This is a genomic window from Pseudarthrobacter sp. MOO14 (genome assembly GCF_058267675.1).
In genome coordinates this window covers 2322345-2437687 of record NZ_CM177849.1, presented here as the reverse complement: position 1 = coordinate 2437687, position 115343 = coordinate 2322345, and the positions used below count along the sequence as shown (strand labels likewise).

92 protein-coding genes, 2 tRNA genes and 1 riboswitch (2 of these 95 cut by a window edge) are annotated in these 115343 nt (G+C 65.3%); of the genes, 52 read left to right on the top strand and 42 right to left on the bottom strand.

Annotated elements, in window-relative coordinates:
* Together AC4EEV_RS11355 and pknB are read left to right on the top strand one after the other, a co-directional pair.
* Window positions 1-139, top strand: partial view of a serine/threonine-protein kinase gene (locus AC4EEV_RS11355; protein WP_133832428.1) — the 3' portion only. 1577 nt of this gene lie to the left of the window's left edge; 139 of the gene's 1716 nt are visible here — the last part of the coding sequence; its start codon lies beyond the left edge, outside the window; its stop codon occupies window positions 137-139.
* A 15-nt stretch (window positions 140-154) separates the two neighbouring features.
* On the top strand, window positions 155-2107 hold the full coding sequence (pknB, locus tag AC4EEV_RS11350) for a Stk1 family PASTA domain-containing Ser/Thr kinase (protein WP_491328969.1): 1953 nt from the start codon (window positions 155-157) through the stop codon (window positions 2105-2107).
* A gap of 20 nt (window positions 2108-2127) precedes the next feature.
* Here pknB and AC4EEV_RS11345 read toward each other — a convergent pair whose 3' ends face one another.
* Complete coding sequence (locus AC4EEV_RS11345) at window positions 2128-2769, bottom strand: aminodeoxychorismate/anthranilate synthase component II (RefSeq protein WP_491328968.1); 642 nt, start codon at window positions 2767-2769, stop codon at window positions 2128-2130.
* Between the two features lie 169 nt (window positions 2770-2938).
* The gene (locus tag AC4EEV_RS11340; protein ID WP_018762797.1) at window positions 2939-3733 is read right to left on the bottom strand and encodes a class E sortase; all 795 of its coding nucleotides are present in this window, start codon (window positions 3731-3733) and stop codon (window positions 2939-2941) included.
* Window positions 3734-3906: 173 nt separating this feature from the next.
* Between AC4EEV_RS11340 and AC4EEV_RS11335 the strand changes: the two genes are divergently transcribed.
* The gene (locus tag AC4EEV_RS11335; RefSeq protein WP_018762798.1) at window positions 3907-4158 is read left to right on the top strand and encodes a cell division protein CrgA; all 252 of its coding nucleotides are present in this window, start codon (window positions 3907-3909) and stop codon (window positions 4156-4158) included.
* A 34-nt stretch (window positions 4159-4192) separates the two neighbouring features.
* Window positions 4193-4798, top strand: coding sequence for a DNA-3-methyladenine glycosylase I (locus AC4EEV_RS11330; protein ID WP_491330874.1), 606 nt, complete (start codon window positions 4193-4195; stop codon window positions 4796-4798).
* Window positions 4799-4987: 189 nt separating this feature from the next.
* Here the strand turns inward: AC4EEV_RS11330 and AC4EEV_RS11325 are convergent, their stop codons facing one another.
* The 3 genes from AC4EEV_RS11325 to AC4EEV_RS11315 all read right to left on the bottom strand — a co-directional run bounded on the left by AC4EEV_RS11325 (window position 4988) and on the right by AC4EEV_RS11315 (window position 7428).
* The gene (locus AC4EEV_RS11325) at window positions 4988-5455 is read right to left on the bottom strand and encodes a carboxymuconolactone decarboxylase family protein (protein WP_018762800.1); all 468 of its coding nucleotides are present in this window, start codon (window positions 5453-5455) and stop codon (window positions 4988-4990) included.
* A 539-nt stretch (window positions 5456-5994) separates the two neighbouring features.
* A complete protein-coding gene (locus tag AC4EEV_RS11320; protein WP_109044855.1) occupies window positions 5995-6873 on the bottom strand; it encodes a rhomboid family intramembrane serine protease in 879 nt (292 codons plus the stop codon).
* A gap of 9 nt (window positions 6874-6882) precedes the next feature.
* Window positions 6883-7428 carry a peptidylprolyl isomerase gene (locus tag AC4EEV_RS11315; RefSeq protein WP_018762802.1) on the bottom strand — a complete coding sequence of 182 codons (546 nt, stop codon included), beginning with the start codon at window positions 7426-7428 and terminating at the stop codon, window positions 6883-6885.
* A gap of 155 nt (window positions 7429-7583) precedes the next feature.
* Here AC4EEV_RS11315 and AC4EEV_RS11310 point away from each other — a divergent pair, with 155 nt between their 5' ends.
* Together AC4EEV_RS11310 and AC4EEV_RS11305 are read left to right on the top strand one after the other, a co-directional pair.
* Window positions 7584-8570, top strand: coding sequence for a hypothetical protein (locus tag AC4EEV_RS11310; RefSeq protein ID WP_018762803.1), 987 nt, complete (start codon window positions 7584-7586; stop codon window positions 8568-8570).
* A gap of 112 nt (window positions 8571-8682) precedes the next feature.
* Window positions 8683-9558, top strand: coding sequence for a glycosyltransferase family 2 protein (locus AC4EEV_RS11305; RefSeq protein WP_109044853.1), 876 nt, complete (start codon window positions 8683-8685; stop codon window positions 9556-9558).
* Window positions 9559-9582: 24 nt separating this feature from the next.
* Here the strand turns inward: AC4EEV_RS11305 and AC4EEV_RS11300 are convergent, their stop codons facing one another.
* The 12 genes from AC4EEV_RS11300 to dnaA form a co-directional block, all read right to left on the bottom strand.
* Window positions 9583-10524, bottom strand: a complete 942-nt coding sequence (locus AC4EEV_RS11300; RefSeq protein WP_133832425.1) for a DMT family transporter — start codon at window positions 10522-10524, stop codon at window positions 9583-9585.
* An 82-nt stretch (window positions 10525-10606) separates the two neighbouring features.
* Window positions 10607-10682 (bottom strand) — tRNA-Ala (locus AC4EEV_RS11295).
* Window positions 10683-10753: 71 nt separating this feature from the next.
* On the bottom strand, window positions 10754-10870 hold the full coding sequence (locus AC4EEV_RS11290) for a DLW-39 family protein (protein WP_240617712.1): 117 nt from the start codon (window positions 10868-10870) through the stop codon (window positions 10754-10756).
* A 71-nt stretch (window positions 10871-10941) separates the two neighbouring features.
* Window positions 10942-11015: transfer RNA gene (locus AC4EEV_RS11285), tRNA-Ile, on the bottom strand.
* A gap of 97 nt (window positions 11016-11112) precedes the next feature.
* Complete coding sequence (locus AC4EEV_RS11280; protein WP_491328967.1) at window positions 11113-11775, bottom strand: DUF3566 domain-containing protein; 663 nt, start codon at window positions 11773-11775, stop codon at window positions 11113-11115.
* Window positions 11768-14446 (bottom strand): DNA gyrase subunit A, encoded by a 2679-nt coding sequence (gyrA, locus tag AC4EEV_RS11275; RefSeq protein ID WP_109044851.1) that lies wholly within the window; start codon window positions 14444-14446, stop codon window positions 11768-11770. The genes AC4EEV_RS11280 and gyrA overlap by 8 nt, the downstream gene beginning before the upstream one ends.
* Window positions 14447-14501: 55 nt before the next feature.
* The gene (gene gyrB, locus AC4EEV_RS11270) at window positions 14502-16589 is read right to left on the bottom strand and encodes a DNA topoisomerase (ATP-hydrolyzing) subunit B (RefSeq protein ID WP_133832424.1); all 2088 of its coding nucleotides are present in this window, start codon (window positions 16587-16589) and stop codon (window positions 14502-14504) included.
* A 378-nt stretch (window positions 16590-16967) separates the two neighbouring features.
* The gene (locus tag AC4EEV_RS11265; RefSeq protein ID WP_018762810.1) at window positions 16968-17522 is read right to left on the bottom strand and encodes a DciA family protein; all 555 of its coding nucleotides are present in this window, start codon (window positions 17520-17522) and stop codon (window positions 16968-16970) included.
* Window positions 17512-18717 (bottom strand): DNA replication/repair protein RecF, encoded by a 1206-nt coding sequence (gene recF, locus AC4EEV_RS11260; RefSeq protein WP_285318930.1) that lies wholly within the window; start codon window positions 18715-18717, stop codon window positions 17512-17514. Before recF ends, AC4EEV_RS11265 begins: the two co-directional genes overlap by 11 nt.
* 45 nt (window positions 18718-18762) lie before the next feature.
* A complete protein-coding gene (gene gnd, locus AC4EEV_RS11255; protein WP_109044849.1) occupies window positions 18763-19647 on the bottom strand; it encodes a phosphogluconate dehydrogenase (NAD(+)-dependent, decarboxylating) in 885 nt (294 codons plus the stop codon).
* A gap of 106 nt (window positions 19648-19753) precedes the next feature.
* The gene (gene dnaN, locus AC4EEV_RS11250) at window positions 19754-20878 is read right to left on the bottom strand and encodes a DNA polymerase III subunit beta (protein ID WP_018762813.1); all 1125 of its coding nucleotides are present in this window, start codon (window positions 20876-20878) and stop codon (window positions 19754-19756) included.
* Window positions 20879-21415: 537 nt separating this feature from the next.
* A complete protein-coding gene (gene dnaA / locus AC4EEV_RS11245; RefSeq protein ID WP_018762814.1) occupies window positions 21416-22837 on the bottom strand; it encodes a chromosomal replication initiator protein DnaA in 1422 nt (473 codons plus the stop codon).
* 466 nt (window positions 22838-23303) lie between these two features.
* Between dnaA and rpmH the strand changes: the two genes are divergently transcribed.
* The 8 genes from rpmH to AC4EEV_RS11205 all read left to right on the top strand — a co-directional run bounded on the left by rpmH (window position 23304) and on the right by AC4EEV_RS11205 (window position 28990).
* A complete protein-coding gene (gene rpmH, locus AC4EEV_RS11240; RefSeq protein ID WP_003800212.1) occupies window positions 23304-23441 on the top strand; it encodes a 50S ribosomal protein L34 in 138 nt (45 codons plus the stop codon).
* Between the two features lie 40 nt (window positions 23442-23481).
* Window positions 23482-23892 carry a ribonuclease P protein component gene (gene rnpA / locus AC4EEV_RS11235; RefSeq protein ID WP_081624186.1) on the top strand — a complete coding sequence of 137 codons (411 nt, stop codon included), beginning with the start codon at window positions 23482-23484 and terminating at the stop codon, window positions 23890-23892.
* Complete coding sequence (yidD, locus tag AC4EEV_RS11230; protein WP_018762815.1) at window positions 23885-24277, top strand: membrane protein insertion efficiency factor YidD; 393 nt, start codon at window positions 23885-23887, stop codon at window positions 24275-24277. The genes rnpA and yidD overlap by 8 nt, the downstream gene beginning before the upstream one ends.
* Window positions 24278-24292: 15 nt before the next feature.
* Window positions 24293-25258 carry a membrane protein insertase YidC gene (gene yidC / locus AC4EEV_RS11225; RefSeq protein ID WP_491328966.1) on the top strand — a complete coding sequence of 322 codons (966 nt, stop codon included), beginning with the start codon at window positions 24293-24295 and terminating at the stop codon, window positions 25256-25258.
* A complete protein-coding gene (locus AC4EEV_RS11220) occupies window positions 25258-25803 on the top strand; it encodes a Jag family protein (protein WP_109044848.1) in 546 nt (181 codons plus the stop codon). The genes yidC and AC4EEV_RS11220 overlap by 1 nt, the downstream gene beginning before the upstream one ends.
* A 20-nt stretch (window positions 25804-25823) precedes the next feature.
* Window positions 25824-26474 carry a 16S rRNA (guanine(527)-N(7))-methyltransferase RsmG gene (gene rsmG / locus AC4EEV_RS11215; RefSeq protein WP_018762818.1) on the top strand — a complete coding sequence of 217 codons (651 nt, stop codon included), beginning with the start codon at window positions 25824-25826 and terminating at the stop codon, window positions 26472-26474.
* An 89-nt stretch (window positions 26475-26563) separates the two neighbouring features.
* On the top strand, window positions 26564-27643 hold the full coding sequence (locus AC4EEV_RS11210; protein WP_269208836.1) for a ParA family protein: 1080 nt from the start codon (window positions 26564-26566) through the stop codon (window positions 27641-27643).
* A gap of 66 nt (window positions 27644-27709) precedes the next feature.
* On the top strand, window positions 27710-28990 hold the full coding sequence (locus AC4EEV_RS11205) for a ParB/RepB/Spo0J family partition protein (RefSeq protein WP_491328965.1): 1281 nt from the start codon (window positions 27710-27712) through the stop codon (window positions 28988-28990).
* A gap of 466 nt (window positions 28991-29456) precedes the next feature.
* Here AC4EEV_RS11205 and istB read toward each other — a convergent pair whose 3' ends face one another.
* The 7 genes from istB to AC4EEV_RS11170 all read right to left on the bottom strand — a co-directional run bounded on the left by istB (window position 29457) and on the right by AC4EEV_RS11170 (window position 41657).
* A complete protein-coding gene (gene istB / locus AC4EEV_RS11200) occupies window positions 29457-30245 on the bottom strand; it encodes an IS21-like element helper ATPase IstB (RefSeq protein ID WP_440745464.1) in 789 nt (262 codons plus the stop codon).
* Window positions 30245-31462 (bottom strand): IS21 family transposase, encoded by a 1218-nt coding sequence (gene istA / locus AC4EEV_RS11195; RefSeq protein WP_440745465.1) that lies wholly within the window; start codon window positions 31460-31462, stop codon window positions 30245-30247. The genes istB and istA overlap by 1 nt, the downstream gene beginning before the upstream one ends.
* 4198 nt (window positions 31463-35660) lie before the next feature.
* The gene (trxA, locus tag AC4EEV_RS11190) at window positions 35661-35987 is read right to left on the bottom strand and encodes a thioredoxin (protein ID WP_018762822.1); all 327 of its coding nucleotides are present in this window, start codon (window positions 35985-35987) and stop codon (window positions 35661-35663) included.
* A gap of 36 nt (window positions 35988-36023) precedes the next feature.
* Complete coding sequence (gene trxB, locus AC4EEV_RS11185) at window positions 36024-36980, bottom strand: thioredoxin-disulfide reductase (protein WP_491328964.1); 957 nt, start codon at window positions 36978-36980, stop codon at window positions 36024-36026.
* A 208-nt stretch (window positions 36981-37188) separates the two neighbouring features.
* Window positions 37189-38799, bottom strand: a complete 1611-nt coding sequence (locus AC4EEV_RS11180; protein ID WP_491328963.1) for a discoidin domain-containing protein — start codon at window positions 38797-38799, stop codon at window positions 37189-37191.
* Between the two features lie 164 nt (window positions 38800-38963).
* Complete coding sequence (gene murJ, locus AC4EEV_RS11175; RefSeq protein ID WP_133832418.1) at window positions 38964-41096, bottom strand: murein biosynthesis integral membrane protein MurJ; 2133 nt, start codon at window positions 41094-41096, stop codon at window positions 38964-38966.
* 60 nt (window positions 41097-41156) lie between these two features.
* Window positions 41157-41657, bottom strand: a complete 501-nt coding sequence (locus AC4EEV_RS11170) for an NUDIX hydrolase (protein WP_018762826.1) — start codon at window positions 41655-41657, stop codon at window positions 41157-41159.
* Between the two features lie 208 nt (window positions 41658-41865).
* On the opposite strand from AC4EEV_RS11170, the gene AC4EEV_RS11165 reads away from it, so the two are divergent.
* The 16 genes from AC4EEV_RS11165 to AC4EEV_RS11090 all read left to right on the top strand — a co-directional run bounded on the left by AC4EEV_RS11165 (window position 41866) and on the right by AC4EEV_RS11090 (window position 67833).
* Window positions 41866-43374, top strand: a complete 1509-nt coding sequence (locus AC4EEV_RS11165; protein WP_133832417.1) for a CCA tRNA nucleotidyltransferase — start codon at window positions 41866-41868, stop codon at window positions 43372-43374.
* Window positions 43371-43955: a histidine phosphatase family protein gene (locus AC4EEV_RS11160; RefSeq protein ID WP_133832416.1), complete on the top strand. Its 585-nt coding sequence runs from the start codon at window positions 43371-43373 to the stop codon at window positions 43953-43955. Before AC4EEV_RS11165 ends, AC4EEV_RS11160 begins: the two co-directional genes overlap by 4 nt.
* 635 nt (window positions 43956-44590) lie before the next feature.
* The gene (locus AC4EEV_RS11155) at window positions 44591-44722 is read left to right on the top strand and encodes a hypothetical protein (protein ID WP_255414772.1); all 132 of its coding nucleotides are present in this window, start codon (window positions 44591-44593) and stop codon (window positions 44720-44722) included.
* A 48-nt stretch (window positions 44723-44770) separates the two neighbouring features.
* On the top strand, window positions 44771-46234 hold the full coding sequence (locus AC4EEV_RS11150) for a glycosyltransferase family 87 protein (protein WP_491328962.1): 1464 nt from the start codon (window positions 44771-44773) through the stop codon (window positions 46232-46234).
* Window positions 46227-47669, top strand: coding sequence for a phytoene desaturase family protein (locus tag AC4EEV_RS11145; protein WP_491328961.1), 1443 nt, complete (start codon window positions 46227-46229; stop codon window positions 47667-47669). The genes AC4EEV_RS11150 and AC4EEV_RS11145 overlap by 8 nt, the downstream gene beginning before the upstream one ends.
* Before the next feature lie 87 nt (window positions 47670-47756).
* Complete coding sequence (locus tag AC4EEV_RS11140; RefSeq protein WP_018762832.1) at window positions 47757-49745, top strand: penicillin-binding transpeptidase domain-containing protein; 1989 nt, start codon at window positions 47757-47759, stop codon at window positions 49743-49745.
* Window positions 49746-49770: 25 nt separating this feature from the next.
* Window positions 49771-51453: an ABC-F family ATP-binding cassette domain-containing protein gene (locus AC4EEV_RS11135; protein WP_109044839.1), complete on the top strand. Its 1683-nt coding sequence runs from the start codon at window positions 49771-49773 to the stop codon at window positions 51451-51453.
* Window positions 51454-51507: 54 nt separating this feature from the next.
* Entirely contained in the window at window positions 51508-52281 is a 774-nt protein-coding gene (locus tag AC4EEV_RS11130; protein ID WP_133832412.1) for a DeoR/GlpR family DNA-binding transcription regulator, read from the top strand.
* Window positions 52278-53486, top strand: coding sequence for an MFS transporter (locus AC4EEV_RS11125; RefSeq protein ID WP_491328960.1), 1209 nt, complete (start codon window positions 52278-52280; stop codon window positions 53484-53486). The genes AC4EEV_RS11130 and AC4EEV_RS11125 overlap by 4 nt, the downstream gene beginning before the upstream one ends.
* Before the next feature lie 73 nt (window positions 53487-53559).
* Window positions 53560-55056, top strand: coding sequence for a bifunctional phosphatase PAP2/diacylglycerol kinase family protein (locus tag AC4EEV_RS11120; protein WP_491328959.1), 1497 nt, complete (start codon window positions 53560-53562; stop codon window positions 55054-55056).
* 149 nt (window positions 55057-55205) lie between these two features.
* Complete coding sequence (locus AC4EEV_RS11115) at window positions 55206-56129, top strand: ABC transporter ATP-binding protein (RefSeq protein WP_109044837.1); 924 nt, start codon at window positions 55206-55208, stop codon at window positions 56127-56129.
* The gene (locus AC4EEV_RS11110; protein WP_231369906.1) at window positions 56129-57019 is read left to right on the top strand and encodes an ABC transporter permease; all 891 of its coding nucleotides are present in this window, start codon (window positions 56129-56131) and stop codon (window positions 57017-57019) included. Before AC4EEV_RS11115 ends, AC4EEV_RS11110 begins: the two co-directional genes overlap by 1 nt.
* 261 nt (window positions 57020-57280) lie before the next feature.
* Window positions 57281-58684 carry an amino acid permease gene (locus AC4EEV_RS11105; RefSeq protein WP_491328958.1) on the top strand — a complete coding sequence of 468 codons (1404 nt, stop codon included), beginning with the start codon at window positions 57281-57283 and terminating at the stop codon, window positions 58682-58684.
* A 20-nt stretch (window positions 58685-58704) separates the two neighbouring features.
* Complete coding sequence (locus AC4EEV_RS11100; protein ID WP_491328957.1) at window positions 58705-60006, top strand: M18 family aminopeptidase; 1302 nt, start codon at window positions 58705-58707, stop codon at window positions 60004-60006.
* Window positions 60007-60299: 293 nt separating this feature from the next.
* Window positions 60300-63029: a WecB/TagA/CpsF family glycosyltransferase gene (locus AC4EEV_RS11095; RefSeq protein ID WP_491328956.1), complete on the top strand. Its 2730-nt coding sequence runs from the start codon at window positions 60300-60302 to the stop codon at window positions 63027-63029.
* A gap of 112 nt (window positions 63030-63141) precedes the next feature.
* On the top strand, window positions 63142-67833 hold the full coding sequence (locus AC4EEV_RS11090; RefSeq protein ID WP_491328955.1) for a DUF4082 domain-containing protein: 4692 nt from the start codon (window positions 63142-63144) through the stop codon (window positions 67831-67833).
* Window positions 67834-67993: 160 nt separating this feature from the next.
* On the opposite strand, the gene AC4EEV_RS11085 is transcribed toward AC4EEV_RS11090, so the two are convergent.
* Entirely contained in the window at window positions 67994-69247 is a 1254-nt protein-coding gene (locus AC4EEV_RS11085; protein ID WP_491328954.1) for a hypothetical protein, read from the bottom strand.
* A gap of 260 nt (window positions 69248-69507) precedes the next feature.
* On the opposite strand from AC4EEV_RS11085, the gene AC4EEV_RS11080 reads away from it, so the two are divergent.
* Genes AC4EEV_RS11080 through AC4EEV_RS11070 form a run of 3 tightly spaced genes read left to right on the top strand, consistent with a single transcriptional unit; the run spans window position 69508 to window position 73002 of the window.
* Window positions 69508-70920, top strand: a complete 1413-nt coding sequence (locus AC4EEV_RS11080) for an O-antigen ligase family protein (protein WP_133832405.1) — start codon at window positions 69508-69510, stop codon at window positions 70918-70920.
* Window positions 70917-71813, top strand: coding sequence for a YveK family protein (locus AC4EEV_RS11075; RefSeq protein ID WP_491328953.1), 897 nt, complete (start codon window positions 70917-70919; stop codon window positions 71811-71813). The genes AC4EEV_RS11080 and AC4EEV_RS11075 overlap by 4 nt, the downstream gene beginning before the upstream one ends.
* Entirely contained in the window at window positions 71794-73002 is a 1209-nt protein-coding gene (locus tag AC4EEV_RS11070) for a glycosyltransferase (RefSeq protein WP_491328952.1), read from the top strand. The genes AC4EEV_RS11075 and AC4EEV_RS11070 overlap by 20 nt, the downstream gene beginning before the upstream one ends.
* Here AC4EEV_RS11070 and AC4EEV_RS11065 read toward each other — a convergent pair.
* The 10 genes from AC4EEV_RS11065 to AC4EEV_RS11020 form a co-directional block, all read right to left on the bottom strand.
* Window positions 72986-74572 carry a glycosyltransferase gene (locus tag AC4EEV_RS11065; RefSeq protein ID WP_018762847.1) on the bottom strand — a complete coding sequence of 529 codons (1587 nt, stop codon included), beginning with the start codon at window positions 74570-74572 and terminating at the stop codon, window positions 72986-72988. The genes AC4EEV_RS11070 and AC4EEV_RS11065 overlap by 17 nt on opposite strands.
* Entirely contained in the window at window positions 74553-76052 is a 1500-nt protein-coding gene (locus AC4EEV_RS11060) for a lipopolysaccharide biosynthesis protein (RefSeq protein WP_109044831.1), read from the bottom strand. Before AC4EEV_RS11060 ends, AC4EEV_RS11065 begins: the two co-directional genes overlap by 20 nt.
* A gap of 30 nt (window positions 76053-76082) precedes the next feature.
* Entirely contained in the window at window positions 76083-77207 is a 1125-nt protein-coding gene (locus AC4EEV_RS11055; protein ID WP_018762849.1) for a DegT/DnrJ/EryC1/StrS family aminotransferase, read from the bottom strand.
* Entirely contained in the window at window positions 77204-77863 is a 660-nt protein-coding gene (locus tag AC4EEV_RS11050) for an acetyltransferase (RefSeq protein WP_285318953.1), read from the bottom strand. The genes AC4EEV_RS11055 and AC4EEV_RS11050 overlap by 4 nt, the downstream gene beginning before the upstream one ends.
* Window positions 77856-79025, bottom strand: a complete 1170-nt coding sequence (locus AC4EEV_RS11045; RefSeq protein ID WP_018762851.1) for a DegT/DnrJ/EryC1/StrS family aminotransferase — start codon at window positions 79023-79025, stop codon at window positions 77856-77858. Before AC4EEV_RS11045 ends, AC4EEV_RS11050 begins: the two co-directional genes overlap by 8 nt.
* Window positions 79025-80017, bottom strand: coding sequence for an NAD-dependent epimerase/dehydratase family protein (locus tag AC4EEV_RS11040; protein WP_491328951.1), 993 nt, complete (start codon window positions 80015-80017; stop codon window positions 79025-79027). Before AC4EEV_RS11040 ends, AC4EEV_RS11045 begins: the two co-directional genes overlap by 1 nt.
* Window positions 80014-81138 carry a Gfo/Idh/MocA family protein gene (locus tag AC4EEV_RS11035; RefSeq protein ID WP_491328950.1) on the bottom strand — a complete coding sequence of 375 codons (1125 nt, stop codon included), beginning with the start codon at window positions 81136-81138 and terminating at the stop codon, window positions 80014-80016. The genes AC4EEV_RS11040 and AC4EEV_RS11035 overlap by 4 nt, the downstream gene beginning before the upstream one ends.
* A gap of 27 nt (window positions 81139-81165) precedes the next feature.
* The gene (locus AC4EEV_RS11030; RefSeq protein WP_243835521.1) at window positions 81166-82758 is read right to left on the bottom strand and encodes a sugar transferase; all 1593 of its coding nucleotides are present in this window, start codon (window positions 82756-82758) and stop codon (window positions 81166-81168) included.
* Between the two features lie 150 nt (window positions 82759-82908).
* Complete coding sequence (locus AC4EEV_RS11025) at window positions 82909-85596, bottom strand: helix-turn-helix transcriptional regulator (protein WP_491328949.1); 2688 nt, start codon at window positions 85594-85596, stop codon at window positions 82909-82911.
* 303 nt (window positions 85597-85899) lie between these two features.
* Window positions 85900-88140 (bottom strand): PKD domain-containing protein, encoded by a 2241-nt coding sequence (locus AC4EEV_RS11020; protein ID WP_491328948.1) that lies wholly within the window; start codon window positions 88138-88140, stop codon window positions 85900-85902.
* A gap of 530 nt (window positions 88141-88670) precedes the next feature.
* Between AC4EEV_RS11020 and AC4EEV_RS11015 the strand changes: the two genes are divergently transcribed.
* From AC4EEV_RS11015 to AC4EEV_RS10985, 7 genes are all read left to right on the top strand, one after another.
* The gene (locus tag AC4EEV_RS11015; protein ID WP_240617709.1) at window positions 88671-89441 is read left to right on the top strand and encodes a glycosyltransferase family 2 protein; all 771 of its coding nucleotides are present in this window, start codon (window positions 88671-88673) and stop codon (window positions 89439-89441) included.
* A gap of 4 nt (window positions 89442-89445) precedes the next feature.
* Window positions 89446-90438 carry a glycosyltransferase gene (locus tag AC4EEV_RS11010; protein WP_018762858.1) on the top strand — a complete coding sequence of 331 codons (993 nt, stop codon included), beginning with the start codon at window positions 89446-89448 and terminating at the stop codon, window positions 90436-90438.
* Window positions 90435-91730, top strand: a complete 1296-nt coding sequence (locus tag AC4EEV_RS11005; protein WP_018762859.1) for a glycosyltransferase family 2 protein — start codon at window positions 90435-90437, stop codon at window positions 91728-91730. The genes AC4EEV_RS11010 and AC4EEV_RS11005 overlap by 4 nt, the downstream gene beginning before the upstream one ends.
* A gap of 74 nt (window positions 91731-91804) precedes the next feature.
* Window positions 91805-94018, top strand: coding sequence for a hypothetical protein (locus AC4EEV_RS11000; RefSeq protein WP_491328947.1), 2214 nt, complete (start codon window positions 91805-91807; stop codon window positions 94016-94018).
* Complete coding sequence (locus AC4EEV_RS10995; protein ID WP_491328946.1) at window positions 93999-94829, top strand: glycoside hydrolase family 16 protein; 831 nt, start codon at window positions 93999-94001, stop codon at window positions 94827-94829. Before AC4EEV_RS11000 ends, AC4EEV_RS10995 begins: the two co-directional genes overlap by 20 nt.
* A 66-nt stretch (window positions 94830-94895) precedes the next feature.
* The gene (locus tag AC4EEV_RS10990) at window positions 94896-96842 is read left to right on the top strand and encodes a hypothetical protein (protein ID WP_491328945.1); all 1947 of its coding nucleotides are present in this window, start codon (window positions 94896-94898) and stop codon (window positions 96840-96842) included.
* The gene (locus AC4EEV_RS10985) at window positions 96839-97846 is read left to right on the top strand and encodes an aminoglycoside phosphotransferase family protein (RefSeq protein WP_018762862.1); all 1008 of its coding nucleotides are present in this window, start codon (window positions 96839-96841) and stop codon (window positions 97844-97846) included. Before AC4EEV_RS10990 ends, AC4EEV_RS10985 begins: the two co-directional genes overlap by 4 nt.
* A gap of 78 nt (window positions 97847-97924) precedes the next feature.
* Here the strand turns inward: AC4EEV_RS10985 and AC4EEV_RS10980 are convergent, their stop codons facing one another.
* From AC4EEV_RS10980 to AC4EEV_RS10970, 3 genes are all read right to left on the bottom strand, one after another.
* Entirely contained in the window at window positions 97925-99412 is a 1488-nt protein-coding gene (locus tag AC4EEV_RS10980; protein WP_018762863.1) for a lipopolysaccharide biosynthesis protein, read from the bottom strand.
* The gene (locus tag AC4EEV_RS10975) at window positions 99409-100599 is read right to left on the bottom strand and encodes a glycosyltransferase (protein ID WP_491328944.1); all 1191 of its coding nucleotides are present in this window, start codon (window positions 100597-100599) and stop codon (window positions 99409-99411) included. Before AC4EEV_RS10975 ends, AC4EEV_RS10980 begins: the two co-directional genes overlap by 4 nt.
* Before the next feature lie 131 nt (window positions 100600-100730).
* Window positions 100731-101750, bottom strand: a complete 1020-nt coding sequence (locus AC4EEV_RS10970; RefSeq protein ID WP_285318970.1) for a glycoside hydrolase family 16 protein — start codon at window positions 101748-101750, stop codon at window positions 100731-100733.
* Window positions 101751-101835: 85 nt separating this feature from the next.
* Window positions 101836-102005, bottom strand: a riboswitch (cyclic di-AMP (ydaO/yuaA leader).
* A gap of 370 nt (window positions 102006-102375) precedes the next feature.
* On the opposite strand from AC4EEV_RS10970, the gene rpsF reads away from it, so the two are divergent.
* From rpsF to AC4EEV_RS10935, 7 genes are all read left to right on the top strand, one after another.
* Window positions 102376-102681, top strand: coding sequence for a 30S ribosomal protein S6 (rpsF, locus tag AC4EEV_RS10965; protein ID WP_013602900.1), 306 nt, complete (start codon window positions 102376-102378; stop codon window positions 102679-102681).
* 71 nt (window positions 102682-102752) lie between these two features.
* Complete coding sequence (locus AC4EEV_RS10960; RefSeq protein WP_018762866.1) at window positions 102753-103328, top strand: single-stranded DNA-binding protein; 576 nt, start codon at window positions 102753-102755, stop codon at window positions 103326-103328.
* A 126-nt stretch (window positions 103329-103454) separates the two neighbouring features.
* Complete coding sequence (rpsR, locus tag AC4EEV_RS10955) at window positions 103455-103694, top strand: 30S ribosomal protein S18 (protein WP_003800144.1); 240 nt, start codon at window positions 103455-103457, stop codon at window positions 103692-103694.
* 17 nt (window positions 103695-103711) lie between these two features.
* Window positions 103712-104164 (top strand): 50S ribosomal protein L9, encoded by a 453-nt coding sequence (gene rplI, locus AC4EEV_RS10950; RefSeq protein ID WP_018762867.1) that lies wholly within the window; start codon window positions 103712-103714, stop codon window positions 104162-104164.
* 172 nt (window positions 104165-104336) lie between these two features.
* On the top strand, window positions 104337-105341 hold the full coding sequence (locus AC4EEV_RS10945; protein WP_491328943.1) for a YdcF family protein: 1005 nt from the start codon (window positions 104337-104339) through the stop codon (window positions 105339-105341).
* Between the two features lie 41 nt (window positions 105342-105382).
* On the top strand, window positions 105383-106231 hold the full coding sequence (locus tag AC4EEV_RS10940) for a PhzF family phenazine biosynthesis protein (RefSeq protein WP_491328942.1): 849 nt from the start codon (window positions 105383-105385) through the stop codon (window positions 106229-106231).
* A 94-nt stretch (window positions 106232-106325) separates the two neighbouring features.
* Window positions 106326-106952 carry an FMN reductase gene (locus tag AC4EEV_RS10935; RefSeq protein WP_491330873.1) on the top strand — a complete coding sequence of 209 codons (627 nt, stop codon included), beginning with the start codon at window positions 106326-106328 and terminating at the stop codon, window positions 106950-106952.
* On the opposite strand, the gene AC4EEV_RS10930 is transcribed toward AC4EEV_RS10935, so the two are convergent.
* The gene (locus AC4EEV_RS10930; protein ID WP_491328941.1) at window positions 106949-107524 is read right to left on the bottom strand and encodes a hypothetical protein; all 576 of its coding nucleotides are present in this window, start codon (window positions 107522-107524) and stop codon (window positions 106949-106951) included. The genes AC4EEV_RS10935 and AC4EEV_RS10930 overlap by 4 nt on opposite strands.
* A 721-nt stretch (window positions 107525-108245) precedes the next feature.
* On the opposite strand from AC4EEV_RS10930, the gene dnaB reads away from it, so the two are divergent.
* A complete protein-coding gene (dnaB, locus tag AC4EEV_RS10925; protein WP_109044819.1) occupies window positions 108246-109628 on the top strand; it encodes a replicative DNA helicase in 1383 nt (460 codons plus the stop codon).
* Here dnaB and AC4EEV_RS10920 read toward each other — a convergent pair.
* Together AC4EEV_RS10920 and AC4EEV_RS10915 are read right to left on the bottom strand one after the other, a co-directional pair.
* A complete protein-coding gene (locus AC4EEV_RS10920) occupies window positions 109625-110626 on the bottom strand; it encodes an acyl-CoA thioesterase (RefSeq protein ID WP_491328940.1) in 1002 nt (333 codons plus the stop codon). The genes dnaB and AC4EEV_RS10920 overlap by 4 nt on opposite strands.
* Window positions 110627-110783: 157 nt before the next feature.
* Window positions 110784-111218 (bottom strand): DoxX family protein, encoded by a 435-nt coding sequence (locus AC4EEV_RS10915; protein ID WP_109044864.1) that lies wholly within the window; start codon window positions 111216-111218, stop codon window positions 110784-110786.
* 179 nt (window positions 111219-111397) lie between these two features.
* On the opposite strand from AC4EEV_RS10915, the gene AC4EEV_RS10910 reads away from it, so the two are divergent.
* The 3 genes from AC4EEV_RS10910 to AC4EEV_RS10900 all read left to right on the top strand — a co-directional run bounded on the left by AC4EEV_RS10910 (window position 111398) and on the right by AC4EEV_RS10900 (window position 113778).
* Complete coding sequence (locus tag AC4EEV_RS10910) at window positions 111398-112678, top strand: MATE family efflux transporter (RefSeq protein WP_491328939.1); 1281 nt, start codon at window positions 111398-111400, stop codon at window positions 112676-112678.
* Between the two features lie 55 nt (window positions 112679-112733).
* A complete protein-coding gene (locus tag AC4EEV_RS10905; RefSeq protein ID WP_026264905.1) occupies window positions 112734-113324 on the top strand; it encodes a hypothetical protein in 591 nt (196 codons plus the stop codon).
* 100 nt (window positions 113325-113424) lie between these two features.
* Window positions 113425-113778 carry a hypothetical protein gene (locus AC4EEV_RS10900; protein ID WP_018762877.1) on the top strand — a complete coding sequence of 118 codons (354 nt, stop codon included), beginning with the start codon at window positions 113425-113427 and terminating at the stop codon, window positions 113776-113778.
* 19 nt (window positions 113779-113797) lie between these two features.
* Here the strand turns inward: AC4EEV_RS10900 and AC4EEV_RS10895 are convergent, their stop codons facing one another.
* Window positions 113798-114343 (bottom strand): CGNR zinc finger domain-containing protein, encoded by a 546-nt coding sequence (locus AC4EEV_RS10895; protein ID WP_109044817.1) that lies wholly within the window; start codon window positions 114341-114343, stop codon window positions 113798-113800.
* Between the two features lie 71 nt (window positions 114344-114414).
* On the opposite strand from AC4EEV_RS10895, the gene AC4EEV_RS10890 reads away from it, so the two are divergent.
* Window positions 114415-115343 carry the 5' portion of an EamA family transporter gene (locus tag AC4EEV_RS10890; protein ID WP_133832385.1) on the top strand. 106 nt of this gene lie beyond the right edge of the window, so 929 of the gene's 1035 nt are visible here — the first part of the coding sequence; the start codon lies at window positions 114415-114417; the stop codon falls past the right edge of the window.

Sequence of the window (115343 nt, the reverse complement as noted above, 5' to 3'; positions counted from 1 at the left end):
TCCGAAACCCGCCCCCACCACGGCGGCCCCGACGCCGGCGCCCACCACCTCACCCGTGGCGGGGCCGACGCCCATCTCACCGCTGCCAACCTGTGCGGCCGGCCAAACGCCCGGAACGCCCCCGACCTGCACTCCCTGACCGCCGGGACCACCAGTGAATGAGTCATCACGCACACCGCTGCACCGGGAGGACAACGTCCCAGTGGATAACCGGCGTGTCCTGAGCGGCCGGTACGAGCTCGGCAGCCTCATTGGCCGCGGTGGCATGGCTGATGTCTACCGGGGAACCGATACCCGCCTCGGCAGGACCGTGGCCATTAAACTGCTGCGCCCGGACATGGCCAGGGACCCCCAGTTCCAGGCACGGTTCAAGCGCGAGGCCCAGGCGGTGGCTGCCTTGAACCATCCCTCCATCGTGGCCATCTTCGATACCGGCGAGCACCTGGTCCACGATGGCTCCGCCGAGGATGTGCGGGTGCCCTACATCGTGATGGAATTCGTTGAGGGCAAGACGCTGCGCGACATGATCCGCGCCAAGGAAGTGACCATAGATCACGCCATCGATTACTGCCTTGGGGTGCTGGCGGCCCTGGAATACAGCCACAAGGCCGGGATCGTTCACCGGGACATCAAACCGGCCAACGTGATGTACTGCCCCGGAACCAATTCGGTGAAAGTGATGGACTTCGGCATTGCACGGGCCATCGCTGATTCCTCCGCCACCATGACCCAGACCCAGGCGGTGGTGGGCACGGCGCAGTACCTGTCTCCGGAGCAGGCCAGGGGCGAAACTGTCGACGCCCGCAGCGACCTCTACTCCGCAGCGTGCCTGCTCTACGAAATGCTGACCTCCCGGCCGCCGTTCGTTGGGGACAGTCCGGTATCCGTGGCGTACCAGCACGTTCGGGAAATCGCCGATCCACCCAGCAGCCTGAACCCCGACGTTTCTCCCGCCTTGGATACGGTCATCGCCAAGGCCCTGCAGAAGAACCGCGACGACAGGTTCCAGGATGCCGCAGCTTTCCGGCGTGCCCTGCGGGCTGCGAAGGCCGGCGTGGCCGTTCCGGCCGTGGCGGCGTCGGAGGCGCCCACGGATCCCAACGACCATGTACCGGATGCCCAGCCGCGCACTGAGGCTTTCGCGGCAACGGGCGCAAGCTTCCTTGATGATGCTCCCACCGGGCGGCTGGCTGCCGCCGGCCTGTACCACGACGACGACCCGGCCGGTCCGCTGGAAGTGGCGGACGCGCACACAACGGCTGAGCCGCTCCCGCTCGGCCTCCCTCCGGAACGCGAGCCCAGCAGGCCGCAGAAGTCCCGTCGTCGTGCGTGGATTGCCACCCTGGTGATCTTCACCCTGCTGGTCCTGGCAGGGGCCGGCCTCTGGCTTTACGAAACAGTCAACCGGCCGGCGCCCGTGGCCAAGGTTCAGATACCTTCGGTGGCGGCCATGACGGAGAGCGCCGCGCTGCAGACGCTCTACAATGCGAACCTGCGTCCCAAGATCACCAGGCTTCAGAACGATACCGTTGCCAAGGGAACGGCCATCGGTACCGACCCTTCGGCCGGGGCGTCGATGGATCCAGGTGCCGAAGTGGTCCTGAACGTCTCGGATGGGCCCAGCGCGGTGAAGATTCCTGACAGCCTTCCGGGCAAGACCGAGGCTGCCGCACGCGACATCCTTCGCCAGGTGGGCCTGGTGGGCGCTCCATCGACCACCACGGCCAACAGCGCCACGGTGCCGGCGGGAATCGTCATTACGTCGAACCCGGCTCCCGGGCAGAGCGTCGGCGTGGGCACCAGCGTCGAGCTGGTGGTGTCCACGGGCAAGGTGGTGGTTCCAGAACTGCGGGGCCTCTCACGCGAGGAAGCCGAGGCCGCGCTGAAGGGGATCGGTTTGGTCCCCCTGGTGGTGGAGGTGGAGAACTCCCAGGTGGAACCGGGCAAGGTGACGGATCAAAGCGACCCCGTCAACGCCGCCGTCGAACAAGGAAAGACCATCACGGTGGTGGTTGCCAAGGCCCCCGCCCCGGCGCCGTCCCCGACGCCGACCCCCACCGACACGCCCACGCCCACGCCCACGCCGAAGCCCACCAAGAAGGGCTGAAGCGCCGCCCGGCGGTCCGGTTAGTGCTGGATAAGTGGGCTTAGCTTGGCCGCACGCGCGGCGGCGCCCTTCATGCCCAGGGACTCAAGCCAGTTGCCAAGCATCTGGTATCCGCCCTCGGTGAGGACCGATTCCGGATGGAACTGGACGCCGCAAAGCGGTGCGGTCTTGTGCTGCAGTCCCATCACCACCCCGGACGCGGTTTGTGCCGTGACCTCCAGGACGTCGGGAATGGATTCCCGGACCGCCGCCAGCGAGTGATAGCGGGTGGCCGTGATGGGGGAGGGGAGGCCGGCGAACACGCTGGTGCCGCTGTGCTCCACCTGCGAGGTCTTGCCATGCATCAACTCCGGGGCATGGGTGACCGTGCCGCCGAACGCCTCCGCCAGTGCCTGGTGGCCCAGGCACACACCGAACATCGGCACGCCGTGTTCGCCGCACCACTTGATCAGCTCGATGCAGATGCCTGCCTCGGCGGGGTTGCCGGGGCCGGGTGAAATCAAAACGCCGTCCCGGGCGCCGGCGAGTTCGATCGCCTCGGCCAGGGTGACGTCGTCGTTGCGGACCACCGTGGTTTCGGCGCCGAGCTCCTGGAGGTAACCCACCAGGGTGTAGACAAAGCTGTCGTAGTTATCCACTACGAGGATCTTGGTTGTGGTCATGGCTGGTCTGCTGAACCAATCGTCGAGTCGGTGAATTGGGTGAAGTGGGACATCCAGGGGAACAGGAACTGGACCATCAATACCAGGGCAAGGGCGACCAGTACCAATGAGAAAACAATCCTCAGCCAGAGCGGACCAGGGAGGTGGCGGAATATCCAGGCGTACATGCTCAGCCTTTCCCTGTGGCGGCTGCAACCTGTGCCGCGATCTCGGCCGGCGGGCCGGCGGACGCCGGACGCCAGCTGTCCAGCAGGGCATAGGCAATGATGCGTTCTTCGGCGCCGAAGCGGGGGTTGCAGCTGGTCATGGTGAGGTAACTTTCCGTGGGTGCCACACCGGGTTGGGTGGGTACCGGTTCCAGGACGTCGGTGCGCGACGGCAGCACGATCTGGTTGTTGCGAAAAACGTAGACATAGAAGCCGTCCCTGGTCTGGACGTAGATCTTGTCCCCCGGCACCAGGGTATGGATGTTGTCCAGCACCGCGCCGTGCGTCTGGCGGTGGCCGGCGACCGCGAAGTTGCCCACCGCACCGGGCATGGCCGTGTTGCTGTAGTGTCCCAGCCCCAAGGTGTCCAGCACATCCTGGCTGGTCCCCTGGACAATCGGACGGGTGTAGGTGGCTCCGAACCGGGGGATGTACATGATGCCGATCGTGCCGGCGTGGCCCGGGGCGGTACCCACTACTGGCGTGCCGAAATCCTGCCCGCCTGCCGGTGGCGCGGCGGGTGCCGTTGCTGCCGGGGACGGCGCAGCGGTGCTGAGGTCCTGGGCAAATTCCTTGATGACCTGGCTCTGCTTGGCGTCTGATTCAACGTTGGTCCACCACAGCTGCCACGCCACGAAGAGCAGGAGGATGATGCCGGCGGTGATCAACAGTTCACCGATGACCTGGATGGTTCCACGTAGCAGGGAGCCACGGCGGGCGGGCGGGGCCACGGGCCCGGCCTTCTCCTGCAATACCACGCGTTCTCCTCCGGGCGTCCACCCAGGGCACCGGGTGCCCATCAACTGCGGCTAGAATTGGCTGCTAGTAAGAATCCAGATTTGACCAAGATCGCGCAGACCGCTGGCAATTTCCTTCTTGCAGGATATCAAGCCCGGGCCGCCGAGCTTGCCCAGCCTGCCAAGGAGAGCCAGTGCCCGAGTCGAAACCTCGCAAGAAGACTGCCAGCACCGCCCAGCCGGCTTCCACCGATTCATACAAGCCCAACCCCGTCTGGTTCAAGCCGGTGATGTTCGGCCTGATGATCATCGGACTCTTCTGGATCATCACGTTCTACATCAGTGAGGGACGTTTTCCGGTCCAGGCGTGGCAGTCGTGGAACATCGTGGCAGGCTTCGGCATTGCCATCGTGGGGTTCCTAATGACCACCCGCTGGCGTTCCTGACGCGTTCGCAACGCTACTTTCGAGGAGGATCCCCCTGTCTCCCGATTCCGCCGGCGTGATCATTGGCGACGACGGCCTGGCCCGGCCCGCGTGGGCATCCACGGATCCGTTGATGCGCGCGTACTACGACCAGGAGTGGGGGCTGCCCGTCACTGACGAGCAGGGCCTCTACGAACGTATCTGCCTGGAGGGATTCCAGGCCGGGCTCTCGTGGGCCACCATCCTGCGCAAGCGTCCCGGCTTCCGTGCCGCCTTTGCCGGTTTCGATCCCGACGCCGTGGCCTTGTTCGGCGATGCGGACGTGGAACGGCTGATGCGGGACCCGGGCATCGTCAGGAACCGCCTGAAGATCCACGCCGCGGTCAAGAACGCCCGGGCCACCGTGGAGCTTCGAAACGACGGCGGGCTGGTGGACTTTGTCTGGAGTTTCCGCCCGGCGAGCACCCCGCGTCCCCGAGTAGCGTCGGATATTCCCACCCAATCGGCGGAGTCGGTCGCATTGTCCAAGGCGTTGCGGAAACGGGGCTTCTCGTTCGTTGGCCCCACCACCATGTTCGCCCTGATGGAAGCCGTGGGAATAGTGGACACGCACCTCCTGGCGAGTCACCGTCGGGGTTCCTCCGGGGTCTGGGCCGAGTAGCGCCGCGCTGCGTCGGCTGTCCGCAGCTGTTGGCAAGGTTATCCACAGTGTGGATAACCTTTGTGGCATCGTGCCTCCGAGGTCTCCTGTGGCGCGTTGCTGCCCGACCGGCCGAAATTTGCCCGCAAGATGTGGTTATTAACAGTGTGGAATACCTGTGGATAACCAGCGTTGCGGCCGGACCCGTCATTACGGACGGCTGCGCCTCACGGGGTGGTGGCTGGTGATGGAAACCCTATTGAAGGCATTCATGGTGACAGCCACCCAGCTCACCGCGGAGAATTCCTCCGCCGTGAGGCACTGCCTTGCATAGGCTTCTTCACTCTCGCGCGATTCCTGGTCGGGGAGTTCCGTAATGCTTTCCACCAACGCCAGCGCAGCCCTTTCCTTGTCCGTGAACAGGGCCGTTTCCCGCCATGCCGGCAGCACCGCGAGCCGCTGTGGACTTTCACCTGCCTCAGCGGCCTTCCGCACGTGCAGGTCCAGGCAGTAGGCGCAGCCGTTGATCTGCGAGATCCGTACATTGAGGAGCTCCAGCAGGCCAGCGCCCAAGCCGGCGGCTTCCGCTGCTTCCTGCACCTTCAGTCCGAGGCCGCTGATCGCCCTCCACAAAGCCGGGTGCTGCTTGTCGAGGTACAGGTGCTCGGTGGCGCTCACGGGAGTCCTTCAAGGTAGTACGGCTGGGCAAGGCACCATCATAGGCAGAGGTGCCTGAGGGGCCGACGACGCGGTTATGCACTTAACAACATCCCGATACCCACAAGTTATCCACAACTGTGGGTAACCCCGTGGAAATCACAGGCGGTTGGGCGGTCTGACCTACTCGCACCACGGATCCAGCGCGGGAAACTACAGGGTTGTTACTTATTAACAGTGTGCATAACGCTGTCGATAAGTCCGGGTATTGCCTTCTATTGGCGCGCTCGGGGGGTGCTTTGCGGGCAGTTGTCCACGTGTTGGTCCTGGATCGTCCGCTTATCCACTTACGCACACCCCTATCCCCACAGGTTATCCACAGGTGTGGAGAAATCGAGGATATCCGGGGCCGAGAAGTAAATCGCTAGCCACTGTCCGGGAAACGGCGCCTGAACTACACCCCTGTAAGTTACCAACACTGTGGATAAGGCCTGTGGAAAAGACGAATGCCCGGCACCTGTGGTGCCGGGCATTCAGGGGTGCTTCTGGACCGCGGGGAGTTACAGGGAGACCCGCAACCATGTCAGGGCAACAAGCAGGGCCACCACCGCGGCGAGCCCTGCGGCCTGGATGAGGCCCTGCCGGCGTCCCCGCGGGGTATAGGCGAGGACGGCTGCACAAAGCCCGCCGGTGACCAGTCCGCCCAAGTGGGCCTGCCAGGCGATTTGGGGGACCAGGAAGCCGATGACACCGTTGATGGCAATCAAGACCCACAGCTGGCGGGTATCGCCTCCGCGCTGGCGCTGGACCAGCAGCATGGCGCCGAAGAGGCCGAAGATCGCTCCGGACGCCCCAACCACCCCGAAGAGTTGCTGGCCGGGAACATAAAGCGGTGTCAGCAGCAGGTACCCCACGGAACCGCCCAAGGCCGAAATAACGAACAGCGCTAGGAACCGCAGGCGGCCCAGGATTGGTTCCAGGGCCTGGCCGAAGATCCACAGCGTGTACATGTTAAGCAGAATGTGGAGGAGGTTGTCCGGCGAGTGCAGGAATGCCGAAGTGAGCATCCGCCATGGTTCGAACTCGTTGTACTTCGGTTCTGCGTAGATGTTGGCAAAGGCCAAGGCCCGGTAGACGCCTTCATTGGGAATGACGAACTGCAGGACCTGGAGAAGCGCGCAGACCGCAATGATGGCAAACGTCACCATCGGCCTGCCGGTGGCCACGGCCCCGCCGTAGACCGTCCGGACTTCGGGCGTCGTCCGCCGGGTTTCGTTGACGCAGTCAACGCACTGGAATCCGACGGCGGCCGCCCGCTGGCAGTCCGGGCACGCCGGGCGTCCGCAACGCTGGCAGCGCACATAGGAGGGCCGGTCCGGATGCCGGGGGCAGACCGGAACCTGCGCGGACGGCTCAGCCGACGGAATTCCGTAACTCATGCTGTGGTGTTAAAGCTGTTCGATGTCGATGCTGTTGATGGTGACATCCTCCACGGGGCGGTCACCCATGCCGGTGCGGACACCCTCGATAGCGTCGACGACCTTCTTGGACTCCTCGTCCGCCACCTCACCGAAGATGGTGTGCTTGCCCTGCAGCCAGTCCGTGGGAATGGTGGTGATGAAGAACTGTGAACCGTTGGTGCCTTTGCCCATCTGGATGCCGGCGTTGGCCATGGCGAGCTTGTAGGGCTGGTTGAAGCTCAGTTCCGGGTGGATTTCGTCATCGAAGCGGTAGCCGGGGCCACCGGTTCCGCGGCCCAGGGGATCGCCGGCCTGGACCATGAAGTCCTTGATGATGCGGTGGAAGATGGTTCCGTTGTACAGCGGAGTGCCGGTCTTGTCCTCACCGGTTTCCGGGTGGGTCCAGGCCTGCTCGCCGGTGGCAAGGCCAACGAAGTTCTTGACCGTCTTGGGCGCGTGGTTCCCGAAGAGGTTAACCACGATGTCGCCGAGGCTGGTGTGGATGGTTGCTTTTGCAGTTGCGATGGCAGTCATAAGCCTCATTCTTCCATGTCCCCTATGGGCGGCAACGGCTGCGGCAGCAGTTCCGCGCTGGGTGAAATCGGCCTAAAATCCGCAGAGTGAATAGCCCGGGGTGGTCCGGGCACGTAGGCTAGCGACAGAACCGTCACATTAATCGGGAGGTAGTTGTGAAGAAATCGGATCGTATTGCCCGTGACCTTGAGCAGTCGGTCACCAGTGCGGTGGAAAATGCCAAGGACTGGGCGGCCCCCCGGGTGGAAGCAGCGGTGGATTGGGCTGTCCCGCGGCTCCAGCACAGCCTGGATACCGCATCTCCCAAAATCCAGGAAGGCCTGAAGACCGCAGCTCACAACTTGGCTGACGGTGTTGCCACCGTGACGCCCAGGATCCAGGACGGACTGGCCCAGTTGGCGCCGAAGATCAACGACGTCGTGGAAAACGCATCACCCAAGCTTCACGACGCCCTGGACAAGGCAACGCCGGTGGTCCTGAACGCCCGTGACCGCGTGGTGGTGGACTACCTGCCCAAGCTCTCCGACCAGATCGGCGTGGCCTCGGAGGCCGTTCACCGCACCCTTGAAGGCGCACCTGCCCGCGTCGACGCCGTCGCCCAGAAGCTTGGCGACGCGGGAATTGTGCACGCCATCCAGGAACAGGCACAGGCCACCGGTACGCAGCTCAAGGCCGCCGCAACCGAGGCTGGCCGCACCGTCGGTATCCAGCTGTCCCAGCCCGAGCCCAAGAAGAAGCGCGGCTGGCTGGTCTTTGGCGTGATTGCCGCCGCAGTGGCCGCGGGCGTTGCCGCGTGGAAGGCTTCCAAGCCCGTGGAGGACCCCTGGAAGACTCCGTCGCCGGTTACCCCCACGCCTGCCCCGGTGCCGGCCACCACCGTCAGCGAGGTCAAGGAACACGTGGCTGACGCCGCAGGTAAGGCTGCAGACGCCGCAGGTTCCGCAGCCTCCGCCGTCGCGGACAAGGCAGCGGACGCCGCCGAAGCGGTCAAGGACAAGGCTGCAGACGCCGCTGACAAGGCCAAGCACGTGGCCGACGACGCGGCCGACGAAGCACCCACCGCCGCAACTGACGCCAAGACGGCTACCAAGAACATCGCGTCGAACATCGGCAACGACGTCAAGGGCACCACCGAGGCCTAGTCCTTCGCCGCGCACAAGGGGCTCCGTTTTGAACGGGGCCCCTTTTGTGTGTCCGCGGAAGCTCATGGGCCACGCCGCGGCAGGACACGGCCCGGATGCTAGATTTGATCTGATGTCAGCCGATCGATCCTCTGGGGATGCCTTGAACGACGCAGCCGAACAGCTCCGCGTGTCCATCGTTATCCCGGCGTACAACGAGGAAAGCGTTATCAGGCAGTGCCTCATCGCTGCCATCTACCAGTCGGTTCCCGCCCACGAAATCATCGTGGTGGACAACCTCTCGAGCGACCGCACTGCCGCGATCGTCAGCCAGATGCAGCTCGAATACCCGGAAAGCCCCATTATCCTGCTCAGCCAGGACCGGGAGCAGGGCCTGATCCCCACCAGGAACTTCGGGCTCGACCACGCCACGGGGGATGTCCTCGGGCGGATCGACGCGGATTCCATCGTCGAACCCGACTGGGTGGAGCAGGTCCAGAAGGCCTTTGCAGATCCCGTCGTCCAGGCCGCAACGGGGCCGGTGGTGTATTACGACATGCCCATGCGCCGTTTTGGGCTCAAAGCGGACGACAAAATGCGCCAGCTCATGCTGAAGCTGGCCAAGCACCAGTACCACTTCCTGTTCGGCTCCAACATGGCCCTGCGTGCCAGTGCCTGGGAAACCATTCGGGCCGAGACCTGCCGGGACGAGAAAGACGAGATGCACGAGGACATCGATTTGTCCCTGCACCTTGCCGACCATGAACTGCCGGTCCGCTACTGGCCGCAGATGGTGTCCGGCATGTCCGCACGCCGGCTTGAGGACTCTCCGCGGGACTACCGCTACTACGTCACCCGCTTCGATCGGACCTACAAAGCCCACAACGTGCGCAAAATGGCATTGAAGGCCCCCATGGTGGTCTTCTTTTCGGTGTATTTCCCGGCAAAGCTCCTGCGGGCCATCCACACCGTCAACACCGCCCAGCCCGTCCGCCGCGGCGGACAGTAAGGCCCGGCGGCGGCAGGCTTCCTGTCAGTCCGTTCCCAGTTCCGCCAACGGACGGCCCGACGGCGGTTCCTCCCCGGGCGGCAGTGGCCGCTTCCCTGCCCTTCCGGACCGTTGCCCCAGGACAACGACGGCGAGTCCCGCCAGGATGAGGCCCAGCCCGGCGTACGTGCCAGCCGGAAGGGTCTCGTGCAGGAAGACGGCGGCCAGAAGTGCGGCCCCGGGAATTTCCAGCAGGATGATCATGGAGACGATGAGGGGACTCATGGTGGCCAGCAGGTGGTTGAAGGCCGTATGGCCCACCAACTGCGCGCAGACGGTGATGGCCGCGATACCCAGCCACCCTGCCGGCTCGAACCCTGCCAGGGGCTGGCCGGCCGCCAGGGCCAGCACCGCCACGAGGACCGCGCACATCCCGTAGCAGAGCGTGGTGTATGTCCCCGTGGTCATGCTCTGCCGGGCCTTGCCGCCTGCCAGCGTGTAGAGCCCCGCCAGCGCGCCGCCGGCCATCGCCAGCAGGTCTCCGGTCAGTGCCTGCGAAGAGGTTCCCAGGTCGAAGCCGGTAATGGCGACAACACCGCCGAAGGCAATCCCCAGTCCAGCGAGGACCTGCCAGCGGTGCCGGGTTCCGCGGACGAGCTGGAAGACGGCAATCCAGCCGGACTGCAGGCACACCAGGGCTGTGGCGGCCGCAACGGAGGTCAGTTGCAGCGAAGTGATGAAGCAGGCGAAGTGCAGGGCGAGGGCGACGGCGGCCAGCAGGGACCAGCGGAACTCGCGGGCCGTGATGCTGCCGAACTTGCGGGGCTCCCGGATGAGCGTGGGGGCAGCCATGACCACGGAACCGATGGCGTTGCGCCAAAAGGCAATGGCGAGGGCGCTGACGCTCGTGGCGCCCAGGGTTGCGGCGATCAAGGGGCCTGACGAGGCGACGCCGAGGACACCCAGGGCCGCGAAGAAGAAGTTCAATGGATACCCCCTGGAGCCGTCCCCGGAGGGAAAGGAGAACAAAAAGTCCCGGCCGGCGTTTCCGCTGACCGGGACTTTCCTATGGTGGAGGCACGGGGACTCGAACCCCGAACCCCCTGCTTGCAAAGCAGGTGCGCTACCAATTGCGCCATGCCCCCATAAGAAGCAACCCGTCCATCATACCCCAGGAACCGCGAGGCCTTGACGGCTTCCTTACCTGGCGCCCAAGCTAGTCAACCGTATCGGTTGACTTGCTCCAGACTGTTTTCCGGGCTTCGGATTCCTGTGCTTTACGGAAGACCAGGAAGCCTGCGATTGCCGCTGCGAGTACCAGCAACTTCTTCACATGCTCCCCGTTCCGGCCGGGTACCGGATGTATCCGGACCAAACCTCCGTTTGAAACCTGCACAGGTTCCGTGGGCGTACCAGGACTTGAACCTGGGACCTCTTCGTTATCAGCGAAGCGCTCTAACCGCCTGAGCTATACGCCCCGATGCCTCATCGGGCCGAGATATGACTTTACAGCACATCCCGGCCCGATCTCAAATCGGGCATTTCCACCGGATTACCCCCGGTGAAACCGGGTTCTTAATCGTCCGTCAAGGTGACGCCGATTCCACCCACCAGCGTGGCGGAAATGTTGTAGAGGACGGCGGAGAGCATGGACAGCGCCGTCAGCAGGACAACGTTGACCACAGCGATGATGGTGGCGAATGAGGCCACCTGCCCCAGCGATGCCACCTTCTTCAGTTCGAAGCCGCCGCTTTCGGAGCCGGCGAGCGTTCCCAGCAGGCTGTCCACCTGGTCGAAGATTCCGGTCAGGTCCAGCACCGTCCACAAGACGATTGCTGCCACCACGGTGACAATGCCAAGTGCCACCGAGAGCAGGAATGCCATCTTCAGTACGGACCAGGGGTCCACCTTGCTGATCAGCAGCCGGGCCCGCCGTACCTTTGCTTTCGGCGCGGGCTTCACCAGGCCGGGATTACCCTGTCCCTGGGCCGGCCGCTGGCCGGAGGCTGCAGGGCGCTGGCCCGGCTGACCCTGGAAGGGCCGCTGGCCGGGCTGCGCGGGGCGGTCGCCCTGCTGCGCGCGCTGGCCCGGAACCGCGGGACGCTGGCCCGGGGCACCTGCGGCCGCTGCCGGTCGCTGCTGCGGACGGACGGGGGCGTTCACGCGGGGCGCCGCTGAAGGCCGGTTCCCGTCAGGAACAGTGCTGTTCGGCTTGGGAAATGAGTCGGAATTACTCACTCGTTACCTCCGTGTTGTCTTCGTTCGGCTCAGCGTCGCCCGAGGCGTCCTCTGACTCAACGGCCGGTGATTCTTCTGCCATTGCTGGCTCGGCGGAATCCCCAGCGGGACCGCCATCTTCAGCCAACGTTACGTCATCCTCAGCGGATTCATCGTCCTCGAGGCCCCGTTCGCTGTTACGCGCCACCTCGATAATCCGGTCATTCTTGTCCGGCTTGGCGAAGATGACGCCCATCGTGTCACGACCCTTGGCCGGAACACCGGCCACGGAGGACCGGACCACCTTGCCGCCCTCCATGACCACCAGGACTTCATCCTCTTCCTGGACGATGAGGGCTCCCACGAGGTGGCCGCGTTCTTCCTGGTATTTGCCTACCTTGATGCCGAGACCGCCACGGCCCTGGAGGCGGTATTCCTCCACCGCCGTGCGCTTGGCGTACCCGCCTTCCGTCACGATGAAGACGAACGAGCCGTCAGTCACCACATCGGCGGCCAGCAGTTCGTCGTCCTCGCGGAACTTCATCCCGGTAACGCCGGAGGTTGCCCGGCCCATGGGTCGCAGGGCGTCGTCCGTAGCGGTGAAGCGGATGGACTGGCCCATGCGGGAGACCAGGAAGAGGTCGTCTGTTTCCGAGACGAGCTGCGCCGACACCAGTTCGTCGCCGTCGCGCAGGTTGATCGCAATGACGCCGGCGGAACGGTTGGTGTCGTAGTCCTCGAGCCTGGTCTTCTTCACCAGGCCCCGCTTGGTGGCGAGCACCAGGTACGGCGCCTGCTGGTAGTCCTTCAGGTCCAGCACCTGGGCAATGTGTTCATCAGGCTGGAATGCGAGCAGGTTGGCAACGTGCTGGCCCTTGGCGTCCCGGCCCGCTTCCATGAGCTCGTACGCCTTGGCACGGTATACACGGCCGAGGTTGGTGAAGAAGAGCAGCCAGTGGTGCGTTGTGGTGACGAAGAAGTGTTCCACGACGTCGTCGCCGCGAAGCTGGGCACCCTTGATGCCTTTGCCGCCGCGCTGTTGTGAGCGGTAGTTGTCACTGCGCGTGCGCTTGACGTAGCCGCCGCGGGTGATGGTGACCACCATTTCCTCTTCGGGGATCAGGTCTTCCATGGACATATCGCCATCGAAGCCCATGAGGATCTTGGTGCGGCGGTCGTCGCCGTGCTTGTCCACGATTTCGGCCAGCTCGACGCTGATGATCTCGCGCTGGCGCTGTTCGGAGGCCAGGATCGCGTTGTATTCGGCGATCAGGGCCTCGAGCTCGGTGTGCCGGTCCTGGATCTTCTGGCGTTCCAGGGCGGCGAGGCGGCGCAGCTGCATGTCCAGGATGGCGCGGGCCTGCAGCTCGTCGATATCAAGAAGTTCCATCAACCCGTCGCGTGCGGCTTCGGTGGTGTTCGAGGCGCGAATCAGGGCGATGACTTCGTCGAGCATATCCAGTGCCTTCAGCAGGGCGCGGAGGATATGGGCTTCCTCCTCGGCCTTGCGCAAGCGGTACCGGGTTCGGCGTGCAATGACGTCCATTTGGTGCGTCACCCAGTGCCGGATGAAGGCGTCCAGGCTGAGTGTCCGGGGCACGCCGTCAACGATGGCCAGCATGTTGGCGGAGAAGTTGCTCTGCAGCTCGGTGTGCTTGTAGAGGTTGTTCAGCACCACCTTGGGTACGGCGTCGCGCTTCAACACGATCACCAGGCGCTGGCCGGTGCGGCCGGAGGTTTCATCGCGGAGGTCCGCGATGCCGGAGATTTTGCCGTCCTTGACCAATTCGGCGATCTTGATGGCCAGGTTGTCAGGGTTGGCCTGGTACGGCAGTTCCGTGACCACCAGGCAGGTGCGTCCCTGGAGTTCCTCCACCGCGACCACTGCACGCATGGTGACGGAACCGCGGCCGGTCCGGTAGGCGTCTTCGATGCCCTTGTGTCCCAGGATGGTGGCACCCGTGGGGAAATCCGGGCCCTTGACCCGCAGCAGCAGTTCTTCGAGGAGTTCCTCGCGGGTGGCGCCGGGGTTGGCCAGGTACCACTGGACCCCGTCCGCCACTTCCCGCAGGTTGTGCGGCGGGATGTTGGTGGCCATGCCGACCGCAATGCCGGAGGATCCGTTCACCAGCAGGTTGGGGAACCTGGCGGGCAGGATGGTGGGTTCCTGGTTCTTGCCGTCGTAGTTGTCCTGGAAATCGACGGTTTCCTCGTCGATGTCGCGGACCATTTCCATGGCCAGGGGCGCCATTTTGGTCTCGGTGTACCGGGGTGCGGCGGCACCGTCGTTGCCTGGTGAACCGAAGTTCCCCTGACCGAGCGCCAGCGGATAGCGCATGGTCCAGTCCTGGATCAACCGGACCAGGGCATCGTAGATGGCAGTGTCGCCATGCGGGTGGTACTGGCCCATGACTTCGCCCACCACGCGGGCGCACTTGTTGAAGGAACGGTCGGGGCGGTATCCGCCGTCGAACATCGCGTAGAGCACGCGGCGGTGGACGGGCTTGAGGCCGTCGCGGACGTCCGGGAGGGCGCGCCCTACGATGACGGCCATGGCGTAGTCCAGGTAGGAACGCTGCATTTCCGTCTGCAGGTCCACCTGTTCAACGCGGTCGATCAGCACGTCGCCTTCAAGAACGGTGTCCGGTTCTCCGGCCTCGGGGGCGGGAATCTCGGGGGTTTCGTCGCTCATTCTTTATTTTCCGTTTCAGGTATATGTCTGGTTCCGAATACTTTGGAGCGGGTCCTTAGATGTCCAGGAACCTGACGTCCTTGGCGTTCTGCTGAATGAAGTTGCGCCGTGACTCCACGTCTTCGCCCATGAGGACGGAGAAGATCTGGTCGGCGGCGAGGGCGTCATCCATGGTCACCTGCAGCAGGGTGCGGTGGTCAGGGTCCATGGTGGTATCCCAGAGTTCGGTGTAGTCCATCTCGCCCAGGCCCTTGTAGCGCTGGATGCCGTTGTCCTTCGGGATGCGGCGTCCAGCCGCTTGGCCAGCCACCAGTTTGGCGTCGCGTTCGCGGTCGCTGTACACGTAGTCGTGCGGCGCGTTGGACCATTTGATCCGGTACAGCGGCGGTTGCGCCAGGTAGACGTAGCCGTTCTCGATCAGGGGACGCATGTAGCGGAACAGCAAGGTCATCAGCAAGGTGGTGATGTGCTGGCCGTCCACGTCGGCATCGGCCATGAGGACGATTTTGTGGTACCGAAGTTTGGCGAGGTCGAAGTCCTCGCCAATCCCGGTGCCGAACGCGGTGATCATGGACTGGACCTCCGCGTTGCCCAGGGCCTTGTCCAGGCGGGCACGTTCCACGTTCAGGATCTTGCCGCGCAGGGGCAGGATGGCCTGTGTTTCGGGGTTGCGGCCGCGCTTGGCGGAACCGCCGGCGGAGTCGCCCTCCACGATGTAGACCTCGCACTTTTCCGGGTCCTTGGAGGAGCAGTCGGAAAGCTTGCCCGGCATGCCGAACGATTCCAGCGGGCTCTTGCGCCGGGCGTTGTCGCGGGCCTTCCGCGCGGCCATGCGTGCCTGGGCCGCCGAAATGGCCTTGCGGATGACGTCACGGGCGGGACCGGGGTTGCGCTCCAGCCAGTCACCCAGGCCGTCGGTGACCACGCGCTGGACGAATCCCTTGACCTCGGAGTTGCCCAGCTTCGTCTTGGTCTGGCCTTCGAACTGGGGCTCCGCCAGCTTGACGGAAATGACGGCGGTGAGGCCCTCGCGGATGTCGTCGCCCGTGAGGTTGTCGTCCTTTTCCTTGATGATGCCCTTTTCCCGGGCGTACCGGTTTATCAGGGACGTCAGTGCGGCACGGAAGCCTTCTTCGTGGGTGCCGCCCTCGTGGGTGTTGATGGTGTTGGCGTAGGTGTGCACGCTCTCGGAGTAGGCACTGGTCCACTGCATCGCCATTTCCAGGGCAATCCGGCGTTCGGTGTCCTCGGTTTCGAAGGCGATGACGTCCTCGTGGACCACCTCCACCTTCTTGCCCGAGTTCAGGTGCTTGACGTAGTCCAGCAGGCCTTCGTCGTACTGGTACACCACGGTTCGGTGTTCGGCGCTGATCTCACCGTCGGTGCTGAGGTCGTCAAGGTCGAGGTCGCCGTCGGCTTCATCACCTTCGGCGGCACGCTCATCCGTCAACGTTATGCGCAGGCCCTTGTTGAGGAAGGCCATCTGCTGGAAACGGGCGCGGAGGGTCTCGAAGTCGAACTCGGTGGTTTCAAAGATCGCCGGGTCCGGATAGAAGGTCTGGGTGGTGCCGGTGGCATCGGTCTCTTCACCCTGGACCAGGCTGCCCTGCGGCTTGCCTCCGTCGGCGAATGACATCCGCCAGACGTGGCCCTGGCGCCGTACCTCGGTGTCCACCCTGCTGGAGAGGGCGTTGACCACGGAAATGCCCACACCGTGCAGGCCGCCGGAGACCGCGTAGCCGCCGCCACCGAACTTGCCGCCGGCGTGCAGGATGGTCATTACCACCTCGACGGTGGGCTTGTGCTCGGTGGGGTGCATGTCCACCGGGATTCCGCGGCCGTCGTCGACAACTTTGACGCCGCCGTCGGCCTGCAGGACCACTTCGATATGGCTGCAGTAACCGGCGAGTGCCTCATCCACGGAGTTGTCCACCACCTCATAGACCAGGTGGTGGAGTCCTCGGGGACCCGTGGAACCGATATACATGCCCGGGCGCTTGCGGACAGCTTCGAGGCCTTCAAGGACAGTGATGTCGCTGGCACCGTACTCCCTTGGGCTGGCAGACGCAGCCGGGGTGTCAGGGGTACGGCCATCCTCGACCGCTGTATCTGCTGCCAGAATATCTGTATTGTCGTTAGCCACAGGCGCTGCGACTCCTCTGTTCTCGATGATGGCCGGCTGATTTCTTTTCGCAGGGAAAAGTGACCCGCCAACAGGCACAAACTTATGGCGCCGGTGACTCGATGACGGTCGGTGATCCGCGCTCTGCGTGCGGGACGCGCGCGGAGAACGGACTGAAGTCAACGTTTCATCCGCGCCCAGTTATCTCGGTCAATTCTACCGCGAACACGCCCAGATCCTCGCATTCCAAGGCCGTGGGCGGACGGTGAATGTGCCTGTGCGAGGCTCTTGGCCCCGCCTAGGACGGCCCGGTGGTACGCCCTCCGGGTGCCCATACACGCCGCGGCCCTTACCGGCCTCTATACGCCTTTGGGCGAAGTTTCAAGACCTGCGGCCCGGCTATCCGTAGGTGTCCCGCGGACCACGCCCGTTGACACTGCGTCCACCCTTGCGCCAGCTGGGCGCTGTGGGGCCGAGGACCTGGATCCTGGTGACCACGCCGTCGCCCAGTTCCCGGCGGAATTTCTCCAGCAAGCTGGTGCTCAGCAGCCTGAGCTGGGTGGCCCAGGCCGTGGAGTCACACCGAACGTGCAGGGTGGTGTCGGTGAAGCTTTCGGGTGTGCAGTGGGCTGAAATCTCCGGGCCCACCAAGGTGGCCCACTCCGCCATGACGGAACCCACCGCTACCGGGGAGGTCCAGCCGCGTTCTGCAACCAGCCGCCCAACCACTTTGCCCAGGCCGAGCGGGTCCCGGCCGGTGGCATGAAACTGGCTGAAGCCCCGGGTGTCACGGATACTGCCCTTGGCTTTTTGCGAACCGGGCCGGGGCGCCTTCCTGCGGACTTCGCCGCGGGCGGCAGCCGCCTCCCGCATCCGGTTCAGTGCTGCTTGCGGGGCATCGATGTGGTCAGGTTCGCGGCCGGGCTGCAGCCCGGCATCCTCGTCACTGCTCATCGATTCCTCCCGGGATGACCTTCACCCGCCGTCCGGACAGCTCTTCCGGAATATCGGCGTCGACGGCGGCGGTCACCAGGACCTGTTCCGCGCCGGAGACTATAGCCGCCAGTTTACGCCGCCGCTGGACATCGAGTTCGGCAAAGACGTCGTCCAGGATGAGGATGGGGGCGGACCCGCCGGTGCGGGCGTCATCGAGCATGACGTAGTACGACGCCAACCGCAGGGAGAGGCACATGGACCAGGTCTCCCCGTGCGAGGCATATCCCTTCGCGGGTGCCTGTCCGAGGATGAGCTCCAGCTCGTCGCGGTGCGGGCCGACGAGCGAGATGCCACGTTCAAGTTCTTTCTTCCGTGACTCCGCGAAAGCCTGGATGTAGCGCTCCGTCAGCTGTTCGACACTGAGCAAGCGCAGGTCCTCCTGCGCGGCGGACGAAGCCCCGGCCGTGGTGCGCTGGGCGTATGCGGCCGGGACGCCGTCGTCGTCCATCTGGTTCTGGAGGGTCGAACGGTACAGGGCATCGGCGGGCTTGGAAGCATCCGTCAGCTCGGCGTAAGCGCGGGCGAGGTGCGGGCGGAGCCGTTCCACCAGTTCCAGCCGTGCGTGCAGCAGCTGTGCCCCGGCACGGGCCATGTGCTGGTCCCAAACATCCAGGGTGGCTTCATGGGCAGTCGTGAACCGTCCGGCCCGCGCTGATTTCAGCAGGGCGTTGCGTTGCTTCAGGACGCGGTCGTAATCGCTGCGGGTGGCTGCATGATGCGGAATGAGGCTGGCGAGCAGTTCGTCCAGGAAGCGCCGGCGGTTGGCGGGATCCCCCTTGACCAATGCCAGGTCCTCGGGAGCGAACAGGACGGTCTGGCAGATGCCCAGCAGGTCGCGGGCGCGGACCGGGTTGCTGCGATTGATCCGGCCGCGGTTGGCCCGGCCGGCATTGATTTCCAGCTCCAGCACCGTGGTCTGCTCTCCGCGGACCAAACGGGCCCGGACCAAGGCGCGCTCTGTGCCGAACCGGAGCAAGGGGCCATCGGAACTGACCCGGTGGGAGCTGAGCGTTGCCAGGTAGCCGATGGCCTCCATCAGATTGGTTTTGCCGATGCCGTTGTATCCCACCAGGACGGTAACGCCCGGGCCGAGGCTGAGGTCAACCTGGGCGTAGCTGCGGAAGTCCGTCAGGGAAAGATGTTCAAGATACACGCGGTGGTCGGCAATTCTGGAACCGGTGGCGGCTCCTGCTGGATGCTACTTGGCGGGACGGGTTGCATGGCCACCGAACTGGTGGCGCAGCGCAGAAACCATCTTCATCGCGGGGGACGTGTCCTCCCGGGAAGCAAAACGGGCAAACAGGGCGGCCGTGATGGCCGGGGCCGGAACCGCATTGGCGATGGCCTCTTCAACTGTCCAGCGGCCCTCACCCGAATCCTCCACGTAGTCGTCGATGGACTCCAGGCCTGGATCTTCATCCAAGGCTTTGACCATGAGGTCCAGCAGCCAGGAACGGACCACGGTTCCCTTTTGCCAAGCGCGGAACGTGCCCGGCAGGTCCGTGACGATGTCCTTGGCGGCAAGCAGTTCGTACCCTTCGGCGTACGCCTGCATCAGGCCGTATTCGATCCCGTTGTGGACCATCTTGGCGTAGTGGCCGGCGCCGATTCCGCCAACGTGGACAAAGCTGTCAGCCCTGTCGCCCTCCGGCCGCAAGGCATCAAAAACCGGCATGGCGCGTTCAATGTCGCCGGCGTCACCGCCTGCCATCAGGCCGTAGCCGTTCTGTAGGCCCCAAACCCCGCCGGACACCCCGCAGTCGGCGAACCGGATGCCCTTGGCGGCAAGCACCTCACCATGTTTCTGGTCTTCCGTGAACCGCGAGTTTCCACCGTCGATCACAAGGTCGCCGGGCTCGAGTTTGCCGGCCAATTCGGTGATGACGGAGTCTGTCACGGGGCCGGCCGGGACCATGACCCAGATGACCCTCGGCGCCGGGACGGCGGCGATCAGGTCTTCGACGCTTGCGGCATCCGTGACATCGGGATTCCGGTCGTAGCCGGTGACCTCCACGCCGCCCTTGCGCAGGCGTTCACGCATGTTGAAACCCATTTTGCCGAGGCCAATCAGTCCAATGTGCACGGTGAGACTCTTTTCTGCGCTGGTGTGTGAAGGCTGGGAGCCGATGGGTGGACCCACGCCGCCCGGGTTCCCTGGCCGAGCTTGCGAGGCAAGGCGGCGGTGGGGACTAGTTGGGCAGGCGGACAGGCATCACCAGGTAGCGGTAATCATCCTGGTCTTCGCCGTCGGCATCTGCCTGCGCCGTGATCATGGCGGGCTTGGGTGCCGTGGTGAACGAGAACCGGACGAATTTCGTCTCGATGACACTGAGGCCCTCAATCAGGTAGTGCGGGTTGAAGGCCACGGTGATGTCCTCGCCGGACAGCTGCGCTTCAAGCTCCTCCGACGCCTGGGCGTCCTCGCCGGTCCCGGCATCAAGGTTGAGCAGTCCGCTGCTGAATGCCAGGCGGACCGGAGTGTTGCGTTCGGCGACAAGTGAGACGCGGCGGACGGCTTCCACCAGCTCTTGGGTTTGCACCGTGGCATGGATGGGTGTGGATTCCGGGAACAGGGACCGGATCTTCGGGTAATCGCCATCCACGAGCAGGGACGTGGTGGTGCGGCCGCCGCTTTCGAATCCGATCAGCCGGCTGTCATCGTCGGAGAGGGCAAGGTTGATGTCGCCGCTGTTGCCGAGGGTTTTGGCCACTTCGTTGAGGGTTTTGGCCTTCACCAGCGCGCTCGTGGAGATTCCCGGAGTCACAGGCTTCCACGGCACTTCGCGCATGGCCAGCCTGTACCGGTCGGTGGCAAGGAGGGTGATCAGGTCATCCTCGATTTCCATCCGCACGCCCGTGAGGATGGGCAAGGTGTCGTCCTTGCTGGCGGCGATGATCACCTGGGAAACAGCTTGCGCGAAAGCGTCGCCGGGAACGGTGCCGCTGATGGCAGGAAGGGCAGGCAGCGGCGGGTACTCGGCTTCCGGCATGGTGGCCAGGTGGAAGCTGCTTCGACGGCAGGTGAGTGTGACCTTGTTGCCGTCGGTTTCAACGTCCACCGGGGCCGAGGGGAGGCTGCGGCAGATGTCCGCAAGCAGCCGGCCGGAAACCAGGATGGTTCCTTCGTCCCTGATATCGGCGGCGATTTCCAGCCGTGCGGATGTTTCGTAGTCAAAGCTCGAGAGGCTGACCGTTCCCGCTTCGGCCTTCAGGAGCAGCCCGGAAAGGACGGGGACCGGCGGCCGCGGAGACAACGAGCGGGCTGTCCAGGTGACGGCTTCGGCCAGGACGTCCCGATCGACTCTGAACTTCACGGAAGGGTGCCGCCTTTCATTGCTGCTGCCATGTAAACCCGGGAACTTCGCAGTGAAACTCCGGAAGATGTTGTGCGCGCCGCGGCCGGTGCATGGTCCGTGCAGACGGAAACCACACAAAACCCAGGGATGGGAGCGCTGCTGACAGCTTAGCCGGAAGATCCGCGATTAACCCATCCCCAAGCACCCGGCCCGGCCCTTCCAGGGGCCGGAGGGCCCGCCCGGTGGAGGTGCCGATGGATCTTGTTGTTTGAGGGAATTCAATTTTTTGGGATTCGTAGTGTTAATAACTGCTGTGGAAACTGTGGATAACCCGATCCTGGCCCACGTTTCCGGGGTTAAGCCCTGTTCACGGACTGTGCGTTACCTGGGTTTTAAACAGGGTGTGGATGGGGACAACCCAAAGAGCCATTTTTGATGATCCACAGACGGCTTAAGGGTTTTAAGCCCATTAAGCGCGCTTGTCCCCTTAAGTATCCACAGGCTTATCCACATGCCCCTGTTAATAAGGTATAGAGTGCGTGGCCCGGTGTGGATTCAGGAGTCGCGCTGCTGCTGCTTGATCCGGTTGGTCAGTTCCGTCACCTGGTTGTAAATCACACGGCGTTCGGCCATCAGCTCACGGATCTTTCGGTCGGCATGGATCACTGTGGTGTGGTCGCGGCCGCCGAGTTCCTGGCCGATCTTGGGGAGCGACATGTCCGTCAGTTCCCGGCAGAGGTACATGGCGATCTGGCGGGCGGTGACAAGGGTCCGGGTGCGGGACTTGCTGCAGAGCTCTTCCATGCTGAGCTTGAAGTAGTCAGCGGTCTGCTGGAGGATCTGCGCTGACGTGATTTCCTGTGCACCGTCGTCAGTGATCAGGTCCTTGAGGACCATTTCCGCAAGCGCAACATCCACCGGCTGCCGGTTGAGGCTGGCGAAGGCGGTGACGCGGATCAGGGCGCCCTCAAGTTCGCGGATGTTGCTGGAAATCTTCGACGCGATGTACTCCAGGGCGTCATCAGGTGCCGACAGTCCCTCGCTGAGCGCCTTTTTCCGCAAAATTGCGATGCGCGTTTCGAGCTCCGGCGGCTGGATGTCTGTCAGCAGTCCCCATTCGAACCGCGACTTCATCCGGTCTTCGAACCCGGCGAGCAGCTTGGGCGGCTGGTCCGAGGTGATGACCACCTGTTTGTTGTTGTTGTGCAGCGAATTGAACGTGTGGAAGAACTCCTCCAGCGTGCGGTCCTTGCCGGCCAGGAACTGGATGTCATCGATCAGCAGGACGTCCACGTTGCGGTACGTGGTTTTGAAGCTGGCGCCTTCGTCGTCCCGGATGGAGTTGATGAAGTCGTTGGTGAATTCTTCGGAGTTGACGTACCGGACCCGGATCCCGCTGTAGAGCCGGCGGGCGTAGTGCCCGATGGCGTGCAGGAGGTGCGTTTTGCCGAGGCCGGAGTCGCCGTAGATGAACAGCGGGTTGTAGGCCTTGGCGGGTGCCTCGGCAACGGCGACGGCGGCTGCGTGGGCAAATCGGTTGGAGGAACCAATGACGAACGTGTCGAAGACGTACTTGGGGTTCAGCCGGCCGAATTCATGCGACGTGCTGGGCAGCATGGGCTGCGGCTTTTGTTCGATCAGCTGGTCCGGCGCGAACGCAGGCTCGACGACGGGTTCGGGCTCTTCGTGGATGGGCACCAGATCGGTGTCGACGTCGATGGCGCAGCGGATGTCCTCGGAGAAGACATTGTGCAGAGCATCGTCCAGGGCGTCCTTGACCTGGGTTTGGAGCACTTCGCGGGTGAGCTCGTTGGGGACGGCCACCAGGAGGGTGGAGCCGATCAGGCCCTGGGCCTGGGCGAGGATGACGAAACCCCGCTGGCGCGGTGAAACACGGTGGTCCTGTTCCAGCAGGCTGACAACCCGGCGCCAGGAACTTCCGACAGTATTGGCGTGGTTGGCTTCGTCTACTGTCATCAATCGGTTCCCTCAAAACTTGCTATGCCTGCATTGCCTGCAGCCCAAGTCCGGAACCAGGCTGCTGGCCCAACTTAATCCACAGGGTTATGCACAGTCCGTGGATAATCGGCTACTGGGACACTCTAGGGGATCAAAAGCCTAGAAGATAGCTGGCTATCCGGCTGTGGATAATTACACGGTTGTGGTTCCTTGGAGGCCCCTGTGAGCCACTTCATCCACAGCCTGTTGGGATACTTAGGCACAGCTGGGGATAGCACCGCAGGGCCCTCCCGGTTTGACTCGGGGCCTCGAATTGCCCTAACGTTGTGAAGTCCTTTGTGTCCGCTTTTTGGCCCCATCTGAACTTCCAGGCGCAGTGCGCTTGGACAGCCGGGGGAAGCGTGCATATACAAAACTTAGCGTCGGCCAGTTCTTCCCCATATTGATCGGGTGGGCGCACCTTTGATCCACTGGAGTAACTAACGTGAGCAAGCGGACTTTTCAGCCGAATAACCGCCGTCGAGCCAAGAAGCACGGCTTCCGCCTTCGTATGCGTACCCGTGCCGGCCGCGCCATCCTGGCAGCCCGTCGTGGCAAGGGCCGTACCGAGCTTTCGGCCTAAATAACTGACTTGTCGGTAGACATCCCTTTGCGAGTTTAAGGTGCTGGCCGCCCGCAACCGCCTGAGGACTGCAACCGATTTTTCAATAACCGTACGTTCCGGTGTCCGCAATGGACGCCGGAACGTAGTGTTATATGCGGCAGCCATCGCTGCCGACGAACCCAGCCGGATCGGGTTCATTGTTTCCAAGAGTGTAGGGAACGCCGTGGTCAGGAACCTCGTTAAGAGGAGACTGAGGGAAGCGGCTGCCGCCTCACTGAGTGAACACGCAACTGGACTCGCCATCGTGGTGCGGGCACTGCCCGCCTCCGCGTCTGCCAGTTGGGATCAACTGCTGGCGGATTACAACGCAGCACTGGAAACAACGCAGAACCGGCTGGCCGGACGGCCACCACGGCCTGCCGCCAAAGGTTCGGCCGGTACAACACGGGAGGGGACAACGCGTGCCTAGCACCACTGCCGCCGTCGCCCGCATCCGGAACGTGACCGCTGCCGTCGCAAAGTTCCTCTGGAACCTGCCCCGGAACATCCTCATTCTCTTGCTGATGGCCTACCGCAAGGTGGTTTCTCCCTTGTACGGCCCCGTCTGCCGATTCTTCCCTTCATGCTCGGCCTATGCCCTTGAAGCGGTCACCGTACACGGCGCTGTGAAGGGAAGCTGGCTCGCAGTCAGGCGCCTTGGCCACTGCCACCCATGGAATGCCGGCGGAGTGGACCACGTCCCCGCCGGCGGCCGGGAATGGCCTGCGGGCCGAACCCCCACAATTGTTGTGCTGAACAATCCGGACCGGTACCTGGTTGCTCGGACTGATGAAGAAGGCCGCAGTGCGGCCTGACGAATAGGGATAAGTATGGACTTCTTTGGAACAATCATGGCCCCGTTCAAGTGGCTGGTTTCCATCATCATGATTGGATTCCACGATGGCTTGAGCACCATCGGCATGCCCGCCGCAAACGGCTGGACCTGGACTCTGTCCATCATCGGACTGGTGCTGGTGATCCGTGCCGCCCTGATCCCCGTATTCGTCAAGCAGATCAAGGCGCAGCGCGGCATGCAGCTGCTGCAGCCCGACCTGAAGAAGCTGCAAGACAAGTACAAGGGCAAGACGGACCAGCTGTCCCGCCAGGCCATGGCCCAGGAACAGATGGCCATGTACAAGAAGCACGGCACCAACCCGTTCTCCGCCTGCCTTCCCATGCTGATCCAGATGCCTTTCTTCTTCGCACTGTTCCAGGTGCTTTCGGGCATTTCCCAGGCGAAAGACCAGGGAGCCGGCATTGGTGCGATGAGCCACGAACAGGTAGTGGAGTTCGATGCCTCCAGCATCTTCGGTGCGCCGCTGTCCGCCGCCCTGCTGCACGGTGGTGCCGGGAACACAGCCGTGGTGGTGCTCTCGATCGTGATGATCCTGGCCATGACGGCGTCCCAGTTCATCACCCAGAAGCAGATCATGGCCAAGAACATGTCTGAAGAAGCCATGGCCAGCCCATTCATGCGGCAGCAGAAAATGATGCTTTACATCCTGCCGGTAGTCTTCGGCGTGGGTGGCATCAACTTCCCCATCGGCGTTCTGATCTACTGGACCACCACCAACCTCTGGACCATGGGACAGCAGTTCTTCGTGATCCGCCGCATGCCGACGCCGGGATCCCCCGCTGCCAAGGCCCTCGCCGAACGCCGCGCAGCCAAGGGCCTGCCGGCCCTTTCCGTCCTCACCGGCAAGCGGGATGAAGCAGCCGACGCCGCCGCGGCTGCCGCCGTGGAAGCCAAGGGACAGCGCGTCCAGCCCCAGCGTAAGAACAGGAAGAAGAAGTAATGTCAGCCGAGAGCACCGAGCACGTCCTTTCCGAAGAGATTGCAGACCAGGACGAGTCCCCCGCTAAGGCCTCTGCGGCCAGCCGCCTCGAGGAAGAGGGCGACGTCGCCGCAGACTACCTGGAGGAACTGCTGGACATCGCCGACATCGACGGCGACATCGACATCGAGGTCCGCAACGGCCGCACCTACATCTCCATCGTCGCGGAGGAAGAAACCGAGGGCCTCGAAGGCCTGGTAGGGGAAGACGGCGAGGTGCTTGAGGCTCTCCAGGAGCTCACCCGGCTGGCCGTACTCTCCGCTACGGAGAACCGTTCACGGCTTGTGCTGGACATCAATGGCTACCGCCAGGAACGTACCGGCCACCTGCAGAAGATCGCCGAAGATGCTGCAGCATCCGTCAAGGAGACCGGTAAGCCGGTTGCCCTTGAGCCGATGAGTGCCTACGAGCGCAAGATCGTGCACGACGCCGTGGCTGACCTCGGATTGGTCAGTGAGTCCGAGGGTGAAGGCTCCGGACGCCACATTGTGGTTTCCGCAGACTAGAGAGTGCCAGCACGATAACCATGGTTGATATCACGGCAGCAGAGCTTAGGGCTGCTGAGAAGATTTTCGGCGACCGCCTGGACCTGGCCAAACGCTATGTTGAGCACCTGGCCACCTCCGGGACCGAACGCGGGCTGATTGGGCCCCGCGAGGTTCCCCGGTTGTGGAGCCGCCACGTGCTCAATTGCGCGGTCATCGAAAGTGAGATCCCCCAGGGAAGCCACGTTGCCGACGTCGGAAGCGGCGCAGGCCTGCCTGGCCTTTGCCTCGCCATTGCCCGCCCAGACCTCGAATTGACGCTCATCGAACCCCTCGAACGAAGGGTTATTTGGCTCCAGGAAGTGGTGGACGACCTCGGCCTGGACAACGTCACCGTCATGCGTACCAGGGCCGAACTGGCCGTGGGGCAGGTGGACGCCGACGTGGTCACGGCCCGTGCCGTGTCAGCCCTGACGAACCTCGCAGGCCTGACCATCCCGCTCCTCGCCGGACACGGTGAGGTGGTGGCCATCAAAGGCCGCAGTGCCGGGGAAGAGATCGAAAAGGCCGCGAAGGTCATCCGCAAGCTTGGCGGTGTGCAGACATCGGTGGTCACCGTCGGTGACAACATCCTTGAAGAGCCCACCACCGTGGTGCGCATCGTAGTGAACAAGTCCCAAAAGAAGTCCTAAAGTGGGCCCACTGACGGTGGTCAGACGGGTGGAGCAGTTAGGCTAGACAACGGCAGCAAAATTGGCTGAACGAGAGTGAGTGTGCCCCAGTGACGAGTAGTGAAGCCTCCGCACAACGGATCCCGCCGTTTGTGTCTCTGGGGTCGGCACGTTCCGTCGCTGGGTCCGGGTTGGCCGGTTTGGGAATGGCCCCGGCCCGGGGCGGAAACCATCCACGGCCGGCCACCGGTGCCGTTGGAAGTGGAGTTTCACGTGAAACAACCTCTTCCGGTAGGTCGAACGTCATCGATGCCATTGACGATTCGAGTCCTATCGCCCGTGAGCTCGCACACGAGACCAAACGCCGGGAACGCCTGATGGGTCGCCAGCTCCCGCGTCCGGAGCAGACCCGGATCTTCACCGTCTCCAACCAGAAGGGCGGCGTGGGCAAGACCACGACGACCGTAAACATTGCCGCAGCCCTTGCGGCCGCCGGACTCAACGTCCTGGTCATCGATATCGACCCCCAGGGAAACGCCTCCACCGCCCTCGGCATTGAACACCACGCCGATGTGGACAGCATCTACGACGTCCTGATCAACGACATCCCGCTGGCGGATGTTGTGGCTCCGTGCCCGGACATCGGGAAGCTGATCTGCGCCCCGGCCACCATCCATCTGGCCGGTGCCGAGATCGAGCTCGTCTCCCTGGTCGCCCGGGAACAACGGCTGCGGCGCGCTATCGACGTGTACGCCAAAACCCGCGAAAAGAACGGCGAAGAGCGCCTCGACTACGTCTTTATCGATTGCCCGCCCAGCCTCGGCCTCCTGACAGTCAACGCCTTCTGCGCCGCCAGTGAAGTGCTGATTCCTATCCAATGCGAGTACTACGCCCTGGAAGGCCTCAGCCAGCTCCTCAAGAACATCGAGATGATCCAGAAGCATCTCAACGCGGACCTCGTTGTTTCAACGATCCTGCTCACCATGTACGACGGCCGGACCAACCTCGCTGCCCAGGTTGCTGCTGAAGTGCGCCAGCACTTCCCTGAACAGGTGCTTTCCGCCGTCGTTCCCCGCTCGGTGCGGATCTCTGAAGCGCCCAGCTACCAGCAGACGGTCATGACCTACGACCCGTCCTCGAGTGGTGCCCTGTCCTATCTGGAAGCCGCCGCTGAAATAGCGGAACGCTAGAATCTTCAATACCGCAACGCATGGAGGCCCGGGTCATCCTGGCTTCACCACTGGAGGGATTTACCCATGAGCGAGAAGCGACGGGGCTTAGGCCGCGGTCTTGGCGCGCTGATTCCAAGTTCCGCCGCAGCCAATGGTTCTGCCAACGGTGCAGCGCAATCGCGGCCAGTGGACTTGTTTTTTCCGGAAGGCCGGAAGAAGACCGAACCCGTAGAGCAGCCTGCACCGCCGGCTGCAGCCAAGGCACAGGAAAAAGAAGGCCAAGCTCCCGCGGCCCGGATTTCCGCAGCGAAGACTACCCCCGCAAAATCGACAGCCACCGACAAGCCCTCCAAAACGGCCGCGGCGGCCAACGGGGCAGCCGACACGAAGGCCCCCGCCAAGAAGGCGCCGGGCCTGCGCTCCAAGGCTGCGGATGGGCCCGCCCCCTCAACGCCACCGGCGAAGGTACCCCAACCGGCTGAAGCCGGCGCAGCGGATAAGGTGGAAGCATCAGCGGCCCCGGAATCCGGCGTTGAGTTGGTTGAGGTACCAGGCGCACGGTTCGCGGAATTGCCGGTAGGCGACATCCACCCCAACCGTAAGCAGCCCCGAAATGTCTTTGATGAAGACGACATGGCCGAGCTGGTGCACTCCGTTCGTGAAATCGGAGTCTTGCAGCCAATTGTTGTTCGTACATCAACCGAATCTGGTAGTGAACCCTATGAACTGGTCATGGGTGAGCGCCGTTGGCGGGCGGTCCAGGCGGCAGGGCTGGAGACCATTCCTGCCATCATCCGTGACACCACCGATGACGACCTGCTGCGCGATGCCCTCTTGGAGAACCTGCACCGCAGCCAGCTGAATCCCCTGGAAGAGGCGGCGGCGTACCAGCAGCTCCTCGAGGACTTCGGTACCACCCACGAGCAGCTCGCTGACCGGATCGGCCGCTCGCGTCCCCAGGTCTCGAACACGCTCCGCCTGCTGAAGTTGCCGCCGCTCGTGCAGCGCCGCGTAGCCGCGGGCGTCCTGTCGGCCGGCCACGCCCGTGCTCTTCTCTCCCTGCCGGATGCAGCAGCCATGGAACGGCTCGCCCAGAAGATCGTGGCCGAGGGCATGTCCGTGCGCGCCACTGAAGAAGCAGTCACGCTCTACCAGGACGCGGCTAAACCGGCCAAAAACAACATCCCCCGCCCCGGGGCGCGGCATGAACGGCTCGACTACTTGGCGTCATCGCTTTCGGACCGGCTGGACACCAATGTGAAGATTTCCCTTGGCGTCCGAAAAGGCAAAGTCAGCATCGAGTTTGCCAGCGTAGAAGACCTCAACCGAATCATGGATGTGCTGGCGCCGGGAGCGACCAACTAGCGCTCACCGTTACTGGAGCCTAGGGAGGCCCGATTCACTGCGAATCGGGCCTCTTTGCGTTCCTGGGACGGTCGGCAAGACGGCCCCTGGATGCGAGGTCTCCGGGGCTGGCGAGAACTGACTCGGTTTAGGACCTTTGATGGCCCGAGTTCGTCTGCCTGCTTACTGGGTCCCCGCTATGGAGCTTTGCCGCATCCGATCGTCCGATGTGGCGGCATGGGTGTACTTTGCCTGCTTCGCGGGCATATTTGTTCTGGTTATGTCCACGTTCCGCTGGGCGTAGGACGTACAGCCGGCGTTGTCTGGGCCAGTCGGGGGCGGTGCGGGTAGTTTGTGGCAAACCGTCGGATCGGGGCCTTGCGGTACCCGCGAGGGCCCTTAGGTCGAATACCAGGCGCAGGATTGTCAGCGCTGGTCGAAAAGTGAGCCATTTCGCTGGCTGAAAACTGAGCCACTTTGACGTTGGTTATTCTGCCGTATTTTCCGGTCTTGTCGAGGGCAGCGAGTCGACCTGAGTGTGTTTGAGCCGGTAGCTGGAGCCCTTGAGGGTGATGACTTCGGCGTGGTGGACGATGCGGTCGATCATGGCTGACGCGACGACCTGGTCGCCGAAGACGTCGCCCCAGCGGGCGAAGGGCAGATTTGAGGTCAGGATCAGCGAGGCGTGTTCGTAGCGCGATGAGACCAGTTGGAAGAACAGGTTCGCGGCGTCCTGCTCGAACGGGATGTAGCCGACTTCGTCGACGATGATCAGTCCGTAGCGGCGTAGCCTGACCAGTTCTTGGGGCAGCCGGCCGTTCTGGTGGGCTGCCTGGAGCCGGGCGACCCAGTCGATGGCGGTGGCGAACAGGACGCGGTGACCGAGCTGGGTGGCTCGTAAGCCCAGCCCGGTGGCGAGGTGTGTTTTGCCGGTGCCGGGCGGTCCGAGCAGGACGATGTTGGACGCTTCGGTGAGGAACGCGCCGGTGGCCAGGTGCGCGATGGTGTCGCGTTTGAGGCCGGGTTGGTGATCGAAGTTGAAGTCCTCGAGTGATTTCCGGGCCGGGAAACCAGCTGCCCGGGCCCTGAGCTCGGCGCCGGAGGCTTCTCTGGCTGCGACTTCCCGGGACAGGACAGCGGCGAGGTATTCCTCATGGCTCCAGCCTCCTTCACGGGCCTGGTCCGCGAGCCGGGTTGCTGCTTCCCGGATCCGGGGTGCCTTCATCGCCCGGGAGTAGTACTCGATCTGGCCAGTCGTTTCTTTGACGTTGGCCATCAGGCGACCTGCCCGTCATCGAGGACCACACCGAAGGCGCGGTCGTAGTCCGCCAGGTCCCGCAGCCCGGTTGTTTCGCCCGCGGGCGGTGGGGTTTGGAAGGCCTTCCGCAATGCCCTTGCCGCCTCGACGTGGGCCGGGTCGGTGATGGTCAGTCCGGAGCCCCACGACCGAGGGTGGGTGCCGACGGATCTGCCGTCCAGGCTGATCATGACGGTCGTCAGGTCCGCGGTGACGTCGACGAACCGGCCGATGGCCTGCGGGTGAACGGAGTAATCATTTGATCCCATCCTGACGTAGTAGTCCCTCGGCAGGCGGACCCGCGCGACGAATCCCGTCACCGGTGGAACCGGCGGCAGCGCCAGCATGGCTGCTTTGTCCGCTGCGAGCAGCTCCGTGGGCCGGGCGCCGATCCGCCTGACCATCCGGGCGTTAGCCTTCGGCAGCCACTGCCCGAGCTGATTATTGAAGTCTTCCGGCGAGGTGAAGATTCGGCCCGGCAGGAAGGACGTCTCCAGGAACTGGTTGGCCCGTTCGACCACGCCCTTGGTTTCCGGGTCGTAGGGTTTGACCTGCACGACCCGGGTGGCCAGGACACCGGCGAACGCGGAAACGCCGGCAGCGTAACTGTTCCGGCGGCCGATGCCGGTTTCGTTGTCCCAGATCAGCCGCCGCGGAACAGCCCCCAATCCACCGAGCAGTTCCCACATTCCGGCCAGCAGGTCCCCGGTCATCCGGGACGGGATCATCCGGGCCATGATGAACCTCGAATGGGAGGAGACCATCACCAGTACCGGCAGCACCCTGGCTTTGCCGGCGCCAACGGGTATTCGGACCTCAGGGAACCACAGGTCGCACTGCGCCTGGTCCCCGGGCTCGTAGCTAACCCGGTCTGCAGGATCAGCTGGGGCATATTCCGGCCGGATCCTGGCCACGTTCTCCCGGAACCAGGCTGCCGATCCGGACCAGCCCACCCGCTCAGCCAATACTGTCGCCGGCATCCGCGGGTTCTCCAGCAGCAGCGCACGAATTGCCGGTTCCACAGCTTTGATCCCGGAGTTCCGCGGCGCACGGACGTACGCCGGCGGACCATCAGCACTGACAGCTTTCGCGACGGTATTCCTGGAGATCCCCAACCGTGCCGCTATCGACCTCATCGACTCACCCTCGGCAAGATGCAACCGCCGAATAAGCGCCCAATCCTCCACTGTGATCACCCACCCAATCGTTTGGAACGGGTGGCTCAGTTTTCAACCGTCACAATGGCTCAGTTTTCGACCGTCACCGACAAGGATCAGGGCTATTGGAAGGCACCCGGCTCCTCAGCGGCTCTCCTGGTGCCGCTGAAGCGCTGCTTCCGGATGTTCGGTCGAGACCCTACTGACGTCGGCGCACAGGGATGTGTGGATGGAAGACGATTATTAGAGGTGTCGGAGCCACACTGGCAGTGCACTTCCGTCCGTTGTTTCACGTGAAACGCGAGCAATGTGCTGCGCTCCTTGATGTGCCGGCCAATTGCATCTCCCCTGTGGGTACATCCGCGGCCGGTTCACTTTTCTCAAGGGTGTGCGGACAAGGGCTTGGGTGCCATAGTTCGCGGGCGAATGTGCTTCTGTCATCGGCAGGCCCAAATGCCATGGTCCTGCCGCAGAAAGTCATCAAGTTTTACTGTGACTATTTGATTGGGCTACCTGGTGATGGATTTCCGTCAATATCGAAAGACGGTTGTGTCCGCAAAGACGGTTGTGTCCTTAGGTTGGTGATATGCCACGTCTGCGGTTCTTGCGCGCGTTGTAGGGCCACCGACTTCGCCGAAGCCGCACCGTGCTGCTAACGGGCTGCTGTGAACCGGGCATCACTAACACTGATCATTCGCGGGTCCTTGTGGCACGAAGCCAAGGACCCACCTGAAAAGAAATCACCAGGCTGGTGTCGCCGATCATCTCGTGACACAGGTGTCGTATCTCACCAGGCAAGTGGTGCATAATCAAAATGCGGCTGTGCGATTTGGTCGAGTGCCCCGATACGGGAGAGTTCGGCTGATGTATGCAGTAGTACTGCTCCTCCTTAGTATCCATACTTGGCGATAGATTATTGGGACGTACTTTGTCGAAAGTAGCCATCCGCGTGGTTCCGTGTGTGCGGAGACCGTAGCTGTCCGCCTTGCACTGCCCGTCAATGTTTCACGTGAAACGGCGCAACTCCGGGTGGTGGCCGGCGCAGTCTAGATATGTTTCACGTGAAACACAATTGGTCGCTACTCATTCTCTCTCGCATAGGGAGTCGGAACTCCCGTGAGAGAGCCGGCGGAGCACGCGCATCCAGCTTCACGCGCTGCACTGCGGATGGACCCGAGAGCGGGGCGGACCTCGTGGCCGGCAAGGAAGGATGTTTCCGATCCACCACCCCTGAATCACTGTGTGGCGTGGATGTCCCACAGCGTCCCGTGCTTCTTAGCGGGGCACATGGGAAGTGCATCGAGTGCAGTGTTCGACTATGGGTTCCACGGTCTTCGTTGGTGATCAGTAGTTCCTGAGGAGTCCTGCATTGGGCACTCGCTCAGTGAGTTGGAGTGCAGAAGCAGAGCTGCGAGGGCGCGTTGGGCCCCGCAATGATCAGGAGTATGACCTAAGCCGTCTTGCTGTTGTTGAGTGCGCTCAATACGCACTATGGGAACAGACATACGGTGTTTGCTTAGGTCGTGGAAGAGTCTCGTGGAAGGCGGATCAATATCGCCACGACGCTGCCCTGGGGCGTGTGCCACCACGGAACGAGTTGGCGCGGTTACTTGCACGGAATCCTTGCGATGAGCATGGGCACCGTGAGTCCCTAGCCTTCGATACCTGCTCCCCGATGACCCTGTCCCCCGGCCTTCGGCGTCGTCCTGGATAACCCATTCTGGGTTTGGTACAGAGGCAAGGCGTGTGGCAATGCACTACCTCCTAGCGGCGCTGCCGACTACAGAGCTGCCGATGGCTATTGTTCGGCGGTGTTGGAACTACGCTCCGGGACGGAGGTTCGAGGCTTCACGGAGGTGTAGTTCCTTCGTTACGGCGCCCAACCGACACTTTGCCGGGCGGAGGTCTTCCACGTCGGATTGGCGTCGCGGGAGGCTGCTGTCCTTAGGAATCTCAAGAACCGCCTGTACGCCGTGCGTCGACGTTGGGCAGCGTTGTTTGAAGCAATGGTGTTGCACCGAGAAGGCCGCCTAGCTCGGCGCGAATGTATCGGCACCGGTGAACCCTGGAAATACCCGGAGCGCAACGGGCGATCCCCCGGAGCGTTTCATCTGTTTCGTTCGGCGGCAGAGTATAGGTGGATATTCCTGTGGATAACTTTGTGAATAAGTTCTGTCCCTTATCCAGAGCTTCGCAGCGCCTTGTGCGTCGCGACTTGCTGCGGGAAGGCTACAAACCTTGCGGCAACGTAACCCCTAAGCGTGACCGCGACGACGGCGTTTCACGTGAAACATCGTGTGGCATTGCACGGCAGCGATAAGCGCACATTTTGAGTGGAAAATGACGACATTTCCGGCGTGTATGAGCTAGATCAGCTCGTACCCTCGCGCGGTCGTTCCCGCGAATAGGCGGACATGGTGTCTAGACGAACACCTTGGGATTCGAATAGGCCGTTGAGGATCTGAGAAACCCTCGAATGGACGATCAGGCTGCCTGTGGATATCGCTGTGAATAACTTGATAGAGGCCCTGTGGATAACGTGTGCGTAACTCAAAGCGGGATTGCCAACGAGCGGCTCGATTGCCAGATCAAAATCCTCGATGGTGTCACTCCCATATAACCAAGAGGGAAACTTGTATCCAAGGTGGATTCGAGATCCTAGTTGTCTTCGAAGTTGAACTGCCCCAGCCGGAGCCCATGGGGCGAACACTGTTCCGCTTGAGGAGCCCCAGGGATGCCGCCCGTGTAAGAGGCGGAGTCTTCATGTCGCACCGCTCACGGCCAATCCAGCGGTGCACCGCAGGTAGATCTTGGACGTGCCAACTCCCAATACCAGTCGGATGCAGGCAGCGGCATGCCCCCACTCCTCCCATAAGATCAAAAGGGATATCGGAACGCGTCTTCGTTTCACGTGAAACATCGAGCCTCTCCGAGTCCAGGTCGACATCAGCGGCCGTACACGGGCAATCTGAAGACACCAATGAATAGCCGCGATGGGATGAATTGCCGTGTAAGGGCGTGTGCGCTGAACTGAGCGCCAACGACGACGAACCATAGAGCTCTTAGGCTCGGCATCGATCCGATGCGTTGGAGGGCCGTTCGATCATTGACGCGGTGTACCGGTGACAGCGCTGCACGCCCCCTGGGCGAGCTCACGACCCGACGAGGATCTGGCTCATGCGTCCGTGTCACCGGGTGGGGCCCGCTGGTCCGGGTCAGGAAAGCGTAAAGAGGGGGCGCGGCTCCGCCTGGTCTCCCCCCAAGCGCTAGGCAAGCGACCTTGAAGGTCCGAGGGCGGTCTGTCTGAGAACCCCGTCCCCGCACGGACCGCATTCTTGCCGGCTGAAGCGTGTATGCCTGGGTCCGGAGCAGGATTCGAAGCGTCAAGTTGTGAAGGAGCTAGGCAGGAAAGCAATCTCCCCGGGCCATGGATGGAGGCGCTGTACATTTGTGCTTTTCGTCTGGGCCTAAGGAATTGTCACCTCACCGGTTCGCGCGGTCGCCGATGCCAGTTGCGATTTCAGCTTGATCTTGGACTTCGCAGGACGATGGGAATGAGACCAGAAGTATCAATCGTCCGTTCTCGATGTGTGCACTTGATGATTGGCTTCTCACAGGAAGCACAAGCAATCTCCAGCTTTGCGCAGAAATATATGCCAAATGACTGGATTCGCACTATCCAAGCCGAGACTCCCCTCCGCTGTGTCCCGTAGACGGCACGCGATCCTATGACCGCATCGGCGCTTGCCATTGGGGTGACAGCGTCTACGATGTTTCACGTGAAACCGCGGGCGCCTCACACACCTCCGGCTCACATATTGCGCACCCTCGTACGCTACCGTGCCAGTGTCCCGCGATGTAGAGATGGCGGCCTCCGACAGCTTGAGGTGAGACGCGATGCCTATTCGGCACCGCACAGGCGTGGCGTAGCAGGCAGCCAGAGACTCCCCTTGGGAGGTAAAGTTCCCCCGCATCTATGCCCCACGTCTTACATAGGTCAGAACCATCGACAAGGGGCCACGTCCAATGGGGTCAGTTAGACGGGACCGGGCGCGAAGGTGTTTCACGTGAAACGAACCTGTCAAGAACGATCTACGGTCACCCAAGCAGTGCCGAATTCAGGGTTGGATAGAAGTAGGCGCTCAAGCACGGCAGGCACTGGACAAAAAAGTGGCCCCCGCCAGGCGACGGGAGCCACTCTTTGACCTACTTCAGGTCAAGCCATATAGGCTGCAGTTCAGGAGAGGACGTCAGAGAATTCCTTCTCAAAGAACTGCTTCGGCTTTGCGCCGATAACAGTGCTCTTCACTTCGCCGCCCTGGAACAGGTAGACGGCCGGGATCGAGGTGATGCCGTATTCGGCAGCGATTGCCGGGTTGTCATCCACGTTGACTTTGACGACGTCGACTTTCTCGCTGTACTCGACCGAGATCTCGTCAAGGATCGGGCCAAGCTTACGGCAGGGGCCGCACCACTCAGCCCAGAAGTCGACGATGACAGGCTTTTCGGAGGACAGGACGTCAGTGCCGAAACTTGCGTCAGTTACATCTTTTGCGTTGCTCATAACCTTGTCTTTCTCTTCGGATAACAGTGTCGCGGATTATGCGGGCAGATCGGCCAGGTAGTGCTCGACGTCAATAGCCGCAACACATCCTGAACCGGAAGCGGTGATTGCCTGGCGGTACGTCGGGTCAACAACGTCGCCGGCAGCGAACACACCCGGGAGGCTTGTCCGGGAACTCCGGCCCTCCACGGCGATGGTGCCCTCGGGTGTCAATGCCAGGACGTCCTTGACCAAATCGGTCCGGGGATCGTTGCCGATGGCGACAAAGACACCCGTAACGGCAAGCTCAGACACTGACCCGTCCACCAGGTTCTTCAACCGCAGTCCGGTGACTTTGTCCTCGCCGAGAACGTCCTCTACCGTGCTGTTCCACGCAAAAGTGATCTTCTCGTGTGCGAGTGCACGGTCCGCCATGATTTTGGAAGCCTTGAGCGAATCACGGCGGTGTACAACCGTTACGGATTTCGCAAACTTTGTGAGGAAGAGGGCCTCCTCCATTGCTGAGTCGCCGCCGCCAATGACGGCAATGTCCTGGTCCTTGAAAAAGAAACCATCGCAGGTTGCGCACCAGCTGACACCATGTCCGGACAGGCGCTTTTCGTTGGGAAGCCCCAGTTCCCTGTAGGCCGACCCGGTGGAAAGGATGACGGCCTTTGCGCTGAAGGTCTCCCCCGTGCCGATGGTGACTTTCTTCACCGGTCCTTGGAGGTCGAGCCCGGTGACATCCTCAAACTGGATTTCAGTTCCAAACCTGGCGGCCTGCTTCTCAAAGTTCTCCATCAGGTCCGGCCCCATGATTCCTTCAGGGAAACCGGGGTAGTTTTCCACGTCCGTGGTGTTCATCAGCTCGCCGCCTGCAGTCACTGAACCTGCGAGCAACAGAGGCTTGAGGTTTGCCCGTGCGGTGTACACGGCCGCCGTGTACCCTGCCGGTCCCGAGCCTACGATGATGACATCACGTACGTCGGACGCCGTGTTTTCTGCGATGGTCACTGGAACGTGAACCTCTTCCTTGTTCGACTCGCCTCCCTTTGGAGGCCGGCCACATGGCACAACCGTGCCCGCGTGCTGAATATTCCAGCGCCCGGACAAGGTGAACCACCGCAAAAGGTACAGGACTATCCTTCGCAGGGCGCTCTTTCCAGATTACATTCCCCGCGCGCGGCGCCTGTCGCGGCTGTAACAACCGCGGCGTCGGGGCTTACTGGACCTTGATTTCTGCCAGGCGGAGACCGTAACCGTAACGGGTCTTTGGAGCCGCCAGCTTGGGAAGCGAATTGATGGAAACAATCACGTACTGCGCCTGGACCGGCTCGGGAAGGGGCATGTTCAGGTCCGTGGAGGTGAAACTGCTGGTGCCAATGGACTTGGCTCCATCCAGGGATGGCTGGTCGTTGGTGTACACGGTGATGTTGCCGCCGGATCCCCCGAGCTGGGAGAGCGTAATGGAAGAAACCGTGGCCTTGCTCTTCAGCTTCACCACCAGCGGAACTCCCTGCGGGGCCAGGCCACCCCAGTTCTCCGTGGCGAACTCCATGTCGGACCAGTAGCTGGCGTTGTTGCCGTCGTAAGCCTTGACCAGGTCGCCATCGAATGTGGCAGCAAAGTCGAAGTTCCCCTGCCGGGTCACACTTTCAATAGCGGGCGGTACCGCCGGCGGAGCTGACGGGGCCGCCTGGGTGGCCGACGCAGACGCCTGCGGTGCGCTGGTGCTGGCGGGCGGAGTGGACTTGGCTTGGGGCTGCCCTGGGGTGAAGAGGCTGCCAAGGTTGGTGACGGCGAAGATCAGGCCTGCAATCAGCACAACGGCCAGGAGGCCGCCAACCAGCCAGCGCATGGAACGGGGCTGGTCGTCGGACTCATCATGGTCGTCGTCGCGATCGGCAAATGCGGTGCCGGCAGCGGCCGGGGCCGCCGCACGGGCAAACAGGGCTGACCTGCCGTTGCCGCTGCGGGGCTCTTGCGGGGCGTCGCCGTCCTGGTGATCGTCGTCGTCGCCCGATTGGGCGTAGTCGTCGTCAGACCACAAGGAAACCTTCGGCTTGCCGTCCGAAACGGACTGCTGTGGATGTGCCTGGGTGGTGTCGGTTGGACCGGTGTCCGTATCCGCAGTGTTTGCCGGCTCGAAGCCGGCGCGCTCGGCTGCAGGCTGTACGGGCTGGGCGGCAGTGGCATCGGGATCCACGTCGGCCGGTCGTCGTCCCGCCGAGGCTGCCGCGGCTGCTGCTGCACCTGCACCTGCACCTGCGGCGCCAGCGGCACCGGTGCGGCCTGAACCCGGGGGAACAGCGGGAGCCTGGCTTGCGGGCCGGACTGTGGGCCTTGGCGGCGCGGCCGGCGCCGAAGGATAAGGATCAACCTGGCTCGGGTGCGAGTCGGCGTAGTTGATGTACCCGGCGTCGACGTTGTCTTCCTCGTCGTAGGGCTCGGGTTCGTGGGAGCGGGCCTGGCCGAAGATCTCACTGCCCAGCGTGTCCGTGAAGAACGGTTCGACGTAGGGCGGGTTGGATGCCACCACAAGATCCAGTAGGTCTGCGGCGGAGGTGTGGTTGGTGATGAGGTAGGTGGTGTCTTCGGTGACGCCGAGGTCCAATACCTGTACCGTGCCGGGGCGTTCGCCGGTGGCCACTTCGCGGGCGCTCTGGGCAACCTGCTCGGTGTTTTCCGGGCCCGCCACCAGGATGCTGACCGGCCGGTTAAGGACCTGGTCCACGCCGTCCAGCACCAGATCGTGGTCGTGGGAGGCCAATACCGTGGCTGTGACCTTGTAACGGCCACCCAGTACTGATCCGACATCGATCGGGTTGGACACGTGTTCCTCCTAGACTGTCCGGGATTGCCGGCCTCAATGACGCAACCGCCGATCAGGAGCCGCGCACGGCCGAACCCTGACTGCAACTACCCCTGTACCTGTTCGATCCTAGCCGATCAGCCCCGGACGGCCGTGGAGAAGACCGGTGCCAGAGCGCCACGGCATCACTTTTTCCGTGGGCGGCGTTTCTTGAAGTACGGGTTCTCGCCGGCCTTGCCCTGGTACGTCCGGCGGCCCGGAAGGGGAATCTGTTCGCTGAGCAGGCCCCCACGCGCCGTGGCGGGCTGCTCCTCACCAGGCAGGTACTCGGCCACCGGCACCTGCTGGCGGCCGTCGTCGTGCAGGTCCTGGCGGCGCACGCCGCGCTCCGGATCCGGACCCGCACGGAACGAGACGGCATCGAACTCGCCGGAAATCCGTGGAATGAGGCCGGTGTCCACGGAGGTGGTGGCCCGTTCAGGACGGTGCCCGGAGGAACCTGGGGCAGGAGCGGACGACGGCGCGTCCCCGGCTTCAGCAGCGGGGGCTTGGCCCCCGCGGCCCAGCCGGCCCAGCAGCGGCCGGAGCATGTCGCCCAGTTCGGTGACCCGGAACAGCCGAAGGAGCACGAAGTAGACGCCGAGCATGACAGGCCCTGCCACCGCGACCGTAAGCAGGGCCTGGAGGCGGCCGCTCCAAGCGAAACCATCAGGGTTGTAGCTGCCCAGCAGCCAGAGGGCGGCCGAACCGGCGACGGCGGAGCCAAGGGCCGCATAGCCCATGCGGATGTACGAATTGGCGATCCGCGGACCGTCCAGGCTGCCCAGCATGCGCCGCAGGAAGACCGCGCTGATGACCACCGAGAGGATGTTGCCCACCATATACAAAACGGCGATGGCGTAGATGATCTGGCCCACCGGCAGGAATTGGATGGCGAACGCACCGGCTACATAGACCACAGCCAGCAGCAGCTGCACGTAGAACGGCGTGCGGGCGTCCTCGTTGGCATAGAACACCCGGGACATCATGAAGTTGGCACTCATGAAGGGGGTGCTGAGGGCAAGGATGGTGAGCGTCTGGGCCAGCATGACGCCGTCCTGGCGCGAGCCGCCGGAGAAGAACATGCCCAGTGGACCCGCCAGCGCAAACAGCGCCAAGGCGCCGAACACCGTGGCGACGGCCATGGTGCGCAGCCCGTGCGAGAGTGCGTCACGAAGCTCCGCCCGGTTGCCGTCCTGCGAAGCCCGGGTCATCCGGTTGAACAGGACGGTGGCCAGGGACAGGGCAATAATCGAGTGCGGCAGCAGGTACAGCTGGCTGGCCACCTCCAGGACCGCGTTGCCGGGGAGGGTGGAGGCGGACGGGTCCCCCGCCTCCTGCAAGCGGATGCGTTCAGCGCCGGGAATGGTGGCGATGCGCATGACATAAAGGAAGGCCAGCTGCCCGACGGCGGCCGTCAGGAGGGTCCATACGCTCAGCCGCGCAGCGTGCCCCAGCCCCACGCCCCGCCAGCCGAACCGGGGCCGGAGCCCGAGCTTCAGACGGAAGACCGGCACCAGCAGGATGGCGGTTTGGGACAGTACGCCGATGGTGGAGAACCCGGCCACCAGGAGAGTCTGCGCAGAGCCCCAGTTATCGATGGTGTGGGCGCTGAACTCGTTGGTCCCGAAGATCCAGATGAACATGCCCAGGCCGGCGATGGCCACCAGGTTGTTCAGGATGGGTGCCCACATAGCCGGACCAAACGCGCCGTTGGCGTTCAGGACCTGGGTAAGCAGGGCGTAAAGGCCGTAGAAGAAGATCTGCGGCAGGCACCAGAACGCGAACGTTACCGCGAGGGCCTTCTGCTGCGGCGAATATCCCTGGGTGGTCAGCTCGATGACCCCCGGCGCGGCCAGCGTCACCAGCGCCGTCAGTCCGAACAGGAGCAGGACAGCGAGCGTCAGCAGCCGGCTGATGTAGTCCGCTCCCCTGTCCGGGGCCTTGCTTGCCTTGATGATCTGCGGGACCAGCACGGCATTGAAGACACCGCCGGCAACCAAAAGGAAGATCAGGTTGGGCAGGTTGTTGGCGTTGATGAACGTGTCGTTGACCGTCGAGCCCAGGCCCAGCGCGGTGCCCAGCATCCAGGTCTTACCGAAGCCCAGGAAACGCGAAACGAGCGTCCCTGCGGCCATGATGGCGCTGGAACGGGACTCGCTGGGACCCGCGGCCGCGGGCTGCGCGGTCTCCGGTGCGGCCGCCCCGGCGGTGGCGTCGCCGGGTGCGGCATCATCGGGCCGGCCGGACCGGTCGGAAGGAAAGTTGGTAGCTGACATCGAGTTCATCGTCTCACCCACCGGCCCGTAACACCGCAATGACGACGGCGGCGTCCGGGCTTAGAGGTGTCCGGGCAGGACCTCGCGGGCAAGGTCCGCGATGCGGCGTTCGTTGGGGAAGGACAGCTTCCGGGCCAGTTCCTGGATGGGCACCCAGGCCACATCCACGGCTTCCTGGTCGGGATCGTTCTCGATGGTGAGCTCGCCTCCCGTGGCGCGCAGGAGGTAGTGGTGCACGGTCTTGTGGACCCGGTGGCCGCTGACCGTGAACCAGTAGTCGATGCTGCCCAAGGGCGCCAGGATGTCTCCCTCGATGCCGGTTTCTTCGGCAATTTCGCGGACGGCAGCCTGCTCGTTGTTTTCCTTGCCCTCCGGATGCCCCTTGGGGAGGCACCATTCCAACCGTCCGCCGCGATTAAGGCGGGCGATGATCGCAACCCTCAATTCGGCGTCGGACGTGTCCACCACAACGCCGCCGGCCGAGACTTCCTCAACCGTTGGCAGCGAGGCCGGTGCCGATTGCTGGGCAGGGGCAACGTGCGCCCCGATTGCCGATGGCAATGGTGCGTTCGTCCTCCTGCCGGGAGCGCTCGGTACTGGATGGGCCATGGAGTCCACTCTAACGACTGTTGCCCGTTCGTGATGACCGGAACATGACACCAACATGGACGGGATGTGACGCATTTTGGGGCCGGGAACGTCAATCAGCGCTGATCTTGACGCTTTTTTGGACTGCTGCGCCGCTGGTTTCTGCCAAGCTTAAGGAACTATGTCGCACGCACATCACAAGATTGATTCCCACACCGTTGACTTCAAGGTGGACCCGGTGGTCCTGGAGCTCGGTCAGCGGTTCGTGGATGCCGGCCACGAGCTGTCCCTCGTGGGCGGGCCGGTGCGCGACCTTTTCCTTGGCCGGGTTTCCCCCGACCTCGACTTCACCACGGATGCCACGCCGGACCAGACGGTGGCACTGATCAAGAAGTGGGCGGATAACTTCTGGGAGATCGGGCGCGCGTTTGGCACGATCGGCATGCGCAAGGGCGGCTTCCAGATCGAGATCACCACCTACCGGGCGGAGGCCTACGATCCCGACTCCCGCAAGCCCGTGGTGGCGTTCGGTTCCTCCCTCACCGACGATCTGCTGCGGCGCGACTTCACGATCAACGCCATGGCACTGAAACTGCCTTCCCTGGAACTGGTGGATCCGTTCGGCGGGGTGCGGGACCTGCATGCTTCCCTGCTGGCCACTCCCGGGGCGCCGGAGGCCTCCTTCTCAGATGACCCCTTGCGGATGATGCGGGCGGCCCGCTTCGCCGCGCAATTGGGCGTCTCGGTCCGCGACGACGTCCGCGAAGCCATGACCCACATGGCTGACCGGATCAAGATCATTTCCGCGGAGCGGGTGCGGGATGAACTGGTCAAACTGATCTGCGGTGCCCGGCCTCGCGTGGGCGTGGACCTCCTGGTGGACACGGGGCTGGCCGAGTATGTGCTGCCCGAGGTCTCCGCCCTCCGGCTCGAAGCCGATGAGCACCACCGGCACAAGGATGTCTACCAGCACTCCCTCCAGGTGTTGGAGCAGGCAGCGGAGCTTGAAACGGACGCCGAAGGCCCTGTGCCGGGCCCGGACTTCGTGCTGCGCTTCGCGGCGTTGATGCACGACGTCGGCAAGCCGGCGACGCGCCGGTTCGAACCGGGCGGGGCGGTGAGCTTCCGCCACCACGACATGGTGGGTGCCAAGCTCACCTCCAAACGGATGAAGGCGCTGCGCTTCGACAATGACACCACCAAGGCCGTTGCACGGCTGGTGGAACTCCACATGCGCTTCTATGGCTACGGCGATGCCGGCTGGAGCGACTCGGCTGTCCGGCGGTACGTCACCGACGCAGGCCCGCTGCTGGAACGGCTGCACCGGCTTACCCGGTCCGACGTCACCACCAGAAACCAGCGCAAGGCCGACCGGCTGTCCTTCGCTTACGACGACCTTGAGTCCCGCATTGCGGCGCTCCGGGAACAGGAATCCCTGGACGCAGTACGCCCGGACCTGGACGGAGCCCGGATCATGGAGCTGCTGGGCCTCAAACCGGGCCCCGTGGTGGGCCGCGCCTACAAGTTCCTCCTTAATGAGCGGATGGAACACGGACCGTTGCCCGCGGACGAGGCCGAGGCGCGCCTGCTCCGCTGGTGGGCCGAACAGCCTGAATCAGCACCTGCCGGGACCGAGCCCGGAACCCCTCCCGCCGACGTCGAACCTTCACCCGCTGAGGAGTCCAAATGACCAATCCCGCCTTCGCTCCGCGCCCCCAGCTGTGGATCCTCCGCCATGGTGAAACCGAATGGTCCAAGAGCGGGCAGTACACGGGCCTCACAGACCTCCCCCTGACAGTGGAAGGCGAACAGCAGGCCGTGGAGGCACGCAAGGTCCTGGACGGCGTCGACTTCGACCTGGTGCTCACCTCGCCGCTGCGGCGTGCACGGCGCACTGCCGAGCTCGCCGGTTTCCCGGATGCCCGGCACGAACCGCTCGCGGTGGAGTGGAACTACGGGGACTACGAAGGCATCAGCTCGGACCTGATCCGCAAGGACAATCCCGACTACCTGATCTGGACCCACGGCGTTCCCAACGGTGAAAGCCTTGATGAGGTGGCCGCGAGGGCGGACAAGATCATCGGCCGGATCCTGGAATCCGGGATGGACAATGTGCTGATCGTGGCGCACGGTCATTTCTCCCGGATCCTTACCGCGCGCTGGCTGGAATTGCCGCCCACGGAAGGCCGCCACTTTATCCTCGGTACCGCCAAAGTATGCACCCTGGGCTGGGATAAGAAGACGCCCGCTATTGTGCGCTGGGGTCTCTGAATCGCCTTTAGTAAAAAACTTTTCCGCATTTCCCGGGAATTGCTGGCCTTTCGCGGATTCCTGGGGTACCTTTATTCCTGACCCCGCGGCAATCTGCCCGGGTCCAAGACCGCATTGCACACCACGCAGCGGACAGCAGAAAAGGAGGTTGGGAAAATGATGACTTTGACTGGCGAATGGAACACCCCCATCAATGCATTCCCGGCCTTTGCTGGTGCTGCGCGCGTTGCTCCGGTCGGCACCGGGTGGCGGTCCGCCGCCTTCCCCGGTTCTCCACGGCGCCGCTAACCGGAACCACGTTCCCCGGGACTTCGCCCTGCCTGGGCCAGTCCCCGGGATAACGGCCGGTACGCCGCCGCACCTCCTGCGCTGACTCCCCGGAACAGCACCTGCCTGAGCCCACGCTTCGCTGACGCCTGAAACCGCGTCCGCGCACTTGAGCGTTCCTGCTCTGCGCCAGGTGCTTGCTTTCCGGCTTTGCCGGCGTCCCCCGGAATTTGTGTTCTTTCCTGCAATTTCCGCCTATTCCCGCAATGGAATTCACGCGCCTTCTTTTCGGGCTTTTTCGCGCCGAAAAGTAGCGCTAATTCGCCATGCACTTTTGTGCCCCATTAAAACGAAAGGAGGTGCCTTCCTTGATGCGAAAGATCCTGGGATTCCTGTCCCGCCCCCTGCAGCGACGCAGTTCGTTCAACAGTGACCTGTTGGAGCAGCATCGAAACGAAGTCTTCGTGCTCATGCACCAGCAGCTCGGCGGCTTGCGCTGACTGCCGGCCCCCGCGCTTTGCGCAGGGGCCGGCTGTAAGCTCGACTCCATGCACGAGACCCAGCCGCCGGAGGGTGGACGACGGCCCCGTATCGTGGTGCCGAGCCGCAGCGATGCGCTGCTCCGTAATTTCACGGAGGTGATCGGCGGGCCACTCGGGGCCAAGGCGGATCCCGGCGTTGCCTCCCCCGGGATCTTCACCGTGGAACGTGTGCTGGTGGTCCTGGCAGCACTGGCCGCCTTGGTGGGCATCCTGCTTAAGGGCTACTGCCGGGTCAACGGCTGGGAGACCCCAACCCAGTTCTACGCCACGTGCTACTCGGACTTCCCGGAGCTGTTCCGGAACCGCGGCCTGGCACAAGGGGTCTTCCCCATCCTCGGCGGCGGCAGCCAGTTTGAATACCCGGTGCTCATCGGGTTGATTGCGGGGCTGACGGCATGGCTGGTTCCCGGAGGAGACGCCAACGCCAGGGCTGTGGCCTACTTCGACATCAATGCCGTGCTGCTGGCGGCCGTGGCCATGGTCACTGTCCTGGCAGTTGCCCGCATGCCCGGCCGCCGTCCCTGGGATGCCGCCATGGTGGCGGTCGCCCCGGGGATTATCCTCGCCGGAACCATCAACTGGGATCTCTGGGCAGCCTGCCTGCTGGCTGTGGGCATGTACTTTTTCGCCAAGAACCGCCCGGTGCCGGCCGGCATCCTGATCGGGCTGGCCACGGCAACCAAGCTCTACCCGCTGCTGGTCCTCGGGGCCATCCTGCTGCTTGCCGCGCGGACCGGCCGGTGGCGGCCGCTGCTGGTGACCGCCGGCAGCGCCGCCGCCACCTGGCTGGTGGTCAACCTGCCGTTCGCGGCGGCCAACCCGTCCGGCTGGGCCTATTTTTTCCAGTACAGCGCGGAGCGGGGCGCCGGGTACAGTTCCCCGTGGTTCGCCTACAACCTGGTGGCCGGCAGGCTGGGCTGGTCCGGGCTGGCACCGGACGGAGTCAGCGCACTGTCAGCCGGACTGTTCGTCCTGTTGTGCGCCGCCATAGCAGCCGTTGCACTGACCGCTCCCCGCCGCCCCCGCCTGGCGCAGCTTGCTTTCCTGATCGTCGCGGCCTTCATCCTCACCAGCAAGGTCTACTCGCCCCAGTACGTCGTGTGGCTGATCCCGCTGCTAGCCCTCGCCAGGCCACGGTGGCGCGACTTCCTGGTCTGGCAGGGGATCGAAGCCCTGCACTGGGCCGCAATCTGGATGTACCTTGGACAGGTGACCAGCGCCGGTTCGTCCCAACACAACCTGGACATGCCGTACTACGTCCTCGCCGTCGCCGCTCACATGGCCGCCGTGGCGTACCTCATGGCGCGCATCGTGTGGGACATCTACGACCCCGCCTTTGACCCCATCCGCCGCCACCATGTTGATGATCCGCACGGCGGGCCGTTCGCGAACGCGCCCGACTGGTTCCGGCTGGATCCCGCCCGGCCCTCGGAATCGGTTACCCCCTGGAAAGCAGGGTCCCGTGCCTGATGTCGCGGTAGTAGGCTCCGGTCCCAACGGACTCTCTGCAGCGGCCGTCATGGCAAGGGCAGGGCTGTCGGTGGAAGTCTTCGAGGCAGCCCAGACCATCGGCGGTGGCACGCGCACCACCGAACTCATGCAGCCCGGACACTTCCACGACGTCTGCTCCGCGGTGCATCCCATGGCGCTGGCATCCCCGTTCTTCCGTGCCTTCGAACTGCCCCGGAGGGTGGACCTGATCACCCCTGAAGTGTCATTCGGGTCCCCGCTGGATGGCGGCCGGGCGGCTTTGGCGTATACCTCGCTGGAGCGGACTGCGACGGAGCTGGGCCGGGACGGCGCTGCCTACCGCAGGCTCATGGAACCGCTGGTCCGGCATATTGGCGACATCATGGATTTCACCCAAAACCAGCTGCTGCGGATCCCCCGCAACCCGGTGATGGCGGGCGTTTACGGATTGCGGACGCTGGAGCAGGGAACCGGATTATGGAACGCACGGTTCCGGGAGGATCTTGCACCCGCCCTCCTGAGCGGGGTTGCCGCCCACGCCATCTCGCATTTACCGTCCCTGGCGGCGTCCGGGGCCGGCCTCATGCTCGGTGCCCTGGGACATGCGGACGGATGGCCCATCCCCCGCGGCGGTTCCGCCTCCATCGCGGCAGCCCTCGCTGAAGACATCCGCGCCCACGGCGGCGTCATCCACACCGGCACCCCCATCGACCGGCTGGAACAACTGCCGGCCACCCGGGCCACCCTGCTGGATGTGGCGCCCCGCGGCCTGCTGGACATGGCAGGCGATGCGCTGCCTGGCCGCTATCGAAAAGCCCTCGAGGCGTTCCGGTACGGAAACGGCTCCTGCAAGGTGGACTTCATCCTGTCCGGTCCGGTGCCGTGGCAAGCCAGCGGGCTTGCCGACGCCGGCACGGTCCACGTGGGCGGGACCCGGACCGAACTGGCGGCTTCGGAGAACGAGGTCAGCGCCGGCCGGCATCCCGAGCGGCCGTATGTCCTGGTGGCCCAGCCCTCCCGGTTTGATCCGGGACGGGCCCCGGACGGGCGGCACACACTGTGGACGTATTGCCACGTCCCCGCAGGCTCCACGCGGGACATGACCGGCGAGGTGATGGCGCAGCTGGAACGGTTTGCCCCGGGATTCCGGGACCTCGTGGTGGAATCGCACGCCATTACGGCGGCGCAGCTGGCGCAGTACAACCGCAACTACGTTGGCGGCGACTTCAGCGCCGGAGTCATGGACGTGCGCGGCCTGGTCCAAAGGCCCGTGGCGTCTCCCGTCCCGTGGCGGACACCTCTGCTGGGCGTCTACCTCTGCTCATCCTCAACGCCACCGGGCCCGGGTGTCACGGGGATGCCCGGGATGCACGCGGCTACGTACGCCCTGAAGGACATTTTCCGGCTGCCTGTTCCGGACCTTTCCCTCGGCTAGGTCCTGCCGGCCGGCAGGACCCGCCACAACCTCCTGGCCCGCGACGGCACGGCACAGCACGGTGCCGGGGCGGGGGATAATGGCCGCATGGGGAAATCAACAAAACTTTCGCTTGCCGTAGCTGCGCTCGTCCTGGGTACCTCCCTGGTGGCCTGCGACGACGGTAAGAGCGGGGCCGAAGCCGCGGCCCAGCAGTTGGCCGGCGCGGTCTCATCGCTTGACGTTGGCTCGGTGGCCTTTGACGGCAAGGACGCCGCCGCGGCCAACGACCAGCTGCACCAGGTCTTCGCTGCCCTGGATCCGCAGAAGCCCGAGGTCCAGGCAGGCGGACTCACCCTCGACGGCGATAAAGCGTCCGCGCCGCTGAGCTATACCTGGAAGTTCGGCGACGCCGAATGGAAGTACACCAGCTCGGCGAACTTCAAGAAGTCAGGGGACAAGTGGCTGACGGTATGGGACCCGGCCCTCCTGGCACCCGGCCTGACGGACAGTGAAATTGTCACCAAGGGCTCCCAGTCCCCCCAGCGTGCCGACATCCTTGGTGCCGGCGACGTACCCTTGGTCACCTACCGTCCCGTGGTGAATGTCGGTATCGACAAGCCGCAACTGGGCGCCGCAGACCCCTCCGATTCCGCCGGCAAGCTGGCCGCGCTGGTGGGAGTGGACCCGGCGGCGTATGCGCAACAGGTCAAGGCTGCCGGTGCACAGGCTTTTGTCCCTGCCATCACGCTGCGTGAAGAAGGCAGGACCATCTCGGATCAACAGATCCAGGCGATCCCCGGAGCGCGCGGCATCCCCGCGTCCATGCCGCTGGCTCCCAGCAGGACGTTTGCCCGCGCCGTGCTCGGTTCGGTCGGCGAAGCCACCGCGGAACAGATCGATGCATCCGAAGGCGCCCTGGACGCAGGGGATGTCACGGGCATCGGCGGGCTCCAGCAGCAGTACGACGCACAGCTCCGAGGATCAGATGCCGTGGTCATCCGGGCGCAGCGGGCCGACCTGACGCGCGAACAGATCCAGTCCGCCGGCACCGACCCCAGGCGCGTCCTTTTCGAGGTGGCACCCAAGCCCGGTACGCCGTTGAAGACCACCCTCGATCCGCGCCTCCAGACCCTGGCTGAGTCCACCCTGGAGGGTGTGGGCCCGGCGTCGGCCATCGTGGCGCTCCGGCCCTCCACCGGCGCCGTACTCGCCGCCGCCTCCGGCCCGGGCAGCAACGGCTACAACACGGCCATGCTGGGCCAGTACGCCCCGGGCTCGATCTTCAAGATGGTGGATTCCCTGGCCATGTTCCGCAACGGCATGAATCCCGATTCCACCGTCCAGTGCACCCCCACCCTCACAGTAGACGGGCGCACCTTCAAGAACTCCGAGGGCTACCCCGCGACCTCCCTTGGCGCGGTGACCCTCCGGGACGCCTTTGCGCACTCCTGCAATACCGCCTTCATTTCCCAGCGCGACTCGGTATCGCAGAGCCAGCTCGAAGCCGCGGCCACCTCCATGGGCGTCGCGGTGGAAGCGCCGAAACTCGGGGCGGAAGCGTTCTTGGGTTCCGTGCCGGGGCAGGCCCAGGGCACCGAACACGCGGCCTCCATGATTGGCCAGGGCAAGGTTTTGCTCTCCCCCCTGGCTGCTGCGATCATGGCCGGCTCTGTTGCCAAGGGCGCCCCCGTTTCGGCGCAGCTTGTCCTCAACCCCGATGCCGCTGCCCCCGCTGCGGGAACCACCGCGGGGTCCACTGCCCCGGCCGCCGCACCGACTGCCACGGCGACGGCCGAGGCGCCGTCCACGGCGTCGGACAAACCGATCACGGCAGCGGAGGCGGCATCGCTGGCTGACATGATGCGCGCCGTGGTTACTTCCGGGCATGCAGGCTTCCTGTCCAGCGTCCCCGGGGCACCGGTAGGGGCGAAGACCGGAACGGCCGAGTTCGGCACCGAGAACCCGCCCAAGACGCACGCGTGGATCGTGGCCGTCCACGGGGACCTGGCGGTGGCCGTCTTCGTGGAAGACGGCGGCCTGGGCGCCACCACCTCGGGTCCGCTGCTGAAGCAGTTCCTCACCGCCGCCGGCTAGGCTCCGCCGTGGGAGGATTGACGGCGTGGCCCATATTGACGTTTCCGGCATCGACTACTTCCTCTCCGACGGCACCCAGCTCCTGAACGGAGTCACCTTCAAGGTCCCGGACGGTACCAAGACCGCCTTGATCGGGCCCAACGGCACAGGAAAGACCACGCTTTTCCGGATCATCGCCGGAGACCTGGTCCCGGATGAGGGCGTCATCGGGCGGTCCGGGAACATGGGCATCATGCGCCAGTTCGTGGGGCAGGTCCGTGACGGTTCAACAGTCCGGGACCTCCTGGTGTCCGCTGCTCCCCCGGCTTTGGCGGCCGCTGCGCGCGAGGTGGATGATGCCGAGCTGGCCATGATGGAGCACGACGACGAGCCCACCCAGATGCGGTACGCACAGGCCATCGTGGACTGGGGGGACGCCGGAGGCTACGACGTCGAGACCGTCTGGGACGAGGTCTGCATGGCCGCCCTGGGACTGCCGTTTGACCGCGCACAGCACCGCCCGGCGTCGACCCTTTCCGGCGGCGAGCAAAAGCGCCTGGTGCTGGAAGCACTGTTCGCAGGCCCGGACGACCTCCTCCTCTTGGACGAGCCGGACAACTACCTTGACGTGCCGGGCAAACGCTGGCTCGAGGAGAAGCTGAACGAGTCAAGGAAGACCGTCTTCTTCATCAGCCACGACCGCGAGCTGCTGAACAACGCCGCCGGGCGCATTGTCACCCTGGAGCCGGGGATCAACGGAGCCGCCGCATGGATCCACGGCGGTGGATTCGAATCGTACGTGGAGGCCCGCGCGGACCGGAACGCCCGGTTCGAGGAATTGCGGAAGCGCTGGGACGAGGAGCACATCAAGCTCAAGGAACTCGTCAACATGTACAAGAACAAGGCCGCGTTCCGCTCTGACATGGCCAACCGCTACCACGCCGCCCAGACCCGGCTGGCAAAGTTCCTCGAAGTGGGTCCGCCGGAGGCACTGCCGATCGAGCAGAACGTCCAGATGCGGCTCAAAGGCGGACGAACCGCCAAGCGCGCCATCGTTGCCGAACGGCTGGAACTGACCGGCCTGATGAAGCCCTTCTCCACCGAGGTCTGGTTCGGCGACCGGGTCGGCGTGCTCGGCTCCAACGGCTCCGGCAAGAGCCACTTCCTGCGGCTGCTCGCCACCGGCGGCACCGACCCCGAGCGGGAACACCTGCCGGTCTCCGATGTGGAAATCGCCGAGGTCCCGCACGAAGGGACCGTCAAGCTCGGTGCGCGGATCCGGCCCGGGTTCTTTGCCCAAACCCATGTCCGGCCGGATCTCCTGGGCAAGACGCTCCTGGAAATCCTGCACCGCGGTGACGAACACCGTTCGGGGCTGGGGCGGGAGGCGGCCGCCGGCGCCCTGGACGGCTATGGCCTGGCGGGACAGTCCGAGCAAAAGTACGAGTCGCTGTCCGGCGGCCAGCAGGCGCGTTTCCAGATCCTGCTCCTGCAGCTGAGCGGAGCCACCCTGCTGCTGTTGGACGAGCCAACGGACAACCTGGACCTGCACTCCGCCGAGGCGCTGGAGCGCGCCATTGACCACTTTGAGGGCACGGTCCTTGCCGTCACCCATGACCGCTGGTTCGCTCGGACGTTCGACCGGTTCCTGGTGTTCGGATCGGACGGGAAGGTGTACGAATCAGCGGAACCGGTCTGGGACGAACAGCGGGTGGAACGCGCCCGCTGAGAATTCGGTGAGCAGTCTGATGAGCAAATGATCATCAATTGATAGCATTTGATCATGAAGACGGATGAGCGGCACAGGACTATTGCCGAAATCCTCCGGCGGCAGGCCGAGGTGAGCGTCGAAGAACTGATGCTGGCCTGCGATGCTTCCGGGGCCACGATCCGTCGCGACCTTGAAGCACTGGCAGGCAACGGCGTCCTCCGTCGGATCCACGGCGGAGCCAGGAGCCTGATCGGGCAAGGGCAGCACCCCGGCTACGGGCTCCGGGAGCTGGAGGACCGGGACGCCAAGAGGCGCATCGCCGCCGCCGTCGCCGGGCTGCTGCTGGAACGCGAACACGTGTGGCTGGACAGCGGGAGCACGGCAACCGAGGTGGCCCGTGCCGTGACCGGCCGGGAACTGACCTTGATGCCGATGTCCCTGCCCGGACTCAATGCGGCCGCCGGCGGGGACACTGCCGCAGGCTCCAGGCCTGCACTGTTGCTGCCAGGAGGGAGCCTGGTGCCCGGTGAGCTCTGTTTCCGCGGACCCCTGGCGGAGTCCAACATCAGGTCGTTGCGTTTTGATACCGCCGTGCTCACCCCCTGTGCCGTTGACTTTACTGACGGCCTCCTGGCCCACGACCTGGACGATGCCGCGGTCAAGAGGGCCGGCCTGGACGCGTCGGCGCGGGTGGTGGTTGCCGCATCGGCGGCTAAATGGCAGGCGCACGCGAGGGTCCTTATCGGCGGCCTGGACCGGGTTGACGTGATTGTCACCGACCGGAAATTCAGTGGCCGGGAACAAGCCCAACTCGACCAATACTCTGTGGAAGTAGTGAACGTATGAGCACCAACGCCGGCACCGAACAGCACGTTGGACTGAAAGCGGCGGCCGCGGCCACGTTCGTGGTCTTTGGCATTAATGGACTGGTGTTCGCCAGCTGGGCTGCACGGATCCCGGCCGTCACGCAGACGCTGCACATCACCTCCGGCCAGATGGGCACGCTGCTGCTCTGCACGGCCGTCGGGTCGCTTTTGGCGCTCCCCACAGCGGGCATGGTGGTAGGCCGGATCGGAACGGCGAACACGGTCCGCTTCGCCGGCCTGCTGGCGGCCGCCGCGGGCATCGGCATCGCCCTGGCGCTCTCGGCCACCTCCATACCCGGAACCGCGGTCTCGCTGTTCTTCTTCGGAATCGGCATCGGCCTGTGGGATGTTGCGCAAAACATCGAAGGCGCGGACGTAGAACACAAACTCCGCCGGACTGTCATGCCGCAATTCCACGCTGCCTTCAGCGGTGGTGCGTTCGTAGGCGCACTGGTTGGCGCCGGCCTGTCCAGCCTGGGCGTGGACCTTCCCCTGCACCTGATGGTCATTGCCGGTGTGGTGGTGCTGGTGGCCCTGACCGCGCCGCGCTTCTTCCTCCCCCACATTTCCACGGCAGCCACGCCCGGGGAACCCGAACCTGCCAAGGGCCCCTCGGCATGGCGGGACAGCAGGACGTTGCTGATCGGCGTCGTGGTCCTGGGAGCCACCCTCACCGAGGGGGCCGGCAACGATTGGATCGCCAAAGCCTCCGTGGACGGCCTGGCCACCTCGGAGTCCACGGGCGCACTCATGTTTGCCCTCTTTGTCCTTGCCATGACAGCAATGCGCTTCCTCGGCGGCCGGGTGATCGACAAGTACGGCCGGGTGGCCGTGCTGCGGGCCAGCATGGCGGCCGCAGCAGCCGGGCTGAGCCTTTTCGTCCTGGCGCCGAACATCTGGCTGGCCGGTATCGGTGCGGCACTGTGGGGCGTCGGCGCAGCGCTGGCTTTCCCGATGGGGATGTCAGCAGCCTCCGACGACCCCAGGCATTCGGCAGCACGCGTATCCGTTGTATCCACTTTGGGTTATATATCGTTCCTGGCCGGCCCGCCGCTGCTCGGGTACCTCGGCGACCTCACCGGCATCCACACCGCGCTGCTGGCGATCATGGCACCGATCCTCGTGGCACTGCTGCTGGCGGGTGCCGCCAGGCCCCTGCGGCTGGAGGACACCAAGGAGCACTGACAGGATCCGGGGCCGCCGCGCAGGCAAGGGCGTGGAACCGAATGCTAAAGCGGCCCGGGTTTAGGGTGATCACATGCAAAGCACCAGGCACCGCCGGCGGAGTTGGCCCAGCCGCGTCGACAGATTCCTTCTCCAGCATGTTTCTAACCTTCCCGGCGGCAGCCACGACGTGTTCTTCCGACGGCTCTCGGCCTCAGCGAACCAGGGAAAGCTCTGGATCGGTATCGCAGCCGTCCTTGCGCTGTTCCCCGGCAAATCCCGGCGCGCTGCCGTCCACGGGCTGATCGCCCAGGGCGTCGCCTCGGCCGTTACGAACATGGTGTTCAAGACCCTGCTCCCCCGGACCCGGCCGAAGCCGGAAAATCTCCCGGTGTTCCGCTTCGTCCACCCCCAGCCCCAGAGTTCCTCCATGCCTTCGGGGCATTCAGCGTCCGCCGTCGCCTTCGCGGTGGGCGCCGGCCTGGTCCAGCCCGCCCTTGGCGCTGCCTTGGCGCCCGCGGCCCTTGGTGTGGCCTACTCGAGGGTCCACACCGGTGCGCACTGGCCTTCGGACGTCATCTTCGGTTCGGCCCTCGGTGCGGGCGCCGCCCTGGTGACCCGGCACTGGTGGCCGGTCCGGCCGCCCATTCCGCAGACGGCCCGGACGTGGACTGAGGCTCCTGGGCTGCCCGGTGGGGAAGGCCTCAGCATCGTGGTCAACACCCTGGGTGGATCCTTCAAGGTGGAAACGGCCGCCGCCCTCAAAGATGTATTCCCTAAGGCACATATAAACGTCGTGCAGCCGGACGATGACCTGGTGCAGCAGATCAACGCCACCGCGGACGTCCCCGGTACCCTTGCCCTGGGTGTGTGGGGCGGCGACGGAACCGTCGGCGCCGCGGCTGCTGCCGCCGTCGACCGTTCCCTGCCCCTGCTGGTTCTGCCCGGGGGAACGCTCAACCACTTTGCGCGGGACGCGGGGATCGGAAACCTCAAGGACGCCGTGGAAGCGGCGACCAAGGGTGAGGCCGCACTGGCGGACATCGGCCTGGTGACCGCGGAGCGTGGCCTCGCGGGCCATCCCGAAGTGTCCGAGCTGGTCATGCTCAACACGTCCAGTGTGGGCCTCTATCCCAATCTCGTACGTCGCCGGGAGCACCTGCAACCCGCGCTTGGAAAGCCGCTGGCCGGCGTCGTGGCCATGTTCCGCACGTTCGCCGCGGGAACCCCCATCACTCTTTCCGTCGACGGTGTCCGGCACAAGGTGTGGATCGCCTACCTTGGACGGGGCCGCTACTACCCCCGGGACCACGCGCCGCTCATCCGGCCCGTCATGGACGACGGCGTACTGGACGTCAGGCTGATCACCGCCGACGAGTCGTTCGCCCGCGTGCGGCTGCTCTGGGCCGTCCTGACCGGAACGGTGGCAAGTTCCAGGATCACGCACCTGCGCGAGGCCTCCACGGTCACCATTGATGCCGACGGCGCACCCATGGCCCTTGCCGTGGACGGTGAGGCACTGGCCGGAGTGCGCCGGGTCGCTTATTCAGTGCGGCGCAACGCGCTGACGTACTACTCCCCACGCCCCTGAGCAGGGAAGGCTTTGGTCCGGAGCAACCCTGATTCTCCCCTGAATCATCCCTGAGCAGGGCGAAATGCGGCGGTGGCCCCGTTAGCGTAGGGAGTGAACTCCCACAGAACGCCATCTGCAGCCACGCGCTGCCGTCAAAAGGAAAATTCATGATCGAGGCAAACGGGCTGACAAAGGTGTACGGGGCGAAGACCGCCGTGGCCGGTGTCAGCTTCACCGTCAGGGCAGGGCAAGTCACAGGATTCCTGGGCCCGAACGGGGCAGGAAAGTCCACCACGATGCGCATGATCATGGGACTGGACCGGCCGACATCGGGATCGGTCACAGTGAACGGCCTCCCCTACGTCAAGCACACGGCTCCGCTGCGGCAGGTGGGCGCCCTGCTGGATGCGAAAGCGGTCCATACCAGCCGCAGCGCGTACAACCACCTGCTGGCCATGGCCGCCACACACGGTATTCCCAAATCCCGGGTGCACGAAGTGATCGAGATGACCGGCCTCGACGCGGTGGCGCGAAAGAAAGCCGGCGGCTTCTCACTGGGCATGGGCCAGCGGCTGGGCATCGCTGCGGCGTTGCTCGGCGACCCGCAGACCTTGATCCTGGACGAACCCGTCAACGGGCTGGACCCGGAAGGCGTGGTCTGGGTGCGGAACCTGGTCCGTTACCTCGCCGGGCAGGGACGTACCGTGTTCCTCTCCAGCCACCTCATGAGCGAGATGGCCCAGACCGCCGACCACCTCATCGTCATCGGCCGCGGCCGGGTGATCGCCGATGCGCCCATCCGCGACATCATTACCGGCAAGGGCCAGGCCCGCGTCCGCGTCCGCACGGACCAGCCGGACCGGCTGCGGCAGCTGCTGGCCGGCCGCGGCGCCTCGATCGAGGTCCCGGAACGGGAAATGCTGGAAGTGACCGGCCTCGAACCGAAGGCAATCGCCGCGGCAGCCCTGGAAAACCAGGTCATGGTCTATGAACTCACCCCCCTGACGGCCAGCCTCGAGGAAGCGTACATGGAACTGACCAAAGACGACGTCGAATACCACTCCCTGCCCGCCGCGGAGGTAAGCAAATAATGAGCGCCATGACCACAGAATCCACGGCTTCGCCCGAACCGGCATCATCGTCCGCAGGCCACAGCCACGGCCACGGAGGGTCCCTGCCGGGCCCCACGTTCTTTCGGGTGCTCAACTCGGAACTCATCAAGTTCCGGAGCCTGCTCTCAACGCTGATCCTGCTCGCCGCCACGGCGGTTGTGATGGTGGGCTTTGGTGCGCTGTCCGCATGGGGCACCGGCCAGTTCGCCAACGCGGCATCGCGGGATCCGCAGGCGGCCGTGCGGGCGGCCTCCCAAGGCGGGGACCTCGCGATCAGCGTGCCCACCTCGGGGATCGCCTTCGCCCAGCTGATCCTTGGGTCCCTGGGCGTGCTCTTGATGAGCTCGGAATTCACCACCGGCATGGCGCGGTCCACGTTCGCGGCAGTGCCCAAGAGGCTGCCTGCGTTCACTGCCAAACTGGTGGTGGTCATGGTGGTCTCCTTCGCGGTCACGGCCCTCTCCACCTGGGTGGCCGGACTGGTGGCGGTTCCCATCCTGGACAACTACGGACTGAAGCTGGACCTGGCAAGTTCCGAATCCGTGAAACTGCTCCTGGTCAACAGCATCTACGTTGCAGCCGTGGCCGCGATCGGCATGGCCCTGGGCACGCTGCTTCGGAACTCGGCCGGCGGCATCATGAGCCTGGTGGGCATCTTCTTCGTGGCACCCATCGCTTTCCAGCTCATTCCCGGCGACTTCTTCAAGGAGGCCCGGAAATACCTGCCCGGCAACACGGTTGAGCCGCTGACCGCCGCCCAGCACGTGCCGGACACCCTCGAAACGTGGCAGGCGGCCTTGGTCCTGGGCGCCTGGGTGGTGATCCCCGTGCTGATCGCCGCCGTCCTGCTGAAGCGCCGGGACGTGTAGGAGGGATATCCTGCGCCGGTGGCCGGCGCGTGGTTTCCGGCACATTACAAAAGTGCCTGGTGGGAAACATTATTTGCCCATCATGGCTCCTGCTTGGAGTGCCGTCCTGTTAGGCGCAACCAGATCTGTTGGAGTGCACAAAGCAAGGCGCATAATGGCGGACCTAGGGTGAAACGACGATGTGGTGCACCACACGGTCCGCCGCGGTGCACCAATGAACGTCGCACAACCTCTGCAATTTCCCAACAGGACGGCACTTCCATGCATGCTGACCAGCAACTCTCAAAGTCCCTGAAACCCAGGCACCTGTCCATGATCGCCATAGCCGGCGTGATCGGTGCAGGGCTCTTCGTCGGCTCGGGGGCCGCGATCCAGCAGGCCGGCCCGGGCATCCTTGTCGCGTACGCAGCCGCCGGCCTCGTGGTTATCCTGGTGATGCGCATGCTGGGTGAAATGGCCGCAGCCAACCCGGAAACGGGCTCTTTCTCGACCTATGCGGACAAGGCCCTGGGCCGCTGGGCAGGGTTCAGCATCGGCTGGCTCTATGCCTGGTTCTGGATTATCGTCCTGGGCATCGAGGCCACCGCCGGTGCGGCCATCATGCACCGGTGGGTGCCGGGCATCGACCAGTGGGTCTGGGCCCTGGTCCTCATGGTGCTGCTGACCTTGACCAACCTCGGCTCGGTGAAGTCCTACGGCGAGTTCGAGTTCTGGTTCGCCTCCATCAAGGTGGCCGCGATCGTCCTCTTCCTGGTCTTTGGCGCCGCCGCCATCCTGGGCCTGGTCCCCGGCGTCCCGGCCCCCGGCCTGAGCAACCTGCTCAACAACGGCGGATTCATGCCCAACGGTCCGGGCGCCGTCCTGGCCGGCATCCTGGTGGTCGTCTTCTCCTTCTTCGGCGCCGAGATCGCCACGATCGCCGCCGGCGAATCCGAAAACCCCGTGGACGCCGTCAAGAAGGCCGTGAAGTCAACCGTCTGGCGCATCCTGGTGTTCTACATCGGTTCCATCGCCGTGGTGGTCACCCTGCTCCCCTGGAACTCTGCGTCCGTCGCCAAGAGCCCGTACGTTGCGGTCATCGAACTGTTCGGCATCCCCGGTGCCGGCACCATCATGGACGTCGTGGTCCTGACCTCCGTCCTGTCCTGCCTCAACTCCGGGCTGTACACCGCAAGCCGCATGCTGTTCTCGCTCTCCACCCGCGGTGACGCCCCGCGCTCCTGGACGAGGATCTCCCGGCGCGGAGTTCCCGCCGCCGCCGTGCTCGCTTCCACGGTGGTCGGCTTCATCACGGTGGGCCTGAACTACATCGCACCGGACACGGTGTTCCTGTTCCTGGTCAACACTTCCGGTGCCATCGCCCTCTTCGTCTGGCTGGTCATCTCCGTGTCGCAGCTGATCCTCCGCCGCCGGATGGGTGCCGCCGCACAGGACCTCCAGCTGAAGATGTGGCTGTTCCCCTACCTCACCTGGGCAGCAATCATCAGCATCGTGGCCCTGCTTATCGGCATGGTGATCGTGGAATCGACCCGCGAATCACTGTTGCTCTCCATCGCGTTGGCGGTGGTGGTGGTTGCTGTGGGCGTGCTGCGCTACCGGCGCAAGGACGCGGCCATGGCAGCGGAACCGGCAAGGGCATCCGGGGCCGCAGCGCCGGTGGAGTAGGCCGCATTAGACTCGGGACCATGCCTTTGACTTCCTCTGCCGCAGACCACATCCAGGACCTTGGCGCCTTTGTCAGCGCATCGCCGTCGAGCTTCCATGCTGCCCACGAGGGCGGCCGGAGGCTGGAGGAAGCCGGCTTCCTCCGCCTGGACGAGCTGCAGCCGTGGGAGGGCGGGCCCGGCTCCTTCTTCATGATCCGCGACGGCGCCCTGATCGCCTGGGTGGTTCCCGAAGGAGCCGGACCCGCCACCGGCTTCAATATTCTTGGCGCCCACACCGACTCGCCGTCCTTCAAGCTTAAGCCGAAGCCCACCACCGGCGCCCACGGCTGGCTTCAGGCCGGGGTGGAAATCTACGGCGGGCCCCTGCTCAACTCCTGGCTGGACCGGGAGCTCCGGCTCGCCGGCCGGCTGGTGATGCTCGATGGCACGCAACACCTGGCCGCCACCGGGCCGCTGCTCCGCTTCCCGCAGCTGGCTATCCACCTGGACCGGGCCGTGAATGACGGGCTTACCCTGGACAAGCAGCGCCATATGAACCCGGTATGGGGGCTGGGAAACCCCACCGATGCGGACCTGTTGAGCGTCCTGGCCGCGTCCGTTGACGGCGCCTCCGTTGATCCTGCCGGCATTGGCGGGTACGACGTCGTCATTGCGGACACGCAGGCGCCTGCGGTTTTCGGGGGCAAGCGGGAGTTCTTCGCATCCGGGCGGCTGGACAACCTGTCGGCCACGCACGCCGGGCTGGCGGCCCTGGCCGCGCATGCTGCGTCCGGCACGGCCGGGGGACCCATTGCCGTGCTCGCAGCGTTCGACCACGAGGAAATCGGCTCCAACTCCCGCTCCGGTGCCTGCGGACCCATCCTCGAAGACGTGCTGGTACGCATCTCCGACGGCCTGGGTGCGACGGTGAGCGAACGGCGGCAGGCCCTCGCGGCGTCGTTCTGCCTGTCGGCCGACGCCGGGCACGCGGTCCACCCCAACTACGCCGAGCGGCACGACCCCGCCAACCACCCCGTGCTCAACGGTGGACCGCTCCTGAAGATCAATGCCAACCAGCGCTACGCCACTGATGCGTTCGGCGCGGCCTTTTGGGCCAGGCTTTGCGGCGAAGCGGGCGTGCCATACCAGGAATTCGTCTCCAACAATGTGGTGCCCTGCGGTTCCACCATCGGACCCCTCACCGCCACAAGGCTGGGCATCAGGACCGTGGACGTGGGCGTGCCGCTGCTGTCCATGCATTCCGCGCGGGAACTGTGCGGAGTGGACGATCCCCTCCGCCTCGCCGCCGTCTCGGAGCTGTTCTTCCGCACCCCGGCCTAGCCAGGCAGTTTGTGGCACCACAAAGGTTCGTGCGGGTACCCACATAGGTAGCCTGCCGGACTCCGGCTAGGGGGTTTCCCCGGCCTACGGTGGGGACACACGGATGCCGTTGGGTGTCCGGCCCACGGTTCCGGGCCGGACACCAGGTCCTCGCAGTCCTGCCAACGATGGCATCCGTCGACCACTGACAGATGCGACAGGTGCCGTGCCGGGTGACCGGCGCGAGGCTGAAACGGGGAGTGCAGACCCCTTTTCCAGCCGACGTGCTCCTGCGCTGTGACCATGGAGCCGGAATGACATCTGCACTTGGGCGCCTGCCCCGCCGCATCCACAAACTGGGGATGGCCGGGTTGGTGACACCGCGGGGAACAACGGCCCTCGAGGGCCCGCTGCAGCGGGCTGTCACGCTGGGTGGCGTCAGGGTCGACCTGATGAGCCGTGAGGACGCCCTGGCAGCCATCATGGAGCGAGCCGCGGGTGCCCCCGAGACCCCCCTGGGTGTGCTCTCCGCGAACCTGGACCACGTCAACCACTTCGGGACCGGCGGCCGCTGGGAAGGAACGCTGGAGGTCCCGCAGTTGGAGTGGCTGGCGTTGCTGGACGGCGCCCCCTTGGTGGCCAAGGCGGCGGAGCTAACCGGCCAACGGTGGCCCCGCCTCGCAGGAAGTGACCTGATCGGCCACATCCTCGATGACGCCGCTGCACAAGGACGGACCGTCGGTTTCCTGGGTGGGAGCCCGGAAGCCCAGGAATTGGTTGCCACGCGGATCGAAGCGGAGCGCCCCACCCTGCGCGTGGCCGGCTGGTGGGCGCCGTCCCGCCAAATGTTGGGTGATGCCACCGCCGTCACGGAACTATGTGCAGACATCCGGGCCGCCGGAGTGGACATCCTGGTGGTCTGTTTGGGCAAACCACGGCAGGAACTTTGGATCGGGGAGTACGGGCCGCAGACCGGGGCGAAGGTCCTGCTGGCGTTCGGGGCGGTCATCGATTTCCTCGCCGGCCACATACGCCGTGCGCCCCGGCAGGTGAGCGCTATGGGCCTTGAATGGGCGTGGCGGCTGGCCATGGAGCCACGACGGCTCGCCAAACGGTACGTCGTGGAGGGGCCCGAAGCCTACCTGAAGCTCCGCCGGCACAGTGCCAACGTCGCGCCCGGGCAAAGCACAGGCCCTGCCCCTCGACCCGCTTCCGGTCCCACCCGGCGGGCCGGCACCACGGCAGGGGACTTCACCCCGACCGACCAGCACGCCGATGTTGCCGCTCTGGTGGTGACCTACAACAACGGCGCGGACGTCTGCGGGCTGCTGGAGAGCCTCCGGCTGCAGACCCGGGAACAGTCCATCAAGGTAGTGGTTGCGGACAACTCGCCGAACCCGGAGACCCTTTCCTGCCTGCAGGAGTTTCCAGGCGTGGCCGCCTTCCCCACCGGCGGGAACCTCGGGTACGCGGGCGGCATCAATGCGGCCTGCGCGAAGGCGGGAAGTGCGGATTCGTACCTGGTCCTCAACCCGGACCTTAGGCTCTGCCCCGGCGCGGTGATGGCCCTGCGGAAATCCATGGCGGGCACCGGCGCGGGAGTGGTGGTCCCCTTGTTGCGAGACGACGACGGAAGCGTCTACCCCTCGCTGCGCAGGGAACCGAGCATCTCGCGCGCGCTGGGCGACGCCCTCCTCGGAAGCAGGTTCCAAGGACGCCCCGGATGGCTGACCGAAATGGACTTCGACGCCGAAAGCTACGCCCACCCGCACAAGGTGGATTGGGCCACCGGCGCCGCGCTGCTGATCCGCTCCGACATCGCGAAACAGGTCGGCGGCTGGGACGAGTCCTACTTCCTGTACTCGGAGGAGACGGACTACCTGCACCGTGTCCGCGAGCTCAAGGCCGACGTCTGGTTCGAGCCCCTTGCAGCCATGGTCCATTCCCGAAGCGGGTCCGGGAGCTCACCGTCCCTGGATGCCCTCATGGGGGCGAACAGGATCCGCTATGTCCGAAAATTCCATCACGGAAGCTACGCACGAATCTTCCGTGCCGCCGTCGTACTTTCTGCCCTGCTGCGGGCACCGCTGCCCGCCCACCGGGGAATCCTGGGACTGATCGCCAGGGAGTCACGATGGGCCGACCTGCCGCACGCCGTCGCCTACCCGGGTGGCCCCGGCCAGGAAGGGGATTTCCCCTCCGGGACGGTCATCATTCCAGCACACAACGAGGCCCCGGTCCTCGGGCGGACGCTGGCAGCACTCACCGCACCCATCGCGAGCGGGAAGGTGGACGTGGTGGTTGCCTGCAACGGTTGCACCGACGGAACTGAAGCCGTGGCCGGTTCCGTGCCGGGCGTCCGGGTTGTCTCCGTGGAGGCCGCGTCCAAGACCGCTGCCCTCAACGCCGGCGACCAAGCCGCCTGCGGGTGGCCGCGGCTGTACGTTGACGCCGATATCGAGGTGCCGCCGGCCGCCCTGCGTGCCACCTTGGAGGCATTGTCCGACGACGGCGGGCCCCTTTGCGCCCGCCCCGCCTTCACGTATGACACAGCGGGCGCCTCCTGGCCGGTCCGCGCCTACTACCGGGCACGCAACCGGCTGCCCCAGGCATCGGCATCGATGTGGGGTGCCGGCGTTTACGGCCTGAGCCGCAAGGGGCATGAACGGTTTGGTGAATTTCCGCCCATCACGGCCGACGACTGTTACATCGACCGATTGTTCGACGCCTCCGAAAAAGAAGTCATCGCCTGCCCGCCGGTGACAGTCCGCACGCCACGGACCGGAAAGGCCCTGCTCTCCACCCTGAGGCGCGTATATCGCGGGAACAACGAACTCCGCGATGTTCCGGGCACGCAGTCGGGACGCACGGCCAGTCAACTGGCGCATTCAATCAAGGGTCCCGGCTCCGCGGTGGATGCCGCCGTCTATGCCGCCTTCGCGCTTGCGGGCCGTGCGGCCCGGCGCCGAAAAAACACCGCGTGGGAGCGGGATGACAGCAGCCGCAATTATGAATTGCATTCCTGGGGAGTGGGTTGGGGATAAATTCCCTGAATTAAGGACCGAATTTAATCCCCGCATTCCTCAACAGCCGCCTATTCCTTGATCCGGGTAGTGCAGGCACCTGGCGCTATTCACGTCTCGAAATGGAGTTAAAGTGTTTGCAAAATCAAAGCCCGTCGAAAGCAGGCTGCGTGCGGCAGCAAGTTTTTCCGTATTGTTCCTTATCGCCGCGATGCTGTCTTTCAGTTCCACTCTTTACCAGGCTCCGGCGGCCCACGCCGATGCCTGCACGCCCCCCGTTGCCAGCGCCGTCGCGTGTGAAAACTCACTGCCCGGCACCCCGTCCTCGGACTGGGAGGTTTCCGGATCCGGCGACTCGTCCATCCAGGGCTTCGGAACGGCGATGAGCGTCAACCAGGGTGAATCCATCAGCTTCAAGATCAAGACCACCGCCAGCGCCTACCACATCGACATTCTTCGATTCGGCTACTACCAGGGGAACGGGGCCCGCAAGATCGCCGCCAGCATCCCACTAACGGCCAAACTGCCGCAATCCCAGCCCGCCTGCCTGACCCAGTCCGGGACGGGCCTCGTCGACTGTGGAAACTGGGGGGTTTCCGCGTCGTGGACAGTCCCGGCATCCGCAGTCTCGGGCGTGTACTTCGCCCACCTGGTCCGCAACGATACCGGCGGGGACAGCATGATTCCGTTCGTAGTCCGCAACGATGCGGGAAAGAGCGGCATCGTGGTGCAGACGTCCGACACAACGTGGCAGGCCTACAACACTTACGGCGGCAACAGCCTCTACCAATGCACGGTGGCATGCCCCACCGGCAATCCACAGGCCTACAAGTCAGCGTTCAAGGTGTCCTACAACAGGCCGTTCCTTTCCACGGGCGACCAAGGCCACAGCTGGCTCATGGACACCGAATACCCGATGATCCGCTTCCTGGAGGCGAACGGCTACGACGTCAGCTACATCAGCGGCCTGGACACGGCGACGCGAGGCCCGCTGCTGCTCAACCACAAAATGTTCATGTCCTCCGGACACGATGAGTACTGGAGCGGAACACAGCGCAGCAACGTGGAAGCCGCCCGGAACGCAGGCGTCAACCTGGCCTTCTTCAGCGGCAACGAGGCGTTCTGGCGCACCCGCTGGGAGGCCTCGATCGATGGCAGCCAGACCTCCGGGCGCACACTGGTCTCATACAAGGACACCCACTACAACACGCCCGTAGACCCGGTGGAATGGACCGGGACCTGGCGCGACCCGCGCTTCGGCACGTCCACCGGTGGCGGAAACCCGGAGAACTCGCTGACCGGACAGTTCTTCCTGGTCAATTCCGGCTCCGCGGACATCAAGGTCCCCGCCCAATACGCGGGCATGCGGCTGTGGCGCAACACTGCGGCCGCCAAACTGACGGGAACCCAATCACTCACGCTCGGAAGTGGCCTGGACACGCTCGGTTACGAGTGGGACATCGACGCCGACAACGGATTCCGTCCTGCCGGCGCATTCAAATTGTCCTCAACCACTGTTTCGGTGCCTGAGGCATTCACTGACTACGGCAGCACCACTGCTGCTTCCAGCCAAACACACAACCTGATCATGTACCGCGCCCCCAGCGGCGCACTTGTCTTTGGCGCCGGCACGGTCCAATGGGCTTACGGCCTGGACAACTTCACCGTTCCCACGAGTACCCCCGACAAAAACATGCAGCAGGCCACCGTCAACCTGTTCGCCGACATGGGTGTCCAGGCGGTTACCCTGATGACGGGGCTGGTAGCGGCGGCAAAGTCCACCGACACCAGCGCCCCTGTTTCGACCATCACATCCGGGCTAAACGGCCAGACCCTTGCCGACGGCTCCAGCGTCACCATCTCGGGAACGGCCTCCGACGCCGGCGGGGTAGTGGCCGGCATCGAAGTATCCACCGACGGTGGAACCACGTGGCGCCCGGCCACCGGGACCACCAGCTGGTCCTACACCTGGACAGTGCACGGCAGCCCGGCAGTGACCGTGAAGACCCGAGCCACTGACGACTCGGGGAACACCGAGGTGCCAGGATCCGGGGCTGCGGTCAACGTTTCCTGCCCGTGTTCCATCTTCGGGTCCAGCATGATCCCCGACACGCCCGATTCCGGCGACGGCGGAAGCGTGGAAGTCGGGATGAAGTTCACCGCCCAGGCGGCAGGAACCGTCACCGGCGTCTCCTTCTACAAGTCAAGCCTGAACAAGGGAACGCACGTCGGCAGCTTGTGGACATCGGGCGGAGCCCGGCTGGCCACGGCAACCTTCACCAACGAGACGGCAACCGGCTGGCAAACGGTCAACTTCGCCACACCCGTGGCCATCACCGCAAACACCACCTATGTGGTCTCCTACTTCGCTCCCCAAGGGCATTATGCGCAGGCCGCGGGCTTCATGTATCCCAACCCGTCGCCCATGCCGGCCGGACACTCGTCCCTTGACAGCGGCGTGCTGCATGGGCTGAGGAACACCCCCAGCTCCGGCAACGGCGTCTACACCTACGGGGCCAGCAGCGTCTTTCCCCAGTCCTCCTACAACGCCGAGAACTATTGGGTGGACGTCAAGTTCGTTCCGTCGGCATCCGTGCCGCCGGCAGTCTCTTCGACCGACCCGGCCAATGCAGCCACCAACGTCGCAATCACCAAGGCGCCGTCGGCTACCTTCAACCAGGCCGTAACAGCGGGCAGCATCACCTTCACGCTGAAGAAGCCTGACAACACGGCAGTGGCAGGCAACGCCGCCTACAGCTCGGGCACAGTCACCTTCACCCCTTCCGCCGCGCTGGCGTACAACACCACGTACACGGCGACCGTCAGCGGCGCCACCAATGCGGCCGGCCAAGCAATGGCGGGCCCCTACACCTGGACGTTCACAACCGGGGCACCACCTCCCGCTCCGGCGGTCAGCAGCACATCGCCGGCAAACCAGGCCACGGGCGTGCCCATCTCCGTGACCCCGTCAGCGACGTTCAACCAGGCAGTGGTGCCCACCTCGGTGGTCTTCAGCGTGCTGGATCCGTCCCTGAACTCAGTGCCCGGGACAACCAGCTACAGCTCCGCGACCAACACCTCCACCTTTGCGCCCGGCAGCCCGCTCGCGTACAACACCACCTACACGGCTACGGTCAGTGGTGCCACGAACAGTTCCGGCCAAGCGATGGCAAGCCCGTACTCGTGGACCTTTACCACCGCCACAGCACCTGTCCCGCCCGCAGTGACGTCAACGCTGCCGGCAGACAAGGCGACGGCGATTGGCGTCAATACGGCACCAAGCGCGACGTTCAACCAGGTGGTTACCGCCAACAGCATTACCTTCACCCTCCAGGCCGGAACCACCAGCGTGACGGGTACCAGCAGCTACTCGGGGACCACCGTGACGTTCACGCCGGGCTCAGCACTGGCCTACAACACCACGTACACGGCGACCGTCAGCGGGGCGACGAATGCGGCGGGACAGGTAATGACCGCGCCCTACAGTTGGACCTTCACTACGGTGGCCCAACCCACGGCCAATTGCCCCTGCAGCGTGTTTGCCGCGAACGCCCTGCCCGGGACCATTGACCAGCCGGACGGATCGTCGGTGGAACTTGGGATGAAATTCCGTTCGGATATTGCCGGGAACGTCACCGGCGTCCGCTTCTACAAGAGTTCCGCAAACACCGGCACGCACACCGGAAAGCTCTGGACCAGCGGAGGGCAGTTGCTGGCCAGCGTGACCTTTACCGGAGAGTCGGGGTCCGGTTGGCAGCAGGCAAACTTCTCCACACCCGTGGCCATCCAGGCGAACACGACGTACATCGTTTCGTACTACGCACCCAACGGGCACTATTCGGCGGACGGAGCTTTCTTCACCAAAGGCGTGGACAACTATCCGCTTCACGGCCTGGCCAGCGGGGTGGACGGACTCAACGGCGTGTACCGTTACGGCACCTCCGCGTTCCCCTCCAGCAGCTACAACAACGCCAACTACTGGGTGGATGTGGTGCTGAACGGGTCGGCGTCGGTCAGCGTGCCCACGGTGTCATCCACCTCACCGGCTGCCGGTGCCACCAACGTGGCCACCACCAGCACGGTGAAGGCGACCTACGACAGGGCCGTTGACCCCAGCACCGTGGTCTTCAACGTCAAGGATGCTGCAAACGCCAACGTACCCGGGACCCTCAGCTATGACACGCTGACCAACACCTCGGTGTTCACCCCCGCCACTGCGCTGGCCTACAGCACAACCTTCACGGCCACGGTTTCGGGTGCCAAGGGAAGCAACGGACAGGCCATGGCAGCGCCCTATACCTGGTCGTTCACCACGGCTCCGCAGCCAACGGCCGGCTGCCCGTGCAGCGTCTTCGCTCCCACCGCGGTTCCATCCACGGTCACCGCCCAGGACAACTCATCGGTGGAACTGGGCATGAAGTTCACCTCGGACACCAACGCCACCGTCACGGCGGTCCGTTTCTATAAGGGACCGCAGAACACGGGTACGCACGTTGGCAAGCTCTGGACCTCAGGAGGCCAACTGCTGGGCTCGGTCACGTTCACCAATGAGGGCGCGTCCGGATGGCAGCGGGCAACGTTCGCGACGCCGATTCCTATCAGCGCCAACACGGTCTACGTGGTCTCGTACCTGGCGCCCAATGGGTATTACTCGGCAGACGGCGCCTTCTTTGCCGGCAAGTCGGCGGACAGCGGCATCCTCCACGGTTTGGCTGACGGCACCAGCGGTCCCAACGGCGTCTATGCCTACGGCGCCGGAGGGTTCCCGAGCAACACCTGGAACGCCACCAACTATTGGGTGGATGTGGAAGTCACCACCCCCTAGCAGCCGGGGACAACCGGCGGGGCAGCTGCAGGGGCCCGCGACGCAATCCAGCGTCGCGGGCCCCACCCGTGCCAGGAGCGGGATGGGCGGGACATGATGCTTAGCCTGCGCAGTCGTCTTCCACGAGGTCGACCTTCACAAGGGCCGGGAAAGGGGGGCCTCAGCCAAGGCCGCAGGTGTTGCCTCCGTTGAGGCGGTAGATGTGTACCGCATTGGCGTCGCTGAAGGAGTCCGTAAAGGCGTGGTTCGACACGGGCACCGAACGGTTTTCATCCAGCGCTTCTGCCTGGTCCGGGCCGCCGCACCGAACAGAGAAGGTCACGGACTGGGGCCCGGGACGCGTGGCTGCCGCCAAAATATAGAAGTGGCCCGCATTGGCTTTCACGGAGAAATCAACGTCCTTGCTGTTTGCGGTCACGAGCCCCGTTACCGAACCCGTGTTCAGCGCCGGAGCGAGGGTGGTGATGAGCTTGTTCACGGCGGCTACCGTTGGACGGATCGCGGTGCCGCATTCATCCCGGAGCACATGCTGGGACTGGCACTGGCCGCCAAAATTGTGGTTGAAATAGACGATTCCCCGGGCGCCGTGGATGATGCTGCTCCATACGGCGGACCGAAGCTGGGCGGGACTGATGGTGAGTGAATCACTTTCGGAAAATGGGTGGCCCACCTCGACAAACGCCCAGACCGGTTTGGAGCCGGCGGGCTGGACCAGGGACCGTACCCGGTCAACCGTCCAGCCGTAGTGGGCCCCGGTGCGGCATTCCGCGTCAGTGAGATCCCGCCCATCCGCGAAAACTGCCCCGCCTTCGACATGGCTGCAGATATAGGGATCCGTAAACCAGTAGTTGTCCGCGGAGACGACGTCCTGGTAGCTGTTGACGAATTGCGCGGCCTGCGGATTCTTGAGTTGGAACGTTACGCCCTTGCCGTAATTGGAATAGAGCAACGCCCGGGGCGGGAAGAGTTTCACCAGCGCTTCCTGGACGGTGAAACCGCATTCGGAGGCCACAGGCTCGCAGATCACACCTTCACCTTGGGACTTGCCGGTCCACGAGGAGTTTCCCCCGCCTGCCCACATGTCCACTTCATCGGAGACGACGAACCCGGAAGCGCCGGGGACCACTGTGGAGGGGAGCGCATGAAGGCCGCTGCCCCGCACCAGCTCCACATTCGAGTCATCGGTGAGCTGCACGTAGGTGTTCAGGCCGGCACCGCGGTCCGCGGCGATATCCTCTTCCTGCAGGACGCTTTCAAACCACACGCCCAGGGGAAAGAAGTTCGGCTCGGCCGGCAGGGTCGGCGAGAACTTCCCGTAGAAGCCCGGGCCGCCGTCAATCCCCTGGACGCTGACCCCTTCAGGAAGCGGATCTTGAGCCGATCCTGAGGACGCGGAGAAGGCGCTTGACGACATGCATGACGTTCCTAAAAGGCAAGTCAATAGAATTGCGGTTTTCTTGATGAGTTTTGTGGAATTGCGCATGTCCCGGGCGGTTTTTCCAGGTGCTTCGAACAGGTTTTTCATGGCAATTCCTGTCGTAAAATCATGGGTCAAATGTCATACTGGATAAAAGGGAAATAAGCGGCGACAAGCAATGATTTTGGAGCTACGCTATCACCCTGAACATTGCGTGTATAAGGGTATTTCAACCCCGGCAGGAAGATTGGGGGGATGTGGGAAAGCATCTGCCAGCTCCATCCGCGCTGGGTCCGGAAGTCCGACTGGACACACCCCTGCGCGTTGACGGCGACGAGCAAAAGCCACCGCTGCTCCTGCGGGTGACGGCGGTAGCCTGTTTCGTTTTCCCCTCCAACCTCGTTCTGGAACCGCTGGGTGCCGCCGGCTATGTGGCCCACATTCTTGCGTTGCTGGTTTTCGCGCTGTGGGTGACGTCAGTCATGCTCGGCCTGCACAAGACCATCGACCGCGAGCACCCCGGACGCTTCGCGCTGGCAGCCCTTTTCGCGGTGTCGTGTGCCTCCTACGCCGCGATGTACGTGGGTATCAGCGGGAGCACGACGGATGCGACACGCGCGAGTGCTGACCGCTGGATGTTGTTGATGGTCGCCTCGTCCGGCCTGGTGCTCGTAACCACTGAGACAACGCGGACCGTGGACGCGGCGATGATGCTGGTGCGTGCGCTCCTGCGCGGTGCCGTGTTCTGCAGCATGGTGGCGGCAATCCAGTTCACCACCCATGTGGACCCCATGGCCTGGTTCCAAGGGGTCTTGCCCGGGTTCAAGGACAACGGCGGGAACCAGCCGTTCCAGGAACGCGGAAGCTTCCTCCGGGTGGCCGGCAGCACCTTCCATCCCATCGAGCTGGGGGTCATCGCCTCGATGCTCCTTCCGCTCTCGCTGTGGCGCGCACTGTACGACAAATCGGGCCGCGCCTGGATGCACTGGACGGGGACGGGCTTCATTGTGTTCGCGATCGCCGCCACGATTTCCCGCTCGGCGGTCCTGGGTGTCCTGACCGTGGCACTGGTCTTCCTTCCGTTCCTTCCTTCCAGGTCCAGGCAGTGGACGGTCCTGGGGTTCGCCGGCGCTGCCACAGTGCTCTTCCTGGCGGTTCCCGGATTTGTCGCAACGCTGTTTGGTTCCGTCACCGCGGGGACGGCCGATCCTTCCATCACCGCACGGCTTGAGGACTACCCCAGGGTGGAAGCCATGGTCTCGGCCCGGCCGTGGCTTGGAATAGGTCCCGGGGCGTACCTGACGAGGAACGCCATTGAGGTCCTGGACAACCAGTACCTGAAAACCATCGTCGAACTGGGAGTGCCGGGGTTCCTTGCACTCCTGCTGTACATGGTCGTACCCGGGATAGCGGCCTGGCTGGCGGCCTTCAACGCCAAAGAGGAACGCTTGAAGACACTTGCGGCCGCAGTCGCCGCCGCCTGCCTGGTGGCCGCCCCGGCGTCAGCCGCCTTTGACTCGCTGGGCTTCCCCGTCCTGGCACTCGTGTACCCGATATGCGTCGGGCTCTCCGGGACGGTCTGGTTGCTCGTCGCCGGCGAACGGCGGGCGCTTGGCCCAACTACCAAGGAACAAGGCGCCAGCCTTGCAGAATCTGAAAGGCTCCCATGACTCCCGTCTCGGTTCTTAAAATCCTGTGGCGCCACAAGGTTTCGATGATTACCGTCCTGGTGCTCACCCTTGCTGCGGCAGCCTACGTCTTCTTCTTCGCGCCCCGGAGCTACATGGCGTCGACGGTGTACGTCCTGGTGACGCCCCGCGTGCCCAGCGTGGAAGAAATGCGCACCGATCCCGCCGTCGCCGCCGCAAACTCGGACAACCCCTACCTGCGCTCGGCGGACAGCTCCCTGATCACCCAGGTGATGGCGACAAAGTTGAGCTCAACCGACGTCGTTGACTCGCTTAAGGCCGCCGGCTTGTCACCCGACTACACGGTGACCCTGCCGGCCACCACGGGGGCGGGCCAGCTCATCAGGATGGAGGCCACGGGCCCCAGCCCGCAGCTGGCCATCACGACGGCAGAAGCCTTGGGCCAGCATCTCACCGCCAAACTGCGGGATGCGCAGAAAGTCAACGGGGCCGATGACCGCTACCTCTTCACGGCCCTCCAGATTGATCCCCCGAGCAAAGCGACAGAGCAATTCTCCAGCCGGCTCCGGTCGATGATCGTGGTGCTGATTGGCGGCGTCATCCTCCTGTTCGGCGCTGTTTCGATCGCCAGGATGCTGGAGAATTCGCGGGCTGCCCGGAAGGACGCGGCGGACAAGGGCAAGCCTGTGTCCCGGCGCAGGCGCTCCGCCGACCGCCACGCCGAACCGGCCGCAGTTGCGAACGACCAACAGGACGGCGAACCTGGTGGCGGCAGTGTCGTGGCGGCGCGGGCGGTGAAGGACCGGAAGCCCGCAAGGTATGCGGTTGATGAGCCGCCGCTCCTGTTGCCACAGCCTGGGCTGGAGGACCTTTCCTTCGAGGAGCGACGCTCTGATGTCCCCGTCAAACGCTGACCGGGAGGGGCGAGTCCCGGTCTCTGTCGTCTGCGTCTTCAACAACCCGGCAGTGCTCCAGGAGTGCCTCACGGCTTCCGTCGAGGCCGGCCTCCCATGCGCCGTGGACCTCGAGTACCTGCCCATCGACAATACGGCACGGCAATTTTCCTCCGCCGGAGCGGCATTGAACCATGGTGCTGCCTCGGCGCGGAACGATGTGGTGGTCTTTGTCCACCAGGACGTTTTCCTGCACTCCATCCCGGCCTTGGAGAAGATCGCCGCCGCATTGATGGCAGATCTTTCCCTGGGCATGGTGGGCGCAACCGGGATGACCGGGGAGGGCCGCCTCGTGGGGCAAATCCGCGACCGCATCGTGTTATCCGGCCATCAGGAATCCGGGCTGGCGGACGTGGACAGCCTGGATGAAGTCTTGTTCATGGTGCGGCGGGACCACATCCTCCGGCAGCCGCTCAGCGAGGAGCCGGACCTGTCCTGGCACGCCTATGCCGTGGAATACGGAGCCCGGCTCCGGTCTACCGGCCACCGCGTGGCGGTAGCCAACATCCCCCTGACCCACAACAGCCTCACCATCAATCTTGACCGGCTGGCCGAGGCGCACCAGTGGATCGCCGGGGCGTATCCCAACCAGTTGCCGATCGTGACGACGTGCGGGACAGTGCAGCAACGGCGCCGTGTACCCTCCCTCCTCTCCGGCCTGGTGGACTCGCAGAAGTGGCGGTACCGGTGGCTCCGGGAATCGGTATCGGCGCACAAGCTCCGGAATAAAGCCCCGCTGCGCCCCGTCACGGTCCTGGGTGACCTGCGCCGCGACATTGACGACATCTGTGCCGCAGCGGGCGCAGGCGCTGCCACCGTGATCAATGTGCTCCCCGGCGGACCCGGAGGGCATGAACTGGGGAAGCCCCTGGAGCTGGGGCGGCGAGGTGTCCGGTTCCGTTTCCTTGCAGCGGACGAGCGGGCCGTCGCTGCCCTGGTGCGCGCCCAAGGGCCGGACGTCACCGTCGCCGTGACCAACATCAGCTTTGACACTGCCGGCGAAGTGGTCGGCGCCCTGTCGGGCCGGAAGGTCATCCTGGGATTCCACGAAAATACAGGGCCATGGCTGCTCACCGGCCCGGCGGTTGATGCGGCCGGCGAACACTACCGCACCCCCCGCTCTACGCCCCTCGCTATGAAGGTTGGCTAAGGCGCCTGCGTGAGTCCGAAACCCACGCGCGGCTGTGGTCCGGTACCAACTGTGCCAGGCCCACATGGGGTGACTTCCGCCAGGCCGTCCACTGCCTGATGCGCTGGGCCGTTCCGAGGAAGGGCAGTATGTCAGCCCAGGCCGCATCCAGGCCGGCGAAGCCGGTCTCATGCTGCACCAGCCCCACCAGCTGGTCCAGGGGTCCGTCCGCCCAAGGAGTGGGTCCCGGTGCGATCGGTCCGCTTCGCGCCAGGGCGGCCTCGGTATAGACGCGCTCCGCTGTCTCCCGCCAGGCTGAGGGGCTGTGACCTTCAACGATTGCCCTGCGGGTGGCCGAGCCCCGAGCCGTCCTGGTGGACACCGAATCTGCCAGGTCCGCCAGGGTTGAGACGAAACCCGCCGGAGTCGAGGGCGTGAGGAGGAGGTCATCGAGGCCTGGTGAATCCGAGCCAAGGACCGCACATTCGGCCGGATGGCCCCTGTATGTCACCAGCGGCAGCCCGTGGGCACCGGCCTCCAACATTGAGGTCAACGAAGCGAAGGGAAACGAGTCAACGTAGGCATCGGCGATGGACAGAAGCGACGAGATGTTGGCAAGCCGCCCGACGGCCCGGATCCTTCCATTGGTGGCAGCCGCCGCGGCAGCCCAGGCTCCGGTGGGGGACGGGCCGGCCACGAGGAAGTGTGCATCCGGGCGCCGGAGCAGGAAGGACCGGAAGAGGCCTATCAGCGAGTCCGGGCCAACGGGATCGTATTTGCTGCCTGCCGCGGCGGACACCACGACGAAATCCGTCGCCGGGATGCCCCATCCAGTCCGCGCGGCCAGTTCATTCGATTCCTCCGCAGGCCCGGCAGGCGCAAGTTCGAGGGGCCGGTTGGCCACCATACAGCGGCCGGCATCAACCCCGCGGCGGCGGACGGTCAGCTCCCGGCCGCTTGCCCGCAGGCAGAGGACGACGGCGGCCGCCGAGGTCCCCTGCCAAAAGACGTGGTCAGCGTGGTTGACGTAGACAGCCGGAGGCGCTCCGGGGACACCCAACGCAAGGGAGGGGACGACGTCGTGTGGATGCGCATGCACAACGACGACGTCGGCCGGAGCGATGACCCGGCGCAATGCTCCCGCCCTTCTCATGAGCCCCCCGGGCCGGCGGTCCAGGAGGACCAGGTCACGGGGATCCGGCAGGCACGCGGCAATCTTGGCTGGACATTCGGTGCTGCCTTGGCGGGTGAGGACAACGTGGTGCCGCGAGCCAGGATCCTGGCGGATCCAGTGCGCAATGCTCTGGGTATGGCCGCCGGTCCCGTACAGCTGGGTGGCCACGTGGACCACAAGGCGCCCGGCCGGCTTTCCCGGCGCCGGGGGCGGAGGCTGTGGGATGGAGGACCGGAGCATCCCCAGGACTTCTTCGAGTCCCTGGTGGCCGAAATACCCGGTGTGGTCGGTCCAGGCGAAACGGGCGGCAAGCTGTGCCTGCACCGCCGCCTGCTCCCACCGTCCGGCTGCTGCCAGGCGGCCGGCGACCGCCACCAGGCGTTCAAAGGTGTCCCTGTTACCGCTGATGCCCTGCAAGGCCCCCGCTCCTTCCCAATTTCTTCAACGTGGCAACGTCGGCCCGCTTGAACCAGAGCAGGCCAGCGGTGACGGAGCCGGCTGCTGCCCCGGAGAGCAGGAGTGCCCAGGGGACACCGAAGTCCATCCGGCCGAGGAGGGCAGAGGCGGCCAGCAACGCTGCCGAAGCGGCCGAGGGCAGCAGCAGTTGCCGGATCACCCCGAGAGGCGGGACACCCACTGCCCGCAACCGCCAAAGATACAAGGGCAGGACCAGGGCGGCGACGACGAAGAATTGGGCCATGGCCACCCCGGCGATGCCGGCGCCGGTGCCAAGGAACAGGGCCGGTACCAGGGCCACCAGCCAGCACACCTGGATGGACATGATGGACCCTGTCATTCCCGCAACCACCAGGTAGTCGTAGATCAACTCGAAGAGGATCCGGAACCCGGCCACCATGGCAAGCCAAAACAGGGCGGCGCTTGCCCCCGCCCAGACGTCGCCGTACACAATCCGGACGACGGTTTCGGACTCTGCCGCCAGGAACGTGACAGCAGGGAAGACAACGCAGGACATCACCCCGATCAGGGCGGTGACTGTGGAGCGCATCCTTTCGGGGTCATGCTGCAGCCGGGCCAGCACGACCGGAGCCACGCTTCGCAGCGGCTGGGAGAACATGGTCACCGGCCAGCTCGACAGGTTAAAGGCCAAGACGTACATCCCCAGCATGACCGGACCGAGCGTACTGCCCGTCACCAGTTGGTCCAGGTAGCCGACGCAGAAGACGATGATGCTGGTCCCTGCCAGGGGCAGCCCGAACCGCAGCAACGGCATCAGGACGGTGCGGTCGAGGCCCAGCCGCAGGGGAAGCGGCGACCTGAGGACGAAGAGCAGGCCCCCGGCCACCGTCCCCGCGAGCCGGCCCACCGCCAGGCTCATTGCGCCCATGCCGGCCAACACCAGGCAGATTGAAACGATGGCACCCACCCAGACATTCACCTGGTCGATCAGCATCTTCGTCTTTTGGTCAAAGGCCCGCTGCATCAGCGCTGCCGGTGTGGCGACCACCCCGCTGACCAGGACGCAGCACACCATGACCCGGACCACGTCGGTGGCACCGGGGTCGCCCATGCGGTCCGCGAACCAGGGGGCTGCGGCAAGGCCGGCCCCGCAAAGCACCGCACTGGAGAGGATCGAGATAGTGGTCACGGTGGGTGCGATCCGTGCGGGATCCTCTGGCCACCTCACGATCGCGAGGCTGACCCCCAGTTCGTTGATGGTCAGGACCGCCAGCAGCGCCACCATGGCCACCGCGAAGCTGCCGTACGAGTCGGGCCCCAGCAGGCGGGCCAGGACGATTCCGATTCCCAGCGTGCCGAACCTGGCCACCGCAGTATTCAGCAGGCTCCAGCCCAGTGCGGAGGTGGCGCCGGACGCATTCTGCGAGCCGGTGGGTTGGTGCCCGGCCTCCTGTACGGATGCCAGGCCGGGGCGCTTCATCGCCTTCCCCGCACGGACGGCCTCAACGGACTACTGCTTCGTCACTGCGCATGACAACGCCCCAGCAACCCGTTCCTGCTGTTCGGCAGTGATATGCGGGAACAGCGGGAGGGACAGGATGCGCCCGGCAGCATCCTCGGCCACGGGGAATGAACCGGATGTCCGGCCCGCGTACGCCCCGCTGCGGTGCACCGGAACCGGGTAGTGGATTCCCGCCTGGATCCCCGCCGCGTGCAACGACTCAAGGACAGCGTCCCGGTGCCGGACACGCACCACGTACAGGTGCCACACATCCGCGTTCCCCGGTGCCTCCTGCGGCAGCTCGACACCCGGCACATCCGCCAGCAACGCCGCATAGCGTTCCGCCGCAGCCCTGCGCCGCAGGTTCCAGCCCTGCAACCTCGCCAGCTTCGCTTTCAGGACGACCGCCTGGACGGTGTCCAGGCGCGAGTTGAAGCCGATGGCGTCGTGCCGGTACTTCACCGAACTCCCGTGCGCCCCCAACAACCTGACCTGGGCATCCACGCCGGGGTCGGATGTCAGCACGGCTCCCGCGTCCCCGGCGGCGCCAAGGTTCTTGCCGGGGTAGAAGCTGGTCCCGGCGGCAAGGCCCCAAGTGCCCGCGTGCCGGCCGAACCGTGTTGCGCCCTGGGACTGCGCGGCATCCTCGATGATCACCGCGCCGCAGGAGTCTGCAACGGGGATCAGTTTTTCCACGAAGGCGGTTTGCCCGAACAGGTGCACCGGCACGATCGCCTGCGTGCGGGAGGTTACGGCGGCCGCGGCGGCGTCGGGATCGATCAGGAGGAAGGAAGGGTCGACGTCGACAGGCACCGGGACTGCCCCGATCCGGCTGACCGCCTCGGCCGTGGCGATGAAGGTATTGGCCGGCAGGATGACTTCCCCGCCCGGCCGCACGCCCCCGGCACGCAGGGCAAGTTCCAGCGCATCCGTTCCGTTGGCAACGCCGGCGCAGTGCCGTGCGCCCAGGAAAGCGGCGTACGCCGCCTCGAACGACGCAACGGCCGGGCCGCCAATGAAGGACGCCGAACTCATGACTGTGTCCAGTTCGGCCATCACCTCGTCATGGATCTCAGCCTGCTGTGCTGCCAGGTCCACCAGCGGGACTGCCTGCACATCCACGTCGGAATTCATGAAATACCCCCAACACTGAATCTTTCGCCGTCAATTTCGTGGGCCGGCACCCCAACCCACGTCTGTCCGTCAGGCACGTTGCTCAGCACCGCCGCTCCCATCCCCACGGTGGCGTAGGCGCCCACTGAAGTGCGTTCGCGCACGCTGGCGTTCATTCCCAGGTAGGCTGCCCGGCCAATCCGGACTCCGCCGCCCAGTGACACACCCGCGGCAAACGTGGCGAAGTCGGCCACGTCGTCGTCGTGCGTGAAGGTCACCGAAGGCATGGCCACCACGTGCGCTCCCAGGGTGACGGATGCGGTGAGCGTGACGTTGCGGAGCAGGATGCTTCCCCTGCCCACCCGGCATCCTTCCGGGTACTGGACCGAGGGGTCGATCGCCGTCGCGTAGCGTGCCTCCGTGAGGCCCATGGCCGTCAGCCGCTCCACGACGGATTCCCGGATCCTGCCGGATCCAATGCATACCAGGACGAACGCGTGCGTGTACTTCGCGGCGTCATCGATGGTCCCAAGGACGGGTGCCCCGTCCACGGTGACGCCCGCCATCTCTTTGTCGTCGTCCAGCAGGCCGACGACGTCATATTGGCCGCTGCTGCGCACCATCGCCAGGACTTCGCGGGCCAGGCCACTGGCAGCTATCAGGATCAGCTCACTCACGCGCGTATCCTGCAGCCGCGCCCCGGATGGTGCCGATGATCCGGTCCAGCCCTTCGTCGTCCAGTTCGTGGTAGACGGGAAGGATCAGGGTCCTGTCGTTGAGCCGCTCGGTTTGTTGCAACAGGGAGCCGCCCGCGTTCCGCCACCGGTAGGCCGGCTGGCGGTGCGCGGCCATGATGCCCCGCCGTGCAGAGATCCCGGCGTCCGCCAGCAGTTCCATCAGCCCGTCCCGCGTGGTCCCGAAGCTGGGCAGCACCTCCACCCAGAACGACTGGAAGTTGGTGGTGCCGTAGGGCGGGTCCGATACCAGCCGGAGGCCCGGCACCCGGGAAAGGCCGGCCACGTAGCGCGCCGCGATGCTCCGCCGCCGCTCCAGCACCTCCGGCAGCCGGCCCAGCTGGACGATTCCGACGGCGGCCTGCAGGTCCGTCATCCGGTAGTTGAACCCGACTTCCAGGTACACCTCCGGCGGGGCCAGGAGCGATCCGTGCCGGTCGGCGGCGGACACGCTCATCGAGTGCTCCCGCAGGGTCCTGGCCCTGGCCGCCCAATCTGCCCGGTTGGTGGTGAGCATGCCGCCCTCACCGGTGGTGAGGATCTTGCGCGGATGGAAGGACCACACGGCCACATCCGCGCCCGCACCCACCGGCCTGCCCTTATACATCGACCCCACTGCGCAGGCGGCGTCCTCGATCACCATGATCTCGTGCCGGTCACAGAGTTCGCGGATGGGGTCCAGGTCCAGCGGCACGCCGCCCTGGTCCACCACAATCACGGCCCTGGTGTCCAGGGTGAGGGCCGCGTGGAGGGTTTCCGCCGTCACGTTGCCGGTGGCCGGATCCACGTCGCAGAACACCGGCCTGGCACCGACGTAGGTCACCGCGTTGGCCGTGGCAATGAAGGACAGGGAGGGCACCACAACGTCATCCCCGGGTCCGATTCCGGCCACCACCAGGGCGAGGTGCAGGGCGGTGGTGCAACTGGACGTGGCCACCGCATGGCGGACACCCTGGTACTCCGCGAACCGGGACTCGAACTCCTTGACCTTGGGCCCCTGCGCCACCCAGCCGGAGGCCACCACCTCGGCCAGGGCCCGTGCCTCCTCGTCGCCGAGCCAAGGCTTCATGACATTGATCCGGGCGAGGACTGGTTCGGCAGTCATCAGGCACCAACTTTCCGTGTGGCGGCGATTTCGTTGCGCAGCGGCATCCACCAGCTGACGAGTTGGCGCAGTCCTTCGTCGAGTTCCACTTCCGCTTTGAAGCCAAGGTCGCGGGCGGCCGCGGACGTGTCGGCCAGCCGGCGCACCACGCTGTTCACCTGCCGTGCGGGGCAGTGCTCGACGCTGAGGTCCGAGCCCATGACCCGCAGCAGGGTGCGGGCCATGTCCAGCAGGCTGGTTTCCGTCCCGCTGGCCACGTTGTAGGTGCCTTCGGCAATGCTGCTGCCCGCGGCCAGCACGTTGGCTCGGGCCACGTCCGCCGTGTGGATGAAGTCCATGGTCTGGAGTCCGTCGCCGAAGATCAGTGGCGGCTGCCCGTCCATGATCCGTTCCATCCACCGCACCAGGACCTCGGTGTACAGGCCGTGGACGTCCATTCGCGGCCCGTAGACGTTGAAGTAGCGCAGCATCACGTAGTCCAGGCCCGTCATGGCACGGAAGCTCCGGGCCATCCCTTCGTTGAAGGACTTGGCAGCGCCGTAGAACGTGTCGTTGTTGGCGTGGTGGTGCCGTTCCGCGGTCGGGAACTCCTCGGCCATCCCGTAGACCGACGCACTGGAGGCGGCCACGAGCTTGGCCACCTTGTGTTCCGCGGCGGCCTCCAGGACATTGAAAGTGCCGTCCACCAGCACTTCCAAAGCCAGCCGGGGTTCCTCGGCGCATTGGGTGATCCGGATGGCCGCCTGGTGGAATACCAGGTCCTTGCCTCGGGTGAGGTCATGCACGAGGTCACGGTCCTGGATGCTGCCCCGCACCAGTCCGACCTGCCCGGTGGCCAGGGCGCCGGAGAGGTTGTCCAGCCTGCCGCGGACCAGGTTGTCCAGGACATCGATGTGGCGCACTCCCGCGGCCAGCAGGGCGTCCACCAGGGTGGAGCCGACGGTGCCGGCTCCGCCGGTGACCAGGACGTTGGCGCCCTCCAGGGTGCTCACCGGGCCCCCTCCAGTTCCGCGCCGGTGCCGGCCATCGCGGCACCCGCCACGGGGGTGGGCCGGCCGTCCAGGGTCAGGCTGCGGGTGACCGCTTCGAGGACGGACAACACCCGGAGCCCGGAGGCGCCGCCCGTCCGTGCCTGCCGTCCGGTGCGGATGCAGGAGGCGAGTTCCTGCACCACCTGGCCGAGGGCCTCACGTTCGGGCAGCGCCGGGGACCACGTGTCCCCCAAACGGTAGGAGACGGCGGTGGACGCCTTCTCGCCGGCCGTTCTCGGCTGCCGGTCCAAACTCACCCCGCGGTCGTAGACGCTGAGCCGTTGCTGGGGGTTCAGGTCGTCCCACACCAGCGTCCGCAAGGATCCGCCGATCACCATCTGGCGGATTTTGGTGGGACTGAGCCAGTTCACGTGCACGTGGGCGGTGGCATCGTTGGGGAGCCGGAAGTTCAGGTGGCCCACGCAGTCGCGGCCGGTCCCCAGCGGGTCCGCCCCGAACGCCGAGACTTCGGCGGGGTTGAGGCCGCCCGGGAGGACGAAGTCCAGGATGGACAAGTCGTGCGGGGCGAGGTCCCAGAAAACGTCGACGTCGGGCTGCACCAGGCCCAGGTTGATCCGGGTCGAGTCCACGAACAGGATCTCGCCCAGGGATCCGGACTGCACCAGCTCCTGCATCTTCAGCACCGCCGGGGTGTAGCAGTAGGTGTGGTCCGCCATCAGGACCAGGCCGTTTGCCCGCGCTTCGGCCACCATCTCCAGCCCGTGTTCCCTGCTGTCCGCCAACGGCTTTTCCACCAGGACGTGCTTTCCGGCGCGCAACGCCGTCATGACCGCGCCATGGTGTGTTCGCGCCGGCGTCGCGATTGCCACGGCATCGACGTCGAAGCTGTCCAGGAGCTCGTCCATGGACTCGACGCAGGGAATCTGCCCCAGCGTGGCCGCCAGCTTGCGGGCCCGGTCGATGTCCAGGTCGCAAATGGCCACCAGGTCCCAGTCCGGGCTTGCCTGGAGGTTGCGCGCCAGGTTGGGACCCCAGTAGCCGGCTCCGACGACGGCGATGCCGAGTTTCGGTGCAGGTTGCGGGTGGTTGGCGGAGTGGAAGGGACTGCCGAATTTTCTCATGTCATTGTCTTCCCATTTGTGAGTGTGTCAGTAAGCGCCGGACGGCCGGACGACAGCCCGGAACGTCCGCCAAAGAATCAGGAGGTCACCGGCAAGGGACCAGTTTTCGACGTAGTAGAGGTCCAGCCGGACCGCTTCCTCCCACGGAAGGTCCGAGCGGCCGTTGATCTGCCAAAGGCCGGTGATACCCGGCTTGATCAGCAGCCGGCGGTGGGTGTGGCGCTCGTAGCCGCTGACCTCCCGGTCCAGCGGCGGCCGGGGACCCACCATGCTCATGTCGCCCAGCACCACGTTCCAAAGCTGGGGGAGCTCGTCGAGCGAGTATTTGCGCATCCAGCGGCCGCAGCGGGTCACTCTGGGATCGTCTTTCATCTTGAAGAGCACCCCGGCACCCTGGTTTTGCTGGTTCAACCCCGCCAGCCGCGCCTCGGCGTCGACCACCATGGACCGGAACTTGTACATCCCGAAGACGTGGCCGTCCTTGCCTATCCGGGCCTGCCGGAAAAGGACCGGCCCCGGACTGTCCCGTTTCACGATCAGCGCGAGCACCACGAGGACCGGTGAGAGCACCAGAAGGGCCGCCAGCGCCGCGGCCACGTCCATGATCCGCTTCATGGCGTGTTTGGCCCCGCCGTACTGCGGGATGTCCACGTGCATGAGGGGCAGGCCGTCCACCGGCCGCCAGTGGATGCGGGGACCGGCAACATTGGTCAGTGTTGCTGCGAGGATCAGCTCCGCGGAGGACTCCTCGAGTTTCCAGCCAAGCTCGCGGATGAACCGGTTGCCGCCCGGCAGGGGGCCGGCGATGATCACGGAGTCAGCGTCCACCAAGCGGACTGTTCGGGCGATATCGTCCGTGGAGGACAGGACCGGCACCGTGCAGCCGTCCACCCGCAGTCCTGCGCCGCGGCGTGCCCCCGGAAGGCAGGCGCCGAGAATCTCGTAGACAGCCCCGGACTTGCGGACCTGCTGGACCACGTACCGGACGTCCTCCGGCTCGCCTACCACCACGGCGCGGGAGAGGTGGCGCCCCTTGGCCTTTTCGGCGGTCAGGCGGCGGCGGAATGCCCGCCGGTTGAGCGTCAGGGCCGCCAGGCCCAGCGGAAGGGACACGGTCACGAACGCGCTGGCACCGTGGATGGAAAAGATCACGGCAGCGAGGGCCAGGAGGCCAAAGATGCGGAGCGTGGCAGCGGCCACCCGCTTGTACTCGTCAGCGCCGATTCCAAGCACCCTCGGATCCCTGGTGTGGTAGAGCTCCAGCGCCGCCAGCCAGGTTGCCGTCAGCGCGGCGGCCGCGGCAGCGGCGCCGCCGTCCCTTGGGCCCTCGGGTGAGAAGCCCGCTTCGGAAAGCAGGAATCCGGCATAGGCGGAGAGCATGACCACCACCGCGTCAGCGGACCGGAGGAGGTTGGTGTGCCGGTTGATCCAGGCTGCCGTTGCCTTGCGGGGCCGGGCGTGTGCCGCGGGAAGAAAGGGGGCTGCCGGTGGCAGGGGGAACCGGGTTCCTGCGGCTTCCCCTGCCACCGGCTGCTGTGTTGCCGCCCGCTGTGCAGCAGCGGGCGGAACAAGCCAGTCGAAGGCTGAACGTCGGGTCCTGACAACTGGTATCTCTGCCATGATCACCCTCTCGGTCGTAGCGCCTGTCCCCTGGCTGTGAAGCAAAACTAGCCGCGGAAAGTCGGCTTTGAAGGAGGCCGGCGCGGCCTTTGTGGGTCTTGCAAGGGAAGGCTGTGGAAACTGCGGGTACCGCAACTGAAGGGATTTCGCCTACAAAACGGGCAACACGTAGGGTTCCCTGGCGGCCGGTCCCTTATCCGCCGCGAGGGCGGTGAGCTGGGCCCGGGACTCGACACCAAGTTTTCGGTAGATGGCAGTCAGGCGCACCTCCACGGTGCGCACCGAGACATACAGCGTGGCGGCAATTTCCTTGTTCCGCATGCCGCGGGCCACCATTTTGGCCAATGAGCGCTCATGGTCTGCGAGCATCAGCAAGGCCGGGTTGCCCTGCTGCCGGACCGGTTCCACGCGTTCGTCCAGGAGCAGGGCATCCACGTGCTGGGTCCAGGCGTCCGCTCCTGCCTCGTCGAACATCACCTTTGCCCGGAGCAGGGCGTCCCGTGCGTCGCGCAGCTTGCCAAAGGCGTGGAGCCGCTCCGCGTAGCACATCAGTGTCCTGGCGTGCTCCAGCATGTGCCCGTTCCGGCCCTGGAGGGCCTGGGAGAAGAGCTGCAGCGATTGTTCGCCGTCGGCCAGCATGGCGCGGCTCCGGGTTACGACCATCATCAGCCAGGGGGAACGCAACCCTGCGGAACGGCCCTCGAGGCGCATTAGCGCCTGGGTGGCCTCATGGTGCCGGCCAAGGCGGATGAGCACCTCCACCAGATCGGCCTCGCACCGCAGGAGGGTGGGGTTGCCGAACCCCATGCCGATCTCGACGGCCCGCGACAACTGGGCAACGGACTCCGCCAAGTCACCGCGCAGCAAGGCAAAATGCCCCTGGCATGCGGCGAGCTGGGCAGTAAGGGCCGGGTGGCTTTCCGTGCCCGCATAACGGTGGGCCTCGACGGCGTGCGCCTGGGCACGTGCGGCATCACCCGTGGCGTAGGCGCGCCAGACCCGGAAGTAGTGCCGTACCCCTCGGTGGTATTTGATCTCCGGTTCGGTGCGGTCCAGGTCGTCGATCAGCGTGACTGCGGCGCGGACGTTCCCCGCCCTGATTTCGTTGTCGACTGCCATCAGGGCTGCGGTTTCGCGCCAGTTGACGTGGCCGGGTTCGGCCGAGCCCCGGAGCATGGCAAAAGCTTCCTGGGCGCTTTCATAGTGCTCGGCGTAGGTCAGCGCCCGGCCTTGGACCAGGAGCCCGGCAACCCGCGCGGTGCCGGATTGCTCGTACTTGGAGGCAAGGTTCGCGGTGTTGCCGCTGATGGATTCCACGAGGGTTGCGGCCCGGCCGGCAATAGCCAGGCACTGTGCGGAAGCGGAGCCTTTGAAGCCGCTGCCGCACCGGAGGAGTTCGGCCGCGTCCTTCAACTCCCACCGCTCGGCGTAGTAGAGGGCTCCGATGGCCAGCAGGCTCGCCGCGTAGGCGGGATCGTGCTGGCCGAACTCTTTCACGAGGCGCAGCACCATGCTGGAGCGCACGGCGGCGCCCTGGGCGAACTGGATCTCGAAGGACAGGCCGGTAAGCCGCAGGATCAGCGCCGGGTTCCGGGTCACCCGCTGCGCCCATTCCAGGTAGCGCCGGGCATAGACAAATTCACCCCGGTTGAACAGGAGTTCCGCCAGCGTGGTGAGCCGTGCCGCCGTTTCGGCCTCCCAAGGATTGATGGTCAGTGCCCGTTCGATGTACTCCACTGCGAAAACCACCTCGCCGCCGCGGATCAGGTCGACGGCGTGCCGGAGCAGCTGGAATGGGGTCTTGCGTTCCAGTGCGGTGAAACTCAGGTGCCACCTGCGGGCGTAGGGGTCGGTGTTGTTGGCTGCTTCCGCCAGGGCGCGGTGGTTGGCGGTGCGCACCGCAGGGGTCATGGCGTTGAAGACGGCTCCCCTGAGCAATTGGTCGCTAATCCCGAGGTGCGGCCCGGTGCGCTTGACCAGGCCGGCGCTGAGGAGCTCGTCCACGCTGGTCCACACGTCGTGGTCGATCTTTTCGATCGTGGAAATATCGCTGCGGTAGGACAGCGCCAGCAGGTCCAGGACGCCGCGGGCGCCGGGGGTCAGCGCACCCACCGCTGACGCGTGCTCGGCGTCAAAGCTTCCCACCGATGCGAGCGGGACGGGCAGGGCGTACTTTCCTTCAGCGTGCCTGTCCATGAGCTGCTTGTAGAGTTCGACGGCGGCAAGGGGGTTGCCGCGGGTGGCTGCGGCCACCGCATGGGCGGCCGCCGTCGTGGTCCGCTTGGTGGGGATGCTTTCGAGCACCCGCACGGTGTCGCTGTACGTGAGCGGGCCAAGCTGCAGCACGGGCAAGCCGCTGAAAGGGCCTTCGGGCAGGTCCGCCCGCAGTCCGAAGACCAGGACGACGTCGGTGCCGGCGAGCCGGCGGGCCAGGAACCCGAGGACTTCCTGGCTGCTGTGGTCCAGCTGGTCGGCGTTGTCGATCACGATCACGGTCCGGGACGACGAACGCTGGTGCAGGCCGTTCAGGAGCATGCCGGACACGGCGGGAACGTTCAGGTCTCCGGCGGTGTCGCGGAGAAGATCGTCGGCGATCCGGTTGAGGACCGGATCGTCCATGTTGTTCAGGAGCGCCGTCAGTCCGGACAGCGGCCAGTCCGATTCGGCGGCGCTGGCAGCCATGAAGACGGTCCGGTAGTCGGACAAGGTGGGGATTTCTGCAAGCAGGGCTGATTTTCCCGTGCCCCTGTTGCCGGCTATCGCCAAGGCAGCTTCCTTGGGTCCGCGGACGACGGACAGGATTCGGTCCAGTTCTTTGTTCCGGCCCACTAGCGGCATGGCGTTCCCCATTCGTCGAAGAAGGAGACCGCATTCTTGCACTGCCAATTTAAGGTTGATTCACGCGCCCCAGCGCGGGTTCATCCGGTATGAGTGAATATAGCCCCGGAATGAACCATTCCACCACACCGTTACCGCTGGATTTCATCAAGATTTGGCACGGAAATTACTCAAGAATGCGTCAGTATGCATTTGGTGCGAAATTTACTTCGCCATTTTTTGTATTTCGCCAAACGGCAAGGAGCGGCCCCGGGGCCGGTATGGATCCCCGGAACCGCTTCCCTTATCGCTCGTCGGGTATGCCTAGGCGGCCGGCTTAAGCGCCGTTCGCCAGGCAACGATCGCGCGGGCAGCACTCAACGTCCAGGTGGCTGTTCCGCTGGCCCCCGCCGTCGCCTGCGGTTTGTCCGCCTGCTCGGCAACCTGGCCGGCCGCGGCCTCCCAGCGTTCGGTCCAGCCCGATGGCGCGGTGACCACCGGGGCGCTGCAGTCGCAACCCACTCCGCCGATCAGCATGGCGCCGTTGGTGGCCGTGGTGATGCTGCCCACCGTGATGCTGGTGGCGGAGTAGCTGGTGTCAGCCGCCGTCACCACCGGGCTGTCCAGCGGCGCGGTGTTGTTGACTCCACGGTATGCCGTGATGCCGCCACCCCATTTTGCCGCTGAACTGAGGGTCCAGTTATAGGTGGCCGGGTCGGCGGCGCCCACCACTTTGTAGAAGGCGTAAGCCCGTGCTCCGGAGGTGGAGGAACTGTTGATGGACTGCCCGTTGACGATCGCGGTCCAGCCGGCAGGCGCCGTCAGGCCGGGATTGAGGTCCACGGTGATGGCGGCAACCAGGACGTCACCGGCGGAAGTGCCGGCGGGAACTGCCAGCGAAGCCGTGGTCACGGCGGTGCCCGAGTTCGCTGTGTTGGCGTTCACCACCGTGATCCCGCCGGATGTCGGCGGTGGTGGTGTGCTGGTGACGCTGATAGTGGCCGTCGCGGAGGACGAACCCGTGCTGTTGGTGGCCGTGAGCTTGGCGGTGTAGGTGCCGGCCGCCGCGTAGGAATGGGCGGGATTCTGGATTGTTGCCGTGCCGCCGTCGCCAAAGTCCCACGCCCAGGACGTGGGCGTATTCGTGGACGTGTCCGTGAAGGTGACGTTCAGCGGCGCCGTGCCCGTGGTGGGGTTGGCGGTGAACGATGCCACCGGCGCCTGCCCTGCCGGCGGCGGAGTGCCGCCCAAGGGCCGGTCGGAGAACCAGTAGCGCTTGGCCACGTTGTCGCTGGCCATGACCACCAGCCCGGTGGTGTTGTTCACGCTCTGCTTGCTGGTGGTGACGTCATTGATGTTCGACGACGACGCAGCCTGCATGATCGGTGTGCCGCGCCCCGATCCAAAGACAGGATTGTCCATGGAGGCGGTCTTCTCGTAGATGCTGCCGGCGACGCCGGAGAACGCGCAGCCGGACACCGACGTGGGCGGTGCCGTGTGGAATGCCCGCACCAGGTTGTTCTGGGTGTCCAGCACGATCTGTGGGCGGGAGACGCAGTCGCCGGTGGTGGCAATGGTGGACTGGGTGAAGGCGCCGGTGCCCGGCTTGAAGACCAACAGGACCAGCTGCGGAAGTGTCTTGTTGGAGGACGTGTCATTGAGGCTCGTCTTCACTGCGGCGAACACCCGGCCCGAGGTGTCTGCCTGCAGGGTCTTGAGGTTCAGGTGGTCATCGGCCTGACCGTTGCCCCTGATTGCCGGCTGGAGTTTCCAGTTGGAGTTGGCGGGCTTTCCGTCGGCGTGCGTGGCCCACCACATCGTGTCGGTCCGCTGGTCGCTCCACATGACGCCGATCTGGCCGCCGCCGAATGCCACCACGGCCGAAATGTCATCGGGCGCCGGGTTGGGGCTGGCCACCGGGAGGATGAACGGGGTACCCCACGTTGCGCCGTTGTTGCTGGAGTAGTTCACGTAGACGGTGTTGGTGAAGCCGGACGTCGAGTTCCCGCCCACCTGCGTCCACGTCGCCCAGATTCCGCCGATGGAGTCCGCATCGATCGTCATGGATTCACTTGAATTGTTGGTGATCGTGGTGGGAAAACCGCTGTCCAGCGTGTACTTGCCGCCTGAATAGCTGTACCGGTAAAGCTTTGCCGGCTGGCCGGAAAGTGATGGCTTGGGAGTGCCGTCGGTGCTGACGGTCACCACATGCGAGGCGATGAACAGATGGGTGCCGTCCCAGAACGTATCCGCGAGGGTGCTGCCCCGGGTGTCGTTCACGACTCCGGTATCCACCCAGCTGTTGGAGGTCCGGTCCAGCCGGTAGATACTCCATCCGGTGCCGGTCTTCCACATGTCCGCCCACCAGGATCCGTCGTTCCACCACAACTTGCTCTGTGGTTTGTCCGATGTGGGCGGGTTCGCCACCCCGGAGTAGGCCATGCCTTGGGTGCCGTAAACGGTGTCGGCCACAGCGGCACCGGGTACGCCGAGGATGGAAGCTGCGAGAACGAGTGCGACGACGAGGGCCTGGCCCATCCGATGGGGGAAGTGTCTGAGCTTCATAAGGGAACTCCTGGGGCATGAGGAAAAGTTCAGGGGACGTATGCCCGTTGGCCCAGAAACAAAGAGCTCAAGCCCCCAAGTACCGAGAAGCGTAAGCCTGAACGCCGCCGTGGGCAATGTAGGTGGCTTACCTAAATGGGGGTTTTTGCACTCCCCCTACCTAATGGTTTCGGGCGCGCAGTAATCCCCTATACCTAATCGGAACGGCAAACACCGAGCCCTCTACTTGCCTAACAGGGGGTAAACCCCGGGTAAAAAGTGAGTACCTACTACTCGTGATACCCGGATTAGGTAGGGGGTAGTCTGCCGGGAACGGCCAGAGGATTGGCGATGGGTTGCTGGGGGATCAGCGACCAGACCATGACCGGATCAAGCGTATGTGCCGCGGCGAAACCGCCGGCGGCATTGTCCAGAATCCGAACTGTCATGAAGTGGTGAGGCAATTGTCGATTTCGCCCCAACTGCCGGCTTTGTTTTCCCAGCCGGGACTCTTATTTCCACAAGCTTCAATCAGCGTTGTTATTCCCACGTTGAACGAGGAAAAGAACCTTCCCTGGGTTCTGCGCCGGATGCCCTCTTACGTCGATGAAGTGGTGATCGTGGACGGGCGTTCGCAGGACAACACCGTCGAAGTGGCCAAGGCGCTTCGCTCGGACGTCGTGGTGGTCAACGAACCCCGGAAAGGAAAGGGCGTGGCCCTTCGTTCCGGCTTCGCGGCCGCCAGCGGGGACATCATTGTGATGCTGGATGCCGATGGCAGCATGGATCCGCAGGAGATCGGGTGGTTCGTGGCGCCCCTCCAGCACGACTTCGATTTCGTCAAGGGATCCCGGCACGTCACCGGCGGCGGGTCCGAAGACCTGACCCGGCTGCGGAAGGCCGGCAACCGGGCACTGACGGGACTTGCGAACGCTGTCCTGCACAGCAACTATTCGGACCTCTGCTACGGCTACATCGCTTTCCGGCGCGAATGCCTGGAGGTGCTGGAGCTTGAGTCCGACGGTTTCGAAATCGAAACCGAACTCATCGTCCGGGCCGCCAAGGCGGGACTGCGGATCGCCGAGGTCCCCAGCCTGGAGCTGGACAGGATCTCCGGCGCCTCCAACCTGCAGACGTTCCGCGACGGGTGGCGCGTGCTGCACACCCTGGCCCGGGAATGCGCCGTGTGGGAGGCCCCCACAGCCGGAGCACGCCCCGAGGCCCTCCGCCGCGTGAAGTACACCTACTCCAACGTCCGCTTCCCGCGCCTGCCCGTGGACCCGCACAGCGTCCTTACTCCGGCGGTGAGCCACCATGCTTGATCGCATGAAACCCCTTTCCGTGACGGTGGTGATCTGCGCGTACACGTCGGCGCGGTGGGGGATGTTGCTCGATGTCATCGAGTCGGTGCGCCAGCAAACCCTGGCCCCGGACCAGGTGCTGGTGGTGGTTGACCATAACGAGGACCTGTACGAGAGGCTGGTCGAGATCGTCGACGACGTCACCGTGGTGGAGAGCACCGGGCAGGCCGGTCTGTCCGGGGCACGCAATACCGGCGTCGGGCTCGCTGAGTCGGACATTGTCGCCTTCCTTGACGACGATGCCGAGGCAGCGCCGGACTGGCTCGAGCGCCTGGTGGCGCTGTACGACGATCCGGACGTTTTGGCCGTGGGCGGCAAGGTGGTCCCGCTGTGGGAGGCCGGCCGGCCGGGCTATTTCGCGGAGGAACTTGATTGGATCGTGGGCTGCAGTCACCGGGGCATGCCGCGGGTGGCCTCCGAAGTCCGCAACGTCATCGGTGCCAACATGTCCTTCCGGCTCGAGGTCCTGCGCCAAGTAGGCGGATTCAACCTCTCGCTGGGACGCAAGGGCACCTTGCCGCTGGGCTGTGAGGAGACCGAAATCTGCATCCGCTCCCAGATGGGGTCGCCCGGCTCGCGCATCGTGTACGAACCGGCGGCGCTGGTCCACCACCACGTCCCCGCCTCCCGCGGAACGTTGCGGTACATGATGTCCCGCTCCTGGTCCGAAGGGCTCTCCAAAGCCCAGGTCAGCCAGTTGGTGGGCCACAAACGGGCCCTCGGGCCCGAGCGCCGGTACGTGCGCAGCGTCCTTCCGCGGGCGGTGTTCACCGGGCTGCGTTCCTGGGGCCGCGACGGCAGCGCCGACGGGCTGGGCCGTGCGGGGGCCGTGATTGCGGTGCTTGCCTGCACTGCGGCCGGGTACTTCCAAGGGCGCCGCCTCCAACACTGGACGGGCCCCGATGAGGCGGACGACGCCCTGGTTCCGGCCGGCGGTCAGTGGAGGGAAGTGCAATGAGCGAGGGCGCCAGCCGTGTGCTTGAGGGGCTTCAGGGCGAAGCACTGATCCTGGTGCCCGCCATGGAGTCCGTGTTGCCTCCGGTCTGGCCGGGGGCCCGGTGGATCGGGTCAGTGGACCTGGAGGATCTTGCGGATTGCTCGCACTTTGAACTGGAGAACCATGCCGGATACGAACGGGCACGGCTGTTGGTGCGCGCGTCGGGGGTCGTGCGGGGATTCGTCGACGTGCCGTCGCCGTCGGGAATCGTGGATCGGGTTGTATTCGAGGACGCCTTGGCGGCCTTGCCACGTGTCACTTCATTCCCGCCGGCAGTGACGGCCCCGCACATCACAGTAGTGGTGTGCACCAGGGACCGCACGCCGCAGCTGCGGGCGGCGCTGATGACCATCCTTGCGCTCGACTATCCCCGCTTCGACGTGGTGGTGGTTGACAACGCACCGGCGACGCACGACACGGAGGAACTGGTGCGCCGGGACTTCAGGGACAAGCGCGTGCGCCTGGTCACCGAACCCGCTCCCGGCCTGTCCAACGCCAGGAACACCGGCCTGGAACACGCCAGGGGAAGCCTGGTGGCGTTCACGGACGACGACGTGGTTGTCGACAGGTCCTGGTTGTGGGAGATTGCCGCTGCGTTCGAAGCCGCTCCCGAGGCGGCCTGCGTCACCGGCCTGGTCCCGGCAGGGGAGCTCAGGACCCCCACCCAGGGCTACTTCGATGCGAAGGTGAGCTGGTCGCGGAGCCTGGTGCCGCGGGTCTATTCCCTGGCAGACCCGCCCGAGGGGCTGCCGAAGTTCCCGTTCAGCCCGGGGGCTTTCGGGACCGGAGCGAACTTCGCCCTGAAGCGCCACGCCGCCCTCACCCTCGGCGGATTCGACCCGGCCTTGGGCGTGGGCACCCCCACGGGCGGCGGCGAGGATATCGACATGTTCACCCGGGTCATCCTGGCCGGATATGCCCTGGTGGTCCAGCCGGCAGCGATCGTGTGGCACCGCCACCGGGACGGACTCGAAGACCTCCGGGTGCAGGCCCGCGGGTACGGCACCGGGCTGGGCGCATGGATGACGAAAGTGATGATGGACCCGCACACCGCCAGGCTGGCGCTGGCCAGGAGCTGGGGCGTGGGGATGGAATACCTGGCCCACCAGCACCCTGCCCGGCCGGCTCTCCAAGGTCCACCAGCCCACGGTTCCCTCGAAGCCCAGGTGGCCAGGCTCGCCTGGCTGCAGATGTTGGCCGTGGCCGTGGGCCCCTACAAGTACCTGCAGTCCCGCCGGACAGCCGGCAGTTAGCAAACACAGTCCACCCAGTGCTGGTGCGGAGAAACCCTCCGCCAGTGGCAAGCCAACCCAGGAGTTGAAACAGTATGGCGCTTCTTATCAGGGGTGACGTCTCCGGTCCCATGAACTCCCGCACGTCGCGCCGGCGCAGGCCCGGATACGCCGATTACGCCCTGGCCTTGTTGAGCACCGTGACGGCGGCCCTGATCCTGTTCGACATCGGGGGTGAGACCTTCGCCGGCGCCAAACTCCTGGCTTGCCTGGTCCTGCCCGGCTGGGCGCTGGTGCGGTGGCTCCCCAGTGTGGACCCGGCAGCCCGCCTGGTATTCACGCTCGTTGCCGGCGCTACGGCCTTCGCCCTGACCGCCGCGGCCATGGGTTGGCTGCAACTCTGGAATCCCCGGCCCGCCGCCGTCGGGATCATGCTGGCAGCCGCCGTCGCCCTCCTGGTTCCCGGCCCGGAACGGATCCGGGCTGCCTCCTCCCCGCTGCCTCGCCCGCAACCCGGCACCTATGCGCCGTGGCTGGTCCTGGTCGCCGCCATGGGCATGTGGGTGGCCTCCCTTGCCGCGACTAACCCGCGCCTGGGTGACTTAGGGCTCCTGACTGCCTTCCCGGTGACCTGGTACGCCGCGCTGGCGCTGGTCGTGGCCCTGTGCATCTGGAGCATCTCGCGGCAGCGGATGCATTCAGGCTGGCTCGCGGGAGCCTCCCTGACCGGGCTGGTGGTGATGTTGTACTCCTCTGCCGGGCTGCTGACCGCCGTCCCGCGGCTGCCGTGGACGTACAAACACATTGCCGTCACGGACCTGATCCAGACCACCGGGCATTTCGATCCCAGCATCGATATCTACAACCGCTGGCCCGGGTTTTTCCTCTTCAGCGCCTTCCTCGGCGAATCCAGCGGATACCAGGACCCCATGGCGTACGCAGGCTGGGCTGAACCGGTGTTCGCGCTCATGAGTGTTGCGCTGGTGCTCGCAATCGCCCGGGCCCTGACCCGGAACCCGCGGATCTACTGGACCGCCGCCCTGGTGTTCACCCTCACCAACTGGCTCAACCAGAACTACTACTCACCGCAGGCCTTTGCCTACACCCTGCACCTGACGATGTGCCTGGTGATCCTGACGTTCCTGCGCGGCACACCAGCCGGCTGGGTACTCAAGCTGGAGCGCCGGGTGGCGGCCCGGCTCGCCAAGTCCGGGGCCCAGGTGGATGAACCCCCAACGTACAGCGGCCTGCAGCAGGCGCTGGCCATCGTTGCGGTCCTTGTCCTGCAGGCAATGATCGTGATGAGCCACCAGCTGACTCCCTACCTGGCCATCCTGGGGCTCTTCCCCCTGTTCCTGACCCGCTACTTCAAGCCCGCCTGGGTTGCACCGGCACTTCTGCTGATGGCTTTGCTCTACCTCCTGCCCAACGTCGATTTCGTAGCGGGCAAGTACGGCCTTTTGAGCGGCTTCGATTTCTTCGCCAACGCCGGGTACAAGGCGTCCAACGGAAGTCCCGGCCCCTCCCTTCTCTCCGGTCGGTGGCTGGCCCGCGAGGCGCTCGCCCTGTCCTTGTTCACCGCACTGCTGGCCGGTCTTGGATTCATCCGCAACATCCGCCTGGGCAACATCCGCACCACCCTGATCGTGGGGACGCTGGCTGCAACGCCGATCCTTGGGCTTTTCGGCACCTCCTATGGCGGCGAAGGCAGGCTCCGCGTGTTCATGTTTGCCCTTCCGTGGCTGGCCATCGGCGCGGCGTGGTTCCTCTGGGCCGGCAGGGTGCCCACCAGGAGGACGGTGGTAGGGGCAGCGTCGGCGGTCACGGTCCTGGCGGTCATGTTCACCGCGGTGTATTTCCAGAACGAGGCCAACGTCCGGGTGCCCGCGGCGGATGTTTCGGCCAGCCGCTGGCTCGATTCGAACGTCCGGAAGGGCGATGCGGTGGTGGAAACCAACTACCACCTGCCGCTCCTGATTGGCCCGCACTATTCCTTCTACCTCCGCACCGGCCAGTTGGTTTCGGTTGCCTCCAAGCTCCACAGTTCCACCCAGCCCTTCACCGGGGACGACATGGTGGCCTATGTGGACAAGACCCGGGCCGGAGCGAACCTGCGGGCCTCGGACCGGCTGTTCGTTGTGGTCTCCGACCTCCAGCAGCGGACCTCGACCGGTGTCCTGCGGCAGTTCTCCAAGGATGCCATGGTCCCGTTGGAGCACGACCTGGACGTATCCAAAGCCGCACAGGTTGTCTTTGAGAACAAGTCGGTGCGTATCTATGAGGTTTCCCGTGCTGACTGGGGCAACTAGCGGCCGGGTGTACCAACTGTCGCTGGTCACGGCGACGTCCCTTTCCCTGGTGGGGGCGGCCCTGCTGGCCCTGCATGCCGATTCATCGCAGGTCAACGGGGCGCCCCGCGGGGACCTGCCCTCCTGGCGCCAGACCATGGTCCAGGACTTCAACGTCGCTGCGGCACCAGGGGCCGTAGGCGGCGTCTACGGCCAGGACATGCGCGGTTACGACGGACTCTCCGATTCCTCAGGGTTCGGAACGTACACCCCTGACCAGGTCTTGTCGGTCCACGACGGCTACCTCGATTTCCACCTCCACTATTCGAACAACCGGCCGCGGGTGGCCAGCGTCATCCCGTTCGGGTACTCGGGCCAGACTTACGGAAGGTATTCCGTCCGGTTCAGGTACGACTCCATTCCGGGCTACAAGGTGGCATTCCTCCTCTGGCCGGCCAGCGACGACTGGAACGAGGGAGAGATCGACTGGCCGGAGGGCGCCCTGGACGGGTCCCTCTACGGAAACTCCGCGATCAAGGGAACCCGGACGCCGACCGGCATGCAGTTCGACCCCGGTGACAGGCGCTATTCGGCGGGCCGGCCGGGGCAGTGGCACGTTGCCACCATCGAATGGCGTCCCGGCCTGGTCCAGTGGTTCCTTGACGGGAAGCTCGTGGACCAGACCACCAAGCCGGCGGGAGTGCCGGACACCCCCATGCGCTGGACGCTCCAGGTGGAAACGGCCGACGACGCCTCCAGTACCTTCCCCGCCCCCGGCACTGCCGGACACCTCCAGGTCGATTGGGTGGTGCAGTATGCCTACACACCCTAGGCCCCCCGAACACCTTTGCCCCGTACCCCCGGAGTTGGCTCCGGCAACCGATTGGAGGGTGGCGCCGTGGACGTCCTGAACAACCTGCCGGCCGGTGGTGCCGCGACGGAAATCCTGCGTGTCCATCCCCGGCTGGCCGCGGTCTTCGATGCCCTCGATGCGTGCAGCTGGCCGTGGTTGCTGCTCCGCGGCGGAGATGACCTCGCCCTGCCGGCCGGCGACGTGGACATCCTTGTGGACAAAGGCGTCTTGCCCGTTCTGGATGGACTGCTGGCTGCCGCGGGGTTCTGCCGGGTCCGGGCGCCGGGCCACGGCAGCCACAGGTTCTACTTCCACTATGCGGTGGATGACGGGGCCTGGATCAAGCTCGATGTCGTCTCCGACCTCGCGTTCGGGCCCTACCAGCAGTGGCGCACCCCGTGGGCGGCCCGCTGCCTGCGCCGAAGGGTGCGCCGCGGAACGCACTGGATGCCGGACCCTGCCGACCAGGCATGGCTGCTCCTGCTCCACCTGTTCATGGACAAGGGCAGCATTTCCCCGGAGCGGCACCCGTTGGCGCGTGCCGCAGCAAGGACAGCGGCCGACGGCGGGCGCATCGCGGAGTCGGTCAGGCGCCGGGTGGGTGCCGGGCTGGTGGCCGAGATGGTGGAATCGGTCCTGGACGGACGGTTCGACGACGTTCCCGGGACGGCGGCCCGCATGCGTGCCGCTTGGCGCGGCGGCTTGAGCCCGCGCCTGATTGCGGGAGCCAACAGGGTGCTGAGGCATGCCGGGGCCCAAGTCCGCGGGCACACTCCGCTGCTGGGCGTCATGGCACCGGACGGAGCCGGGAAGACCACGTTGCTCAACGGCCTGCACGCCGACGTTCCGCTGCCTACCAAGTACGTTTACATGGGCCTGTGGGGAGCCGGCCCCTGGGACAAGGTCCTAGGCCGGATCCCCGGCGGACGGACCGGGAAGAAGATCTACCGGCTGGTGCGCGGCGGAGTACTGGCCAGGTTCTACCGCCGCATGGGCAAGGTAGTGCTGATGGACCGCGTAGCGTACGACGCGCTGCTGGGCGGCTCCGGCGGCGGACCCCTGGCCGGGATGAGCAACGCACTCGCGCTGGCGGTAATCCCGGCCCCGGACGTCCTCCTCGTGCTGGATGTACCCGGCCCCGTGATGTTTGAGCGAAAAGGCGAACACAGCCCGGAGCTGCTGGAATCCTGGCGGCAGGACTACCTGAAGCTGGCCGGGCGCCTCCCCGGCGGCCGGGTGGTCGATGCGGCGCAGCCGGCGGCGGCCGTCCAGCGGGTGGCCACCGGCATTGTCTGGGAGACGTTGTCCCGCCCTGCCGGCACCCGACCGGCCACCCGACGTCGCAATCCCGGTAACGGCAGGAGTCCTGCTGCGCAGGAAAGTGTGGCCCCGGTGGCCCCGGCGGCTCCTGGCGCCGGCGCGGCAGAGGCCCTGGCCCTGCACCTCTGGCGCCTCCTGGACTGGCGATTCCTGATTCCGGTCCTGCAGCCCCGCAACCTTGGTTTCGCCGGACAGGTGAGCCAGGAAACGGAGGCGGCGCTGCGGCTCTTGTACCCGGAGGCCGTCCGCCTGGCCGGCCCGGCCGGCGCGTCATGCGACGTGGTGCTGCTGGCATCTCCGGGCCGCGGACACGTGGAAGCCGCCGGCCTGGCGCTGGAACCCGGGGGATGGATTTGCGTGGAAGCCAGCCGTTCGTTGCTCCAGCGCTCCGGCCCCCGGACGCTCCGGGGATGGAAGCGGACACTGGAGCGCCGCGGATACCAGGACGTCACCCTCTACTGGAATGCCCCCAACCGTGACCGCACCGCCAGGCTGGTTCCGGTCCGGTCGGGCGTGGCCATCCGTGACACCTTGGCGCTGCGGAAGGATGTGCGGTTTGGAGCGCTCAAAGCTGCCGCGGCCCACCTGGCCCTGGCACTTCACGTCTTCGACCTCATGGTTCCGGAGGGCACCGTCACGGGCAGGCGTCCGGAAGGGGGAGGCCGGCCATGAGCTTCGTCGACCAGTTCCTCCGGGAGCACTTCGAGGAATTCGCCCTTGACCGCTACGGCCTTGGCAGCGGGTGGGAAACGCTGCTGCTGACCCCGCGCTTCACCACCTCCCGGCACGTGGTGGCCCTGGTTTTTCCGGCCCGTGGAAGCGAACCCGCCCTGGTGGTGAAGATCCCGCGCCAGCCCGGAGACAGCAGCGGAGTCAGGCGTGAGGCCGCCATGCTGGACCAGCTCTCAGCCGCCGTCGACAGCCCGGGTGTTCCACGCCTGGTGGGAATCCGCGACGAGGGACCGTACACGGTCCTGGTCGAGACGGCATTGACGGGTATTCCCCTGGATCCGCGGAAGGTGGCCGCGGACCTCCCGGCTGCCGTCGCGGCCGGGACGGGCTTTGTGGGGTCCCTGCCCTGCACCCATGCTGCAACGGACAACCCTGACTGGTACCAGCGCGCCGTCACCGCCCCGCTGGCGGCCCTGGAGCGGCTGGCCGGACCGGACGCCCAAACCGGCCAGCTGGTTGAGCGTACCCACGAACTCCTCGAACCCCTGCGTGCCGCCCGGCTCCCGGCCGTCATTGAGCACGGCGACCTGAGCCACCCCAACCTGCTGGTCAAGCCCGGCAGTGGCCTGCAGGTCATGGACTGGGAACGCTCCCTGACCGACGGCGTCCCCGGCCACGACCTGGTGTTCTACCTCCAGTACCTCAGTGAGTCCAGCGAGCAGGCGTTCGCCCGGGACGCCCAGGTCGCAGCCTTCGACAAGGCATTTGGCCCCGGGGGTTGGGCGCTGGACCCGCTTTCGCGCCACCTTGGCACGCGGGGAGTGGAGGCCTCGCTGCTGCCGCTGCTGGTGATCACCACCTGGGCGCGGTCCACGGCAACGCTCGCCGACCGCCTGGCACAGGAAACGGAAGCCGATCCGTCGCAGGGCAGGGACAAGGTTCGTGCCGCACTCCAGGCGGACCGGGACTACTGGCTGTGGCGCCACGCCGTCACAGCCGCCTAGGAAACGGCGCCGCCCGGGACACGCCGGCCTTTCGGCGGCGCCCGGGAAACGACAGCGGCCCTTGGGAAACCGCCGGGCTCAGGACGCGTGGTCGCGTGCCGGACCTGAGGGTTCGTGGCGGCGCTTGAAGAGCCCCAGGATCTCGTCGTGCAGGTCCCGGTAGCCGAACCGCAGGACAGCGTAGACCAGGCCCACGCCGGCAACAACCATGACGGCGAGCGTCAGCACCGGTCCCAGCGCATGCCGTGACAGGTTGAACAGGCCCACCAGGGCCACGGCCGCCCCGCACGCCAGGCCGGGTGCCGCGGCGCGGAGCATGCGGCGCATCCTTGTCCCCATGACCCTGGCGGCTACGGCCTGCATACCAAAAGCGAAGACCACCGCCACCACCATCTGGGCACACGCGACACCAACGATGCCCCAGCGCGTGGCGAAGACCAGCGCAGGGAGCAGGACCACCAGGCGGACCACGGAGATCCAGATGGAAAGCCCCGGCCTGCCCAGGGCTTTATAGACGTCATTCGCTCCGGCGCCCAGCGATCGAGCCGCCGCGTACAGGGCAAGGAACACCAGCGGCGTCACTGATTCCTCCCACTGCTGCCCGAACAGGACCGGCACCAGGACCGGAGCCACCACGGCAAGTCCCACCCCTGCCGTGATGCCGTACAGGGCCTGCACCGTGACGCTTTTCAGGTACCCGTCACGCAGTCGCTGCCGGTCACCGCGGACTTGCGTATACAGCGGAAACAGGACGGTGGACAGCACGAAGAACACGTTGAGGATCAGGGCCTCCGGGAGCCGGAAGGCGAGCGTGTACAGGCCCAGCGCATGGGCCCCCAGGACGATCCCGATCACCAGGTAGTCGACGTCGAAGATCGCCCTGGCCAGCATCGTGCTCCCAGCAACAGGAGCACCAAAGCGGATGTTCTCGCCCAGGGCACTCCTGCTGACGCGCCAGAGTTGCCACGGCGCCTCGTGGCGGACCAGGAACCAGCAGGTGGCAGCGTAGGCCACCGAGCCTGCGGCCGTTCCGACGGCGAGCGACCACGCGCCGTGGCCGGTGAAGGCCAGGTACAGGGTCACCGTCCCCATGGTCGCGGCACGCAGCACCGGAGCGGCGGTGAGTTGCCGGAACTTCAGGTCCCGGCGCATGATCGCTTCCGGAACGGCGCCGCAGGCCGTGGCCAGGACGGAGACGCCGAGAACCTGCACCAGGGGAGCCACGCCGTCGAGCCCGATGAGGTCTTCCACAGCATCGGCCGCGAGCACGGCGGCCAGGGCCAGTACGGTTCCCAGCGCCACCGAGAGCAGGAGCGCTGAACGGGCAATCACCTTCGTTTTGGGCAGATACACCAGTGCCTGGCCCACCCCGGCATCGGCGATGGTCTCGGCGTATGCCATGAGGACCAGCGCCAGGGCTACGAGGCCATACTCTTCAGGAGAGAGGAGCCGGGCCAGCACCACGGTGGTGACCAGCACAATGATCCGCCCGGAGGCAAAGGCCAGCCCCTGCCACAAGGCTCCCCGGACTCCCCTGCGTTCCAGCTCGCCGGGCGCGTAGGTCACAGTTGCCTTGACGTGCCGGATAAGTCCCCGGCAGGGGATGACGCGGCCACGGCCGCCCGCACTTCGGCCAAGTACTCCGCGGCCACCGTGTCCCAGGACCGGACGGCGCGGGCGGCCTGGTCCAGTAGGCCGCCGGGGGTTACGTGCGGCGGCCGGGGTGCCCTGAGATGTTCTACGACCTTGCGGACCATCGCGTCCTGGCCGGCCTCGACGGTGAGCAGCGGGTGCGGCGGAAGTTCACGTGCCGCCACCGGGGAGGCCACTACAGGCAGCCCGGCGGCAAGGGCCTCAAGCACGGAGTTTCGGATGCCTACGCCGTGTTCGTCGGGGAAGACGGCGACGTCGGCCCCGTTGAAGACATCCGGGAGTGAGGGCACGTTGGCCAGGATTTCGATGTGTGGACCGGCCAGCGCCTGGACTGCCGCTGTGGGTTGCCGCCCGGCGATGACGAACCGTGCCTCCGGGACCTCCCGCCACACGAGGGGAGCGATACGGGTGGCCAGGACCGTGGCGCTGTCCACGTTGGGGGCGTAGTTGAGGCTGCCCGCGAAGCAAACCACCGGCGCCTTCCGGTCCGGACGCGGCCCCGCGGCCACGCTGGTTCCGTTGGGGATGCTTTTCACGGACCGGCCGAGCTTCGCGGACCAGGCTTCAGCGTCCTGTGCCCCGACGGTCAGCAGCCGCGCCCTGGCGGGCAGCGACCGTTCCGCCCGTTCGGCGAGGTGCTCGCGCAGCCGGTAGGCCGGCCGGAGGGAGCGGGCAATATCCGTGTCCATGGCGGCCCGGATGGACCAAGGGTCCACCGTTTGCAGCACCACGGGACCGGCCACATGATGCGAAAGGAAGAGGGCGTGCGGGCCATGGATGAGGGTGGCCTCACTGCTGCCGGACAGGGTGGCTGCCGCTGCCCGCGCTGACGGGGTGGAGCGCCGGTGCTTTCCCAGGCCGGCGAGGCCGCCGAAGGAGCGGACAAATGCGGCGGGGTCGTCCCGCGGGGCTAGTTCGTGGACGGTTTCGCAGCGGGCCCGGAGCTCCGCCGGAACCGGGACAGGGCCGGAAAACGTCAGCAGCGTGACGGCAACATCCGCGGGAAGGTGAAGGATCACTTCGTACGGGATCATGGAGCTTCCATCACCGAGTTGCGGGTCCCGGTTTGGCACGCTTTCCGTCACGTACAGGAGCTTCATTGCAAGAGTGTACTGGATCACACTCGGGTGGCAGGGTTGCTCTGGGCAACTTTGTGGGGAACCGCAGGAAGCCAAAAAGGGCGACGGCGGGAAGTCCCGCCGTCGCCCTTTCCAAGGGGGCGCGTGGCCGGCTACTGCCAGGCGCGGACGTAGTCCACCAGGAGTTGGGACTGCGGGCCGTACACCGGGTTCGTCGATGAAGCGCCGACGTTCAGCACGATGTACTGCGGGGCGTTTCCGTCGTCCGTGGGGTAGGACTTGACCTTCACGCCGTCGAAGTAGACGTCCGACGAGTTGGCCATCCGGTGCAAGCCGAAGGTGTGGTATTCGTTGGCCCAGTTGCCGCCGACGCCACCCTGGTTGTGTGACCCGGAGCCGGAGTGGTAATTCACGGTCATCTTGCCCTGGAGGACCTCCGCGATGTCGTTCTCGCCGGTGGCCGGCCAGGACTGCCCGGTGGTCCAGAACGCGGGCCAGTTATAGAGACCGTTGGCGTTGCCGGGGAACTTGATGCGGGCCTCGACATACCCGGTGGTGAACTGGTACCCGGTGCCCGCTCCACCCTTCGGGTTCGTGGAGACCAAGGACCCGGAAGACGAGGAGGCAAGGCTGAGGGCCAGGTTGCCGTTGGCCACGGAGACGTTGGCTGGGCTGGTGGCCACCTTGTTCATGGTTCCGCAGTTGGGGGAGAACCAGCAGTTGGACCATTTACCGCTGTCCAGGCCTGAACCGTTGAAATCGTCAGCGAAGGTCATGGTCCAGTTTCCGGGGACCCCTGCGGGCATGGGCGTCCCGCTGTTTGCCAGCGGTGCCGAGGCTGGTGCCACGGCGATGGGGGACTGCGGTGCAGGAGCCGCAACGGCCGGTGCCGGGGCGGGTGCCGCGGGAGCCGGCGCCTGGGACGGAGCCTGCTCTGGTGCGGGCGCGGGTGCGGCTGCCGGTGCCGGGGCGGGCGCCGGAGCGGACTGGACTGCGGCCGACGGGGTGGGCTGGACCTGTACCTCGCTGCCGGCCCCGGCGGCGCTGGCCACCCGGGATACGTCGGCAGCTTCATTGCCGTTGGCGACGCCGAGGCCAAGGGAGGCTGCGCCGAGGACGGCTGCTGCCAGGCCGGCGGCCAAGGGCAGGCGGCGGGAATCTCTGGATGTCAAGAACTGACGGAGCCCGGCCGATGGGGTCTCATTCTGATGACGGCGGGCGCGTTTGGCGCTCAATTTGCGGGATGCGGGCATGGGGAATTTACCTCTCAACGCCGGCGGGGTTAGCTGTCGGGTTCGAATGCTGCCATTCGGCCGCGGATCGCGGCTTCACCCCGAGGGCAGGCGGGAGCCATGCCCGTGACACTTGGGTCCCCCGCCTCTGCCTTGGAACCTGAGGGATCGCGGAAGCGGCAGAGTTGGGCGTCTTCCGGGATTGGGGCCGGCTGGGGCGGCCCACCCGAAGACCGTACACGAAAATCCCTGCGGAATCACAATTGGGTAACGGAAGTGGCGCGGTGGGCGTGGCGTCCCGCGGTGCACCCGCATAGACGTCTAATGCCGAACGGCACGCTCCTGCGTTTTCCACATACGTGTCCGGTCAGGCTGCTCCTGCCACATCACGCGGATAGCCTTGAGTCAAGCGCGAATCGCCTATCAGGTCCAGATGCACTAGGATATTGAAGTCTGTGCTGCGTCCTGCCTCCGTACTGGTGGCAAGGCACTGCGCGGAATCGCAAATGAACCTCCTGTTACGGAAATGCCGTAACCGCTTAGCCCAAAGGAGGTGGGTTCACATATGCGTCCTTACGAATTGATGGTAATCATCGACCCCGAGGTCGAAGAGCGTACCGTTGAGCCGTCGCTTCAGAAGTTCCTGAACGTCATCACCAACGATGGTGGAACCATCGAAAAGGTTGACATCTGGGGCCGTCGCCGTCTGGCTTACGAGATCAAGAAGAAGTCCGAAGGTATCTACGCCGTGGTGAATTTCACCGCCAAGCCGGAAACCGCCAAGGAACTTGACCGCCAGCTGTCTCTTAACGAGACCATCATGCGCACCAAGATCACCCGCCCCGAAGAGCAGAAGGTTGTTGCTGAGTAATCAGCACCAAAATTCATTCTTTACCCCGCAGGAACGCACTCTTCACCCAGGATCGAACAAGGAGGCAGTAGATGGCAGGCGAGACCACCATTACGGTCATCGGTAACCTCACCAATGACCCGGAATTGCGGTTCACACCGTCCGGTTCCGCAGTAGCGAACTTCACCATCGCTTCCACCCCCCGCACCTTTGATCGCCAGTCCAACGAGTGGAAGGACGGGGAGACCCTGTTCCTCCGCGCCGCGGTCTGGCGTGAAGCTGCCGAGAACGTCGCCGAATCCCTGACCAAGGGCATGCGCGTGATCGTCACCGGCCGCTTGAAGAGCCGTTCCTACGAAACAAAAGAAGGCGAAAAGCGCACCGTCATCGAGCTTGAGGTCGACGAAATCGGCCCCAGCCTGCGCTACGCCAACGCCAAGGTCAACCGCACCCAGCGCTCCGGCGGACAGGGTGGGGGCGGCTTCGGCGGCGGCAACGGCGGCGGTGGCTTCGGAGGCGGCAACCCTGGTGGAAACCAGGGCGGCAACTCCGGTGGAGGCTGGGGCGGCGGCAACCAGCAGGCTGCACAGGACGATCCCTGGGCCACGCCCGGCGTGTCCAATGCAGGCGGCTGGGGCAACGGCCCCGATTCCGAACCTCCCTTCTAAAACCCAAACAACGGCCCGATGCCGGGACTGCCCGGGAGCCGCAAGGCACCCAAGGTTTTGCCGCCGTCGGACCACCACCATCCCGTGGATCAATATCCACGGGCTCCCTAGAATAGGAGCTCCACGATGGCTAAGGCTGAACTCCGTAAGCCCAAACCAAAGTCCAACCCCTTGAAGGCCGCTGACATCACTGTCATCGACTACAAGGACGTAGCATTGCTGCGCAAGTTCATCTCCGACCGCGGAAAGATCCGCGCCCGTCGCGTCACTGGCGTCACGGTGCAGGAACAGCGCAAGATCGCCCAGGCAATCAAGAACGCCCGCGAAGTTGCTCTGCTGCCTTACTCCGGCGCTGGCCGCGGCTAAGGAAGGGATTAACTAACATGGCAAAGCTCATTCTGACCCACGAAGTAACCGGTCTCGGTGCTGCTGGCGATGTTGTCGAGGTCAAGGACGGTTACGCACGTAACTTCCTGCTGCCCCGCGGCTTCGCCCTGACCTGGACCAAGGGTGGCGAGAAGCAGGTTGAGTCCATCAAGGCTGCCCGCGCCGCCCGTGCGCACGCTTCTGTTGAAGCTGCACAGGCGCAGGCCCAGGCTCTGTCCTCCAAGAAGGTCAAGCTCGAGGTGAAGGCCGGCGAGTCCGGTCGTCTCTTCGGCACCGTCAAGCCTGCTGATGTCGCTGCCGCAGTCGAGGCCGCCGGCCTCGGTGCCATCGACAAGCGCAACGTTGAACTGCCGAACCACATCAAGTCTGTCGGTTCGTACACGGCCAACGTCCGCCTGCACGAGGATGTTTCCGCTGTCATCGACCTTGAGGTCGTTGCCGGAAAGTAGTTTCCCCACCGCAGTTCAGTGGCCCCCGCCCGGGATTCCGGTGCGGGGGCCATTTGCGTGCAAGGTCACTGCCGGGGTTTCCAGCGGCCGGCCGCGTGCGCCATAGGCTTGGGTGCGGGCCGCTGTTCCTGGCCTGCACCACTCCACCGTTTCCACGGAAGGTCACCCAGCATTGCCGTTCCTCTTCGTCAGCTGCATCCTCCTGCTGGCCGCAGCCGTCAGCTTTGCGACCGACCGGAGGCGCCTGCGGAACGGAGTCTTCCTCGTCTCAGGGGCGGTCATCGGCTGGCTTGGGCTCCTCCTGGTCTCCGGCAACAACTCCAACAACTCGGTCCCTGTCCTCATTACCGTGGCCTTGGGCCTCCTGCTCATCCTCTCAGTGCCCATCCTGGCCGTGTTCCTTGTCCTCAACGGCCTCATCATGCTGCGCCGCGAAGGCCGCAGCCTGGCAAACCTGCTGTCCCTGCTGGCAGGGCTGGCCGTGGTGGCCGTTCCCCTTGTCCTGGCCGCCCTGCAGACGGCCGTACCCGCGCTAAGGGCGCTCACGTCGGCGGCTGCCCTGCTGACCGGCTACGTGGGCTTCGTGTTCGTCAGCTATCTGGTCTATTCGCTGATTTACTCGCACCTGCCGCCGCGCCGCCATCCCGAATACGTGGTGGTGTTGGGTTCCGGCCTGGCCGGCAGCTCGGTTCCGCCCCTGCTGGCGGCCCGGCTTGACGCGGCGGCGCGCCTGTACCGGGGCAAGCATGGCGGGTCCATCAGGGCTCTGATTCCCAGTGGCGGGCAGGGAGCCGATGAACTCCTCGCCGAAGGGACAGCGATGGCCCGCTACCTGCAGGAGCAGGGTGTTCCTGCCAACAGGATCATCGTGGAGGACCGGGCAGCAACCACCATGGAGAACCTGCACTTTTCGCGCGCGCTGATGGAGCGGCCGGACGCGCCCGTCACGGTGGTCACCAGCAGCTACCACGTGTTTCGCGCGGCCATGTTCACCCGGCGCGCGGGCCTGCGCGCCCACGTCACCGGGGCCAGGACGGCGGGCTACTTTATCCCCAGCGCCTTCCTTCGGGAATTTGTCGCCATCCTCGCAACCTACCGGTGGATCAACCTGGGCTTTTGTGCTGTGCTCACCGCCGTTCCGTTGGCCGCCATGGCCCTGCCGCTGCTCCCTTCCTAGGACCGGCAGTCCGCCCGGCGGGCCGGTGGTAACCTGCTCCGGTGAACCCGACACCCAGCAGCCGTCCTTTCCACCAGGTGGATGTTTTCGCCGGCAACGCCTACCGCGGCAACCCGCTCGCCGTCGTCCTCGATGCCCACGGTCTTGACGCGGCAACAATGCAGCACTTCGCGAACTGGACCAACCTCTCCGAAACCACCTTCCTCTTGCCCGCGGAGGATCCCCGCGCCGACTACAAGGTCCGGATCTTCACCGGGAGCGAGGAGTTCCCGTTCGCGGGGCACCCCACGCTGGGATCCGCACATACCTGGCTGCAGGCCGGCGGAGTTCCGAAGTCCAGCGGCTTCGTGGTCCAGGAATGTGGTGCCGGTCTGGTCAGGATCAAGCGCGACGCCGGCCGATTGGCTTTCGCCGCACCGCCCTTGACCCGCTTTGAGGCCGTGGACGAGCCCCTTCGGCGCCAGTTGGCTGTCGCCCTGGGAATCCCGGCCGGTGACATCGTGGACGCATCCTGGCTGGTGAATGGGCCGGAGTGGATCGGTGTCCTGCTGGGGTCTGCGGATCAAGTGATGGCGCTCGTGCCTGATCCGGTGGCCATGGGGAACCTGAAGGTCGGAGTCATCGGGCCGCATCTGTCCGGCGGGGACGCCGACTTTGAGGTGCGGACGTTTATCCCGGGTGATGCGATGGTGGAGGATCCGGTGACGGGCAGCTTCAACGCTGGGGCCGCCCAGTGGCTTATTGGTAGCTGCAGGGCACCCCGGCGCTATGTCGCCGCGCAGGGTACCGTCCTGGGCCGGGCAGGGCGTGTACATGTCACCGCCGAGGACGACGATGTGTGGGTGGGCGGAGAGTCCACTACCTGCATCCAGGGCACCGTCCTGCTTTGATGCGGGTCACGGGAATACATGAGGAGGTACCGCGGTTCAGGGATATAGATGCAAATGCATGTATGATCGAATGAACGAGCACCAGGAGAATGCCATGGAAACCCGCCGTATCACAGTCCTCTCCGCCGGACTTGGCGTCCCGTCGTCCAGCCGGCTGCTGGCCGACCAGCTGGCGGCCGCTGCCGAGCGGCGGCTCACCGCCGGCGGCCACGAGGTGCTGGTCGACGTCGTCGAACTCCGGGACCTCGCCGTCGACATCGCCAACAACTTCGTCACGGGATACGCCGCACCGCGCTTGGCGGAAGTCATCGCCGGGGTGGAGGCGTCGGATGGGATCATCGCCGTGACGCCGGTCTTCAGCGCCTCCTACAGCGGCCTCTTCAAATCGTTCTTCGACGTCCTGGACCCCAAGTCCCTGGACGGCAAGGCTGTCCTGCTGGGCGCCACCGGAGGTACCGACCGGCACCAGATGGTGCTGGATTACGCCTTGCGCCCGTTGTTCAGCTACCTGCGCACCCGCACGGCCGCCACGGGAGTCTTTGCCGGGCCCCAGGACTGGGGAACCGCGGAAGAGGGTGGCTCGTCGCTGGCCGACCGCATTGAGCGCGCTGCCACCGAATTTACCCTGCTGTTGGAGGGTCCCCAGCCGGGCCGGAAGCCCGCACCCCTGGAGTCCCTGCCTTTCGAGCAACTCCTGGCCGGAATCGCCGGACCGCGCTAGTCGTCCAGCAGCGCGATGAATTCCCGGGCCTGGACCGGGGAGATGTCCGAGTGGCGCGTCAAGGCGGTAACGGCAGCCTCGGTGTCCCCGCTGCGGGCCAAGGAGCGGATCCGGCCGTAGATTTCGTCGTTGAGCATATTGCTGCTCACTTCACGGGTCACGTCGCCCTTGCTGGCGATGGCGCGGTAGCGGTAGGGGAAGCGTTGTGGCTCGTCATCCTCCTGCACAGCCTCTACCGGCTCCTGCTGGCGGTAGGGCTGGGGGTGTGCCGCCAGGGCGCCGACGGCGTCGCGCGAGGCCCGGAGTCCCTCGCCCGTGACCTCCCGGTACAGCCTGATGGCGGCCAACGGCTGCCCCTGCGCGATCATGGCGTACAAGCGACGGTGTTCGCTTTCTGACAACTTGCCGGCAGCGGCGCGGGCCAGTTCCGTCGCCTGGTCCTGTGCCGGGCCGGCCGGCCGGGACGGGGCTCCTCCATCTGACGCCCTGCGCCCGCGGACTGCGCGGTAGGTCACGATGACCCCCGCAACGACGGCGAGCAGGATAAGGACCGGGACCACTAGGGATTCCATTTTTTACGAGCCGTTCTGTGTACTTCCTGGCGGTCGCCAAGGCGGTTGCGTTGCCGGCTGTCCGTCCAGCCAAAGCCATACCTAGAGCTTAATCCAGAACCCGGTTATCCACAGCAATATTCACCGTGCTGCATACTGCAGCGTTCCCCTGCCGGTCAAGCTCCGCCAAGGGAATATGAGCAGCGCCACGCAGGCGGATGCCGGCATGCCGCGACCGGCCCCAGGCCGGTTCCGGCCTGCGGGTGCGGGCGCCGAACCTGTGGATGAAATTCCTGGAAAGAAATATTTACTCCACATGCTGGTGAAGATGTTTCCGCAGTTCAGAGGGCTTTTAGGAGGTAAAAAAATTCTGTATCCACAGACTTCCCCACAGGCTGTGCACAAGCTATGCCCCGTAGTGCACAGGTTATCCACAGCAGTTCCGGCGTACTGGCTTTGCCGCTGGACCGGGGGCGGCTACCGTAGCGGGGTACCTGTTTTTCACGGCCAGGCCACGGCCTGTACGCCGCGATCCAGAGCCTCTCCCATGGCCCTTTCCGGGCGCTCTGTGGAAAAGCTGTGGATAGTGGGGATAACTTCCGGCCGGAGGCGGCATCCGGCCCGCGGGTGCCTCATTGTCAGAGCTTCCGGGTAGTACTGGACGCGTGGCGGTTCTGTTTAGGATCCGCAAACAGGATGGATCACCGGGCGCCTGGCCCGGCACAAATGGAGGACGGCAGCTTTGACAATCGCGCATCTGGACCCGGTGGAAGCGACCCGCGGATCGGACGCGAGCCGGAAACCTCCCCAGGACATCCCCGCGGAACAGTCGGTCCTGGGCGGCATGATGTTGTCCAAGGACGCCATTGCTGATGTCGTGGAGATCCTCCGGGGCCAGGATTTCTACCGCCCGGCCCACGAGACCATTTATGAGGCCATCATCGACCTCTACGGACGCGGGGAACCGGCGGACGCCGTCACGGTGTCGGACGAACTGACCAAACGCGCCGAAATCAACAGGATTGGCGGCCCTGCCTATCTGCACGAGCTCATCCAGACCGTACCCACGGCGGCCAACGCCGGGTACTACGCCGAGATCGTTGCCGAACGGGCCGTACTGCGCCGGCTGGTCAACGCCGGCACCAAGATCGTCCAGTTGGGTTACGGCTCGGATGGCGAAGTGGAAGACCTGGTGAACCAGGCGCAGGCCGAAGTCTACGCCGTGGCGGAACGCCGCACCGCGGAAGACTACGTTGTCCTCAAGGACGTCATGGAATCCACGGTGGATGAAATCGAGGCGTCCGGCCACCGCGGCGAGGGCATGACCGGTGTGCCCACCGGCTTCTACGAACTCGATGAGCTGACCCACGGCCTCCACCCGGGGCAGATGATCGTCATCGCGGCCCGCCCAGCCGTGGGTAAATCAACCTTCGCCCTGGACTTCGCGCGGTCCGCGGCCATCAAGAACAACCTGTCCACCGTCATGTTCTCCCTGGAAATGGGCCGGAACGAGATCGCCATGCGCCTGCTGTCCGCCGAGGCCACCATTGGCCTGCAGGACCTCCGCAAGGGAACCATCAAGGACGAGCAGTGGTCCAAGATCGCCACCACCATGGGCAGGATGAATGATGCCCCGCTGTTCATCGACGACAGCCCCAACATGTCCCTGATGGAAATCAGGGCCAAGTGCCGGCGCCTGAAGCAGCAGCACGACCTCAAGCTGGTCATCCTCGACTACCTGCAGCTGATGAGCTCAGGCAAGAAGGTGGAATCGCGCCAGCAGGAAGTGTCCGAGTTTTCCCGTGCGCTCAAACTCCTCGCCAAGGAACTCCAGGTGCCCGTGATCGCACTGTCCCAGCTGAACCGTGGCTCGGAACAGCGCCAGGACAAGCGGCCCATGGTCTCTGACCTCCGCGAGTCAGGCTCCATCGAACAGGACGCCGACATGGTGATCCTGCTGCACCGCGAGGATGTCTACGACAAGGAATCACCCCGTGCGGGCGAGGCGGACATCCTGGTGGCCAAGCACCGTAACGGCCCCACCAAGGACATCGTGGTGGCGTTCCAGGGCCATTACTCCCGCTTCGCCAACATGGCGGGCGACTCCGGGGGCGGCGGCTTCTAGGCTCCGTTCGCGGCGGTGGCTGCGGGAGCCGTGCCGGCCAGCAGGTGGTTGGGCAGCCGGTTTCCGGGCGCCGTTCCCCGGATCTCCAGGAGTTCGCGGGCGTGGGCGTGCAGCCGCTTGTCTTCGTCGCTGACCGGCACCCAGGGTGGTACGGGGACGGAGTTGCCGTCATCGTCGCGCGCCACCATCACGGTGAGGCAGTAGGTGGTGAGGTTGAGTTCGCGGCCCTTCGGGTCGCCTGAACGGACGTGGACGGCAATATGCATGCCCTTGTTGCCGGTGTACACCAGCCGGGCCTCCACCTCCACCACGTGGCCGATCAGCAAAGGCCGGTAGAAGCGCACGCCGCCGGAGAAGACGGCCACGGTGTCCCGGCCGCAGTAGCGTGAGGCACACAGGTAGGCGGCCTCGTCGATCCACTTCATCACGATGCCGCCGTGGACCTTGCCGCCCCAGTTCACGTCGGTGGGGGCGGCCATGAACCGAAGCGTGACGCGTTCGGCGGTGCCGGCGTCCGTATATTCCTGGTGGTTCATGGCTTCCACGATCTGTTCGCGGACCTTGATCCTTGCCAGCGCATGGTCGCGCTGCTCAACCTCGGCGGGGGTGGCGGGCTCAAACTGGGGCACCGGGATGGGTTTGCCGTCCGCCCCTACGGCTACGAAGATCACCATGCACTGGCTGCGCATGGTGGCCGGGCCGCCTTTCGGATCCCCGGATGAGACCACGGTGCGGATATGCATCGAGGAGCGGCCGGTGTAGACGATGGTGGCTTCAACCTCCACCATGTCGCCGCTGTTGACCGGGTCGGCGAAGTGGATGTTTCCCACGTATGCGGTCACGCAGTAGGACTTGGCCCAGCCCACGGCCGCCGCGTACGCGGCCTTGTCCACCCATTCGAGCACCGTGCCGGCGTCCACGGAGCCGCTGTGCCCCACATCGGTGGGGGCGGCGAGGAAGCGGAGGGTCACGGAGTTGGGGTGGCCGGTCTCAGTCATGCTGCGATCATACTGAGGGCCCAGGTTACCGGCCGGTTCACGCCGCAGCGGCCTGGGCCGGCGTGCAGCCGCCCGGCGGAGCGCCGCTTAACGTCCGACGGCGGCCGGTCACCATGGCGTGGCCGGCCGCCGTGAGGCGTTTCGGGACGGAAGCGGACTAGGCCAGGACGGCCAGCCGTGAGGTGCGCCGGCCGAACAGCGCCCTGTCAATGGAGAGCCGGCCGGGGCCGGCCAGTGCCAGCGCGAAGGCTGCCGCGGCCAGGAGCAGTACCAGTTCGTAGCCTCCGTTCGCCGCGAAGACACCTGCGGGAGCGTGGACCAGGAAGAGTGCACCGAGCATATCGAGGACCAGGAGGGCGGCCACCACGCGGGTGAGGACACCGAGGATCAGGGCTGCGCCGCCTGCCAGTTCAAGGACGGCGACGGCCGGGGCCATGACGTCCGCAGCGGGGACGCCCATCTTGGCGAAGGAGGCCTGGGTGCCGGCGATGGTCCATTCATTGAACTTCTGCCAGCCGTGGGCCGCGAAGAGGAAACCCAGGATGACACGCAGGACGGTAAGGGCAACTGTGGTCAGTCGTGACTGGTTCATGGATTCCACCCTTCCCCACATATGCTTGAAGAGTCAACAAAATCCGGACGATTGTGGTCTTTGTCATGCTCTCTTCCGGGGTCATTGCGCCCGGTTAAGCTGGCACGGTGCCAATAGATCCCTCATCCGCCGCCACGGCCCCTCCCCGGAGCCATTCCCGGGAGATACTCCGCCTCGCCGTGCCAGCCTTTGGAGCGCTGGTTGCCGAGCCGCTCTTCCTGCTGGCGGATTCGGCCATCGTAGGGCACCTCGGCGTTCCCCAGCTCGCAGGCGTGGGCCTGGCCTCGGCGGTGCTGCAGACCGTCGTCGGACTCATGGTGTTCCTTGCCTACTCAACCACCCCCGCCGTGGCCCGCGCCCTTGGCCAGGGCCAGGTGGGGAAGGCCTTGGCGGCCGGGCGCGACGGCGCCTGGCTGGCGCTGCTGCTGGGCCTGCTGCTGGCCGTGGCTGGATTCATCGCCGCGGAACCGCTCATCGGCCTGCTCGGCGCCGACGGCAGCGTGCGCAGCTTTGCCATCGACTACTTCCGCTGGTCCATGCCCGGACTCGTGGCCATGCTGCTGGTCTTCGCCGGGACCGGTGTGCTGCGCGGGTTGCAGGACACCAGGACGCCGCTGGTGGTGGCCACCGCGGGGTTCGGCGTGAATATCGTCCTGAATGTGTGGCTGGTGTACGGGCTGGGGTTGTCCGTGGTGGGTTCGGCGATGGGCACCAGCCTGGCGCAATGGGCCATGGCCGCCGTCTACCTGGTGATGGTGCGCAGGTACGCGGTCCGCCAGGGCGTCCCCCTGGTGCCCAGCTGGCGGGGCATCCGGAGCATGGCGCGCGTCGGGTCCTGGCTGATGCTGCGCACCCTCAGCCTGCGTGCGGCGATCCTGGCCACCGTGGTGGTGGTGACGGCGCAGGGTGAGGTCAACCTTGCCGCGCACCAGTTGGCCATGACCATCTTTTCCTTCCTGGCGTTCGCGCTGGATGCCTTGGCCATTGCCGCCCAAGCGCTGATCGGCAAGGAACTGGGCGCCTCCAATGCGGCCAAGGCCCGGGAGTTGACCAGGACCATGGTCCGTTGGGGAGCGGGGTTCGGGGTGGTGACGGGCGTGCTGCTCGCGGCGGTGGCCCCCTGGGTGGGGAGCTTGTTCACCCCTGATGCCCGCGTGCAGTCGGTGCTCGCCGTTGCCCTGTGGGTGCTGGCCGCGGGCCAGCCCATCGCCGGATATGTCTTCGTCCTGGACGGGGTGCTGATCGGTGCCGGCGACGCCCGCTACCTGGCGCTGGCCGGCGTGGTGAACCTTGCTGCCTACCTGCCGCTGCTGGCGGCGGTGGCGCTCTCCGGTGGCCCGGGCGCTGCCGGGCTGGGGTGGCTGTGGGCTGCTTTCGCCCTGGGTTATATGGCGGCGCGCGCCGTCACCCTCGGACTGCGCGCCCGTTCAGACCGCTGGATGGTGCTTGGTCCAGCCTGAACATCGGCTGCGGGGTCCGGTTCTACCTTCCAGCTGCCCCCACTAAACTGGACCGGTGACGCAACCATCGACTCCCGCGGGCGCAGTTCCCGGAACCTCACCCCGCCCTGAACTCTGGAAGCCAATCCTGCTCCGTTCCGTGGTGGCGCTGGTGTTCGGCGCCGTAACGGTCTTCTGGACCTCCCCCTCCGTTGAGGTCATGGGCTGGGCGGGAGGACTCTACCTGCTGGCCGCCGGCGTCGTGTCCCTGCAAGCCATCCCGGCCGCCGGGTTTGCCCGGAACTCGGCTCCCGGCAAGCTGCTGTCCGCAGCGGGGTCGGCGCTTGCCGGCGCCGGTGTGGCGGTGATCCTGCTGCACAGCGACCTGCTGTTTGGTGTCATTGCCGCCTTGGGTCTCGGCGTGGCCGGGGTTCTTGAGCTGGCGTGCGGCCTGCGGCATCGGGGGCGGCACGTCCTGGCACGGGACTGGATCGCATCCGGGGCGATCGGGATTGGCACGGCAGTGCTGCTGCCGTTCTTCATCAACCTTGGTGCCCATGCGCTGCTGGGCGTGGCCGGCGGTGGCGCGATTATTTCGGGTGTGCTGTGGGTGCTTTCCGGCCTGACGCTGCGCCACGATGCCCGCGCCGGTGCCGTCAAGCCGTAAACTAGGAAGAGCGCCCTTCTACTAGTTGTAGAAATTTTGGTGCTACACCGCAATTCGTGAAACCAGGCCGGCCGCGTGCCGCCTGCAGGGAGGAACCACAGTGGCTGACCAGCATCCAGGAAAACCGCGCAAGCTGCGGACCTCGGTGAAGGGGCCGCTGATGTTCTCGGCGTTCTGGGCCGTCGTCGCTTTCGTTGCCGTGCTGATCTTTGCTTCCGGCGGCAGTGCGCGCGCGCCCCGCTTCGATCTCGCCTTCACCGCAGCCGGCATCGCCTTCATCGTCACCCTGGTGGTGGCCGCCATGTTGTCCATGAGCTACAAGGAAAACGCCGAACACCTCGGCAAGGGATCCGGCGTGAACCTCAGTTCCGCGCCCAAGCCCGGCCATGGTTTCGGTACGCCCACCAGCCAGGACCCCGAGGACGACACGGGCGGCACCCGGCACCAGGGATAGGAACGCTGCGGCGGAACGCCTAACCCGCCGCTGCCTGCCTGGCACGGTAGGCGGCAACGTGTGCACGGTTGGCGCAGTTGCCGGTATCGCAGTACCGCTTGGAGCGGTTCCGGCTCAGGTCCAGGACGGCAGCATCGCAGTCCTCCGATTCGCATGTCCGCAGGCGGTCCATTTCCTTGCTGCGGATCACATCCGCCAGGGCCATGGCCGCCTCGGTGCTCATCCTGTCCGCCAGCGGGGCCTCGGGAGCCGTGGCATGCAGGTGCCAGTCCCAACCGTCGTGCTTCATCAGCTGCGGGAGGGCGTTGGCGTCCCGCAACAGCCGGTTGACGGTGTCCACGGCGGCGTCCTCGCCCGCTGTCCACACCCCTGCCAGTAAGCCCCGCAACTGCCGGACGCTCTGCAATTCCGCGGCGTCCCGTGTCCTCGCCCCGGAAAAGCCCTCAGCCGCCAGGAAGCTGTCCAGGTCCCCGACCGAGGCCAACCCTTCCCTGCCATTCGCGGCCGTATTGATGAGGTTCACCACCGTGCGGAGGGCCACCTCCGTGTCAGGGGCGAAAACCATGTTGACTCCTTACAGTGCGGAAGCGTACTGTCATGACCATTACCCCACTTTACTCCTGACAGGAGGCGACGGTGCCTGCCGCCACGAACCACACTCACCCCCAAGCGCCCTTCAGGCGGCCCGGCTTCCTCGCCTCCGGGCTTGGCATCGCGCTTTTTTCCTCCGCTGTCTTCGGCCTGTCCGGGTCCTTTGCCAAAGCGCTCCTCGAAACAGGCTGGTCCCCCGGGGCGGCCGTCACCGCCCGGCTGACGGGCGCCGCGCTGATCCTTGCCCTGCCGGCAGTCTCCGCGCTGAAGGGCCGCTGGCACCAGTTGCGGGACAACTGGCTCACCATTGGGCTGTTCGGGCTGATCGGGGTTGCGGCCTGCCAGCTGTTCTACTTCAACGCCGTGGCCCGGCTGTCCGTCGGGGTTGCGCTGCTGCTCGAATACCTTGCCCCGGTGATCATCGTCCTATGGCTCTGGGCCGCAAGCCGGCGGCGCCCCCGGGTGCTGACCTCCGTCGGGACGCTGCTCTCCCTGGCCGGGCTGATACTGGTCCTTGACCTCACCGGCGCCGTCAAGGTTGATCTGGCAGGCGTCCTGTGGGGCATGGCGGCCGCCGTCTGCCTGGCCATCTACTTCTTCATCACCGCAAAGGAAAACGACACCCTGCCGCCCATCGTCCTGGCCTCGGGCGGACTCCTGGTGGGTGCAGCCGTCATGTGGCTGGCGGGTGCCACGGGCGTGCTCCCCATGGCATTCAGCACGGCGGACACCCGCCTGGGCCCCTGGACCATGCCATGGTGGGGGCCGCTGGCGGGTTTGGTGGTGCTGGCCACTGTCCTGGCCTACACCTCAGGCATCATGGCGGCCCGGGCCCTGGGCTCCAAGGTGGCATCTTTCGTGTCGCTGACCGAGGTGCTGTTCGCCGTCGTCTGGGCGTGGCTGCTGCTGGGCGAGCTGCCGGGCGCCATCCAGCTGCTGGGCGGCGTGCTGATCGTCGGCGGCGTCATCCTGGT

What these genes read in the sequence shown, in the direction of transcription:
- AC4EEV_RS11345 (WP_491328968.1), bottom strand. Translation starts at nt 2,769, where the DNA reads ATGACCACAACCAAGATCCTCGTAGTGGATAACTACGACAGCTTTGTC.
- AC4EEV_RS11320 (WP_109044855.1), bottom strand. Translation starts at nt 6,873, where the DNA reads ATGAGTTACGGAATTCCGTCGGCTGAGCCGTCCGCGCAGGTTCCGGTC.
- AC4EEV_RS11315 (WP_018762802.1), bottom strand. Translation starts at nt 7,428, where the DNA reads ATGACTGCCATCGCAACTGCAAAAGCAACCATCCACACCAGCCTCGGC.
- AC4EEV_RS11305 (WP_109044853.1), top strand. Translation starts at nt 8,683, where the DNA reads ATGTCAGCCGATCGATCCTCTGGGGATGCCTTGAACGACGCAGCCGAA.
- gyrA (WP_109044851.1), bottom strand. Translation starts at nt 14,446, where the DNA reads ATGAGCGACGAAACCCCCGAGATTCCCGCCCCCGAGGCCGGAGAACCG.
- AC4EEV_RS11265 (WP_018762810.1), bottom strand. Translation starts at nt 17,522, where the DNA reads ATGAGCAGTGACGAGGATGCCGGGCTGCAGCCCGGCCGCGAACCTGAC.
- dnaA (WP_018762814.1), bottom strand. Translation starts at nt 22,837, where the DNA reads ATGACAGTAGACGAAGCCAACCACGCCAATACTGTCGGAAGTTCCTGG.
- yidC (WP_491328966.1), top strand. Translation starts at nt 24,293, where the DNA reads ATGGACTTCTTTGGAACAATCATGGCCCCGTTCAAGTGGCTGGTTTCC.
- AC4EEV_RS11220 (WP_109044848.1), top strand. Translation starts at nt 25,258, where the DNA reads ATGTCAGCCGAGAGCACCGAGCACGTCCTTTCCGAAGAGATTGCAGAC.
- rsmG (WP_018762818.1), top strand. Translation starts at nt 25,824, where the DNA reads ATGGTTGATATCACGGCAGCAGAGCTTAGGGCTGCTGAGAAGATTTTC.
- AC4EEV_RS11205 (WP_491328965.1), top strand. Translation starts at nt 27,710, where the DNA reads ATGAGCGAGAAGCGACGGGGCTTAGGCCGCGGTCTTGGCGCGCTGATT.
- istB (WP_440745464.1), bottom strand. Translation starts at nt 30,245, where the DNA reads ATGGCCAACGTCAAAGAAACGACTGGCCAGATCGAGTACTACTCCCGG.
- trxA (WP_018762822.1), bottom strand. Translation starts at nt 35,987, where the DNA reads ATGAGCAACGCAAAAGATGTAACTGACGCAAGTTTCGGCACTGACGTC.
- murJ (WP_133832418.1), bottom strand. Translation starts at nt 41,096, where the DNA reads ATGTCAGCTACCAACTTTCCTTCCGACCGGTCCGGCCGGCCCGATGAT.
- AC4EEV_RS11165 (WP_133832417.1), top strand. Translation starts at nt 41,866, where the DNA reads ATGTCGCACGCACATCACAAGATTGATTCCCACACCGTTGACTTCAAG.
- AC4EEV_RS11160 (WP_133832416.1), top strand. Translation starts at nt 43,371, where the DNA reads ATGACCAATCCCGCCTTCGCTCCGCGCCCCCAGCTGTGGATCCTCCGC.
- AC4EEV_RS11150 (WP_491328962.1), top strand. Translation starts at nt 44,771, where the DNA reads ATGCACGAGACCCAGCCGCCGGAGGGTGGACGACGGCCCCGTATCGTG.
- AC4EEV_RS11140 (WP_018762832.1), top strand. Translation starts at nt 47,757, where the DNA reads ATGGGGAAATCAACAAAACTTTCGCTTGCCGTAGCTGCGCTCGTCCTG.
- AC4EEV_RS11130 (WP_133832412.1), top strand. Translation starts at nt 51,508, where the DNA reads ATGAAGACGGATGAGCGGCACAGGACTATTGCCGAAATCCTCCGGCGG.
- AC4EEV_RS11125 (WP_491328960.1), top strand. Translation starts at nt 52,278, where the DNA reads ATGAGCACCAACGCCGGCACCGAACAGCACGTTGGACTGAAAGCGGCG.
- AC4EEV_RS11120 (WP_491328959.1), top strand. Translation starts at nt 53,560, where the DNA reads ATGCAAAGCACCAGGCACCGCCGGCGGAGTTGGCCCAGCCGCGTCGAC.
- AC4EEV_RS11115 (WP_109044837.1), top strand. Translation starts at nt 55,206, where the DNA reads ATGATCGAGGCAAACGGGCTGACAAAGGTGTACGGGGCGAAGACCGCC.
- AC4EEV_RS11110 (WP_231369906.1), top strand. Translation starts at nt 56,129, where the DNA reads ATGAGCGCCATGACCACAGAATCCACGGCTTCGCCCGAACCGGCATCA.
- AC4EEV_RS11105 (WP_491328958.1), top strand. Translation starts at nt 57,281, where the DNA reads ATGCATGCTGACCAGCAACTCTCAAAGTCCCTGAAACCCAGGCACCTG.
- AC4EEV_RS11100 (WP_491328957.1), top strand. Translation starts at nt 58,705, where the DNA reads ATGCCTTTGACTTCCTCTGCCGCAGACCACATCCAGGACCTTGGCGCC.
- AC4EEV_RS11095 (WP_491328956.1), top strand. Translation starts at nt 60,300, where the DNA reads ATGACATCTGCACTTGGGCGCCTGCCCCGCCGCATCCACAAACTGGGG.
- AC4EEV_RS11085 (WP_491328954.1), bottom strand. Translation starts at nt 69,247, where the DNA reads ATGTCGTCAAGCGCCTTCTCCGCGTCCTCAGGATCGGCTCAAGATCCG.
- AC4EEV_RS11075 (WP_491328953.1), top strand. Translation starts at nt 70,917, where the DNA reads ATGACTCCCGTCTCGGTTCTTAAAATCCTGTGGCGCCACAAGGTTTCG.
- AC4EEV_RS11070 (WP_491328952.1), top strand. Translation starts at nt 71,794, where the DNA reads ATGTCCCCGTCAAACGCTGACCGGGAGGGGCGAGTCCCGGTCTCTGTC.
- AC4EEV_RS11060 (WP_109044831.1), bottom strand. Translation starts at nt 76,052, where the DNA reads ATGAAGCGCCCCGGCCTGGCATCCGTACAGGAGGCCGGGCACCAACCC.
- AC4EEV_RS11055 (WP_018762849.1), bottom strand. Translation starts at nt 77,207, where the DNA reads ATGAATTCCGACGTGGATGTGCAGGCAGTCCCGCTGGTGGACCTGGCA.
- AC4EEV_RS11045 (WP_018762851.1), bottom strand. Translation starts at nt 79,025, where the DNA reads ATGACTGCCGAACCAGTCCTCGCCCGGATCAATGTCATGAAGCCTTGG.
- AC4EEV_RS11035 (WP_491328950.1), bottom strand. Translation starts at nt 81,138, where the DNA reads ATGAGAAAATTCGGCAGTCCCTTCCACTCCGCCAACCACCCGCAACCT.
- AC4EEV_RS11030 (WP_243835521.1), bottom strand. Translation starts at nt 82,758, where the DNA reads ATGGCAGAGATACCAGTTGTCAGGACCCGACGTTCAGCCTTCGACTGG.
- AC4EEV_RS11025 (WP_491328949.1), bottom strand. Translation starts at nt 85,596, where the DNA reads ATGCCGCTAGTGGGCCGGAACAAAGAACTGGACCGAATCCTGTCCGTC.
- AC4EEV_RS11020 (WP_491328948.1), bottom strand. Translation starts at nt 88,140, where the DNA reads ATGAAGCTCAGACACTTCCCCCATCGGATGGGCCAGGCCCTCGTCGTC.
- AC4EEV_RS11010 (WP_018762858.1), top strand. Translation starts at nt 89,446, where the DNA reads ATGAAACCCCTTTCCGTGACGGTGGTGATCTGCGCGTACACGTCGGCG.
- AC4EEV_RS11005 (WP_018762859.1), top strand. Translation starts at nt 90,435, where the DNA reads ATGAGCGAGGGCGCCAGCCGTGTGCTTGAGGGGCTTCAGGGCGAAGCA.
- AC4EEV_RS11000 (WP_491328947.1), top strand. Translation starts at nt 91,805, where the DNA reads ATGGCGCTTCTTATCAGGGGTGACGTCTCCGGTCCCATGAACTCCCGC.
- AC4EEV_RS10985 (WP_018762862.1), top strand. Translation starts at nt 96,839, where the DNA reads ATGAGCTTCGTCGACCAGTTCCTCCGGGAGCACTTCGAGGAATTCGCC.
- AC4EEV_RS10975 (WP_491328944.1), bottom strand. Translation starts at nt 100,599, where the DNA reads ATGAAGCTCCTGTACGTGACGGAAAGCGTGCCAAACCGGGACCCGCAA.
- rpsF (WP_013602900.1), top strand. Translation starts at nt 102,376, where the DNA reads ATGCGTCCTTACGAATTGATGGTAATCATCGACCCCGAGGTCGAAGAG.
- AC4EEV_RS10960 (WP_018762866.1), top strand. Translation starts at nt 102,753, where the DNA reads ATGGCAGGCGAGACCACCATTACGGTCATCGGTAACCTCACCAATGAC.
- rpsR (WP_003800144.1), top strand. Translation starts at nt 103,455, where the DNA reads ATGGCTAAGGCTGAACTCCGTAAGCCCAAACCAAAGTCCAACCCCTTG.
- rplI (WP_018762867.1), top strand. Translation starts at nt 103,712, where the DNA reads ATGGCAAAGCTCATTCTGACCCACGAAGTAACCGGTCTCGGTGCTGCT.
- AC4EEV_RS10935 (WP_491330873.1), top strand. Translation starts at nt 106,326, where the DNA reads ATGGAAACCCGCCGTATCACAGTCCTCTCCGCCGGACTTGGCGTCCCG.
- AC4EEV_RS10930 (WP_491328941.1), bottom strand. Translation starts at nt 107,524, where the DNA reads ATGGAATCCCTAGTGGTCCCGGTCCTTATCCTGCTCGCCGTCGTTGCG.
- AC4EEV_RS10920 (WP_491328940.1), bottom strand. Translation starts at nt 110,626, where the DNA reads ATGACTGAGACCGGCCACCCCAACTCCGTGACCCTCCGCTTCCTCGCC.
- AC4EEV_RS10915 (WP_109044864.1), bottom strand. Translation starts at nt 111,218, where the DNA reads ATGAACCAGTCACGACTGACCACAGTTGCCCTTACCGTCCTGCGTGTC.
- AC4EEV_RS10895 (WP_109044817.1), bottom strand. Translation starts at nt 114,343, where the DNA reads ATGGTTTTCGCCCCTGACACGGAGGTGGCCCTCCGCACGGTGGTGAAC.